General features: G+C 70.1%; 104 protein-coding genes and 1 pseudogene. 53 read left to right on the top strand and 52 right to left on the bottom strand.

Going from position 1 to position 114,220, the window contains the following annotated elements:
• Positions 1-5: 5 nt before the first annotated feature.
• Complete coding sequence (ppgK, locus tag ACFVUT_RS20945; RefSeq protein ID WP_389651632.1) at positions 6-764, bottom strand: polyphosphate--glucose phosphotransferase; 759 nt, start codon at positions 762-764, stop codon at positions 6-8.
• Positions 765-844: 80 nt separating this feature from the next.
• On the bottom strand, positions 845-1,825 hold the full coding sequence (locus ACFVUT_RS20940; protein ID WP_389651630.1) for a 4-hydroxy-3-methylbut-2-enyl diphosphate reductase: 981 nt from the start codon (positions 1,823-1,825) through the stop codon (positions 845-847).
• 82 nt (positions 1,826-1,907) lie between these two features.
• On the opposite strand from ACFVUT_RS20940, the gene ACFVUT_RS20935 reads away from it, so the two are divergent.
• The 4 genes from ACFVUT_RS20935 (at position 1,908) to ACFVUT_RS20920 (ending at position 6,005) form a co-directional block, all read left to right on the top strand.
• The gene (locus ACFVUT_RS20935) at positions 1,908-3,308 is read left to right on the top strand and encodes an APC family permease (RefSeq protein WP_389651627.1); all 1,401 of its coding nucleotides are present in this window, start codon (positions 1,908-1,910) and stop codon (positions 3,306-3,308) included.
• Positions 3,309-3,561: 253 nt separating this feature from the next.
• Positions 3,562-4,773 (top strand): exodeoxyribonuclease VII large subunit, encoded by a 1,212-nt coding sequence (gene xseA, locus ACFVUT_RS20930; protein ID WP_389651624.1) that lies wholly within the window; start codon positions 3,562-3,564, stop codon positions 4,771-4,773.
• Between the two features lie 147 nt (positions 4,774-4,920).
• Positions 4,921-5,187 carry an exodeoxyribonuclease VII small subunit gene (locus tag ACFVUT_RS20925; RefSeq protein ID WP_389651621.1) on the top strand — a complete coding sequence of 89 codons (267 nt, stop codon included), beginning with the start codon at positions 4,921-4,923 and terminating at the stop codon, positions 5,185-5,187.
• A gap of 227 nt (positions 5,188-5,414) precedes the next feature.
• A complete protein-coding gene (locus tag ACFVUT_RS20920) occupies positions 5,415-6,005 on the top strand; it encodes a malonic semialdehyde reductase (protein WP_389651618.1) in 591 nt (196 codons plus the stop codon).
• A gap of 187 nt (positions 6,006-6,192) precedes the next feature.
• On the opposite strand, the gene ACFVUT_RS20915 is transcribed toward ACFVUT_RS20920, so the two are convergent.
• On the bottom strand, positions 6,193-6,711 hold the full coding sequence (locus ACFVUT_RS20915; RefSeq protein ID WP_389651615.1) for a DUF4245 domain-containing protein: 519 nt from the start codon (positions 6,709-6,711) through the stop codon (positions 6,193-6,195).
• A 142-nt stretch (positions 6,712-6,853) separates the two neighbouring features.
• On the opposite strand from ACFVUT_RS20915, the gene glpX reads away from it, so the two are divergent.
• On the top strand, positions 6,854-7,885 hold the full coding sequence (gene glpX, locus ACFVUT_RS20910) for a class II fructose-bisphosphatase (RefSeq protein ID WP_389651612.1): 1,032 nt from the start codon (positions 6,854-6,856) through the stop codon (positions 7,883-7,885).
• Between the two features lie 351 nt (positions 7,886-8,236).
• On the opposite strand, the gene ACFVUT_RS20905 is transcribed toward glpX, so the two are convergent.
• Entirely contained in the window at positions 8,237-8,620 is a 384-nt protein-coding gene (locus ACFVUT_RS20905; protein WP_389651609.1) for a WhiB family transcriptional regulator, read from the bottom strand.
• A gap of 295 nt (positions 8,621-8,915) precedes the next feature.
• A complete protein-coding gene (locus ACFVUT_RS20900) occupies positions 8,916-9,578 on the bottom strand; it encodes a DUF1707 domain-containing protein (protein ID WP_389651606.1) in 663 nt (220 codons plus the stop codon).
• A 200-nt stretch (positions 9,579-9,778) separates the two neighbouring features.
• Between ACFVUT_RS20900 and ACFVUT_RS20895 the strand changes: the two genes are divergently transcribed.
• Positions 9,779-11,446 carry a fumarate hydratase gene (locus ACFVUT_RS20895; protein ID WP_389651603.1) on the top strand — a complete coding sequence of 556 codons (1,668 nt, stop codon included), beginning with the start codon at positions 9,779-9,781 and terminating at the stop codon, positions 11,444-11,446.
• 236 nt (positions 11,447-11,682) lie between these two features.
• Here the strand turns inward: ACFVUT_RS20895 and ACFVUT_RS20890 are convergent, their stop codons facing one another.
• A complete protein-coding gene (locus ACFVUT_RS20890; RefSeq protein WP_389651707.1) occupies positions 11,683-12,669 on the bottom strand; it encodes a LuxR C-terminal-related transcriptional regulator in 987 nt (328 codons plus the stop codon).
• Positions 12,670-12,739: 70 nt separating this feature from the next.
• On the opposite strand from ACFVUT_RS20890, the gene ACFVUT_RS20885 reads away from it, so the two are divergent.
• Together ACFVUT_RS20885 and ACFVUT_RS20880 are read left to right on the top strand one after the other, a co-directional pair.
• Positions 12,740-14,221 (top strand): MFS transporter, encoded by a 1,482-nt coding sequence (locus ACFVUT_RS20885; RefSeq protein ID WP_389651600.1) that lies wholly within the window; start codon positions 12,740-12,742, stop codon positions 14,219-14,221.
• 528 nt (positions 14,222-14,749) lie between these two features.
• Positions 14,750-16,051 carry a M18 family aminopeptidase gene (locus tag ACFVUT_RS20880; protein WP_389651598.1) on the top strand — a complete coding sequence of 434 codons (1,302 nt, stop codon included), beginning with the start codon at positions 14,750-14,752 and terminating at the stop codon, positions 16,049-16,051.
• A gap of 180 nt (positions 16,052-16,231) precedes the next feature.
• Here the strand turns inward: ACFVUT_RS20880 and ACFVUT_RS20875 are convergent, their stop codons facing one another.
• The gene (locus ACFVUT_RS20875; RefSeq protein WP_389651595.1) at positions 16,232-17,755 is read right to left on the bottom strand and encodes a ricin-type beta-trefoil lectin domain protein; all 1,524 of its coding nucleotides are present in this window, start codon (positions 17,753-17,755) and stop codon (positions 16,232-16,234) included.
• 138 nt (positions 17,756-17,893) lie between these two features.
• On the opposite strand from ACFVUT_RS20875, the gene ACFVUT_RS20870 reads away from it, so the two are divergent.
• From ACFVUT_RS20870 to ACFVUT_RS20855, 4 genes are all read left to right on the top strand, one after another.
• Positions 17,894-19,318 (top strand): class II fumarate hydratase, encoded by a 1,425-nt coding sequence (locus ACFVUT_RS20870; RefSeq protein ID WP_389651592.1) that lies wholly within the window; start codon positions 17,894-17,896, stop codon positions 19,316-19,318.
• 45 nt (positions 19,319-19,363) lie between these two features.
• Positions 19,364-20,062 (top strand): DUF402 domain-containing protein, encoded by a 699-nt coding sequence (locus ACFVUT_RS20865; RefSeq protein WP_389651590.1) that lies wholly within the window; start codon positions 19,364-19,366, stop codon positions 20,060-20,062.
• A gap of 370 nt (positions 20,063-20,432) precedes the next feature.
• A complete protein-coding gene (locus ACFVUT_RS20860; RefSeq protein WP_389651587.1) occupies positions 20,433-22,370 on the top strand; it encodes a SpoIIE family protein phosphatase in 1,938 nt (645 codons plus the stop codon).
• Between the two features lie 121 nt (positions 22,371-22,491).
• A complete protein-coding gene (locus tag ACFVUT_RS20855) occupies positions 22,492-23,961 on the top strand; it encodes a catalase (protein ID WP_389651584.1) in 1,470 nt (489 codons plus the stop codon).
• A gap of 64 nt (positions 23,962-24,025) precedes the next feature.
• Here ACFVUT_RS20855 and ACFVUT_RS20850 read toward each other — a convergent pair whose 3' ends face one another.
• A complete protein-coding gene (locus tag ACFVUT_RS20850; RefSeq protein WP_389651581.1) occupies positions 24,026-26,266 on the bottom strand; it encodes a transglycosylase domain-containing protein in 2,241 nt (746 codons plus the stop codon).
• Positions 26,267-26,488: 222 nt separating this feature from the next.
• Between ACFVUT_RS20850 and ACFVUT_RS20845 the strand changes: the two genes are divergently transcribed.
• The 5 genes from ACFVUT_RS20845 to ACFVUT_RS20825 all read left to right on the top strand — a co-directional run bounded on the left by ACFVUT_RS20845 (position 26,489) and on the right by ACFVUT_RS20825 (position 31,499).
• Positions 26,489-27,460 carry an SPFH domain-containing protein gene (locus ACFVUT_RS20845; RefSeq protein WP_389651578.1) on the top strand — a complete coding sequence of 324 codons (972 nt, stop codon included), beginning with the start codon at positions 26,489-26,491 and terminating at the stop codon, positions 27,458-27,460.
• The gene (locus ACFVUT_RS20840) at positions 27,457-27,684 is read left to right on the top strand and encodes a hypothetical protein (RefSeq protein ID WP_389651575.1); all 228 of its coding nucleotides are present in this window, start codon (positions 27,457-27,459) and stop codon (positions 27,682-27,684) included. Before ACFVUT_RS20845 ends, ACFVUT_RS20840 begins: the two co-directional genes overlap by 4 nt.
• Before the next feature lie 202 nt (positions 27,685-27,886).
• Positions 27,887-28,411: a PadR family transcriptional regulator gene (locus ACFVUT_RS20835; protein ID WP_389651572.1), complete on the top strand. Its 525-nt coding sequence runs from the start codon at positions 27,887-27,889 to the stop codon at positions 28,409-28,411.
• On the top strand, positions 28,408-29,094 hold the full coding sequence (locus ACFVUT_RS20830) for an ABC transporter ATP-binding protein (protein WP_389651569.1): 687 nt from the start codon (positions 28,408-28,410) through the stop codon (positions 29,092-29,094). The genes ACFVUT_RS20835 and ACFVUT_RS20830 overlap by 4 nt, the downstream gene beginning before the upstream one ends.
• Positions 29,091-31,499 carry an FtsX-like permease family protein gene (locus ACFVUT_RS20825; RefSeq protein ID WP_389651567.1) on the top strand — a complete coding sequence of 803 codons (2,409 nt, stop codon included), beginning with the start codon at positions 29,091-29,093 and terminating at the stop codon, positions 31,497-31,499. Before ACFVUT_RS20830 ends, ACFVUT_RS20825 begins: the two co-directional genes overlap by 4 nt.
• Before the next feature lie 129 nt (positions 31,500-31,628).
• On the opposite strand, the gene ACFVUT_RS20820 is transcribed toward ACFVUT_RS20825, so the two are convergent.
• Positions 31,629-32,588 carry a hydrogen peroxide-inducible genes activator gene (locus ACFVUT_RS20820; RefSeq protein ID WP_389651564.1) on the bottom strand — a complete coding sequence of 320 codons (960 nt, stop codon included), beginning with the start codon at positions 32,586-32,588 and terminating at the stop codon, positions 31,629-31,631.
• A gap of 131 nt (positions 32,589-32,719) precedes the next feature.
• Here ACFVUT_RS20820 and ACFVUT_RS20815 point away from each other — a divergent pair, with 131 nt between their 5' ends.
• Positions 32,720-33,274, top strand: coding sequence for a peroxiredoxin (locus ACFVUT_RS20815; RefSeq protein ID WP_389651561.1), 555 nt, complete (start codon positions 32,720-32,722; stop codon positions 33,272-33,274).
• A 12-nt stretch (positions 33,275-33,286) separates the two neighbouring features.
• Positions 33,287-33,823, top strand: coding sequence for an alkyl hydroperoxide reductase (locus ACFVUT_RS20810; protein WP_389651559.1), 537 nt, complete (start codon positions 33,287-33,289; stop codon positions 33,821-33,823).
• A 73-nt stretch (positions 33,824-33,896) separates the two neighbouring features.
• Here the strand turns inward: ACFVUT_RS20810 and ACFVUT_RS20805 are convergent, their stop codons facing one another.
• From ACFVUT_RS20805 to ACFVUT_RS20790, 4 genes are all read right to left on the bottom strand, one after another.
• Positions 33,897-35,309 (bottom strand): AI-2E family transporter, encoded by a 1,413-nt coding sequence (locus ACFVUT_RS20805; RefSeq protein ID WP_389651556.1) that lies wholly within the window; start codon positions 35,307-35,309, stop codon positions 33,897-33,899.
• A 135-nt stretch (positions 35,310-35,444) separates the two neighbouring features.
• Positions 35,445-36,143, bottom strand: coding sequence for a lytic transglycosylase domain-containing protein (locus ACFVUT_RS20800; RefSeq protein ID WP_389651553.1), 699 nt, complete (start codon positions 36,141-36,143; stop codon positions 35,445-35,447).
• Positions 36,144-36,532: 389 nt separating this feature from the next.
• A complete protein-coding gene (locus ACFVUT_RS20795; RefSeq protein ID WP_389651551.1) occupies positions 36,533-37,855 on the bottom strand; it encodes a PhoH family protein in 1,323 nt (440 codons plus the stop codon).
• Between the two features lie 613 nt (positions 37,856-38,468).
• The gene (locus tag ACFVUT_RS20790; RefSeq protein ID WP_389651548.1) at positions 38,469-39,230 is read right to left on the bottom strand and encodes an isoprenyl transferase; all 762 of its coding nucleotides are present in this window, start codon (positions 39,228-39,230) and stop codon (positions 38,469-38,471) included.
• A 197-nt stretch (positions 39,231-39,427) separates the two neighbouring features.
• On the opposite strand from ACFVUT_RS20790, the gene mgrA reads away from it, so the two are divergent.
• Positions 39,428-40,474, top strand: a complete 1,047-nt coding sequence (mgrA, locus tag ACFVUT_RS20785) for an L-glyceraldehyde 3-phosphate reductase (RefSeq protein ID WP_389651545.1) — start codon at positions 39,428-39,430, stop codon at positions 40,472-40,474.
• Between the two features lie 225 nt (positions 40,475-40,699).
• On the opposite strand, the gene ACFVUT_RS20780 is transcribed toward mgrA, so the two are convergent.
• The 4 genes from ACFVUT_RS20780 to ACFVUT_RS20765 all read right to left on the bottom strand — a co-directional run bounded on the left by ACFVUT_RS20780 (position 40,700) and on the right by ACFVUT_RS20765 (position 43,802).
• Entirely contained in the window at positions 40,700-41,236 is a 537-nt protein-coding gene (locus tag ACFVUT_RS20780) for a hypothetical protein (RefSeq protein WP_389651542.1), read from the bottom strand.
• A 221-nt stretch (positions 41,237-41,457) separates the two neighbouring features.
• Positions 41,458-41,916, bottom strand: a complete 459-nt coding sequence (locus ACFVUT_RS20775; RefSeq protein WP_389651540.1) for a hypothetical protein — start codon at positions 41,914-41,916, stop codon at positions 41,458-41,460.
• Positions 41,917-41,983: 67 nt separating this feature from the next.
• Complete coding sequence (locus ACFVUT_RS20770) at positions 41,984-42,787, bottom strand: class I SAM-dependent methyltransferase (RefSeq protein ID WP_389651538.1); 804 nt, start codon at positions 42,785-42,787, stop codon at positions 41,984-41,986.
• Positions 42,788-42,902: 115 nt separating this feature from the next.
• The gene (locus tag ACFVUT_RS20765; RefSeq protein ID WP_389651704.1) at positions 42,903-43,802 is read right to left on the bottom strand and encodes a prepilin peptidase; all 900 of its coding nucleotides are present in this window, start codon (positions 43,800-43,802) and stop codon (positions 42,903-42,905) included.
• A 112-nt stretch (positions 43,803-43,914) separates the two neighbouring features.
• Here ACFVUT_RS20765 and ACFVUT_RS20760 point away from each other — a divergent pair, with 112 nt between their 5' ends.
• On the top strand, positions 43,915-44,304 hold the full coding sequence (locus ACFVUT_RS20760; RefSeq protein ID WP_389651535.1) for a DUF192 domain-containing protein: 390 nt from the start codon (positions 43,915-43,917) through the stop codon (positions 44,302-44,304).
• An 85-nt stretch (positions 44,305-44,389) separates the two neighbouring features.
• Here the strand turns inward: ACFVUT_RS20760 and ACFVUT_RS20755 are convergent, their stop codons facing one another.
• From ACFVUT_RS20755 to ACFVUT_RS20745, 3 genes are all read right to left on the bottom strand, one after another.
• Positions 44,390-45,685: an amidohydrolase gene (locus ACFVUT_RS20755; protein ID WP_389651533.1), complete on the bottom strand. Its 1,296-nt coding sequence runs from the start codon at positions 45,683-45,685 to the stop codon at positions 44,390-44,392.
• A 377-nt stretch (positions 45,686-46,062) separates the two neighbouring features.
• Positions 46,063-47,364, bottom strand: coding sequence for a hypothetical protein (locus ACFVUT_RS20750; RefSeq protein WP_389651531.1), 1,302 nt, complete (start codon positions 47,362-47,364; stop codon positions 46,063-46,065).
• Positions 47,365-47,530: 166 nt separating this feature from the next.
• The gene (locus ACFVUT_RS20745; RefSeq protein WP_389651528.1) at positions 47,531-48,115 is read right to left on the bottom strand and encodes a helix-turn-helix domain-containing protein; all 585 of its coding nucleotides are present in this window, start codon (positions 48,113-48,115) and stop codon (positions 47,531-47,533) included.
• Between the two features lie 207 nt (positions 48,116-48,322).
• Between ACFVUT_RS20745 and ACFVUT_RS20740 the strand changes: the two genes are divergently transcribed.
• The 5 genes from ACFVUT_RS20740 (at position 48,323) to ACFVUT_RS20720 (ending at position 54,211) form a co-directional block, all read left to right on the top strand.
• Positions 48,323-49,471, top strand: a complete 1,149-nt coding sequence (locus tag ACFVUT_RS20740) for a Zn-dependent alcohol dehydrogenase (protein WP_389651525.1) — start codon at positions 48,323-48,325, stop codon at positions 49,469-49,471.
• Positions 49,468-50,898: an APC family permease gene (locus tag ACFVUT_RS20735; RefSeq protein WP_389651522.1), complete on the top strand. Its 1,431-nt coding sequence runs from the start codon at positions 49,468-49,470 to the stop codon at positions 50,896-50,898. The genes ACFVUT_RS20740 and ACFVUT_RS20735 overlap by 4 nt, the downstream gene beginning before the upstream one ends.
• Positions 50,899-51,095: 197 nt before the next feature.
• A complete protein-coding gene (locus tag ACFVUT_RS20730) occupies positions 51,096-53,093 on the top strand; it encodes a hypothetical protein (RefSeq protein ID WP_389651519.1) in 1,998 nt (665 codons plus the stop codon).
• Between the two features lie 75 nt (positions 53,094-53,168).
• On the top strand, positions 53,169-53,741 hold the full coding sequence (locus tag ACFVUT_RS20725; protein WP_389651701.1) for a hypothetical protein: 573 nt from the start codon (positions 53,169-53,171) through the stop codon (positions 53,739-53,741).
• Between the two features lie 20 nt (positions 53,742-53,761).
• Entirely contained in the window at positions 53,762-54,211 is a 450-nt protein-coding gene (locus tag ACFVUT_RS20720; protein ID WP_389651516.1) for a DUF3592 domain-containing protein, read from the top strand.
• Between the two features lie 27 nt (positions 54,212-54,238).
• Here ACFVUT_RS20720 and ACFVUT_RS20715 read toward each other — a convergent pair whose 3' ends face one another.
• The 3 genes from ACFVUT_RS20715 to ACFVUT_RS20705 all read right to left on the bottom strand — a co-directional run bounded on the left by ACFVUT_RS20715 (position 54,239) and on the right by ACFVUT_RS20705 (position 58,282).
• A complete protein-coding gene (locus ACFVUT_RS20715) occupies positions 54,239-54,967 on the bottom strand; it encodes an Imm52 family immunity protein (protein ID WP_389651513.1) in 729 nt (242 codons plus the stop codon).
• A gap of 57 nt (positions 54,968-55,024) precedes the next feature.
• Positions 55,025-57,367 (bottom strand): Tox-REase-5 domain-containing protein, encoded by a 2,343-nt coding sequence (locus ACFVUT_RS20710; protein ID WP_389651508.1) that lies wholly within the window; start codon positions 57,365-57,367, stop codon positions 55,025-55,027.
• Positions 57,368-57,688: 321 nt separating this feature from the next.
• Positions 57,689-58,282: a hypothetical protein gene (locus ACFVUT_RS20705; protein ID WP_389651505.1), complete on the bottom strand. Its 594-nt coding sequence runs from the start codon at positions 58,280-58,282 to the stop codon at positions 57,689-57,691.
• Positions 58,283-58,620: 338 nt separating this feature from the next.
• Between ACFVUT_RS20705 and ACFVUT_RS20700 the strand changes: the two genes are divergently transcribed.
• Complete coding sequence (locus ACFVUT_RS20700) at positions 58,621-59,124, top strand: DinB family protein (RefSeq protein ID WP_389651502.1); 504 nt, start codon at positions 58,621-58,623, stop codon at positions 59,122-59,124.
• Between the two features lie 65 nt (positions 59,125-59,189).
• Here ACFVUT_RS20700 and ACFVUT_RS20695 read toward each other — a convergent pair whose 3' ends face one another.
• Positions 59,190-60,059 (bottom strand): LLM class F420-dependent oxidoreductase, encoded by an 870-nt coding sequence (locus ACFVUT_RS20695; RefSeq protein ID WP_389651499.1) that lies wholly within the window; start codon positions 60,057-60,059, stop codon positions 59,190-59,192.
• 543 nt (positions 60,060-60,602) lie between these two features.
• On the opposite strand from ACFVUT_RS20695, the gene ACFVUT_RS20690 reads away from it, so the two are divergent.
• Both ACFVUT_RS20690 and ACFVUT_RS20685 read left to right on the top strand, forming a co-directional pair.
• Complete coding sequence (locus ACFVUT_RS20690; RefSeq protein ID WP_389651497.1) at positions 60,603-62,306, top strand: PHP domain-containing protein; 1,704 nt, start codon at positions 60,603-60,605, stop codon at positions 62,304-62,306.
• The gene (locus ACFVUT_RS20685; RefSeq protein WP_389651494.1) at positions 62,303-62,824 is read left to right on the top strand and encodes a hypothetical protein; all 522 of its coding nucleotides are present in this window, start codon (positions 62,303-62,305) and stop codon (positions 62,822-62,824) included. Before ACFVUT_RS20690 ends, ACFVUT_RS20685 begins: the two co-directional genes overlap by 4 nt.
• A gap of 309 nt (positions 62,825-63,133) precedes the next feature.
• Here the strand turns inward: ACFVUT_RS20685 and ACFVUT_RS20680 are convergent, their stop codons facing one another.
• The 14 genes from ACFVUT_RS20680 to ACFVUT_RS20615 all read right to left on the bottom strand — a co-directional run bounded on the left by ACFVUT_RS20680 (position 63,134) and on the right by ACFVUT_RS20615 (position 75,183).
• Entirely contained in the window at positions 63,134-63,793 is a 660-nt protein-coding gene (locus ACFVUT_RS20680) for an OmpA family protein (protein WP_389651698.1), read from the bottom strand.
• The gene (locus ACFVUT_RS20675; RefSeq protein ID WP_389651491.1) at positions 63,793-64,410 is read right to left on the bottom strand and encodes a hypothetical protein; all 618 of its coding nucleotides are present in this window, start codon (positions 64,408-64,410) and stop codon (positions 63,793-63,795) included. The genes ACFVUT_RS20680 and ACFVUT_RS20675 overlap by 1 nt, the downstream gene beginning before the upstream one ends.
• A 31-nt stretch (positions 64,411-64,441) precedes the next feature.
• Complete coding sequence (locus tag ACFVUT_RS20670) at positions 64,442-65,044, bottom strand: pilus assembly protein TadG-related protein (RefSeq protein ID WP_389651488.1); 603 nt, start codon at positions 65,042-65,044, stop codon at positions 64,442-64,444.
• The gene (locus ACFVUT_RS20665) at positions 65,041-65,274 is read right to left on the bottom strand and encodes a hypothetical protein (RefSeq protein ID WP_389651485.1); all 234 of its coding nucleotides are present in this window, start codon (positions 65,272-65,274) and stop codon (positions 65,041-65,043) included. Before ACFVUT_RS20665 ends, ACFVUT_RS20670 begins: the two co-directional genes overlap by 4 nt.
• A gap of 257 nt (positions 65,275-65,531) precedes the next feature.
• Positions 65,532-66,629, bottom strand: coding sequence for a response regulator (locus tag ACFVUT_RS20660; protein ID WP_389651482.1), 1,098 nt, complete (start codon positions 66,627-66,629; stop codon positions 65,532-65,534).
• Positions 66,630-66,681: 52 nt separating this feature from the next.
• Positions 66,682-67,998, bottom strand: coding sequence for a sensor histidine kinase (locus tag ACFVUT_RS20655; protein ID WP_389651479.1), 1,317 nt, complete (start codon positions 67,996-67,998; stop codon positions 66,682-66,684).
• A gap of 51 nt (positions 67,999-68,049) precedes the next feature.
• Positions 68,050-68,937, bottom strand: coding sequence for a DUF5936 domain-containing protein (locus ACFVUT_RS20650; RefSeq protein ID WP_389651695.1), 888 nt, complete (start codon positions 68,935-68,937; stop codon positions 68,050-68,052).
• 14 nt (positions 68,938-68,951) lie between these two features.
• Positions 68,952-69,890: a type II secretion system F family protein gene (locus ACFVUT_RS20645; protein WP_389651477.1), complete on the bottom strand. Its 939-nt coding sequence runs from the start codon at positions 69,888-69,890 to the stop codon at positions 68,952-68,954.
• Positions 69,891-69,900: 10 nt separating this feature from the next.
• The gene (locus tag ACFVUT_RS20640; protein WP_389651474.1) at positions 69,901-71,238 is read right to left on the bottom strand and encodes a CpaF family protein; all 1,338 of its coding nucleotides are present in this window, start codon (positions 71,236-71,238) and stop codon (positions 69,901-69,903) included.
• A gap of 69 nt (positions 71,239-71,307) precedes the next feature.
• Positions 71,308-71,724: a TadE/TadG family type IV pilus assembly protein gene (locus ACFVUT_RS20635; RefSeq protein ID WP_389651471.1), complete on the bottom strand. Its 417-nt coding sequence runs from the start codon at positions 71,722-71,724 to the stop codon at positions 71,308-71,310.
• On the bottom strand, positions 71,721-72,215 hold the full coding sequence (locus ACFVUT_RS20630) for a TadE family protein (RefSeq protein ID WP_389651468.1): 495 nt from the start codon (positions 72,213-72,215) through the stop codon (positions 71,721-71,723). The genes ACFVUT_RS20635 and ACFVUT_RS20630 overlap by 4 nt, the downstream gene beginning before the upstream one ends.
• 3 nt (positions 72,216-72,218) lie before the next feature.
• On the bottom strand, positions 72,219-73,523 hold the full coding sequence (locus tag ACFVUT_RS20625; protein ID WP_389651466.1) for a CpaE family protein: 1,305 nt from the start codon (positions 73,521-73,523) through the stop codon (positions 72,219-72,221).
• A 7-nt stretch (positions 73,524-73,530) separates the two neighbouring features.
• Positions 73,531-74,238 carry a Flp pilus assembly protein CpaB gene (cpaB, locus tag ACFVUT_RS20620; protein ID WP_389651463.1) on the bottom strand — a complete coding sequence of 236 codons (708 nt, stop codon included), beginning with the start codon at positions 74,236-74,238 and terminating at the stop codon, positions 73,531-73,533.
• Positions 74,239-74,313: 75 nt separating this feature from the next.
• The gene (locus tag ACFVUT_RS20615) at positions 74,314-75,183 is read right to left on the bottom strand and encodes a hypothetical protein (protein WP_389651461.1); all 870 of its coding nucleotides are present in this window, start codon (positions 75,181-75,183) and stop codon (positions 74,314-74,316) included.
• 774 nt (positions 75,184-75,957) lie between these two features.
• Between ACFVUT_RS20615 and ACFVUT_RS20610 the strand changes: the two genes are divergently transcribed.
• Positions 75,958-77,625 carry a chitinase gene (locus ACFVUT_RS20610; RefSeq protein WP_389651692.1) on the top strand — a complete coding sequence of 556 codons (1,668 nt, stop codon included), beginning with the start codon at positions 75,958-75,960 and terminating at the stop codon, positions 77,623-77,625.
• Positions 77,626-77,702: 77 nt separating this feature from the next.
• On the opposite strand, the gene ACFVUT_RS20605 is transcribed toward ACFVUT_RS20610, so the two are convergent.
• The 3 genes from ACFVUT_RS20605 to ACFVUT_RS20595 all read right to left on the bottom strand — a co-directional run bounded on the left by ACFVUT_RS20605 (position 77,703) and on the right by ACFVUT_RS20595 (position 80,190).
• Positions 77,703-78,113, bottom strand: coding sequence for a RidA family protein (locus ACFVUT_RS20605; protein WP_389651458.1), 411 nt, complete (start codon positions 78,111-78,113; stop codon positions 77,703-77,705).
• A gap of 6 nt (positions 78,114-78,119) precedes the next feature.
• Entirely contained in the window at positions 78,120-78,878 is a 759-nt protein-coding gene (locus tag ACFVUT_RS20600) for an IclR family transcriptional regulator (RefSeq protein WP_389651456.1), read from the bottom strand.
• Between the two features lie 97 nt (positions 78,879-78,975).
• Positions 78,976-80,190, bottom strand: coding sequence for a sugar kinase (locus ACFVUT_RS20595; RefSeq protein WP_389651453.1), 1,215 nt, complete (start codon positions 80,188-80,190; stop codon positions 78,976-78,978).
• A gap of 279 nt (positions 80,191-80,469) precedes the next feature.
• Between ACFVUT_RS20595 and ACFVUT_RS20590 the strand changes: the two genes are divergently transcribed.
• The 4 genes from ACFVUT_RS20590 to ACFVUT_RS20575 all read left to right on the top strand — a co-directional run bounded on the left by ACFVUT_RS20590 (position 80,470) and on the right by ACFVUT_RS20575 (position 84,947).
• Positions 80,470-81,756, top strand: a complete 1,287-nt coding sequence (locus ACFVUT_RS20590) for an amino acid deaminase (RefSeq protein WP_389651450.1) — start codon at positions 80,470-80,472, stop codon at positions 81,754-81,756.
• Between the two features lie 172 nt (positions 81,757-81,928).
• Positions 81,929-83,557, top strand: coding sequence for an amidohydrolase family protein (locus ACFVUT_RS20585; RefSeq protein WP_389651447.1), 1,629 nt, complete (start codon positions 81,929-81,931; stop codon positions 83,555-83,557).
• A 69-nt stretch (positions 83,558-83,626) separates the two neighbouring features.
• On the top strand, positions 83,627-84,466 hold the full coding sequence (locus tag ACFVUT_RS20580) for a VanZ family protein (protein ID WP_389651443.1): 840 nt from the start codon (positions 83,627-83,629) through the stop codon (positions 84,464-84,466).
• Between the two features lie 121 nt (positions 84,467-84,587).
• Positions 84,588-84,947 carry a hypothetical protein gene (locus ACFVUT_RS20575; RefSeq protein ID WP_389651440.1) on the top strand — a complete coding sequence of 120 codons (360 nt, stop codon included), beginning with the start codon at positions 84,588-84,590 and terminating at the stop codon, positions 84,945-84,947.
• Positions 84,948-85,067: 120 nt separating this feature from the next.
• Here the strand turns inward: ACFVUT_RS20575 and ACFVUT_RS20570 are convergent, their stop codons facing one another.
• The 3 genes from ACFVUT_RS20570 to ACFVUT_RS20560 all read right to left on the bottom strand — a co-directional run bounded on the left by ACFVUT_RS20570 (position 85,068) and on the right by ACFVUT_RS20560 (position 87,978).
• Complete coding sequence (locus tag ACFVUT_RS20570) at positions 85,068-85,973, bottom strand: serine protease (protein ID WP_389651437.1); 906 nt, start codon at positions 85,971-85,973, stop codon at positions 85,068-85,070.
• A 157-nt stretch (positions 85,974-86,130) separates the two neighbouring features.
• The gene (locus ACFVUT_RS20565) at positions 86,131-87,024 is read right to left on the bottom strand and encodes a DUF3626 domain-containing protein (RefSeq protein WP_389651434.1); all 894 of its coding nucleotides are present in this window, start codon (positions 87,022-87,024) and stop codon (positions 86,131-86,133) included.
• A 222-nt stretch (positions 87,025-87,246) separates the two neighbouring features.
• Complete coding sequence (locus tag ACFVUT_RS20560) at positions 87,247-87,978, bottom strand: SDR family oxidoreductase (protein ID WP_389651430.1); 732 nt, start codon at positions 87,976-87,978, stop codon at positions 87,247-87,249.
• A 519-nt stretch (positions 87,979-88,497) separates the two neighbouring features.
• On the opposite strand from ACFVUT_RS20560, the gene ACFVUT_RS20555 reads away from it, so the two are divergent.
• Both ACFVUT_RS20555 and ACFVUT_RS20550 read left to right on the top strand, forming a co-directional pair.
• Positions 88,498-89,709 carry a pyridoxal phosphate-dependent aminotransferase gene (locus ACFVUT_RS20555; RefSeq protein WP_389651427.1) on the top strand — a complete coding sequence of 404 codons (1,212 nt, stop codon included), beginning with the start codon at positions 88,498-88,500 and terminating at the stop codon, positions 89,707-89,709.
• A gap of 228 nt (positions 89,710-89,937) precedes the next feature.
• Positions 89,938-90,348, top strand: a complete 411-nt coding sequence (locus ACFVUT_RS20550; protein ID WP_389651424.1) for a hypothetical protein — start codon at positions 89,938-89,940, stop codon at positions 90,346-90,348.
• A 48-nt stretch (positions 90,349-90,396) separates the two neighbouring features.
• On the opposite strand, the gene ACFVUT_RS20545 is transcribed toward ACFVUT_RS20550, so the two are convergent.
• Both ACFVUT_RS20545 and ACFVUT_RS20540 read right to left on the bottom strand, forming a co-directional pair.
• Positions 90,397-92,136, bottom strand: a complete 1,740-nt coding sequence (locus tag ACFVUT_RS20545; RefSeq protein WP_389651421.1) for an Ig-like domain repeat protein — start codon at positions 92,134-92,136, stop codon at positions 90,397-90,399.
• A gap of 396 nt (positions 92,137-92,532) precedes the next feature.
• Entirely contained in the window at positions 92,533-94,368 is a 1,836-nt protein-coding gene (locus ACFVUT_RS20540) for a phosphoenolpyruvate carboxykinase (GTP) (RefSeq protein WP_389651418.1), read from the bottom strand.
• A gap of 210 nt (positions 94,369-94,578) precedes the next feature.
• Between ACFVUT_RS20540 and ACFVUT_RS20535 the strand changes: the two genes are divergently transcribed.
• Positions 94,579-95,277, top strand: a complete 699-nt coding sequence (locus ACFVUT_RS20535) for a hemolysin III family protein (RefSeq protein ID WP_389651416.1) — start codon at positions 94,579-94,581, stop codon at positions 95,275-95,277.
• A gap of 137 nt (positions 95,278-95,414) precedes the next feature.
• Positions 95,415-96,083, top strand: a complete 669-nt coding sequence (locus ACFVUT_RS20530; protein ID WP_389651413.1) for a TetR/AcrR family transcriptional regulator — start codon at positions 95,415-95,417, stop codon at positions 96,081-96,083.
• 162 nt (positions 96,084-96,245) lie between these two features.
• On the opposite strand, the gene ACFVUT_RS20525 is transcribed toward ACFVUT_RS20530, so the two are convergent.
• Positions 96,246-98,291: a thioredoxin domain-containing protein gene (locus ACFVUT_RS20525; protein WP_389651411.1), complete on the bottom strand. Its 2,046-nt coding sequence runs from the start codon at positions 98,289-98,291 to the stop codon at positions 96,246-96,248.
• 231 nt (positions 98,292-98,522) lie between these two features.
• Here ACFVUT_RS20525 and ACFVUT_RS20520 point away from each other — a divergent pair, with 231 nt between their 5' ends.
• Positions 98,523-99,089 (top strand): Uma2 family endonuclease, encoded by a 567-nt coding sequence (locus ACFVUT_RS20520; RefSeq protein ID WP_389651408.1) that lies wholly within the window; start codon positions 98,523-98,525, stop codon positions 99,087-99,089.
• 63 nt (positions 99,090-99,152) lie between these two features.
• Here the strand turns inward: ACFVUT_RS20520 and ACFVUT_RS20515 are convergent.
• Positions 99,153-99,329: pseudogene (locus ACFVUT_RS20515) on the bottom strand (DUF255 domain-containing protein); the annotation flags it as partial.
• Positions 99,330-99,435: 106 nt separating this feature from the next.
• Between ACFVUT_RS20515 and ACFVUT_RS20510 the strand changes: the two are divergent.
• Positions 99,436-102,702, top strand: a complete 3,267-nt coding sequence (locus ACFVUT_RS20510) for a tetratricopeptide repeat protein (protein ID WP_389651405.1) — start codon at positions 99,436-99,438, stop codon at positions 102,700-102,702.
• A 217-nt stretch (positions 102,703-102,919) separates the two neighbouring features.
• On the opposite strand, the gene ACFVUT_RS20505 is transcribed toward ACFVUT_RS20510, so the two are convergent.
• Both ACFVUT_RS20505 and mca read right to left on the bottom strand, forming a co-directional pair.
• Complete coding sequence (locus ACFVUT_RS20505; protein WP_389651403.1) at positions 102,920-103,159, bottom strand: hypothetical protein; 240 nt, start codon at positions 103,157-103,159, stop codon at positions 102,920-102,922.
• 1 nt (position 103,160) lies between these two features.
• Positions 103,161-104,042 carry a mycothiol conjugate amidase Mca gene (mca, locus tag ACFVUT_RS20500; RefSeq protein WP_389651400.1) on the bottom strand — a complete coding sequence of 294 codons (882 nt, stop codon included), beginning with the start codon at positions 104,040-104,042 and terminating at the stop codon, positions 103,161-103,163.
• A gap of 153 nt (positions 104,043-104,195) precedes the next feature.
• Between mca and ACFVUT_RS20495 the strand changes: the two genes are divergently transcribed.
• Positions 104,196-104,612: a DUF4307 domain-containing protein gene (locus ACFVUT_RS20495; RefSeq protein ID WP_389651397.1), complete on the top strand. Its 417-nt coding sequence runs from the start codon at positions 104,196-104,198 to the stop codon at positions 104,610-104,612.
• Between the two features lie 183 nt (positions 104,613-104,795).
• Positions 104,796-105,293: a transcription elongation factor GreA gene (gene greA / locus ACFVUT_RS20490; protein ID WP_389651394.1), complete on the top strand. Its 498-nt coding sequence runs from the start codon at positions 104,796-104,798 to the stop codon at positions 105,291-105,293.
• A 160-nt stretch (positions 105,294-105,453) separates the two neighbouring features.
• Here the strand turns inward: greA and ilvA are convergent, their stop codons facing one another.
• Positions 105,454-106,683: a threonine ammonia-lyase gene (ilvA, locus tag ACFVUT_RS20485; protein WP_389651390.1), complete on the bottom strand. Its 1,230-nt coding sequence runs from the start codon at positions 106,681-106,683 to the stop codon at positions 105,454-105,456.
• Positions 106,684-106,855: 172 nt separating this feature from the next.
• Between ilvA and ACFVUT_RS20480 the strand changes: the two genes are divergently transcribed.
• From ACFVUT_RS20480 to ACFVUT_RS20465, 4 genes are all read left to right on the top strand, one after another.
• Positions 106,856-107,371: a MarR family winged helix-turn-helix transcriptional regulator gene (locus tag ACFVUT_RS20480; RefSeq protein ID WP_389651387.1), complete on the top strand. Its 516-nt coding sequence runs from the start codon at positions 106,856-106,858 to the stop codon at positions 107,369-107,371.
• Positions 107,372-107,457: 86 nt separating this feature from the next.
• The gene (locus ACFVUT_RS20475; protein WP_389651384.1) at positions 107,458-107,994 is read left to right on the top strand and encodes a sigma factor-like helix-turn-helix DNA-binding protein; all 537 of its coding nucleotides are present in this window, start codon (positions 107,458-107,460) and stop codon (positions 107,992-107,994) included.
• Entirely contained in the window at positions 107,991-108,239 is a 249-nt protein-coding gene (locus ACFVUT_RS20470; protein ID WP_389651382.1) for a hypothetical protein, read from the top strand. Before ACFVUT_RS20475 ends, ACFVUT_RS20470 begins: the two co-directional genes overlap by 4 nt.
• Before the next feature lie 74 nt (positions 108,240-108,313).
• Positions 108,314-108,505: a DUF1059 domain-containing protein gene (locus tag ACFVUT_RS20465; protein WP_389651379.1), complete on the top strand. Its 192-nt coding sequence runs from the start codon at positions 108,314-108,316 to the stop codon at positions 108,503-108,505.
• Positions 108,506-108,656: 151 nt separating this feature from the next.
• Here ACFVUT_RS20465 and ACFVUT_RS20460 read toward each other — a convergent pair whose 3' ends face one another.
• Positions 108,657-109,802 carry a cystathionine gamma-synthase gene (locus ACFVUT_RS20460; RefSeq protein WP_389651376.1) on the bottom strand — a complete coding sequence of 382 codons (1,146 nt, stop codon included), beginning with the start codon at positions 109,800-109,802 and terminating at the stop codon, positions 108,657-108,659.
• A 68-nt stretch (positions 109,803-109,870) separates the two neighbouring features.
• Here ACFVUT_RS20460 and ACFVUT_RS20455 point away from each other — a divergent pair, with 68 nt between their 5' ends.
• The 7 genes from ACFVUT_RS20455 to ACFVUT_RS20425 all read left to right on the top strand — a co-directional run bounded on the left by ACFVUT_RS20455 (position 109,871) and on the right by ACFVUT_RS20425 (position 114,043).
• On the top strand, positions 109,871-110,974 hold the full coding sequence (locus ACFVUT_RS20455; protein WP_389651373.1) for a hypothetical protein: 1,104 nt from the start codon (positions 109,871-109,873) through the stop codon (positions 110,972-110,974).
• A gap of 104 nt (positions 110,975-111,078) precedes the next feature.
• Positions 111,079-111,753, top strand: coding sequence for a peptide-methionine (S)-S-oxide reductase MsrA (msrA, locus tag ACFVUT_RS20450; RefSeq protein ID WP_389651369.1), 675 nt, complete (start codon positions 111,079-111,081; stop codon positions 111,751-111,753).
• Positions 111,754-111,926: 173 nt separating this feature from the next.
• Entirely contained in the window at positions 111,927-112,124 is a 198-nt protein-coding gene (locus ACFVUT_RS20445) for a hypothetical protein (RefSeq protein WP_389671018.1), read from the top strand.
• A gap of 123 nt (positions 112,125-112,247) precedes the next feature.
• A complete protein-coding gene (locus ACFVUT_RS20440) occupies positions 112,248-112,454 on the top strand; it encodes a hypothetical protein (protein ID WP_060178883.1) in 207 nt (68 codons plus the stop codon).
• Entirely contained in the window at positions 112,441-112,950 is a 510-nt protein-coding gene (locus tag ACFVUT_RS20435; RefSeq protein WP_389651363.1) for a DUF6879 family protein, read from the top strand. Before ACFVUT_RS20440 ends, ACFVUT_RS20435 begins: the two co-directional genes overlap by 14 nt.
• Positions 112,951-112,973: 23 nt before the next feature.
• On the top strand, positions 112,974-113,780 hold the full coding sequence (locus ACFVUT_RS20430) for a helix-turn-helix domain-containing protein (RefSeq protein ID WP_389651689.1): 807 nt from the start codon (positions 112,974-112,976) through the stop codon (positions 113,778-113,780).
• Between the two features lie 59 nt (positions 113,781-113,839).
• Positions 113,840-114,043 carry a hypothetical protein gene (locus ACFVUT_RS20425; RefSeq protein ID WP_389651360.1) on the top strand — a complete coding sequence of 68 codons (204 nt, stop codon included), beginning with the start codon at positions 113,840-113,842 and terminating at the stop codon, positions 114,041-114,043.
• Positions 114,044-114,220: the final 177 nt, after the last annotated feature.

Raw genomic sequence — 114,220 nt, 5'->3', positions numbered from 1 at the left:
GCCGCCTACGACTCGTTCGCCGCGCCCCTCGCCGCCTTCGCCGCCATCGCGGCCCCCACGATGCCCGCGTTGTTCTGCAGCTCCGCCGGTACCATCTCGGCCCGTACATGCTCGATCAGCGGCAGGAACTTGTCCGCCTTGCGGCTGACCCCGCCGCCGATGATGAAGAGCTCGGGCGAGAACAGCATCTCCACATGGGTCAGGTACTTCTGCACCCGGTGCGCCCAGTGGTGCCAGCTCAGGTCCTCGTCCTCCTTGGCCTTGGTGGAGGCGTGCTTCTCCGCGTCGTGACCGTTCAGCAACAGGTGGCCCAGCTCCGTGTTGGGTACGAGCTTGCCGTCGGTGAAGAGGGCGCTGCCGATGCCCGTACCGAGCGTCAGGACGATCACCGTCCCCTTGCGGCCGCGCCCCGCGCCGAACGTCATCTCCGCGATCCCGGCGGCGTCGGCGTCGTTCAGGACGGTGACCGGGAGGCCGAGCCTGTCGCCGAGCAGTCCGCGGGCGTCCACGTCGATCCAGCTGTTGTCGACATTGGCCGCGGTGCGTGTGCAGCCGCTGGTGACGACGCCCGGGAAGGTGATGCCCACCGGACCCGACCAGTCGAAATGACCGACCACCTCCGCCACGCACCCGGCCACGTCCTTGGGCGTCGCCGGGTGCGGTGTGAGTACTTTGTGGCGCTCCTGCGCCAGGTCTCCGCGGTCCAGGTCCACGGGAGCACCCTTGATCCCGGATCCGCCGATGTCCACGCCGAAGATCTGCATGCGACCCACGGTACGGGCAGGCGGCCCGGCCCACTTCTCGGAACGCGAAGCCGCCGGCGCACGCCGTCGGCTTCGCGCCGTCACTCCTTCACGAGTGCCGCGGCCTCGGCGCGCAGGTCACGCCGGAGCTCCTTGGGCAGGGAGAAGGTGATGGACTCCTCGGCCGCCTTCACGATCTCGACGTCCTCGAAGCCGCGCTCCGAGAGCCAGGCCAGGACACCGTCGACCAGGACCTCGGGAACGGAGGCGCCCGAGGTGACGCCGACCGTGGAGACACCCTCCAGCCAGGTCTCGTCGATCTCGTCGGCGAAATCGACCAGATGGGCGTCGTTCGCACCGGCACCGAGGGCGACCTCGACCAGGCGGACGGAGTTGGAGGAGTTCTTGGAGCCGACGACGATCACGAGGTCGGCGTCCGCGCCCATCTGCTTCACGGCGATCTGCCGGTTCTGTGTGGCATAGCAGATGTCGTCGCTGGGCGGCGAGATCAGGAGCGGGAACTTCTCCTTGAGCGCGCCGACCGTCTCCATCGTCTCGTCGACGGAGAGTGTGGTCTGGGAGAGCCAGACGACCTTCGAGGGGTCGCGCACCTCGACGCCGGCGACGTCCTCGGGGCCGTCGACCAGCGTGATGTGTTCGGGGGCCTCGCCGGAGGTGCCGATGACTTCCTCGTGACCGTCGTGGCCGATCAGCAGGATGTCGAAGTCGTCCTGCGCGAAGCGGACGGCCTCCTTGTGGACCTTGGTGACCAGGGGGCAGGTCGCGTCGATCGTGGCGAGCTTCCGCTCGGCCGCCTCCTGGTGCACGGTCGGCGCGACGCCGTGTGCGGAGAACATCACGATCGAGCCCTCGGGGACCTCCGCCGTCTCCTCGACGAAGATCGCGCCCTTCTTCTCCAGGGTCTGTACGACGTACTTGTTGTGGACGATCTCGTGGCGCACGTACACCGGGGAGCCGTACTGCTCCAGGGCTTTCTCCACAGCGATCACGGCACGGTCCACGCCCGCGCAGTAGCCACGGGGAGCGGCGAGCAGGACGCGGCGGGGTGTCGTAGCAGTCATGCGCCCATCGTAAGGCCGAGTCGAACGCGCGGAAGATCGGCAGGGTCGCGAGACTGATGCGTACGCGACCGACGGAGGGCTCATGGCGGGGACCGGCAGCGGCGGGCTCGGTGGCACGGAGGCGCAGGGGCCGCATCAGGAGGAGAGTCCGCATCGGGCGAAGGGCAGGCTGCACCGGACGCTCGGTTTCCGGGATCTGGTGGTCTACGGGCTCCTCTTCATCGCTCCGATGGCGCCCGTCGGCGTGTTCGGCACACTCGACGCGAAATCGAACGGTGCGGTCGCGCTGGTCTACGTCGCGGCGACGGTCGTGATGGCGTTCACCGCCTTCAGCTACGCCCAGATGGTCCGGGTGGCGCCGCTGGCGGGCTCGGTGTTCGCGTACGCCCGCAAGGGGCTCGGGGAAGGGCCGGGATTCATCGCCGGGTGGATGGCGATGCTCGACTACCTGCTGATCCCCGCCGTCGCCTACCTCTTCTCCGGAATCGCGCTGAACGCGCTCGTGCCGTCGGTGTCGCGGTGGGTGTGGACGGCACTCGCGGTCGTCATCACCACGCTCCTCAACCTCTGGGGTGTGCGGACCGCCGCCCGGGTCGGCTTCGCGGTCCTCGTGATGGAGATCGTGGTGCTGCTGGTGTTCCTGGTGTCGGCGGTGGTGGTTCTCGTACAGGACGGGGCGCAGCGCGGCTGGCTGACCCCGCTCACCGGTGACCGGGGATTCTCCGCGTCCGCGGTGCTGGGGGCGGTGTCGGTGGCCGTGCTGTCGTACCTGGGCTTCGACGCGATCGCCTCGTTCGCCGAGGAGGTGACGGGAGGCTCGGCGAAGGTGGCGCGGGCGGTGCTGTTCTGTCTGGTGCTCGCGGGCGTGCTGTTCGTGGCGCAGGGGTATCTGGCGGCGTTGCTGGAGCCGATGACGTCGGCGGAGCTGGCTGCCGATCCGGCCGCGCAGGGGTCGGCGTTCTACGACACGGTGGACGTCGCGGTCGGGTCCTGGCTGCACGATCTGGTGGCGGTCAGCAAGGCGATCGGGGCGGCCTTCGCGGCGCTGGCCGGGCAGGCGGCGGCCGGGCGGCTGGTGTTCGCGATGGCCAGGGAGCGGCGGCTGCCCTCGCCGCTGTCCAGGGTCGACCCGCGGTCCGGGGTGCCCCGCCTCGCGGTCCTGCTGGCCGCGACGGTGACGCTGGTGGCGGCGGTGTGGGCGGCCCGGCGCGCCGACGGCCTGGACCGTCTGGTGTCGGTCGTGGACATCGGCGCGCTGACGGCGTTCGTGCTGCTGCACGCGTCGGTGGTCGGGTGGTTCGCCGTACGCCGGAGGGAGGGGCCGCCCAGCTGGTGGCGGCATGTGCTGGTGCCGGTGGTGGGTGCGGGGGTGTTGATCGCGGTGATCGTGGAGGCGACCGCGAGCGCTCAGGTGGTGGGGGTCTGCTGGCTGGGGGTGGGGTTGGTGGTGCTGGCGTTGCAGTGGGGGCGTCGCGCGGTCTGAGAGAGCGGAGAGGCACGGGCCGAGGGGGGAGGGGCGGAGGCCAGGGACGCGGAGACACGGTCTGTCCGGCGGAAAGGACGGGGGCGGGGGGCGCGCGGTGGGCGGCGCGCGGTGGGGCGATCTCGGCGGCGGGGGGTGGCGCCTGGTCGGGCGGCGCGCGGTGGGCGGCGCGCGGTGGGGCGATCTCGGCGGCGGGGCGTAACGGTCGCCGCGGGCCGCCGGATTGTCGGTGGCGGCGGATACGCTCGCTCGCATGGCTCTCCAAACGTCCCCGGAAGCTCCCCTGCCCGTCGGCGATGTGTCGCGCCTCATCGGCGGGTGGATCGACCGGCTCGGTGCCGTCTGGGTCGAGGGGCAGATCACGCAGTTGTCGCGGCGGCCGGGCGCCGGCGTGGTGTTTCTGACGCTGCGCGACCCCTCGCAGGACATCTCGGTGAGCGTGACGTGCTTCCGCCAGGTCTTCGACCGGATCGCGGATGTGGTGACGGAGGGGGCGCGGGTCGTCGTCCTCGCCAAGCCCGAGTGGTACGCGCCGCGCGGTCAGCTGTCCCTGCGGGCCACGGAGATACGGCCGGTCGGCATCGGAGAGTTGCTGGTCCGCCTTGAGCAGCTGAAGAAGTCGCTGGCCTCGGAGGGGCTCTTCGCACTCGACCGCAAGAAGCCGCTGCCGTTCCTGCCGCAGCTGATCGGACTGGTCTGCGGCCGGGCCTCGGCGGCCGAGCGCGACGTCCTGGAGAACGCGCGGCGACGGTGGCCCGCGGTGCGGTTCGAGGTGCGCAATGCGGCCGTGCAGGGGGTGCACGCGGTGAATCAGGTCGTCCAGGCCGTGAAGGAGCTGGACGACCTCCCGGATGTCGACGTGATCGTCGTGGCGCGCGGTGGCGGCAGTGTGGAGGACCTGCTGCCGTTCTCGGACGAGCAGCTCATCCGCACGGTGGCCGCGTGCCGTACACCCGTGGTGTCGGCGATCGGCCATGAGCCGGACTCGCCACTGCTCGACCTGGTCGCGGACCTGCGCGCCTCCACGCCGACGGACGCCGCGAAGAAGGTCGTGCCCGATGTGGGCGAGGAGCTGGACCGGGTGCAGCTCCTGCGGGACCGTGCGCTGCGGACGGTACGGGGGCTGCTGGACCGGGAGGAGCGGGGACTGGCGCATGCGCTGGGCCGGCCCGCGATGGAACGTCCCCAGCGCATGGTGGACGAGCGGGCGGCCGAGATCGACGCGCTGATCGGCCGGGGCCGCCGCGTGCTGGGGCATCTGCTGGACCGGGCGGACTCGGAGCTCGCGCACACCCGGGCGCGCGTGGTCGCGCTGTCGCCCGCGGCGACGCTGGAGCGCGGGTACGCGGTGCTCCAGCGGGCGGACGGCCATGTGGTGCGGGCTCCGGCCGACGCGGGGGCGCCGGGCGACGTGCTTCGGGCGCGGGTCTCGGGGGGCGAGTTCGCGGTGCGGGTCGGTGACTGAGCGAGCGGGCGCCGACGACCGGATGAGCGGGCGGGGGCGTGAGCGCCGGTGGTCCGGCGCGAGGGCGCCCGAGCCGCCGAGGCGGCTCGATGGCGATGACAGACGAGGCAACAGGCTCCTGATGAGCCGGAACGTAGGGTGGGGCGCATGACGGACGACGGGACCACGACGGCCGGTGCCGCGGGCACGCTCGGATACGAGCAGGCCCGTGACGAGCTGATCGAGGTGGTGCGCCGCCTGGAAGCGGGCGGTACGACGCTGGAGGAGTCCCTCGCGCTGTGGGAGCGGGGCGAGGAGCTGGCCAAGGTGTGCCGACACTGGCTGGAAGGGGCGCGCGCCCGACTGGACGCGGCCCTGGCGGGACCGGCTGGCCCTCAGGAGAGCGGTGACGGTACGGCGGCCGAGCACGAGTGACGCCTCCCCGGCCCTCTGCCCGTGGCCGACGCGAGAGGTCTGTGGCTGTGGTGCGAGGCTGTGGCACGGAGACTGCGGCGCGGAGGCTGTGGCACGGAGGCTGTGAGGCGAGAAGTCTGCGCTGTGGAACGGATCACCCAAGTCCGGTTTTAGTTGAACATTAACCTACCTCTCCGTTACCGTGGTCGGCGTTGCTCGATCCCGTGTGCCGGAAGGTAGACCGTACGATGTCCCTCGCTCTTGATCCCACCGCCCAGGACCTCCTTTTCCGCGAGGCCCGTACCGCCAACACCTTCTCCGACGAGCCGGTGACCGATGACCAGGTCCAGGCGATCTACGACCTGGTCAAGTACGGCCCGACCGCGTTCAACCAGTCGCCGCTGCGCGTCGTCCTGGTCCGCTCCGAGGAAGCCCGCGCGCGCCTCGTCCAGCACATGGCCGAGGGCAACCAGCCGAAGACCTCGACCGCCCCGCTGGTCGCCATCCTGGCCGCCGACAACGAGTTCCACGAGGAGCTCCCGGCCCTGCTGCCGCACTTCCCGCAGGCCAAGGACGCGTTCTTCTCCGAGCGCCCGGTCCGCGAGTCGTCCGCCACCCTCAACGCCGCCCTGCAGGCCGCGTACTTCATCATCGGCGTCCGCGCCGCCGGCCTGGCCGCGGGCCCGATGACCGGTCTCGACGCCGCGGGCATCGAGAAGGAGTTCCTCGACGCCGACCACAAGGTGCTGATGGTCGTCAACATCGGCAAGCCGGGCGAGGACGCCTGGTTCCCGCGTCTGCCGCGCCTCTCCTACGACGAGGTCGTCACGACCGTCTGATCCTCGCCGCACCTGCACGAAGGGCCCCGGAGCGCGCAGACCGCGCTCCGGGGCCCTTCGTGTATGCCACACGATGCCGCGTACACCCCTCGGGCACCCCTCGGGGCGGGCTCAGGACCACGTACACGCGACCGCCACCGCGGCCGGGCTCAGGGCAACGCGAGTGCGCCCCGCACCGCGGCCGGGCTCAGGACGACGTGAGCGCTGCCGCCATCTCGGCCAGCCGCTCCGGCGAGGCGGATCCCGTGACCACCGTGGTCGCGCCCTCGTCCCGGCGCACCAGGGCGTTGTACTTGTCACCCTCCCAGCGCTGCCACGCCTCGCCGGCGACCTGCTGCGTACGCCCGGTGTTCTTGGCGTCCTGGCTCACCTCGGTCACGTACTTCTCCGCCGGGGACGTGGACTGCTCCACAGCGACGTACTTGCCCTCGGGATCGAGGAAACCCAGGTGCCAGCTGTCGCCGACCTTGGAGTCGTAGCTGACCGAGGTCGGCTTCCACTTCTCGGTCAGTCCGTCCGGGGCAGCCACCGGGTACGGTGCCGCGCGCCGCGCGGTCAGGAGCTCCACCCGGTAGTCGACCGCTTTGACCGGGTTGGCGTTCTCGTCGTGCGGAACGAAGATGTAAACGACGCCTGCCGCGGCGGAGATCACCGCCATCGACAGGAACATGTCCCGCACCGTCTGCTTGCCTCGCTTGCTAGCCACAGGTCCATCGTCGCATTGGGCCCGATCGGCCCGACTACGGGGCAGCCCGCTCAAAAGTGACCCGGTCTGCTCATATTATCGACCTGACGATAGAGTCACAGCACCCTCTTCCGGTCGTCGTCGTACAGAAAGGTGCGCTCCGATGTCCGAACATCATCTGCCGTCTCAGCTTGAGGTCTCTCCTGAGGCCCCCGACCGCAACCTCGCCCTGGAGCTGGTCCGGGTCACCGAGGCCGCCGCCATGGCGGCGGGGCGATGGGTCGGGCGCGGCGACAAGATCGGCGCCGACGGCGCCGCCGTGAAGGCCATGCGGACCCTCGTCTCCACCGTCTCGATGAACGGCGTCGTCGTCATCGGCGAGGGGGAGAAGGACGAGGCCCCCATGCTGTTCAACGGCGAGCGCGTCGGCGACGGCACCGGCCCCGAGGTCGACATCGCCGTGGACCCGATCGACGGTACGACCCTGAACGCCAAGGGCATGCCGAACGCGATCGCCGTACTGGCCGCCGCCGACCGCGGCGCCATGTTCGACCCGTCCGCGGTCTTCTACATGGACAAGCTGGTCACCGGCCCCGAGGCAGCCGACTTCGTCGACATCAACGCGCCCGTCGCGGTGAACATCCGCCGCGTCGCGAAGGCGAAGAACTCCGCCCCCGAGGACGTCACCGTCGTCGTCCTCGACCGCCCCCGCCACGACGGCATCGTCAAGGAGATCCGGGAGGCCGGCGCCCGGATCAAGTTCATCTCCGACGGCGACGTCGCGGGCTCGATCATGGCCGCCCGCGAGGGAACCGGTGTCGACCTTCTGATGGGGATCGGCGGCACTCCCGAGGGCATCATCTCGGCCTGCGCCATAAAGTGCCTCGGCGGTGTGATCCAGGGCAAGCTCTGGCCGAAGGACGAGGCCGAGCGGCAGCGCGCGCTGGATGCGGGGCACGACCTGGACCGGATCCTGTCCACCGACGACCTGGTCAGCGGCGACAACGTGTTCTTCGTCGCGACCGGCATCACGGACGGTGAGCTGATGCGCGGCGTGCGGTACCGCGCGGAGACGGCGACCACCGAGTCGATCGTCATGCGGTCCAAGTCCGGCACCATCCGGAAGATCGACTCGACCCACCGGCTGTCGAAGCTGCGCGCCTACAGCGCGATCGACTTCGACCGCGCGAAGTAGACCCCCGTCCCCATTCGGGTGCAGGACACGAAGAGGCGCCCCCCATGTGCGGTGGGGGCGCCTCTTCGCGTGCCGCGTCCGGCGCCTCTTGACGTCCCGCGCCCATGAACCCGCGCCTGCGCATGGGCAGGTTCGCCCACGCACGGAACGCACGCACGCACGCACGCACCGGAACATACGGAACGCGCCCGCCGGACCGCACGCACGGAACGCCCGCACTGACCGCGTGCAGGAACGGGCACACACGGATGTGCACGCGCGGATGTGCACACACGGATGTGCACGCACGCGGATATGCACGCACGCGGATGCGCACGCGCTGGTTCAGGCTCCGGCGCCCCGTGGGGTCGGTCAGCCCGCCGCGGCTATGCGGTCCGTCGCGGCGGAGGACGCGGACGATGCCTTGAGCTCCACCTCGCGCCGTCTGCGACGGGCGAGCACCACGCGGCGTTCGGCGGCGGTGAGGCCGCCCCACACCCCGTACGGCTCCGGCTGTATGAGCGCGTGTTCCTGGCATTCGACCATGACCGGACAGCGCGCGCAGACGCGCTTCGCTGACTCCTCGCGCGCGAGTCTGGCCGCGGTCGGCTCCTTCGACGGGGCGAAGAACAGCCCGGCCTCATCCCGGCGGCACACCGCCTCCGAGTGCCAGGGGCCGGCCTGGTCCTCCCGCGCAGGGGTGCGCTGGGAAGGGACTGCGGCGACCTGCAGGGGCTGATGCGGCAGTTGCAGCACGGTCTACTCCTGACGACGGCTTCGCGAGCGAGAGACGATGCAGCATTCCCTACCCGCTGTGCGCACGCCTATGCACTGAGTGGCCCGTGATCCGCGCTGCGGAATTGCGGCCGGTCAGGAATTTGGCTTGTTCCCCAAGCAGTTCGGAGCACTTCGGAGGAGTTCGGTGAAGTTCGGAGATGTTCGGTGAAGTACCGGGCAGATCCGGTCGGTTCCGGCAGTTCGGGAACTCGGGCAACTCGGGCGACTCGGAAGTGTTCGCGGGGCCGTGCACCTCGCCGTGCCCGGTCTCGCCCTAACCGAAGTATTTGCGCAGCCGGTCCTGAAGATCCGCGATGAACTTCCCGCGCTTGGGCTTCGCCTCCACGCTTCCGAACACCGAATATCCGTTGACGACGACCACCGGCGCTTCGGGATCCGCGGATTCCAGCGTGACCACTTCGAAATTACCGAAGACACCCGTGCCGCTGCCGCGCAGCGAGATGTTCTCGGGAACCCTGATGTCGACACTCCCGAAGACGGATGTCGCGTTGATCACCGTGAGCCTCTGGCCGAAAAGCGCCTCGGTCAGATCGATCTCCACGCTCCCGAAGAGCGCGAAGGCGTTCGTGCGGCCACCGACCCGCCAACGGCCCCTGCGGGTGGAGCCGCTGAAGATCGCCACCAGGTTCTCGGCGGGGCCTGCGGGGCCCTCGTGGACGGGGTCGCCCGGCCCGGCGGCCGGACGGGAAGCACCCGAGGCGGCGGGCAGATCGCGTACCAGCGGCTCCAGTTCACCCATGGTCTTGGCGCGATAGACGGCGTCGACCCGCTCGGCGTGCTCCTCGGCGGTGAGCCGGCCCTCGGCCATGGCCTCGCGCAGGATGTCCGCGATCCGGTCACGGTCCGCGTCGGAGGCCCGGATACCGCCCGGCTCCGCCGGAACCACGGGCTGCTGGGGGTGCTTTTGGAGGTCCACCGAACCAGCGTACCCAAACGCGATAGATCGCGACTAGCCCTCGCCAAGCCTCGCCGTGTCGTCCTCGTGAACACACCGACTCATGAGCACGCCGAACTGAGCCTTACCTCACAGCTTTGCCGGACGTGCGGCGTTCTACCCTGGTGGGTGCGCTGCCCAAGGGAGGTCAGCCACCGTCTGCCGAGTGAGGAATGGCCGTAATGCCAGAGTTTGCGTACTCCGATCTGCTCCCCCTGGGCGAGGACACCACGCCGTACCGCCTGGTGACCTCCGAGGGTGTCTCCACCTTCGAGGCCGACGGTCGTACGTTCCTCAAGGTCGCCCCCGAGGCACTGCGCACGCTGGCCGCCGAAGCCATGCACGACATCTCGCACTACCTGCGCCCCGCCCACCTGTCGCAGCTGCGGCGGATCGTGGACGACCCCGAGGCGTCGTCCAACGACAAGTTCGTCGCGCTCGACCTGCTGAAGAACGCGAACATCGCGGCCGCGGGCGTACTGCCGATGTGCCAGGACACCGGCACCGCGATCGTCATGGGCAAGCGCGGACAGAACGTACTCACCGAGGGCGGTGACGAAGAGGCCCTGTCGCACGGCATCTTCGACGCGTACACCAAGCTCAACCTCCGCTATTCGCAGATGGCTCCGCTCACCATGTGGGAGGAGAAGAACACGGGCTCGAACCTGCCCGCGCAGGTCGAGCTGTACGCCACCGACGGCGGCGCGTACAAATTCCTCTTCATGGCGAAGGGCGGCGGCTCGGCCAACAAGTCGTTCCTCTTCCAGGAGACGAAGGCCGTGCTGAACGAGACCTCCATGATGAAGTTCCTGGAGGAGAAGATCCGTTCGCTGGGTACGGCCGCCTGCCCGCCGTACCACCTGGCGATCGTCGTCGGCGGTACGTCGGCCGAGTTCGCGCTGAAGACCGCGAAGTACGCCTCCGCGCACTACCTGGACGAGCTGCCCGCCGAGGGTTCCCCCACCGGTCACGGCTTCCGCGACAAGGAGCTGGAGGAGAAGGTCTTCGAGCTGACGCAGAAGATCGGCATCGGCGCCCAGTTCGGCGGCAAGTACTTCTGCCACGACGTGCGCGTCGTCCGCCTCCCCCGCCACGGTGCCTCACTGCCCGTCGCGATCGCCGTGTCCTGCTCGGCGGACCGCCAGGCCACCGCGAAGATCACCGCCGAGGGCGTCTTCCTGGAGCAGCTGGAGAAGGACCCGGCCCGCTTCCTGCCGGACACCACGGACGAGCACCTCGACGAGGCGGGTGACGTCGTGAAGATCGACCTCAACCGGCCGATGGACGAGATCCTCAGCGAGCTGACCAGGTACCCGGTCAAGACCCGGCTCTCGCTGACCGGCCCGCTGGTCGTGGCCCGCGACATCGCGCACGCCAAGATCAAGGAGCGGCTGGACGCGGGCGAGGAGATGCCGCAGTACCTGAAGGACCACCCGGTCTACTACGCGGGCCCGGCGAAGACGCCCGAGGGGTACGCCTCCGGTTCCTTCGGTCCCACGACGGCCGGCCGTATGGACAGTTACGTCGCGCAGTTCCAGGCCGCGGGCGGCTCCAAGGTGATGCTCGCCAAGGGCAATCGGTCCAAGCAGGTCACCGACGCGTGCGACACGCACGGCGGTTTCTACCTCGGCTCGATCGGCGGTCCGGCGGCGCGCCTCGCGCAGGACTGCATCAAGAAGGTCGAGGTCGTCGAGTACGAGGAGCTCGGCATGGAAGCGGTGTGGAAGATCGAGGTCGAGGACTTCCCGGCGTTCGTCGTCGTCGACGACAAGGGCAACGACTTCTTCACCGAGCCCGCCCCGGCACCCACGTTCACCAGCATTCCGGTACGGGGTCCGGGCCTCGCCTGACGCGTTGAGACGACCCGGTGACACGGGCCGTGGGGGCTTTCCGGCCAGGCGCTTGCGGCCGGTGGGCCCCCACGGGCCGTTCTCGCTCCGCCGCTTCCCGTCCCGCCCCGTCCCTGCCCCGCCGTTCCCACTCCGCCGCTTACCGGCGGGGCGCATACCGGCCGTTCGCATACCGGCGGGCCGCATACCGGCGGGCTGCTTCCCGCCCCGCCGGACTGCTCACTTCGCCGGGCTGCTCACTCCTCCAGCAGACCCGACGTCGCGACCAGATAGCCGAGTTGGGCCCGGCTGTTGCTGCCCAGTTGCTCGGAGACCCTGCGCACGTGTTCGGCGACGCTGCGGCGGCTCATCCCCAGCCGGCGGGCGATCGAGTCGTCCGTCTCGCCGCCGACGACCGCCCGCAGGATGGTCCGTTGCAGGTCCGAGGTGACGACCGGGGTGCGCAGCGGTACGCGTTCCGGGCGCACCGGCACCGAGCGGACCCACGCCTCGTCGAAGTGACGGACCAGGAAGCGGACCAGGGACGGGTGCTGGACGCGCAGGGCGCTGTACGGCTCGTCGGAGTACGGGACGAACGCGAGGTTCCGGTCGAAGATGATGATCCGGTCGACGATCTCGGGCAGCGTTCTGACCTCGGCGCCCTCGGTGGTCACCCGCTCGATGTAGGCGAGCGTCGTACGGTCCGAGCGGACGGTGTGCTGATAGATCGTCCGCTGCCGGATGCCCCGGCGCAGATTGCGCAGGTCCCGGGGGAGCGACTCCTCCAGCGCGTAGGCAGGACGGCCGCCCCCGGGGTGGGCGGTGCGGACCTCCTCCCGGCATCCCGCGACGCCCGCGTCGAGCGCCTTTCCGATGACGGCGGCGCCGTGGAGCCGGGTGAGGGCGGACTGTTCGAGCCGGTGCACATCGGCGTACAGGCCGTCGAACACGGCCAGCGCGGCACGGGCCGAGCGCAGCGCGCGGCGTTCGCGGGCGATCGTCTCCTCGATGGGGCCGAGCGCGTCGAAGGAGGCGGTCTCGGGCGGTACGGGGATCAGGTACCCCGGTGAGTCGCGGTCCTCCACCATCAGGCGCAGTGTGCTCAGGCAGCGGGGCACGTCGCCCGCCGGAAGACTTCCCTCGGTGAGCGCACGCCGGTAGGCCGCGAGGGCCGTGTCGCAGGTGCTGTCCGGTGACGATTCGCGGCAATCACACGCCCGTGGGCCGGAATGATCGTCCTTCACAAGCATGCAGATTACATTCCTGCAATCCGGAGACCATGGGCGACCGGAGCCGCTCGGTGAGTATGGGCCGATGACGCAGGACATCGAACAGGCGGACGACCGACCGGCCCCGGCATCGGACGTCGATCCGGCCGACGCGGCGCGCGGAGAACGCCGATATCGATTCCTCGTCGCCGGATACAGCCTCTCTTCGTACGGCACCTTCCTGAATATGGTGGCGCTCAATCTGTTCGTCTACGAGACGACCGGCCGCGCGCTCGCCATGGGCCTGTTCATGGCCGTGCGACTGGGATCCGGATTTCTCGCCGGGCTGGCCTCCGGTGGCCTCCTTTCCCGTTTCACGGCCAAGAGCCTCATGCTGTGGACGAATGTGGCGCAGGCGGCGGTGATGCTGCTGCTGGTCCTGGCGCCGGAGGGATTGCGGACGGCCGCACTGATGGCGGTTTCCGTGGTGGTCGGCGGCTGCGGAACGATTTTCATGGTGTCGCTGCGCAGCTCCATTCCCGAGATGGTCGGCGACGAGCGGCGGTCCTGGGCCAACTCCCTGTCCATCACGGGTCGTTCTCTGGCGATGGTGGCCGGCTTCGCCTCGGCGGGCGTGGTGGTCTCGCTGGTCGGCTACACCGCCGCGTTCGTGGTGGACATGGCCACGTTCGCGGTCTGTTCCGTGACGGTGGCCCTGCTGCCGATCGCGGGCGGGGGCGGAGACGGGAAGAAGGGTGCCGGGCCGGAACCGGAGGACGATTCCGACGGCCGTGAGCAGCGACCGGACGGCGAGCAGGACGGAAAGCAGGACGGGAAGCCGGAAGGCACGCAGGAAGGCAGGCCGGACGGAAAGCCGGACCGCGAGCGAAGCGGCGTGCCGGACGGCAAGCGGGACGGGAGGAGCGGGGCGGGCCGATGGCGGATGCCCCGCACGTTCCTCGCGTCGGCCGCGGCGCCCGGACTCGGTCTGATGGTGGTGCTGCGCGGTGTGGACGCCTTCGGTTCGTCCTCCCACAACGCCGCGCTGCCGGTCTACTCCGCAGGGCTCGACACCTCGCACCCCGCCGTCTTCGTCAGCGCCTTCTGGTGTCTGTGGGCCCTGGGAAACGTCGTCGCGCAGCAACTGATCCAGCGGTACATCAACCGCACCGGGCGGTCGGTGGGCGCGGCGGGGTTCGGGTACGGCACGTGTGTGATGTCCGGGGCGTTCATCCTGGCGTTCGCCGGGTTCCCGTCGGCCGCGACCGCCGTGATCGCGCTGGTCGCGGGGGCGGCCGACGGGCTCACCGAGGTCTCGTACACCTCGCATCTGCAGACGCTCCCCGCCGAACTGCGCGGCCACGCGTTCGGACTTTCCGCGACCGTGGAGAACCTCGGGTTCGGCATCGGCATGATCCTGGTCGCCGCGGCGCTCGACAGCCTCAGTCCGCTGACCGTCGTCGCCTGGTCGCACGGGGTGCCCATCGTGCTCGCGGCGGTGTTCCTGATCAGGGTGTCGGGCCCGCGGAGGCGGCGCCCCCCTTCCGCGGCCCACCCCGGCGGTGAGCGCGGTGGGCGGGTGCGGTGAGGGTTCGTATACGACGAGATTCAGCCAATTTCGAGGCGCACCCTTGGGGGGCCGACGGGCGCGGGCGGTGGGCGGGAACCCGGCGCTGCGGGTCCGTCTCCCCCGCGGCGCGTTACCGGACAGCCCGGGCACGGCCTCCCTCGCGCCCCGGGCCGCCGCGGGCCCGGGCACCGGGCCGGGCGCCACGGCACCGCCGCTTTCACGCAGCGGGCCGCGCCGCGGACTTGCGCCGTGCCGGGCCGCTGCGGTGGGTTGTCGGACGTTCCCCAAGTGCTCCGCCGACCCGGAGCGTCAAGAAGCAGTCCTGGGCAACCAGGAGACAGCCCCCGCGCCCCCGAAAGCAGTCCCGAGGAACCCGGAGACAGTCCGGGGAGCACGCCGGACCGCTCCTGGGGACCGGACAACAGCCCGGACAACAGCCGCCGCCCTCACCACACGTCGAACACCGCACCGCACCGCCTCCAGCGGCCCGGCTCGGGTTCGCCCACCCTCACTCTCACCGTCGAACACCGGAAAGGCGGACGCCGTATGACGCCGCTTCCCCACCGCAGCCACGCCGACGACCTGCTGTCCTTCATCAGGGCCAGCCCCTCCCCGTACCACGCGGTGGCGAGCGCCGCCCAGCGCCTGGAGAAGGCCGGCTTCCGTGAACTGCGCGACACGGACGACTGGACAGGCACGACCGGCGGGAGCTTCGTCGCCCGCGGCGGCGCCCTCATCGCCTGGTACGCCCCCGAGGGTGCCCCCGCGCACACCCCCTTCCGGATCCTCGGCACCCACACGGACTCCCCGAACCTGAGGGTCAAACCCGTCCCCGACACCGGGTCGGCCGGCTGGCGGCAGGTCGCCGTGGAGATCTACGGCGGGGTGCCGCTGAACACCTGGCTCGACCGCGATCTGGGCATCTCGGGGCGGCTCGCCCTGCGCGGCACCGGCACACGGGTCGAGACCCGGCTCGTCCAGATCGACGAACCGCTGCTGCGGGTACCGCAGTTGGCCATCCACCTGGACCGCACGGTCAACGAGGCTCTCGCCCTCGACCGGCAGCGCCACATCGCCCCGCTGTGGGCGCTCGGAGCTCCCGAGGAGGGAGCGCTGCTGCGCCGGGTCGCGGCGGCCGCGGGGGTGGACCGCGACGAGGTCCTCGGCTGGGACCTGATGCTCCACGACATCCAGCCGCCCGGATATCTCGGCGCCGACCGGGAGTTCGTGGTGTCCGCGCGGCTGGACAACCTGGTGTCGGTGCACGCGGGTGTCACGGCACTGGCCGCCGCGGCGACCGCGGCCGACGCCCCCTCGTACATCCCCGTCCTGGCGGCCTTCGACCACGAGGAGGTCGGCAGCGGCTCGGAAACGGGTGCGCAGAGCCCCCTCCTGGAGCGGGTCCTCGGCCGTTCGGTGGCCGCGCGCGGCGGCAGCTCCGAGGACTGGTCCCGCGCCCTGTCCGGCGCCTTCTGCGTCTCCGCCGACATGACCCACGCGGTGCACCCCAACTATGCGGAACGGCACGATCCGGGCCACCACCCGCTCCCCAACGGCGGCCCCACGATCAAGGTCAACGTCAATCAGCGGTACGCCACCGACAGCACCGGCACCGCGGTGTTCGCGGCGGCGTGCGAGCGGGCGGGTGCGCCGTGGCAGTCGTTCGTCTCCAACAACGCGATGCCGTGCGGCACGTCGATCGGTCCGCTCACCGCGGCCCGGCTCGGTGTCCCGACGGTCGACGTGGGGGTGCCGGGGCTGTCCATGCACTCGTCGCGCGAACTGTGCGGGGCCGCCGACCCCGGCCATCTGGCCGCCGTCCTGGGCGCGTTCGTGACGTCCGGCTGACAGGACCGGCCCACCGGCGGGAAACGGGACGGACTGGACGGAACGGGTCCGGTCCGCCGGCCGGAAGCGGGAGGGACGGGTCCGGTCCGCCGGCCGGAAGCGGGAGGGGGAAGCGGAACGGCCGAGGCCATCCCGCCCCTGCCCCCTCATCCACCCCCTCCCCCTCCCCATGGGCCGGAGTTACGCGAACCGCTGCTTCGCGCTGCCGTCGCAGCTCTGCAGCCTCAGCGGGTCCTTGGCCGCCGCGAGGGTCAGGCACAGCCCGGTCGAGGCCGCCGGCCGCAGCGTGCCCGACTGCTCGACGAACCGCTGGTTGGCCGCGCCCGAGCAGTTCCACAGGATGAGCGCGGCGCCCGCCTTGTAGTCGGCGCCCGGCACGTCGAGGCACCGGTCGTGACTCAGTTCCGTACGGATGCTCTTCGTGCCGGGGTCGTGCCACCAGCCCTGGTTGCGGCCGCCGTGGCAGTCCCAGCCGGTGACCTCGGTGTCGTTACGGGTCACCGAGGCGGGGACGTCCACGCAGGTGCCCGTGGCCTCGTTCTTCAGGGGCGTGAAGACGTCGTCCCACGCGGCGGTCTGAAGAACCGGCTGCCCCGTGCTCGCCGGGTCGGCGCAGCTCGCCTCGCGCAGGGACGAGTTGTAGATCTGGGTCAGGCAGGAGGCGAAGGCCGCGTGGCCGCGCGCGTTGGGGTGGAAGGACTGCCGGACGGAGTTGGAGTCCGGCGGGAAGTGCGAGAGGTCGATGTAGAGCCCGCGGGCCCAGGTGTTCTCGCTGCAGACCTCGTGGCCGTGGAAGAGCCGGGAGTTGTCGAGGTAGACGGCTCCGGTGTCGGCCCTGCGCATGCCGCGCTCGAAGGCGGGAACCGCGACGTTGCGGCCCCAGGCGGCGTCGGAGTCGTATCCGGCGCAGCCCCCGGGAAGCTTGCCCGGGAAATCCGGGTTGTCGTAGAAGTCCGGGCCGATCGGGCTCGGGTAGCCCATGACCACGAGCTTGTAGTCGCCGGTGCCGTACCCGGCGTCGGACATGACGGTCCGCAGGTCGCGCACCGTCTTCTCGACCTTGGGGACGAGTCCGTCGACGCGCGCCTGCCAGCCGCCCTCGTACTTCGGCTGGCACGCGCCCTGAAGGAGGACCCAGCGCTCGACGCAGTCCGTCATGACCGGGCCGAACTGGAGGTCGTCATTGGCACCGGCGACCAGCACGATCATCTTGATGCGGGTGTTGCGGGCCTTGATGGCGAGGTTGTCGCTCTGCACCAATTCGTCGGCGTACTGCTTCGACCCGCCGATCACGATGTTGCCGGTGTACGCGCCCGAGCAGGAGACGTTGTACGTGACGTCGGCCGGGATCCCGGTGCGGTGGATCGCGGAGTCGGGAGAGCGGTGGCACCAGTTGTCGGGGCCGTCGGTGCCCGCCTCGTACGTGCCGACACCCTCGCCGGAGATCTCGCTGTCGCCGAGCGAGATCAGCCCGGTCTTGCGGTCGGCGAGCGGGCGCTCGGCCGGGTCGCCGTACAGCTGGGTGGCTTCGGCGGCGCGGATGGCCTCCAGCTCGGGCGCCAGGGGCGCGGATGCGGTAGTGGTGGTACCGGCGCGGTCCGCCGCTCCCGCCGGTCCTGCGGCGGCGACCGTACCGCCCCACGCCGCCGCCATGGCCGCGACGGCCGCGACCGTACAGCGAAGTCTGTGCCTGGTGCGCCTCATTGCGCCTCCCCGGGTTGCTGCACGGGGGTACGGGGTCGTCCCCCGGGAAATGCAGCACCCCGGTATTTACTGGCCGGTAGACGACTTGGGAATACACAGAACAAGACAAGTGCTCAACTTTTTCAGGAGGTTGCCCCCATGAACGACGCACAGTCCCCCGCGCAGAACCCCGCGGGCGGTACGGATTTCCGCATCGAGCACGATTCGATGGGCGAGGTGAGGGTGCCCGCAGGCGCCAGGTGGCGGGCCCAGACCCAGCGCGCGGTGGAGAACTTCCCCATCTCGGGGCAGCACCTGGAACGGGCCCACATCGAGGCCCTGGCCCGGATCAAGGCGGCGGCGGCCAAGGTGAACGCCGACCTGAAGGTGCTCGACCCGGACATCGCGCGGGCGATCCAGGAGGCCGCCGCCGAGGTCGCGGAGGGGCGCTGGGACGCCCACTTCCCGGTCGATGTCTTCCAGACCGGGTCCGGCACCTCGTCCAACATGAACACCAATGAGGTCCTCGCCACCCTCGCCACCGAGCGCCTGGGGCGCGAGGTCCACCCGAACGACCACGTCAACGCCTCGCAGTCGTCCAACGACGTCTTCCCGTCCTCCATCCACATCGCCGCGACCGCGGCCGTCACCGGCGATCTGATCCCGGCACTGGAGCACCTGGCCGCCGCCCTGGAGCGCAAGTCCGCAGAGTTCTCGACGGTCGTGAAGTCGGGACGTACGCATCTGATGGACGCGACACCCGTCACCCTGGGCCAGGAGTTCGGCGGCTACGCGGCGCAGATCCGGTACGGCGTCGAGCGGCTGCGCGCCGGACTCCCCCGCCTCGCCGAACTGCCGCTCGGCGGCACGGCCGTCGGCACCGGCATCAACACCCCGCCCGGCTTCTCCGCCGCCGTCATCGCCGAGGTCGCCCGCGTCACCGGGCTGCCGCTCACCGAGGCCAGGGACCACTTCGAGGCACAGGGCGCGCGGGACGGGCTCGTGGAGACGTCCGGCCAGCTCCGTACCGTCGCCGTCTCGCTCACCAAGATCTCCAACGATCTCCGCTGGATGGCCTCCGGACCCCGCACCGGTCTGGCCGAGATCAGCCTCCCCGACCTCCAGCCCGGCTCCTCGATCATGCCGGGCAAGGTGAATCCGGTCATTCCCGAGGCCGTGCTGATGGTCGCGGCCCAGGTGATGGGGAACGACCAGACGGTCGCCGTCGCGGGCGCGGCGGGCAATTTCGAGCTGAACGTGATGCTTCCGGTCATCGCGAAGAACCTGCTGGAATCGGTGCGGCTGCTGGCCAACGTCTCCCGGCTGCTCGCGGACCGCACGGTCGACGGGATCACGGCGAACGTGGAGCGGGCCAGGGAGTACGCCGAGTCCTCGCCCTCGGTCGTCACCCCGCTGAACAAGTACATCGGCTACGAGGAGGCCGCGAAGGTCGCCAAGAAGTCCCTCGCCGAGCGCAGGACGATCCGCGAGGTGGTGCTGGACTCGGGCTACGTCGAGCGCGGCGACCTGACCGTCGAGCAGTTGGACGAGGCGCTGGACGTCCTGCGCATGACCCGCCCGTGACCGGTGACGCCCCTCCTCGGACACCGGCCCCTCTAAGATCTGCCCATGGCAGGTACCGGAGACATCGAGCACTGGGCGCCGGGTGATCAGATCCTGTGGCGCTACCGCGGCAACGGCCCGCTGCGCCACGGCGTCGCACCGGATCGCGCCCCGGGCCCGGTCCATATCTGCCGGCCCGTCACCGTCGTCCAGGACACTGCGGAGTTGCTCGCCGTCTGGGTGGCGCCCGGTACCGAATGCGTGAAGCCGATCCTGGTGAACGGCACCGAGGTGCACGACGAGCCGCTCGTCACCCGCTACACCGCCCCGCGCACCACCGTGCGCTCACCCTGGCTCGGCAACGGCGTACTGAAGCTCGCCCGTCCTGGTGAACCCTGGTCGGTCTGGCTGTTCTGGGATCCCGGCTGGCAGTTCCGCAGCTGGTACGTGAACCTGGAGGAACCGCGCACCCGATGGGCGGGCGGCATCGACTCCGAGGATCACTTTCTCGACATCTCCGTCTACCCGGACCGCAGCTGGGTCTGGCGCGACGAGGACGAGTTCGCCCAGGCGCAGCGGGTCGGTCTGATGGCCCCTCGGACCGCGCGGCGGGTGCGGGAGGCGGGCCGCGCGGCCGTCGAGGTGATCCGGAACTGGGGAGCGCCGTTCCGGGACGGCTGGGAGCAGTGGCGGCCCGATCCGCGCTGGCGCGTTCCGGCGCTTCCGGATGACTGGGACCGTACCCCCTCGCATATGCCGTCGTGAGACCCTTGATGCACCCCAGGGGGACAAACGTAGGATCGTCCTCCGGAGGGCCGTGCCTCTCCAACCGGCGGACACGGCAAAGGACCTGACCACAAGTCATCGAACAAGCACAACGCACTGCATGAGCTGGATAGCGGCATCAGTCGTATGAATCGTATGAGCCACTACGAGGGGGTGGAGACATGCTCGCCGTCGTCCGCCCCGTCGCCGGAAACGTTGTCACCGAACCCCGGAGCGGGCATCCGGTTTCGGCCCCTCTTTCGGGGGCATCCGATGGCAGCCGTTGTTATCGCCGCTCTCGCCGGGGCACAGTAGCGCCCCACGAGGTGATTGCCTCATACAACCGGCCCGGACGGACGGAACCCCACGCGTGACGGAGCACCCCACCTCCCACGAAGGCCGGCAGCCTCTCGCCGCCCGGTCGCAGGAGCGCACCCGGCCGCGGCAGCAGGATGCCGCGTCGGCCGTTTCCCCTGCCTCCGCGATCCCCGGCCCGGCCACGCCGCCGGGCGCGGTGGCGAATGCGGCGGCCTCGGCAGCTTCGGCGGCGAACGCCGCCCCCATCGGACTCGACCCGCAGGCAGCGGTCCGCCGCGAGGGCGACCGCTTGCGTTTCGTCGGGGCGGCCACCCGGCGGATCGCCCGCGGCATAGATCTGGACGAGATCGTGCTGGGCCTGTGCCGGGCCAGCGTGCCCACGTTCTCCGACGCCATACTGGTCTACCTCCGCGACCCGCTGCCGGTCGGCGACGAGCGGCCGGTCTCCCCTTTCGTCCTGCGGCTGCGCCGGTCCGACCGGCTGCGGCTGAACGAGGAGGAGACCGAGACCTCGTCGGAGATCGAACGGCTGCGGCTGCCCGTCATCGATCCGCACGGCGACATGCCCCCGGCGGCCGAGCTGTGCGAGGTCCGCTCCGGCGGCGCGCTCGACGAGGTGCTGCGCGGTGTGCGGCCGGTCTTCGGCGATTCCGCCGCGGCCCGCGCCGCGCTGCCCGAACTGCTCGGCACCGGCCGGTCCGCACCCACCGGACACCGTGCGATCCTCGCCCCGCTGCGCGGACGGCGACGGGTGATCGGCGCCGCCGTCTTCCTGCGCGGGACCGAGCGGGCGCCCTTCGAGGCCAACGACCTGCTCGTCGCCGCGCAGCTGGCGACGCACACCGCGCTCGGCATCGACAAGGCCGTGCTGTACGGCCGTGAGGCGTACATCGCCGACGAGTTGCAGCGCACCATGCTGCCCGACTCGCTGCCGCAGCCGACCGGTGTCCGGCTGGCCTCCCGCTACCTCCCGGCCGCGGAGACGGCCCGGGTCGGCGGTGACTGGTACGACGCGATCCCGCTGCCCGGCAGCAGGGTCGCCCTGGTCGTCGGCGACGTCATGGGCCACTCCATGACCTCCGCGGCGATCATGGGCCAGCTGCGTACCACCGCGCAGACCCTCGCCGGGCTCGACCTGCCGCCGCAGGAGGTGCTGCACCACCTCGACGAGCAGGCGCAGCGGCTCGGCACCGACCGCATGGCGACCTGCCTCTACGCGGTGTACGACCCGGTCACGCACCGCATCACCATCGCCAACGCCGGGCATCCGCCGCCCGTCCTGCTCCATCTGGGCGGTCGCGCGGAGGTGCTGCGGGTGCCGCCCGGCGCCCCGATCGGCGTCGGCGGCGTGGACTTCGAGGCCGTCGAGCTGGACGCACCCTCGGGCGCCACACTGCTGCTGTACACCGACGGTCTCGTGGAGTCCCGGCTGCGGGACGTCTGGACCGGGATCGAGCAGCTGCGCGAACGGCTCGCCACCACCGCGCGGCTCACCGGACCGGACCATTCGCCGCCGCTGGAGGCCCTCTGCGACGACGTGCTCGACATGCTCGGTCCGGGCGACCGGGACGACGACATCGCTCTGCTGGCCGCCCGGTTCGACGGGATCGCGCCAAGTGATGTCGCCTACTGGCACCTGGAACCGGAAGAGTCCGCTCCGGGACGCGCCCGCAGGCTGGCCCGCCGGGCACTGAGCCGCTGGGGGCTCGACGATCTCTCCGACTCGGTGGAACTGCTGGTCAGCGAGGTGGTGACCAACGCGGTGCGCTATGCGGAGCGGCCGGTGACGCTGCGGTTGCTGCGCACCGACATCCTGCGCTGCGAGGTGGGCGATGACGCACCGCAACTGCCCCGGCAGCGCCGGGCCCGGGACATGGACGAGGGCGGCCGGGGCCTGTTCCTGGTGAACCGGCTGGCCAGACGCTGGGGAGCGACGCGTCTTTCGACCGGCAAGGTGGTCTGGTTCGAGATGCCGACCCGGGGCCAGTAGGAGGAGCCGGGGACAGCCCGGTACGGACGGTAGCCAAATGTTGCCGACCTCCTGTCGGCGGAGTTGACTTCAGTCGTGAACGAGACGACCTGACCCAAACCCCACCGACGGGAGGACGCTCGTGCCTGAGGACATCAAGACCAAGAACACCCCCTACACCACGAACAACGCCGGAGTCCCGGTGGAGAGCGACGAACACTCGCTCACTGTCGGTTCCGACGGGCCGATCCTGCTCCAGGACCACTACCTCATCGAGAAGATGGCCCAGTTCAACCGTGAACGGGTTCCCGAGCGGGTGGTCCACGCCAAGGGGTCCGGCGCCTACGGCACTTTCGAGGTGACCAACGACATCAGCCAGTTCACCAAGGCCGACCTCTTCCAACCGGGCAAGCGGACCGCCATGCTCGCCCGTTTCTCCACGGTCGCCGGTGAACAGGGATCGCCCGACACCTGGCGCGACCCCCGCGGATTCGCGCTGAAGTTCTACACGGAACACGGCAACTACGACATGGTCGGCAACAACACGCCGGTCTTCTTCGTACGCGACCCGATGAAATTCCAGGACTTCATCCGCTCGCAGAAGCGCCGCCCGGACAGCGCGGTGCGCGACCACGACATGCAGTGGGACTTCTGGACGCTCTCCCCCGAGTCCGCCCACATGGTGACGTGGCTGATGGGCGACCGCGGCATCCCGAAGACGTACCGCAACATGAACGGCTACAGCTCGCACACCTACATGTGGGTGAACGCGGGCGGCGAGAAGTTCTGGGTGAAGTACCGCTTCAAGACGGACCAGGGCATCGACTACTACCCGCAGGACGAGGCCGACCGGATGGCCGGCGTCGACGGCGATGTCCACCGGCGCGACCTGTTCGAGTCGATCCAGCGGGGTGACCACCCGAGCTGGACGCTCTACGTCCAGGTCATGCCGTTCGACGACGCTCCGGACTACCGGTTCAACCCGTTCGACCTCACGAAGGTGTGGCCGCACGGCGACTACCCGGAGATCGAAGTCGGCCGGATGACGCTGAACGAGAACCCGGAGGACTTCTTCGTCCACATCGAGCAGGCGTCCTTCGAGCCGTCGAACCTGGTGCCCGGCATCGGCCCGTCGCCCGACAAGATGCTGCTCGGCCGGCTCTTCTCGTACCCGGACACCCACCGGTACCGGATCGGCCCGAACTACGCGCAGCTTCCCCCGAACCGTCCGCGGTTCGGCCGGAACTCGTACGCGAAGGACGGCCCCATGCGGTACGAGCCGGCTCGTACGGGAGCGGTCTACGCGCCGAACTCGTACGGCGGTCCGGCCGCGGACACCGAGCGCTTCGGCGACCCGGCGGGCTGGGCGACGGCGGGCGAGATGGTGCACGAGGCGTACAAGCTGCACAGCGAGGACGACGACTGGGGCCAGCCGGGCACGTTCGTCCGCAATGTCCTCGACGACGCGGCGCGCGAGCGCCTGGTGTCGAACATTTCCGGCCATCTGCTGGACGGCGTGAGCGCCCCGGTCCTGGAGCGCGCGTTCCAGTACTGGCGCAACGTCGACAAGGACCTCGGCGACCGGATCGCCAAGAAGGTCAACGGCGGCTGACACCGTCGTACGAGAGGCATGGGCCAGGGGCGGTGCCGGCCGGCACCGCCCCTGACGCACGCGCTCACTGCTGCGACGTGCCGCTGCCGATGTTGTTGTTGCTGTTGTTGCCCGGCCGTCCTTGGTCCGCTCCGTCGCCGGGCAGGACCGGGGACTCGCTCGGCAGCCCCGGCGACTCGCTCGGCGGATCGATGGGCGACTGGCTGGCCGAGTCGCTGGGCGACTCGATGGGACTCTGCGACGGCGAAGTCGACGGCTGGGAGGGCGACAGGTCGGGGCTCGGCGACGTCGAAGGGCTCATCGACGGGCTGGCCGGTGTGGTGACCTCACCGCGCTCGACGTCCTGCAGGTCGAACTGGGCACTGGAGCCGCCGTTGAGCGCGGCCAGGGTGTAGTCCGCCCAGATCTGCGCCGGGAAGCCGCCACCGTTGGCCCGGCCGGAGTTGGCGGTACCGGTCAGGCTGACCTGGCCGCCGCCTTCCTTGGGGGATTCACCGAAGAGTGCCACGACCGTGGTGAGCTGCGGGGTGTAGCCCGCGAACAGGGCGGCCTTGTTGTTCTCGGAGGTACCCGTCTTGCCGGCCGCGTCGTACGCCGGGGTGTTGGCCGCCTGGCCGGAGCCGCTGTCCACGACGCCCCTGAGGACGGAGGTCACGGTGTCCGCGGACTTGCGGCTGATCACCTGGTCGCCGACGCCCTTGACCGGCTCGACCGTCCGGTCGCGGTGCTTGGCGGACTTCACGATGAACGGGGTGACCTTCTTGCCGTGGTTGTCGAGCGTGGCGTACGCGCCCGCCATGTCCCACGTCGAGGCGTTCATCGTGCCGAGCGTGATGGCGGGGCGCTCGGGGAAGTTCTTGTCCGGTATGCCGAGTGCCAGCGCGGTCTTCTTCACGTCGCTCGGGCCGACGTCGACGACCATCTGCGCGAAGACCGAGTTGATCGACGCGTTCATCGCCCTCTGCACGGTGACGTCGCCGTAGCTCCGGTTGTCCTCGTTCTCCGGGGCGAACGGGGTGTCGCTGCCGACGACCGGCCGCTTGCTGGTGCCGTCGTACCGGGTGTTGACCCCGATCAGGTCGCCGCCCTGGGTCTTCGACTCGTTCTCCAGCGCCGAGGCGAGCACCAGCGGCTTGAAGGTGGAGGCGGGCTGGTAGTCCTGGCGGGTGGCGTTGGATATGTAGTGCTTGACGTAGTCCACGCCGCCGTAGAGCGCGACGACCGCGCCGGTCTTCGGATCGACGGAGGTGGCACCCGCCTGGACGGTCGCGTCGACCTTGTTGCCCTTGCGGTCCAGCTTGGTCTCCAGCTGGCGGTCGACCGCCTGCTCCAGCTGCTTCTGCCGCTTCTTGTCGATGTTGAGGGTGAAGGTCCAGCCGCCGGCCTGCCGCATGTCGCCCGTGATGCCCTGCTTGTCGAGCTCCTTGTTGGCGGCCTCGACGAGATAGCCGGTCTGGCCCTCCATGCCGGGGGCCGGCTTGGGCTTGTCCGGGACGGGGAACTTCAGGGTGTCGCGCTCGGACTTGTCGAGCCAGTGCATCTCGACCATGTTGTCGAGCGTGTAGCCCCAGCGGTCCTTGACGAGCTTCTTGCCGGTGTCCGTCGCGGACGCCCAGTCGTACTGGCTGGGGGCCTGGAGCAGCGCGGCCAGATAGGCGCCCTGGGAGACGTTGAGGTCCTTGGCGTCGACGCCGTAGTACGCCTGGGCCGCGGCCTGGATCCCGCTCGCGCCGCGCCCGTAGTACGCGGTGTTGATGTACCCGGCGAGGATGTAGTTCTTGGTCTTCTTCTGGTCGACCTTGAGCGAGATCACCAGCTCTTTGAGCTTGCGGCTGACCGTCGGGTCCTGCGTCAGGTAGTAGTTCTTCACGTACTGCTGGGTGATGGTCGAGCCACCCTGCTTGCCCTTGCCGGAGAGCGTGTTGAGGATGCCGCGGGCGGTGCCCTTCAGGTCGACGCCCTGGTCCTTGTAGAACGTCTTGTTCTCGGCGGCGACGAAGGTGTGCTGCACGGCCTTGGGGACCTCGGCGAGGTCCACGATCTGGCGGTTGACCCCGTCACCGGTGCGGGTCAGAAGTGTGCCGTCGCTGTACTGGTAGACGTTGCTCTGCCGCTCGGCCAGGTCGTTGGCCTTCGGAATGTCCACGTACAGGTACAGGGCGACGAAGGCACCCATGATCAGCAGGCAGAACCCGAAGAACGTGCCCAGCATTTTCCGCCAGGTGAAGAGTCTGCGTATGCCGCCGCTCTTCGCGGCCCGCCGCGCCCCGCGCTGCCGGGCTCGTCGCGCATCCGCTCGACCCATCGCTGTGGTGCTCCCGTTTCTCTGCTCGACCAGATCAGCTCAGCCCAGCCAGCTAACACCGTCGGCAAGGACAAAAGGCAAGCGATGTGGTCTTTTCCGGACGTGACAAACAGCACGCACTCTCTAGGGAACCGACTCATGAGAGGCGTCGAGGGTTGCGAATTCGCGTAATGTGTAATCACATTGCTAGCACTGACTCAGTCGCTCGAAACGGGGGAGCCCATGCCCGGCCCAGGCAATCCGCACGAAGTGTCCGCTCTGTCCGCAGATCTCACACCCGATGCTCCCGACATGCCCGAACCGCAGGTGAGAGAGGTGACGGCGCACAGCATTCCCGGCGGCCTCGGCCTGCTGCTGACCATGATCGGAGCGATCGTCGGCATCGGTCTCATCGTCACCGGAGGCGTCGTCAGCTCGGACGGGAACAACGGGCTGGGGGTGCCGGTGCTCGTCTTCGGCATCCTGCTCGTCATCGCCTCGCTCTTCTGCATGACGGGTGTGAAGATGGTCGCACCGGGCGAGGCGCGGGTGATCCAGCTCTTCGGCCGGTACGTCGGCACGATACGCACCGACGGGCTGCGCTGGATCAACCCGCTCACCAGCAGCCGGAAGATCTCCACCCGGGTCCGCAACCACGAGACCACGGTCCTGAAGGTCAACGACGCCTACGGCAACCCGATCGAGCTCGCCTCGATCGTCGTGTGGAAGGTCGAGGACACCGCGCAGGCACTCTTCGAGGTCAACGACTTCCGGGAGTTCGTCGCCACCCAGACCGAGGCCGCCGTCCGGCACATCGCGATCGAGTACCCGTACGACGCCCACGAGGAGGGCGGCCTCTCCCTGCGCGGCAACGCGGAGGAGATCACCGAGAAGCTGGCCGTGGAGCTCACCACCCGGGTGCAGGCCGCCGGTGTGCGGATCATCGAGTCACGCTTCAGCCATCTCGCGTACGCCCCCGAGATCGCCTCCGCGATGCTCCAGCGCCAGCAGGCCGGTGCCGTGGTGGCGGCCCGGCAGCAGATCGTCGAGGGCGCGGTCGGCATGGTCGAGATGGCGCTGAACCGGATCGCCGAGCAGGACATCGTCGAATTGGACTCGGAGCGGAAGGCGGCCATGGTCAGCAATCTGATGGTGGTCCTGTGCGGTGACCGTGCGGCGCAGCCGGTCCTCAACACGGGCACTCTCTACCAGTGACGGACGAGACGCCCGGTCCCAGGCAGCCGCCACAGCGCAAGCAAATGCTGCTGCGGCTGGATCCCGCGGTGCACGACGCCCTGGCCCGCTGGGCGTCCGACGAACTGCGCAGCGCGAACGCCCAGATCGAGTTCCTGTTGCGCAGGGCCCTGGCGGAGGCGGGCCGTCTGCCGGGCGCGGCCCGCCCGATCCCCCGCCGGGGGCGCCCTCCGAAGCCTCGGTGACCAGGGGGCCCGCTTCCCGGAGTCGCGGTGACCTCGGGGCCGCGGGCCCTGTTCCGACCCACAGCCCTGTTCCGACCCACGGCCCCGTTCCGACCCACGGCCCCGTTCCGGCCCACAGCCCCGCGGGCCGGAACAGGGCCCGGCGCAGGCCCCCGACCCTCGGTATACACCCGAGGTATACACAGCATGTACAGTGCTCGGCATGTCTATCGGCCACACCCTGCTCGGACTCCTGGAGTCCGGCCCGCGCCACGGCTACGACCTCAAGCGCGCGTTCGACGAGAAGTTCGGGCACGACCGCCCGCTGCACTACGGCCAGGTCTACTCGACCATGTCCCGGCTCCTCAAGAACGGCCTCGTCGAGGTCGACGGCGTCGAGAGCGGAGGCGGCCCCGAGCGCAAGCGGTACGCCATCACCGAGGCGGGCGTGACCGATGTCGGCGCCTGGCTCGCGCAGCCGGAGAAGCCCGAGCCGTACCTGCAGTCGACGCTCTACACCAAGGTCGTCCTGGCCCTGCTCACCGGCCGCAGCGCCGAAGCCCTGCTGGACAGCCAGCGCACCGAGCACCTGCGCCTCATGCGCATCCTCACCGATCGAAAGCGCAAGGGAGACCTCGCGGACCAGCTGATCTGCGACCACGCGCTCTTCCACCTCGAAGCCGATCTGCGCTGGCTGGAACTGACCGCCGCCCGACTGGACCGGCTCGCCGCGGAGGTGACCGCATGACCCCCACCGGCTCCCTGCTCAGCGCCGACAGCCTGTACAAGTCGTACGGCTCCACACCCGCGCTCGACGGCGCCTCGTTCTCCATCCACCCGGGCGAGGTGGTCGCCGTCATGGGCCCGTCCGGCTCCGGCAAGTCGACCCTGCTGCACTGCCTCGCCGGGATCGTCACCCCCGACACGGGCACGATCACCTACGCGGGCCGCGAGCTCACCGCGATGTCGGACGCCGAACGCAGCGCGCTGCGCCGCACCGAGTTCGGCTTCGTCTTCCAGTTCGGCCAGCTCGTGCCCGAACTGACCTGCGTGGAGAACGTCGCTCTGCCGCTCCGTCTGGGCGGCGCCCGGCGCAAGCACGCGGAGGCCACCGCCCGCCACTGGCTGGAGCGCCTGGAGGTCGAGCACATCGGCGCCAAACGCCCGGGCGAGGTCTCCGGCGGCCAGGGCCAGCGCGTCGCCGTGGCCCGTGCGCTGGCCTCGTCCCCGAAGGTGATCTTCGCCGACGAGCCGACCGGCGCCCTGGACTCCCTCAACGGAGAGCGGGTCATGGAACTGCTCACCGAGGCCGCCAGGTCCGCGAACGTCGCCGTCGTCCTGGTGACCCACGAGGCCCGGGTCGCCGCGTACTCCGACCGTGACGTCACCGTGCGCGACGGCCGGGCCCGCAGCCTGGAGCACGTGGCATGACCCTGCTCGACCACAAGAACACCCCGGCCGAGGCACCGCCCCGGCCGACGCCGCCCACCGGCTTCGCCGCCCTGCTGCGCGCTCTCGGCCTGGGTATCCGGTTCGCCGTCTCCGGCGGGCGCGAGGGCTGGATCCGCACCCTGCTGACCGCCGTCGGTGTCGGCCTGGGGGTGGCGCTGCTGCTGACCGCCGCCTCCGCACCGCATCTGCTCGACCAGCGGTCCGCGCGTGATCAGGCCCGCGCCGAGACCAAGATCTCCGAGTCGCCCGACGTCTCGGCCGAGAAGTCGGACACCTCGGTGCTTCGGATCAACGCGGAGACGGAGTACCGCGGTCGCGTCGTCGACGGCTTCCTGATGCGCGCCGACGGCGCCCACCCCGTCGTCCCGCCGGGCGTCGCGCGCTTCCCCGCCGCGGGCGAGATGGTGGTCTCCCCCGCGCTGAAGAAGCTGCTCGGCTCCTCGGAGGGACGTCTCCTCAAGGAACGGCTGCCGTACCGGATCACCGGCACGATCGCCGACGCGGGCCTGGTCTCCCCGGGCGAACTCCTCTTCTACACGGGCAGCGACACTCTGACCCCCGCCAACGGCGGTCACCGGATCGCCGGTTACGGCAACCCGGGCCCGGGCGAGGAGATGCCGCCGATCCTCATCGTGCTGATCATCATGATCTGCGTGGTGCTGCTGGTGCCGGTCGCGATCTTCATCGCGACGGCCGTGCGTCTCGGCGGAGACCGCCGCGACCGCCGGCTCGCCGCACTGCGTCTGGTCGGTGCGGACATCCGGATGACGCGCCGGATCGCGGCCGGCGAGGCGTTCTGCGGAGCGGTGCTCGGTCTGCTCACCGGTCTGGTGATCTTCCTGGCGGGACGCCGGTTCGTGGGCTCCGTCCAGGTGTGGAACGTCAGCGCCTTCCCTGCGGACCTGGTCCCCGATCCCTTGCTGGCCGCGCTGATCGCCGTCGCGGTTCCGGTGGCCGCGGTGCTCGTCACACTGGCGGCCCTGCGCTCCGTGGTGATCGAACCGCTCGGCGTCGTACGCAACGGCCGCAGCCGCGGGCGCCGGCTCTGGTGGCGGCTGCCGGTGCCGGTCGCGGGACTGGCGGTGCTCGCGCTGACCGGAAAGGTCGACGAATTCACCCCGGTCAATCCGTATCCGATCGCGGGCGGCGCCGTCCTGGTCCTGGTCGGCCTCGCGCTGCTGCTGCCCTGGCTGGTCGAGGCGTGCGTGAACCGGCTGCGCGGCGGCCCGGTGCCCTGGCAGCTCGCGACCCGCAGACTCCAGCTGAGCAGCGGGGCGGCATCCCGTGCGGTCAGCGGCATCACGGTCGCGGTGGCGGGCGCGGTGGCGCTGCAGATGCTGTTCGCCGCGGTGGGCGACGAGTTCAACCGGATGACGGGCCAGGACCCGACGCGGGCCCAGTTCTACACGTTCTCCGAGAACGTCACCGGTGACGCGGCCACCCGGACCATCAAGGAGTTCCGTGGCACCAAGGGGGTGGAGACGGTCATCGGCATGGTCGAGTCGTACGCCGTCAAGCCGGGCACGTACGAGGGTGACGAAGTCCAGCCCACCACCTCACTGATCATCGGCGACTGCGCGACCCTGCGCGAGATCGCCCGGATCGGCTCCTGCGAGGAGGGCGACGCGTTCGTCGTCCATCCCAAGGACAAGGACATGGCCGACTGGACCGACAAGGCGGCCCGCAAGGGCAAGCCGGTCGAACTCAACTACGAGGCGGGGTCGGTACCCGGCGAGAAGTCGAAGCTGTGGACCCTGCCCGCCGACGCTCCGACCGTGGACTCCCGCCGTGATCCGATGGGCGAGGAGCACTGGGGCATCATGGCGACCGTCGGCGCCATCGACCCGAGCACCCTGCCGCACGCACAGACCAACGCGCAGATACGGGTGGACGAGAGCGTCGAGGACGTCGCCGAGTTCGTACGGAACACAGCGGCCCGGCTCGACCCCGGGATGCGCGTCGTGACCCTCAGCTCGGTGGCCCGTGACCGGCAGTACGCCAGTGTGCAGACGGGCCTCAAGGTCGGCGCGACCGCGACCCTGCTGCTGATCGCCGCCGCCATGCTGGTCTCGCAGCTGGAACAGCTCCGGGAGCGCAGGCGTCTGCTGTCGGTGCTGGTCGCCTTCGGCACCCGGCGGACCACGCTCGGCTGGTCGGTGCTCTGGCAGACCGCCGTCCCCGTGGTCATCGGCCTGGCAGTGGCCGTCGCGGGCGGCCTCGGCCTGGGTGCGCTGATGATCCGGATGATCGACAAGAAGGTCACCGACTGGTGGTTGTTCCTGCCGATGACGGGGGCGGGCGCGGCGCTGATCCTGCTGGTCACCGTGGTCTCGCTGCCACCGCTGTGGCGCATGATGCGCCCGGACGGCCTGCGTACGGAGTGACGGCGCGATCGCGCGCAGGGGGTGCGGTCCGGGAACGGGCCGTGCCCCTTCGTACGGAGTGACGGCGCGGTCGCGCCGCAGGGGGTGCGGTCCGGGAACGGGCCGTGCCCCTTCGTCCGCCGCCCGCGGCTACCGGCCCGCCGTCACCCGTACGGGCAACGCCGCCATCGCCTCCCTGAGCGCCGCCGCGAACTCCTCGAACTCCTCGTGCCGCGCCGCCCCCGAGCGCATCGCCAGCGCCACCCGCCGTGACGGTGCGGGATCCGCGAAGTACCCGGTGGCCAGCGCGTCGTTGCGGCCGGTCTCGACCGTCACCGCGGTGCGCGGCAGCAGCGTCACCCCGAGCCCGCCGGCGACCAGCTGCACCAGCGTGGAGAGCCCGGCCGCGGTCGTGGTGACCGGCGCGCCCTCCGTACGCCCCGCTTCCCTGCATATGTCCAGCGCCTGGTCGCGCAGGCAGTGCCCCTCGTCGAGGAGCAGCAGCGGCAGCTCGCGCAGGGCCTCGCGCGGAAGGTCGCTGCGTCCGCCGAGCCAGTGGTCCCGCTCCATCACGAGGACGAAGTCCTCGTCGAAGAGCGGAAGTTCGCTCACGCCCGGCACCCCGAGCGGCACGGCGAGCAGCAGCAGATCCAGCCTCCCCGCGGCCAGGCCCTCCAGCAGCGAGGAGGTCTGCTCCTCGTGCACCTGGAGGTCGAGCTCCGGGTACAGCTCGTGGACCAGGCGCAGCACGGTCGGCAGCAGATACGGTGCGACGGTCGGGATCACGCCGAGCCTGAGCACTCCGGTGAACGGCGCCCGGACCGCCTCGGCCTCCTCCATCAGCTCCCCCACGGCCTCCAGCACCACCCGGGCCCGGCCCGCGAGCCGCTCCCCCGCCGGCGAGAGCAGCACCTTGCGCGTCGTACGCTCGATGAGCTGGACACCCAGCGCCTCTTCCAGCGCCGACACGGCACCGGACAGCGCCGGCTGGCTCATCCCGATCGCTGCCGCGGCGTCCCTGAAGTGCAGATGCTCGGCGACGGCCACGAACGCGCGCAACTGCGACAGGCTGGGCTGTTTGATCCGATTGCCCTGATTACTCTGCGCCACTGATAGGCACCTCCGATCATCGTGCCCGAGTGTAGCTATTTCCGCGATCAATGCACTCTGTGCCAAGGTAGTGATCGTCCAACCCTCAGGAACTCCCCCAAAGGGGATGTCCTACGCTGCAAGGAGAGCGCGTGCTCACTGTCGGTGACAAGTTCCCCGAGTTCGACCTGACTGCTTGTGTCTCGCTGGAGAGCGGCAAGGAGTTCGAGCAGATCAACCACAAGACCTACGAGGGCAAGTGGAAGATCGTCTTCGCGTGGCCGAAGGACTTCACCTTCGTGTGCCCCACCGAGATCGCCGCCTTCGGCAAGCTGAACGACGAGTTCGCCGACCGTGACGCCCAGGTCCTCGGCTTCTCCGGTGACTCCGAGTTCGTGCACCACGCCTGGCGCAAGGACCACCCGGACCTGACCGACCTGCCTTTCCCGATGCTGGCCGACTCGAAGCACGAGCTCATGCGTGACCTCGGCATCGAGGGCGAGGACGGGTTCGCCCAGCGCGCCGTCTTCATCGTCGACCAGAACAACGAGATCCAGTTCACGATGGTGACCGCCGGTTCCGTGGGCCGTAACCCCAAGGAGGTCCTGCGGGTCCTGGACGCCCTGCAGACCGACGAGCTGTGCCCCTGCAACTGGACCAAGGGCGAGAACACCCTCGACCCGGTCGCGCTCCTCGCGGGCGAGTGAGCCGGCAGCGACATGGCACTCGACGAACTGAAGGCCGCCGTCCCGGACTTCGCCAAGGACCTGAAGCTGAACCTGGGTTCGGTCATCGGGAACAGTGAGCTTCCGCAGCAGCAGCTGTGGGGCACCGTCCTCGCCTGCGCGATCGCCTCGCGCTCGCCGAAGGTGTTGCGCGAACTGGAGCCGGAGGCGAAGGCCAACCTCTCCGCGGAGGCGTACACCGCCGCGAAGTCGGCCGCCGCCATCATGGCGATGAACAACGTCTTCTACCGGACCCGGCACCTGCTGTCGGACCCCGAGTACGGGACGCTCCGTGCGGGCCTGCGGATGAACGTCATCGGCAAGCCCGGTGTGGAGAAGATCGACTTCGAACTGTGGTCGCTCGCCGTCTCCGCGATCAACGGCTGCGGCCAGTGCCTGGACTCCCACGAGCAGGTGCTGCGCAAGGCCGGCGTGGACCGTGAGACCATCCAGGAAGCCGTCAAGATTGCTTCGGTGATCCAGGCGGTCGGCGTGACCCTCGATGCCGAGGACGTGCTCGCCCAGCAGTAACCCTGGTACGAGAAGGGCCCCGTGGACGACCGACCATCCTCGGGGCCCTTCTTCCGTTCACAGAATCATCCGTTCACTCGGTCTTCCGGCCGCCGCCCTCGTCGTCGTCGCCGTGGTCGGTGTTCTCGGGCGGCGATCCCGGTGCGGGCGTGGGAGCGACGTCGAGCGCGGTCGCCCCGTGCGGGGGCGGGGCGTGCCGCAGGGCTTCTTCCTGCCCGTACGCCCGCAGATAGCCGACCACCGTATTGGTGACCGCGACCAGCGGCACCGCCACGACGGCGCCGCCGATGCCCGCGATCATGCCGCCCGCGGCGACCGAGAGCACGACCGCGAGCGGGTGCACCCGTACCGCGCGCCCCAGGATGAAGGGTTGCAGCACATGACCCTCGATCTGCTGGACGGCGAGCACCACGACCAGCACCATCAGCGCGGTGAACACCCCCTCGGTGACCAGTGCCACGACCACCGCGAGCGCTCCGGAGATCACCGCGCCGACCAAGGGGATGAAGGCGAAGAGGAAGATGAAGACGGCGAGCGGCACCGCCATCGGCACGTTGAGGAACCAGATCCCGAGCCCGATGAAGATCGCGTCGATCAGCGCCACGAGCACGGTGCCCCGCACATACGCGGTCAGGGTCCGCCAGGCGCGCGGCCCGGCGCCCGCGACACCGGGCCGGGCCTGGGCGGGCACCAGCTTCAGCACCCAGTGCCAGATGCGCTTCCCGTCGTACAGCAGGAAGAGCGTCGAGAACATCGCGAGCACCATCCCGGTGAGGAACTCCACCATCACGGTGACGCCCTGGAGACCGGCGGAGGTGATCTGCTCGGTGTTGGTGCCGATGGTGTCGCTGAGGTTCTTCGCCACGTCGTTGATCTGCTGCTCGGTGACGTGGAAGGGGCTGTCGAGCAGCCAGTTCTTCAGATCGTCGATACCCGTGCGGACCTTGTCGGAGAGGGTGTCGAGGTTGTCCATGACCTGCCAGACAACGAACCAGCCGACCAGCCCGATGATGACGAAGCCCAGGATCGCCGTGACCGCCGTGGCCAGTCCGCGCGGCAGACCGTACCGCCGCAGCCGGGCGACCGTCGGCTGGAGCATCGCGGTGACGAGCAGCGCGGCGACGAACGCCAGAACCACCAGTTGTACGGCGCTGATGACCCGCATCAGCACCCAGAGCGTGCCCGCCAGGACGAGCAGCCGCCAGCCCGCCTCGGCCGCGACGCGCATGCCCCACGGGATCGCCGCGACCGGATCGGGCCGGGCCGCGACGGAGGGGGCGTACGCGGGGGGCGGTGGCACCCGGTCGTTCACGGCACCGCGCCCGTCCGTCCCGGCCCCGGCGGGCACCGCGGCGGGCTCCGACGACTCGATCGGCACGGCGTCGCCCCCTTCGGCTTCGGCCTCGGCTCTGCGCTGCTCCAGCCGCCCGCCCAGTTGCGTCAGTTCGGCGCCCAGGCGGCCGAGCCACCCCGGAAGTTTCGACATGATCGCCCCTCTCCCCCGTCTTCTCTCCCCACCGCTTCCCCGCCGAGCGTTCGAAATGACCGTACACGCGCGAAGCCCCTCACCGTAGGACGGCGAGGGGCTTCGAAAAGGTTGAGACCGGAACCCGAAAGGGTTCTAGTACCAGCCGTTGGCCTGCCAGAAGGACCATGCGCCACACGGGCTCTTGTAGCGGACGTCCATGTAGCTGAGGCCCCACTTGATCTGCGTGGCCGGGTTGGTCTGCCAGTCCGCGCCGGCAGAGGCCATCTTCGAGCCGGGCAGCGCCTGGACGAGGCCGTAGGCACCGGAGGACGGGTTGCTCGCCCGGTAGTTCCAGCTCGATTCGTGGTTCACGATGTTGCTGAAGCACTGGAACTGGTCGGCGGGCACCATCTGACGCGCCATCGCCTGGACCTCGGCCACGGTGTACGAGCTCTGCGAGGCGAAGCTGGCAGCGCTGCGGACCGCGGAACGGCTGGCACGCTCGGCCTCCTTGGCCTTGCGCTCCTCCTCCAGCTTGGCCTCGGCCGCCTGCTTCTTCGACTTGGCGTCCTTGGCGGCCTGGATGCGGGCCGCTTCCTCGACGGACTTCTTCGCCGCAGCGTCGGCCGCGGACGCCTGCGCGTCCGCCTGCTGCGTCAGCGAGGCCGTCTGCACCTGGGCCTGCTGGCCCGCAGGGATGTCGGCGAGAAGCGTCGTGTCGGCTGCGGTCGCCTCGAAGTTGTTGTCGTCGGCAGCGGGAGTGCTGCCCGAGGCAACGCCTACGACGGCGCCGACGGTGGTGACCGCGGTGGCTGACGCCACGGCGAACCCCCGGACCGAGATCCGGCTCACACGGTGTCCTTCCAGCATCGCCCGCTTAGGTGACCTCGCGGACGCAATCGTGCCCCTGACGCTGGCCTCCCTACTGCTTGGGTCACGGGAGGCACGGGCCCGGTGGGCGACTCCCCGGAGGAAGCGCCGCGTGGTACTCGCGGGCGGCATACGGACGGCGGTTGTTGAGTTGTGTGGTGCGGAGCACCTCTGGAGGTGCGGGTGTGCCGTATGCGGGGCCTGACGGAAGCAAGACTCTGCCGGAACGGCACACCGGGAGGCAATTCCCTGTTGCGTGTGAAAGCTCACACCCCGTATGGAGCAAGTGATGTGCGAAAGAGCCGCACAGCACGGTGCCGCCCGGCTAAGCTCTTTCGCTCGCCGGGCGGCACCAACGGTCATATCCCGTATCAGATGTGGCCGTCCTCCAGCATTTCGGTCACCAGCGCGGCGATCTGTGAACGCTCGGAGCGGGTGAGCGTGACATGCGCGAAGAGCGGATGCCCCTTCAGCTTCTCGACCACGGCGACGACTCCGTCGTACCGGCCGACCCTGAGGTTGTCGCGCTGCGCCACATCGTGCGTGAGCACCACCCGGGAGTTCGCCCCGATCCGGGACAGCACGGTCAGCAGCACGTTCCGTTCGAGCGACTGCGCCTCGTCGACGATCACGAAGGCGTCGTGGAGCGAGCGGCCCCGGATATGGGTGAGCGGCAGGATCTCCAGCATGCCGCGCCCCAGCACCTCCTCGATCACCTCGCGTCCGGCGACCGCCGAGAGCGTGTCGAAGACGGCCTGGGCCCAGGGGCTCATCTTCTCGGCCTCGGTGCCGGGGAGGTAGCCGAGCTCCTGGCCGCCGACCGCGTACAGCGGGCGGAAGACCATCACCTTCTGGTGCTGGCGCCGCTCCAGGACGGCTTCGAGCCCGGCGCAGAGCGCCAGTGCCGACTTCCCCGTACCGGCCCGGCCGCCCAGCGACACGATGCCGACCTCATGGTCGAGGAGGAGATCCAGCGCGATGCGCTGCTCGGCGCTGCGTCCGTGGATACCGAAGACCTCGCGGTCACCGCGCACCAGCCGCACGTTGCCCTCGGCGGTGACCCGGCCGAGCGCCTTGCCGCGCTCGGACTGCAGGACCAGCCCGGTGTGCACGGGCAGTTCGGCGGCTTCGGGGACGTACAGCGTCTCCTCGCCGTAGAGCAGATCCACCTGCTCGGCGGCGAGGGACAGTTCCGACATGCCCGTCCAGCCGGAGTCGGTGATGGCCAGTTCGGCGCGGTACTCCTCGGCCAGGAGGCCGACCGACGACGCCTTGATGCGCAGCGGCAGGTCCTTGGAGACGACCGTGACGTCGTACCCCTCGGCCTGAAGGTTGCGCGCGACCGCGAGAATCCGTGAGTCGTTGTCCCCCAACCGGTAGCCGGCGGGCAGGACGCCGGGGTCGGAATGGTTGAGCTCGACACGCAGGGTTCCGCCCAGATCCCCGAGCGGGATCGGGGCATCCAGCCGGCCGTAGCGGGTCCGGAAATCGTCCAGCAGGCGCAGGGCCTGGCGGGCGAAGTACCCCAGCTCCGGGTGGTGCCGTTTGGCCTCCAGTTCCGTGACCACGACGATCGGGAGCACGACTTCGTGCTCGTCGAACCGGGCCATGGCGTTCGGATCGGCCAGCAGGACGCTGGTGTCGAGAACATAGGTGCGCCTGTCGGACATGCGGCGCTTTGTGCTGGTCACCACGGAAGGACGTACCCCCTCGGACGAGGTTGGGGTGCGACGGCGTCGCGGAGCATCCCAATGGGAGAGGACGGACCGGGCTGCGACCCCGATGCACGGGCCGAGCTCCGGCCCTCCGCGTCGGCCGCACTGTATGTACGGTCCTTCGTGTGCAAAGGGCCTCCCGGGCGAGCGGACTCCATGCCGCTCACTTGGACACGACGTCCGCCTGGTTGGTGATCGGACGTCGACCTGTCAGGGGTATTCCCTCGAACACGCGAAGCCATGCCGTTCCGCGGTGGCCGGTGAGCCATGAGTGCTGCCCGGCCCCGGGTGACCGGGCCGCCCCGCCGGTCGGGGCCCTCACAAACCGGGAGTCCGCGGATGCTGTCCCGGGGCAGACGGGGGACAATGCTTCGGACCAGGAGAAATGCCGCCCCGAGCGGCCTGGACGGTCCGGCGGGCGGCCGGGAGCGTCACACGTGTACGTGAGGCGACCGGGGACGTCGGCCATATACGCGAGGCGGGCAGACGGAGACGTCGGCCGTGGGACGTCGGCCGTATACGGAGGCGGGCGGGCGGCCGGGTGCGTCGCCCGTATACGTCCGGCGGAGGTGCCAGCCGCCGCAGCGGGGTTTCAGCCGCCGTAGCGGCGGTGGCGGGCCGCGTAGTCGCGCAGGGCCCGCAGGAAGTCGACGCGGCGGAAGGCCGGCCAGAAGACCTCGCAGAAGTAGTACTCGGAGTGCGCGCTCTGCCAGAGCATGAAACCGGACAGCCGCTGCTCCCCACTGGTGCGGATCACCAGGTCCGGGTCGGGCTGGCCACGGGTGTAGAGGTGCTCGGAGATCAGGTCGGTGGAGACGATCTCCGCCAGGTCCTCGAAGGAGGTCCCCTTCGAGGAATGGTCCAGCAGGAGCGAGCGGACCGCGTCCGCGATCTCCTGGCGCCCGCCGTAGCCGACGGCGACGTTGACCAGTATCCCGTCGACACCGACCGTGGCCTGCTCGGCCTCCTTGAGGACGGTCTGCGTCCCGGCGGGCAGCAGGTCGAGTGTGCCGACGTGGTGGACCCGCCAGCGCCCGTCCGCCGCGAGATCACGCACGGTGTTCTCGATGATGCCGAGGAGCGGGGTCAGCTCGGCCGCGGGCCGGTCGAAGTTGTCCGTGGAGAGCAGCCAGAGCGTGACGACTTCCACATCGGTCTCACTGCACCAGCCGAGCAGTTCCTGGATCTTGTCCGCACCGGCCTGGTGCCCCTGCGCCGCCGTGCCGCCGGACGCCCGCGCCCAGCGCCGGTTGCCGTCGAGGATGACACCGATGTGCTTGGGCACCTGGGTGTGGTCGAGGCGGGCCTCCACCCGGCGCGCGTAGAGCCTGTACACCAGGTCGCGCAAGTTCACTGAGTTCACCTCTCGGTTCCGTGCGGGCCCGCCCGCCCCATGACCCGGGGCCCGGGGTCGCCCCGGGAATCGCCGCACTGTTCCGCAGAGTCCATCGCCCCGCTGTGCCGTGGCAGTCCCTGAAGCCGCCACATTACTGCTCGGGCCGCACACCGGCCCAACCCGGCCTGTCACAAGTCCGTGATAGGGAGAGAAACGTGACCGATTCTCCTCTCCCTTACCACTACCGGGCCGCCGGTTCCCGCTACGACTCCATGGAGTACCGCCGCAGCGGCCGAAGCGGCCTCAAGCTTCCGGCCGTCTCGCTCGGCCTCTGGCACAACTTCGGCGACGACCGCACCCTCGACTCCCAGCGGGCGATCCTGCGCCGCGCCTTCGACCTCGGTGTGACCCACTTCGACCTGGCGAACAACTACGGACCGCCGCCCGGCTCCGCCGAGCTCAACTTCGGCACGATGTTCCGGCAGGACTTCGCCCCGTACCGGGACGAGCTGATCATCTCCACCAAGGCCGGCTACGACATGCACCCCGGCCCGTACGGCGAGTGGGGTTCCCGCAAGTACCTGCTGTCGTCGCTGGACGCCTCGCTGAAGCGGATGGGGCTCGACTACGTCGACATCTTCTACTCCCACCGCTTCGACCCGGACACTCCGCTGGAGGAGACGATGGGGGCGCTGGCCTCCGCCGTCCAGCAGGGCAAGGCGCTGTACGTGGGTGTGTCCTCCTACAACGCGGAGCAGACCGCCGAGGCCGCCCGGCTGCTCCGGGAGAGGGGCGTGCCGGCCCTGATCCACCAGCCGTCCTACTCGATGATCAACCGCTGGATCGAGGACGACGGGCTGCTGGACACCCTGGAGACGGCCGGAATGGGCTGCATCTCCTTCGTTCCGCTCGCGCAGGGCCTGCTCACGAACAAGTACCTGACAGGCATCCCGGAGGGCTCGCGCGCCACCCAGGGCAAGTCCCTGGATCCGGGGCTGCTCTCCGAGGAGGTACTGCGCCGGCTGAACGGGCTCAACGACATCGCCCGCCGTCGCGGCCAGTCACTCGCTCAGCTGGCACTCACCTGGGTGCTGCGGGACAGTCGCATGACGTCGGCACTGATCGGCGCTTCGAGCGTGAGGCAGCTGGAGGAGAACGTCGCGGCGCTCGCCGGGCCGCCGCTGACCGCCGAGGAACTGCGAGAGATCGACACCTTCGCGGTCGACACCGCGGGCACCAACATCTGGGCCGGACGGCGCTGATCCGGGGCGGCCTCGCGGGGCCGGTACGCAGTCGGCCCGCGGCCTTCACGCGGGCCGCACAGCGGGCCCACAAAAAAACGGGCCGGTCCGTGGGGGGGGATACGGACCGGCCCGAGGGGGGGTTTCCACCATAACCCTTCGTAAGTGATGCTGCGTGCCACGCCACTCCATAATTACTCTCCGAATTCATCGGACTCCGCAGCGGGATCCCGGCCGACGGACGTCTCAGTGGCCGCCGACCGGCTTCACACAGCCGGTTCCTTCGAGGTACCGGCCGTGGGCCTCGGCCTTGACGAGTCCGTTGACGACGCCGTCCAACGCCCCCTCGACACAGATCGGGCCGATCTCGATGACGAACGTGCTGCGGTGAGGACCGAAGGTTCCGGTGGTGATGGATTCGGGGCTGTACCCCAGCCCGGCGAGCGCCTTGCGGAGCCCGGGCTCGGTGGACCTGCGGCCCTCCGCGATCCCGGCGAGGCCCTCCTCGACCTTCTTCACCTCGGCGTCCGCCTTGGCCCGGTCGGCCGGGGACAGCTCGGCGGTGGACTGGAAGGCGTGGTTCTCCCGGTAGTGCGGAGCACCGTCGCCGGCGCCCGGTTCGATGTAGGGCGAGGGGCCCGCGGCGGGCGGACCGGACGAGCCGCTCCCCGCGCCGGGTCCGGCGCCTCCCACCCGCTCCGTGCCGCATCCGGCGAGGGCGGCGGTCAGGAGGAGCACCGCCGCGGTGGCGGAAGCCTTCGCTGTGCGTCTCACAGGAGTCATGCGCCGAGTATGCGTGCGGCCCTGCCCCAACGGGCCGCCGGTTTCCGCATCGTGACGACTCGCAGCACGAACGTGATCCGGGGCCACGGCAACTCTGCTCAGCAACTGGCGGCTGACGGATCGACAGCTGATGGCCGTCGGCAACCGGCGGCTGACGGCTGACGGCTGACGGCTGACGGCTGACGGCCGGCGACTGGTGGCCTGCAACTGGCGGGGCGGTCCTACGTGGCCGCCGGTGCGCCTCGGTGGCCGCGGGTGAAGCGGATCCCCACGGTGTCGCCGCCGATGACCACGAAGCGTCCGCCCTCACACCGGATGACGGCCTCGTACACCTCGCCGTTCTCGTTTCTGCACTCCTCGGTGCGGGTGACGGTCCAGCCGCCGTCGGGGGGCTGCGGCAGGTTCGACACGCCGGCGAACTCCCACTGCCCCGACGGTACGCACCAGTCGGGCAACTGCGGCCAGGCGCCGGGGCCGACATGCAAGGTTCCGTCGGAGGCGCAGGTCAGGAGCACCGACTGGCCGTCGCCCAGCCGGAATTCGACAGCTTCGGGTTCCCCCAACCGGCCCTCCGGCCGGTAGAAGACGCCGAGCACCCCGACGATCCGCGCGCCGCTGAGCCAGTCGGCTCTCCCCTGCCGGGGGTTCCGCGGTGCTTCCTCTTCGTTCCCCACCCTCATGGCCGGTTCCCTCCCCTGCGTTCACCGTCCAGGGTCGCACCCTTCGGGCGGAAGCGGGGGACACCGCTTACTTCGTGGCGCGAACCCCGGTTCTGCGGGCCTCGATCAGGAACCGGGTGGTGTGGGCGACGAATGGTCCCTCGCTCTCGATCCGGCGGTGCAGCGCGACCAGTTGAGGCCGGTACTCCGCGACGGTGAAACCCGGCACCATCCAGATGACCTTGCGCAGGAAGTAGACGACGGCCCCGATGTCGAAGAACTCCGTGCGCAGCGTCTCCGCCCGCAGATCGACGACTTCGAGCCCGGCCGCCTCGGCCGCGGCCCGCGCCTTCTCCGGGTCGCGGGCACCACGCGTCTCGGGCGGCTGCGGGCCGCAGAAGTACTCGACGAGTTCGAACACGCTGGCCGGTCCGACCTGTTGCGAGAAGTAGGTCCCTCCGGGCGTGAGCACCCGCGCGATCTCCGTCCACCACGTGGTCACCGGATGCCGGCTGACGACCAGGTCGAACGCGCCGTCACCGAACGGCAGCGGCGGCTCGTCCGCGTCGGCGACCACGGCCACGCCGCGCGGGTGCAGAAGGGCGGTGGCGCGGGCGATGTTCGGCGGCCACGACTCGGTGGCGACGGTCAGCGGCGGAAGCTTCGGTACGGAGGCGAGGACCTCGCCTCCGCCGGTCTGGATGTCGAGGGCGGCCCCGGCCCGTCCCATCCGGTCCGCCATGGCGCGGGCGTAACCCCAGGACGGGCGCTGCTCGGTGGCCCGGCCGTCGAGCCAGGAGAAGTCCCACCCGTCGACGGGGGCCGCCTCGGCCTCCGCGACGAGGGCGTCGAACCGTGCGGGTTCCGCCGCTGTTCCGGGGTGGTTGGTCACGCGGGGATGATGGCAGCCGCGGTGTGGCCGCCGCGACCGGATTACGGCGGGGCGGGCAGCGGGCGCGGGGGCAGGACAGTGGGGGCGGGGGCGGCTCGGGGGCAGGGCTCAGGGGTCAGGCGGCCAGTCCGCCGAGAAGCAGGCCCAGCAGCGCGCCCGCGGTCATGAACGGTCCGAACGGGATGCCCGTCTTGCGTCCGGCCCGCTTCGTCACCACCAGCCCGAGCCCGTACACCGCGCCGAGCAGGAACCCGGCGAAACCCCCGGCGAACACCACGCCCCAGCCGTACCAGCCGAGGGCCGCGCCCAGCGACAGGGCAAGCTTGACGTCGCCGAAGCCCATGCCGTTCGGATTGATGAGGAAGAGCAGGAAGTAGAAGGCGCCGAGGGCGGCCCCGCCGAGCAGGGCGGACAGCCAGGAACCGCCGTGCTCCGGGAGCAGCGCCGCGACGCCCAGCAGCACGGCCACCGCCGCGGCGGCGGGAAGTGTCAGCCGGTCGGGCAGCCGGTGCACGCGGCGGTCGATCGTCGCGAGGAGCACGCCCACGGGGGCCAGCAGCAGCCAGACCGCGAGCTCGGGCCGGAGTCCGGTGGCCGCCGCGAGCGCCGCGCAGACCAGCGCGGTGACGACGGGGGCGAGGACACCAGGGGCGTAGCGCGCCGCGGGCCGCACGGTGTCCCCGTCGTCCCCGTCCCGGTCGTCCCCGTCATACCTGTGGTCCCCGTCGTCCCCGTCCCGGTCGTCCCCGTCATACCTGTGGTCCCCGTCGGCACCGCCGTCCCCTTCGCCCGGGGCTCCCGGATCGGCCTCCGCGGCAATAGGTGCCGGCACCGCCGCCGCGCACGGGGCGCACCGGGTCGAGCCGAGCCAGCCGCGGGCGGCCCCGGTCAGGGCGTGGCCCGCGGGGCAGGTGTCCCGCCAGGGCTCCTCCGGTTCGACGGAGAACCGGTAGGCGGCGCGCGGGACCAGCAGTCCGGCCGCTGCGCCCCAGAGTGCGGCGAGCACTGTCAGCATGGCGTACACGGAGCAGACCCTAAGCGGGTGCCGGGCACGGGTCATGGGTCCTGGGGCCCACGGCACGGCGTTCCGGACCCAGTCGCCGCCGGCGGACGCTACCGTCTTGGCCATGGCTCAATGGCGCAATGGGAATGGGACGTTGACGGTCACCGATCCACAGGGAGGGCAGGAGCCGGAGATACCGCTGCGGATCGCGGCGAGGTACCGGGCCCGGAGCCGCGGGCTGCTCGGGCAGGACGGGATCGACGGCGCCCTGCTGATCACGCCGTGCGGGAGTGTGCACACCTTCCGGATGCGGTTCACCATCGATGTGGCGTACCTGGACCGGAAGTTCAACGTGGTCGCCGTCCACACGATGAAGCCCGGCCGGCTCGGGATGCCGCGGCTGCGGGCCCGGCATGTGATCGAGTCGGAGGCCGGGGCGATGGAGAAGTGGGGGCTGCGGCCGGGGGCGACAGTGCGGATCGTCCAGCAGGAGGACGCCGGGGCGCCACGGTGAGCCGGCGGACGCCGGAACGCGGCGGGCCACGCGGCTCCTGAACCCGCGCGGCCCCGCACGCGTGCGAGCGGGATCGGGGCGTCGGTCACCGGGGCTGTTCGGTGCCGCTCGTCAGCCACTGTGCGGCGGCCGTCAGCAACGACGTCACACCGACCTCGACGGTCGGGTCGACGACCGGTGCGAACAGCGGCGAGTGGTTGGCGGGGATCCCGGCGGGGATGACGCCTGCCAGCAGCGCGTCGGTGTCGACGTCCTTGAACGCGGCCAGGTCGGTGCCGCCGAAGTACCAGAAGACCGAGGGCGCCCGGAGTGCGGAGCCGAAGGTCCCGAAGTCCTCGCTGCCGGCGAGCGTGTGGGGCACGGTGAAGACGCGCTCCTCGCCCAGGGCCGCGGTGAGGGCCGCCTGGACGGTGGCGGTGGCCGGAGGGTCGTTGAAGGTCACCGGGAAGGCGTTGAAGTCCGTGATCTCGGGTTCCTCGGGGGCGTCTGAGGCCGCCGCCTCGGCGCGGACGATGCGCTTGACGGCGTCCAGGACCCGTTCCCGCACCGCCGGGGTCGTGCTGCGGATGTTGATGAGGAGTTCGGCGGTGTCCGGGATGATGTTCTCCTTGGTGCCGCTGTGGATCGAGCCCACGGTCACCACTGCCTGCTGTCCGGACCCCACTTCGCGGGAGACCACCGTCTGCAGCCGCATCACGATCGCGGCGGCCATCACGACCGGGTCCACGGTCGCCTCGGGCATCGAGCCGTGCCCGCCCCGCCCGATGAGCCGCACCCGCACGCTGTCGGACGCGGCCATCACCGGACCGGGCCGGGTGCCGACGAGCCCGGCGGGGACGGGCCCCACATGCTGACCCAGGCAGATGTCGGCGCGCGGGAAGCGTTCCAGGAAGCCGTCGTCGATCATGACGTGGGCGCCGCCGATCTCCTCGGCGGGCTGGAACACCGCGACGACGGTGCCGCTCCAGGCGTGCCGGTTGGCCGCCAGCAGTTCGGCGGCGCCGAGCAGGCAGGTGACGTGCATGTCGTGGCCGCAGGCGTGCATCACCGGGACCTCGTTGCCCTCCGCGTCCACGCCGGTCCGCGTGGAGGCGTACGGAAGTCCGGTCTCCTCCTTCACCGGCAGGGCGTCCATGTCCGCGCGGAGCAGCACCACCGGGCCGCCGCCGTCGCCCGCGGTGAGGACACCGACGACGCCTGTTCCGCCCACTCCTTCGGTGACGTCCCAGCCCTCCTCACGAAGCCGGGCGGCGACGATGCCCGCCGTACGGACCTCCTGGAAGGAGAGCTCCGGGTGGGCGTGAAGGTCCTTGTACAGGGCGCGCAGTTCGGGCAGTCGGCCGTCCAGTCCGGACAGCAGCGGGGCGACCGGGACAGTCATGGGTGCTCCAATGCGAGAGGGTGCGTCGTACGGGGCGGACGAGGAGGCCGTGGTGGCCCCACGGACGCCGTCGCCGCGACCGACAGCTCCAAGGCTGCGACACCCCGCACGGTTCGCGGCCCCGGGACACGCGGAGCGCGGGCACGGACCCGAACGCGGATGCGGATGCGGATGCGATGCACAGTCACCGGCGCAGACGAGCACGGGTCGTTCGAGACGCTGTTGACGGAGCGCTTCCCGTCGCCGGAGCGCCGGAGGTCAAGGACCGTACGGTGGCGCCGCATTCGCCCCAGCGCACGGAATGGCTCCTCGGCACCCGGGACTGCGCGAACCGCCGCGTCCCGCTGGACCTGCCGCGGCCCTGGCCGGGTTCGCGTCTACGGCGGGCCGGAGCCGAGCAGCGTCCACGCCCCGTAGGCCGCCGAAGCCACCGCGAGCAGGGCGACGACGGTCACCGTGCGGGCCGTGGTGCGCAGCCGCAACAGCGCGACGGCGGGCGGCAGCAGCAGCGGGAACGCGGGCATCATCAGCCGTGGCCTCGACCCGAAGTACCCGGAGCCGATCAGCGCGATGACGACGACGGCGACGCAGTAGGCGAGGACGGGCAGCGGCTGGCGCTGCCGTACGCACAGGAACACCGCCCCGCCCAGACCCGCCAGCGCGACGCCCAGCCCGAGCGCGGCGGGCAGCGGCAGCCCGAGGATGAACGTGGCGAGCGCCACGCCTCCGTCGATGCTGTTGCCCCACTGCGCCTGGACGTCGAAGTACGCGAACGGGCTGCCCTCCCGCACGGCGACGAACACCACGTACGCGAGCCAGCCCAGCGGCGCGAGTGCGGCACCGGTCAGCATCCGCGCGTTGCGGCGGACGATGCCGTCCGTGCGGCCGGCCCGGTACTCCCGTACGAGGGTCACGGTCGCGGTCAGCGCGAGGGCGGCGATGAGCGCCGCCGCGGAGGGCCTGGTCAGCCCGGCGAGTACGCACAGGGTGCCCGCCACGATCCAGCGCCGGGTCAGCACGGCGTACAGGGCCCAGGCGGCGAAGGCGGTGAACAGCGTTTCGGTGTACGCCATCGACTGGACGAACGCGGTCGGGTACACCCCCCACAGCGCGGCCAGCACCACCCCGGTCCGGCGCCCGTACAGATGCGCTCCGACGGCGAAGATCCCCCAGGCGGCGAGGAGCGCGGCGGTCCAGGACACCAGCAGTCCGGCGTCCGCGAGGGAGAGCGGAGTCGCCTCCGCGATACCACGCTCCAGGGCGGGCAGCAGCGGGAAGAAGGCCAGGTCGGAGTGGATGCCGCCGTCGGCGAGGCGGACGGTGTGGCCGTAGCCGTTCTCGGCGATCCGCTGGTACCAGACGGAGTCCCAGCGGGCGCCGAGGAGGTGGAAGGCGCTCTTCCCGGCGCCGGCCGCGGAGATGGCGAGGACGACGAGACCGATCAGGCGCACGGCCGCGTACGCCGCGAGGGCCGGTGCCGCCGCCGCGAGAGCCGCGGCGAGGCGGCCGGTGGCGCGAAGCCGGGGCGGCTGTGGCGGCTGCGCCGCCTGCGGGCGGGGCTGCGGCTGCGTGCGGGTCTGCGGCTGCGTGCGGGTCTGCGGCTGCGTGCGGCGGCCGTGCTGTCGCACGAGCTGCTGTGCGGGAGCGAGGGCCGCGGCGGCCGGATCGTCGTCGGGCATCTGCCGATTATCTCCGGCGTGGGAACCTCACGTACCGGACGGTGACGCCGGGGCGGCCCCTGAGGAGAAGGCCACCGCACGGGCCGACCGCAGCCCGGCTCGGCCCGGACGGCTACGGACGGCTACAGGCGGGGCTTGGTGCCGCTACGGACGGGGCTTGGTGCCGCTACGGGCGGAGCTTGGTGCGGGAGAGCGGCAGAGCGGGAGCGATCGACCAGAGGACCTCGGCCTCGTCCTCGCCGGGGTTGTCCCAGGCGTGCGCGGCGCGGGCCGAGAAGGTCGTCGAGTCCCCGGCCTCCAGGAACCGGGGCTCGCCGTCCACGCTGAGGCGCAGCGTGCCGCGGACCAGGTACGCGAAGACGGTCTCCGCCTCCAGGCTGTACGCACCGCCCGAACCGCCGCCGGGCCGCAGGATCGTCCGCATGACCTGGACGTGCCGTTCCTCGGCGGGTGTGAGCAGGAACTCCTCGATGCCGTGCCCGCCCATCTCCAGCTTGGCACCCCGGCCGCCCTTGACGACGTCCTGGTCCGGATAGTCGAAGAGGGTGGCGATGCCGGTGCCCAGCGCCTCGCAGATGCGGATCAGGGTCGGGACGGACACCGAGGTCTTGCCGCGCTCGGCGAGGCTGACGAACCCCTTGGTCACGCCTGCGGATTCGGCGACCTGAGCGAGCGTCAGCCGCTGTGCCAGGCGGAGCTCACGCAGCCGCGGACCGATCGTGGACATGTGGGTGTCAGGGGCTTCGGGCATGGCGGACACGCTACCTGTCCAGGGGGTCACGGGCAGTGGCCGGGGAGAAGTGCAGGTCACAAGGGTCTTTACCGACCGAGTTTAGTGCTGTAAAACATTGACGAAAGTTTAATGGCGCTAAACAAGGCGTCCATCAGGGCCTCCCGGGGGACTCCCGTGCCGCCCTCTCCTCCCCCGCCCGTCCCGCACCACCCGAGGAGTGAGCCGATGAGCTCCCCGTCATCCCAAGAGAACACCGCACGCACCGTGCGCGGCGTCGTCTTCCGCTCCCCGGAGCAGGAGGTGACCGTCACCGACGTCACTCTGGCCCCTCCCGGTCCCGGAGAGGTGGAGGTCGCCGTGACGGCGGCCGGTGTCTGCCACTCCGACCTGCATGTCATCCGCGGCGAGTGGGACCACCCCACCCCGGTCGTGCTGGGACACGAGGGCTCGGGCGTGGTCACCGCGCTCGGCGAGGGTGTCACCGGTCTCGAACCCGGCGACCACGTCGTCCTGTCCTGGGTTCCCTCCTGCGGCACCTGCCGCTTCTGCGTATCCGGGCGCCCGGCCGCGTGCAGCCTGGTCGCCGAGGTCGTGGCACCCGGCGGCGTGCTGTACGACGGCACCAGCAGGCTCTCCGTCGACGGCGAGCCCGCCCACCACTACCTCGGCGTCTCCTCGTTCGCCGAACGCGTCGTCGTCCCCGCCTCCGGAGCGGTGAAGGTGCGCAAGGACGCGCCCCTCGACGTGATCGCCCTGGTCGGCTGCGCCATCGCCACCGGTGTCGGCGCGGTCCGCAACACGGCGGGCGTCGAGGCCGGGGCCACCGTCGCCGTCATCGGCTGCGGCGGAGTGGGGCTGTCCTGCGTCCAGGGCGCCCGGCTGGCGGAGGCCGGCCGCATCGTCGCCGTCGACGTCGTCCCCGAGAAGCTGGAGCTGGCCCGCAGGCTCGGCGCGACGGACACGGTCGACGCACGTGACGGCAATGTCGTCGAGGCGCTGCGGGCCCTGGTCCCGGAAGGGCTCGACTACGTCTTCGACGCCATCGGCAAGATCGAGACCACCGAGCAGTCCATCGCGGCGCTCGGGCAGGGCGGCGCCGCCGTCATCGTGGGACTGCCGCCCACCGGCCGCACCGCACGCTTCGACCCGCTCGCGCTCGCCGAGGCCGACCAGCGCATCCTCGGTTCCAACTACGGCTCGGTCGATGCCGCCCGCGACATCCCGGAACTGGTGGACCTCGTGGTGTCGGGTGAGCTCGACGTGGAATCGATGATCTCGGCACGGCGTCCGCTGGACGAGGCGGGCGACGCACTGGCCGACCTCGCCGCCGGGCACGCCCTGCGTCAGCTGCTGATGATGGAGGACCGGACATGAGCACCGCCGGAAAGCAGGCCGCGTCCGGAAAGCCCGCCGACGGACTGGCCCACCGCTCCGTCTCCACGTTCGAGGTCGGCGCGCAGAGCGTCGCGAACGTCGCGCCCAGCGCCGTCATCGCGTTCGCCCCCGCCAGCATGGCGGCGTCCGCGGGCAACGGCGCGTGGTTCTCGTTCTTCCTGGCCATGGCCGCCGTCCTCGCCATCGCGTACTGCATCTGCGTCTTCGCCCGCCGGCGCGCCGGTGTCGGTTCGCTGTACGCCTTCTCCCGGCTCTCGCTCGGCGCGTCCGGCTCCTTCGTGACCGGCTGGGCCCTGCTCATCGGAGCGGTGTGCATCGGCTCGGGCTCCCTCGCGGGCGCCGGGTACTACACGGCACGCGCGCTCGACCAGATCGGCATCGGGATCTTCACCGGTGTCACCGGGCAGATCCTGCTCGACCTGCTGCTGGCCGCCGTCGCGATGCGGCTGACGATCGCCAGTGTGCGCACGGCGGCGCGTGTCGCCTCCGTGCTGGAGGTCGTGTCGATCGTCCTCATCGTCGTCGTGCTGGTTCCCGCGTTCCTCAAGAGCGGGAACGTCATCGACACCGACCAGCTGAGCCTGAGCGGTTCCACCCTCGACGGTGTCGTCTTCGCCGTCGTGCTCGGCGTGCTCGGCTTCGTCGGATTCGAGGGGGCCGCGTCGCTCGGCGCCGAGGCCACCGACCCGTACAAGGCGATCCCCCGCTCGGTGATGGGCAGTGCCGTGCTGGCCGGTGTGCTGTACATGTTCGCCACGTACGCGCAGGTCGCCGGGTTCGGCGGGGCCGACGCCCTGGCGAAGAGCTCCGACCCGATGGACGAACTGGCGGAGCTGTCGGGACTCGGCTTCCTGAAGTTCTTCCTGCACGCGGGCTTCGCGGCGTCGTTCGTGGCCGTGGTGATGGCCTGCATCACCGTCGCCGCCCGCCTGCTGTTCGGCATGGCGAAGGAGGGTGTGATGCCGGCCCGGCTCGGTGTCGCCCATCCCCGTCACCGGACCCCGTCCGTGGCGATCTGGGCCGTCGCCCCGTTCGTGGCGCTGCCCGCGGTGTTCGTGGTCGGTGCCGGTACCGCGCCGCTGAACGCGACGTCGTACATCGACACGATCGGCGTCTTCGGCTACATGCTCAGCTACACCCTGGTGTGTCTGGCCGCACCGCTGTTCGTGCGCCGGATCGGTGCCCGCGGACTGCTCGTCACCTGGGCCCTGGGGCTGATCGGCGCCGCCGCGATGGTGTACGTCTTCTACCGCAACCTGTGGCCCGCCCCGGACTGGCCGCTGAACGTCCTTCCGTACGTGTTCGTCGGCGCGCTGGTCGTCGGCGTGGTCGGCTTCGCCGTACTGCGGGTCCGCAGGCCGGAAGTCGCCGAACGCGCGGGAACGTTCGCGGACGACCTGGACTGACCCGCACCTCCTCTCCCCGATGCCCGGCCTCCCTGCGCACCCGCGCGGGCGGGGCCGGGCCCCGTGCGTCGTTGGGCCCGACTTTGGGGCCAAGGGCCCAGGTCACCCGGCTCGTACACCCGTACGCTCACACGCACACACCCGCAAGCACAACTGCGGGCGCAGGCAGGGCATGTGGGCGTCGGAGAGGAAGAGCCGTGACTGGTGACGGGGGCTGGGGAAGCGGAAGCACGGGCCGCATACCACCAGGGAGCGGGGGTGGTTCCGGCGCGAGCGGTGGCGTGTTCTTTTCGCTGACCCGCAGTTGGGCCGCCGGCGCCCTGGTCTACATCGCAGCCGGGTATCTGGTGTCGCGCGGTCTCGTCGAACTGCTCGCCACCGACGAACGGCTCGCCTCCTTCGGCTGGCGGCTCGGCCTGCTGCACGTGCCGAACGTCATCACGACCGTGCTCACGGTCCTGGCCTCGGCCCGGGTCCTGCCCGACGAACAGCGCGAGTCCCGTCTGCTGACGCTGCTGGCCTCCCTGGGTGTCCCGGTGGCCGCGCTCGTCTACGGATTCGCCGTGTCCTGGCATCTCGTGGGCCTTGAGGGCACGTTGATGCCGATCGTCACGCTCGCGACCGGTGCGGCAGCGGGTATGGCCGTCGACCGGCTGCTGGAGGACCGCGAGGACGAGTCGCCCGCGCCGTACCAGCCGTACTCCTGGCGGGACAGCGGGGCCACCGCCGTGGAGTACCTCGGGGTCGTCGTCCTCGTCGTCACGATGATCGGCGCGATGGCCATGGCCGGGGTCGGCGGGCATATCGGGGAACGCATCCGCTGTGCGATCAGTTCGCTGGGCGGCGGCGGTGCGACCTGCTCCACCGGCGGCGGCGACGACACGACCGCGAAGCCCAAGACGGACGCCGACTACGAGCCCAAGATGTGCCAGGTCTCCAGCATCTCCGACACCGTCGGCGACAAGGTCAAGATCGGCTGGTTCGAGTGGGGCAACGAGTACGGCTTCCAGCAGAAGGTCAGCCAGGCCAACACGGACGTGAACGGGGACGGCAAGGTCGACGAGAACGACAAGCTGGTCTACATGACGTTCACGGACGCCGCCTCGGCCGGAGCCACCGCCAGCACCCCCGGCGTCAAGCTCGGCAAGCTGGGCAAGGCGGATGTGGACGTCGGCGGCGGCGTCAAGATCACCAACGGTGACACCTGGGTCTTCAAGAGCGAGGAAGACGCTCAGAAGATGCGGGACGACATCGAGGAAATGAAGATGTGGGAGACGTCCACCAAGTACAGCGGCGGCTACGGCGGCGGCTGGTACTCCGGGATGAAGTGGGCCGACAAGAAGAAGGACGTCGAGGACAAGATCGGCGACAAGAAGATCTCGTACTCGACCATCGGCCTCAACGCCTACGTGGACGGCGGTCTCTCCATCAGCGCGGGCGACGAGTCCGAACTCGGCGCCAAGCTCGGCGGCAAGGCCAAGTTCTCCCCCGAGGTGACCATCACCAAGGACGACGTCAACGGCAACGAGTCGTACACGTACACCGCCAAGCTGGAGCTGGAGGGCAAGGTCAGCGGTTCGGCCGGCCCGCTCGGCGGCACGGCCGCCGCGAAGGACAACCGGACCGGCGCGATCACCGTCACCCGCGACCAGAAGACCGGCAAGATCGTCCGCATCGACATGACCCAGACCGTCGAGGGCGGCTCGACGTCCGACAAGGGCGAGGCCAAGGGCGACAACGGCAAGAAGGACGGGGACAAGCGCGGCGGCAAGGTCAGCGGCACCGACTCCTCCGGCGAGACCGGCATCCAGGTCCAGACGAACTCGATCGTCTTCGGCAAGGAGACGGACCAGGCCACCGAGGACAAGCGGGCCGTCGCCGAGCAGTGGCTGAACGGCTCCGGCAACAACACCGCCCCGTTCGAGTACATGTTCGGCGATCACTCCCTGCAGCAGAAGCCCACCGGAACCGACCCGTTCGACCAGCTGATGTTCCAGGACGGCCTGTCGAGCACCATGAACTACCTCGGTCAGACGGACGCCCAGGAGTTCGGCTTCGAGGTGTCGCTCGGCATGAGTCTCGGGTTCTCCATCTCCGACGAGCACAAGAAGGAGACACTGACGGACGCCCAGTTCCTCGGGGCTCCGCAGGGTGACAAGCGCTCGTACCTCCCGTACAGCTACTGCGCCAAGTAACCTCCGCCGCAGGGAAGGTGCGGATGCGGCACACGGCGACCACGCACGACGACAAGGCGATAGGCGATGACGACGATGAAGATGTCCCGGGCGATCGGCGCAGCTGCTGCCGCCGCCATCGGCCTCGCCCTGCTCACGGGCTGCGGCGACGACGCCGCAGCCCTTCCGGAGGGCTGGGGCAAGCTCGACACCAAGAGCCTGTCCGTCGGCTACCCGGAGAAGAAGGGGTACAAGGAGCAGCCCGCGGCCGACCGTGCCGAGGCCAACGCCGCTGTCGCGCTGAAGGAGGAGAGCGGACTGCGTACCGGCATGGTCTCCGTCCAGCTCGACTTCGCCACGGGCATCGACGACGCGGGTGAGGCTGCCGCCGCGGCGGGTGCGGGCATCGGTCTCGGGGCGACCCGGAAGGAGACGTCGGACGTGCGGCTCGCGGGTGCGGAGAGCGCCCGTGACGCCCGCCGGATCGACTACGAGTTCACATCGAGCGGCAAGGAGCAGACCCCGGCGCCGGGCACCGTGATGACGGGGGTCGTGGTGGCGGGCGTCGATTCGAAGGATGTGCCGTTCGCGGTCCGGATCAATGCGGTGAAGGGCGCGCTGAGCCGCCAGGACCTCGACGCGTTCGTCGACTCGATCACGGTCAAGTAGCGGATCGGGGGCGCTCGTTCATGCAGGTCCTGCCCGGAGGAACGGCCACGTTCCTGCTGCTCTTCGGTCTCCTCCTCGGGGCGTTCGCCGTCCGGTCGGGGCTGCGGCTGAGACGGGTGCTGTGGCTGGTCCGGCACGGCGAACACGTCGAGGGCCGGTGCGCGGACCGGCGGACGGTCGACCGGGGGCCGGGCCAGGAGCGGAGTTACGCCACCGAGTACGTCTTCGCGTTCCGTACCCGCGACGGGCGCGACATCGAGTTCACCGACCACGCCCCGGGCCCGTTCGGCTTCGAGGTCGGGGCGCCGGTCCGGATCAGCTACGACCCGGCGGCCCCCTCGAAGCACGCCACGGTGGCGGGCCCGGGGGCATGGGGGCCGGTGCTGATGCCGGCGGTGTTCACCGTCGTACCGGCGGTGTTCGCGGTGGGGCTGCTGGCCGGATTCGCGGCGATGCGCGGATGGCTCTGAGACACGCCGCTCACGGGCGCGCAGGTGTCAGAACGTGGCCCGGTCGAACGGCACCGGGAGCCTCTCCAGCGCCCCGGCCTCCCGCAGCCGCGTGTTCGCCTCGATGATCGTCTCGATGTCCGGGGATTCCGTACCGCCACGGGTGAGGTCGATGACGAGCCCGCCATGTGCGGTGCGGACGTACGCCCCGGGCAGCCCCTCGGGGGCGAGGGCGGCACGACCGGCGGAGAGGAAGACCGCTCGGCCGCAGCGGGGGTCGCTGTTCGCCAGGTCGAACCGCTCGGCCACCGCCCGGTACTGCGGCCTGTCGTACACCTGCCCGGCGTCGATCTCCCAGTTCTCCGCGAGGAGGCGCAGGATCTGTGGAGCGCGCCGGATCACCTCCGCGGTTTCGTCCACCTCGCGCGACCGGAAGGCGAGCGAGACGGAGTTCACCGCATAGTGCGAGGTACTGCCCGCGTGAATCGCCATGGACACGCGCGGCGCAGCGGGGTTCTGCGCCCACAGCGACGTCGTGTAGCCCACCACGTCGAGGTCGGGGCCCGTGTTCTTCCGCTCGATGTACTCCGTCAGTGCGGGGACCGCGGGCTCCAGCACGGGATCGGACGGGAGGTCGTCGCCGGCCTCGTGCCATACGTCGAACGTCGGGCCGTCGATGTCCTTGAGCGCGGTGAGCGTGCCGGACCAGCGTTCGGCGATGCCCGGCACGGATTCCCCGCGAAGGCCCCAGAAGCCGTTGACCACGACGTTCAGCACGACATGTTCTCCCTCGGGCCTCATGCCTCGGTTCGCGTACGCCGCCCCGTCCGGCGTTCAGCCGATCACGTCCCCCGGGGTGGGGATCACCTTAACCGGGATGCCCCGGTCCTCGAACATCTCTCGCGCCGCCTCGGCGACGTCCGGATCGGAGAAGTGCCACTCGACCGGCTTGCCGCGTGCCGCGTCGACCTGCCGGCGTGCCTGTTCCGCCCACCGGTCGGAGACCTTCGACGTGAGCGTCCCGGTGTCGGCGTTGTAGTAGTCCTTGTTCTTGTACCCGTACTTGGCTTCCAGGTAGGTGCCGCGTGAGGCGTCCCAGCCGTCGAAGTCGACCGGCTTGCCGGTGAGCTTGTCGAGCGGTACGCGGTACTCCTTGCCGCGGCCCACCTTGGAGATCTGCTCCTGGTACCGGGCACCCATCTCGGTGGGGTAGTTCCACACGCCCGGCTTGATCGCCTGCCAGTTGCCCTCGCCGCCGTCCTTGGCCCCGGCCGGCGGGTCCTTCAGGTCCTTGTACCAGGCGGGCTTCGGCTGGTTCTGGGCGCGCTCCAGCTCCTTCTTCCGCTTGGCCGCGTCGGCGGCCTTCTTCGCCTCGTCGGCCAGCTTCTGGGCCTCGTCGGCGGCCGCCTTCTTCTCCGGGTCGACCTCGTCGCACTTGCCGGTGAGAAGTCCGACGGGCACGGACACGGGGGGCGCTGCCACGACACCGGTGCCCGAGCCGGACAGTCCCATGCCTGTACCGCCGCCGTACGGGACTCGCACGCGGCCGCCCATGCCGACGGTGCAGCCCTTGAGGCCGGCCTTCTCGGCGGCGTCGTCGGCGTGCTTCTGCGCTTCCTTGGCGGCCTTTTCCGCACCCGCGACATCGCCCGCCTTGGCGGCCTTCTTGGCCTTGTTCGCGGCCTCCGACGCCTTCTCGGCGACTTCGCCGAGCTTGCCGAGTTTCCCGAGCTTGCCGAGCTTTCCGCCCTTGCCGATGAGCTTGGCCTCGCCGTAGCCGGGGATGAACAGCGAGCCGATGTTCCAGAGGCCGGTGCCGATCGCCTGGCCCTCGTTGCCCTTCTTCCACATGTCACGGACGTCGTCGCCGATGAACACGTCGTCCAGGACGTTCAGCCCGGTGCCTCCGGACGCCTTGGTCCAGTCCCAGACCGCGCCGAGGTAGTCGCCCTTGGACCACTTGTCCCCGGCGCCCTTGGAGTCCTCGCTCCACTTGTCGCCGAGGCTCTTGCCGTAGTCCTTCAGACCGTTCCACGCCTTGATGGGGTGGAAGATCGTGTCGAGGGTGCCGGTGACGTCGCCCCACAGTCCGTCGCCGACCAGCCCCTTGACGAAGCCACCGGTCTGGTGTGCGGCACAGGAGAAGAACGCGCCGACGCCGGAGGTGCAGCTCTCGCCGGGCTTCTCGGCACCGCTGTCGCTGCTGTTGTTGTCGCTGTTGTCGCTGTTGTCGCTGTTGTCGCCACCGTCCGGGCCGCCGGACGTGTCCACGTCGTCTCCGCCGTCGTCGACCTGGGTGGCGGTGTCGCCTCCACCAGGGCCTCCGGCGGCGTTGGAGCCTCCGGCCGCGTCCGAGCCACCGACAGTGCCGGCGTCCGTATTGCCGCCCGCGACGGATCCGCCCTGGTCCGTACCGCCGGCCGCTGCCGCGCCGCCCTGAGCCGTACCACCGGCTGCCGCCGCGCCGCCCTGAGCCGTACCACCGGCTGCCGCCGCGCCGCCCTGGTCAGTGCCGGGCCCGCCGGATTCCGTGCCGCCGGAGTCCTTCCCGTCGCCCGCCACCACGTCGCCGCCGGGACCGGGGCACGCGCTCCCGGTCAGCTGGCAGATCGCGTTCTGCATCTGACCGGTCAGTTGGGCGCCGATGCCCGTGACGACGAGTCCGCCGATGAGGGCCACGACCACCAGGACCATGCCCAGGTATTCCAGCGCGGTCTGACCTTCGTCGTCGCGACGCCACTTGATCATCCGAGCGATGCTGAACCGTCGGTGCGGCACGCGCTGTTCGAGGGGCAGCTCGAACCAGTCGCGCGAGCTGGGCCGGAACAGCAGCACGATGACGGCCACAGGCATCACCAGCTGTGTCACGCCTCGCCCGCCGCCGTCCTGGCCGAGGGTCGCCAGCGCTCCGAGGGTGAGCCACACGTGTACGACAAGGAGTCCGCGCCAGACCCAGACGCCGCCGGTCCGCAGGTACAGCGAGAGCACGAATGCCATCACGCTCGGCAACGCCGCGTACAGCAGCAGTCCGAGCAGTTGGCCGTCGACCTCGTTGAGCGCCGACGCCACCGTCAGGACACCGACGCCGCCCAGGACAGCTGCCGCGAAGAGCAACCGGACGAGGACCAGCACAGCCTGCAGCGGACGCGGCAACGACTGGTTGCCCCGCTGAGCCACGACAGCGCCCCCACCGGCGCCCCCCGAAACTGCAAATCCGCCTATGCCAGACACGACGAAGCCCCCAGCTTGCCGACGTGCGGCCACAGTTCAGCCACTTCACCCATCCGACCACATCGGCACCCATCGGGCATGGGCCTCAGGACCCAATGCAAGGCTCAAAGCCGTGAATACCGCCAGGAGTTGCCGGGGATCGGGGGCGGGCGGCCGGGGCCGGGGCCGTCGCCAGGTCCAGGGCCGGGGCGAGGTTCAGGGCCGGGGCCGGGGCCGGGGCGAGGTTCAGGGCCGGGGCCGGGGCCGGGGCCGGGTGAGCCGCCACGGCTACCGGCTGGGGACCTCGCTCCCGAACAGCATCCAAGGCGACTGGTCGAAGGACGCCACCCCGGCCAACTGCGGCTGCAGCGCGGCGATCTCATGCCGCACGGCAAGCGTGTCCGGCCAACTGTCGAAGCACGTCGTCCCGTTGATGACGACGCCGCTCCAGTCGGTCGCCGCCGAGGCACCCTCCCGGTCGACCACGAAGCCGATACAGAGCACGGAAGCGCGCCCTATCGCTTCCCTGATCGCCCGCGCGGCCGCCTCCTGCTCGTCCCCCGTCAGCCGACCGAATCCGAATTCGAGCGCGACCACTCGGTCCTTCATCCGCCGGACGCGTGCCGGAACGACGGTTCCGCTCTTCACCCACAGCAGGAAGTCGATCCTGTCGATCCGTTGCAGACCGGCCAGGAGCACGAGCTGCTCCCTGGTCACCCACGAGGAGGTGCCCCACGGATCCGGCCCCGGGCCGAGGAGTGTGACCCGCCGTGTGACGGGATGTCTGAGCCGCAGCCCCGCCGCGTCGAGATCACCGAAGAGGGACTCGGCGTCCGGGCGGCTCCAGCCGAGGTGGTACGAGTAGAAGAAACCGTCACTCATCGACACATCACCCCATGGAACGGATACAGGTGGAGCGTGCTGATCAAGCGTGCGTAGGGGCGCGTCGGACAGGCGTCCGTGACAGCGCCCGGTCAGATGTGCTCACGATCGGGTCACGGCCGAGCGTAATGAGACACGCTTGCCGGGGCGTGGGCCCACGGACCCAGGAGCGGGCCCCAATGAACAGGCCCGGCCCGAACCAGCAGGCCCGGCCCTCCATCGCCTCTCCGCAGTGCACCGGCCGACAGGCCGGGGCTCCCGCCTCAGGCCGGGGCTCCCGCCTCAAGCCGGGAAAAGTGAATGGACAGGGGTCGGACCATCACACATCGTTGGCGTCGATGACACGCACCGATTCGCCTCCCGCATGGGACGAGCGCACCCAGTTGGCCACCTTCCTCGACTACGCGCGCGACACCGCCCGCGCGAAGTGCGAGGGCGTCTCGCCCGACGACGCCCGCCGCGCCCCGCTGCCCGGCTCGCCCCTGATGACGGTCTCCGGACTGATCAACCACCTCAGCTGGGTCGAGTACTACTGGTTCGAGGTGGTCTTCCTCGGCGGTGAGGACGAAGGGCCGTGGACGGACGAGGACCCCGACCGTGAGATGCGCATCGCGGTGGACATGCCGCTCGCCGAGGTGCTGGCGGAGTACGGAAGACGGACCACCCGCTATCGCGAACTCGTCGCCTCCCACAGCCTGGACACACCCGCCAAGCGCCCGCACAGGGACAGCCGGTACCCGGATCTGCGCTGGATCGTGCTGCACCTGATCGAGGAGACCGCGCGGCACAACGGCCACCTCGACCTGATCCGGGAGATCGTCGACGGCACCACCGGCGTCTGAGCCGTGGTGCGGCAGCAGGGTCGCCCGCCGGGCCGGCCCGCTGCCTTCTCCCCCTGCTGTCCGAGCTATCCGACCGCGGCCATCCGGGGCACGAGGCGCTCGGCGACCTGCTGGGTGAAACTGACCGGGTGCCGGTCGGGAAGCACCTGGATCTCAGTGATGCCGAGATCCGCGTACGCCTCCGCGTCGGCGAGGAACCTGTCCGGCCTGTCCAGCACCGGGCCGTTGTACATCACGGTCTTCGCGATCGCGTCGTAGTCACGGCCCTCCGCCCTGCAGTGCGCGCGCAGCACGTCGAGCTTGTGGGCCACTTCGTCCTGGCCGGTGGCGAACAGATTGCAGGCGTCCGCGTAGCGGGCGACCAGCAGCAAGGTCTTCCGCTCGCCTCCACCGCCGATCATGATCGGCGGGCGTTCGCCGATCGGTTCCGGCACGCACAGCGTCTCGGCGAGTCGGTAGTGGCGCCCCTGAAAGGGGCCGTTGTCGTCGCTCCACATCTGCAGGCAGATGCGAATCGTCTCCTCCAGCCGTTCGAACCGCTCACTCATCGGGACCACCGGCACGCCGAGCCCGTACTGCTCCCGCTCGTACCAGGAGGCGCCGATGCCGAGTCTGGCCCGCCCGCCCGACAGCACATCGAGACTGGTGACGATCTTCGCCAGCAGTCCCGGATGCCGGTACATGACACCCGTGACCATGAGACCGAGCGTCATGCGTTCGGTCAGCGCCGCCACATAACCGAGTGTCGTATATCCCTCCAGCATCGGTTCGTCGGCCGCACTGAGCGGGGTCTCCATCTGGAAGTAGTGGTCCATGACCGTGAACGACGCGATCCCGGACTCGTCGGCGATCCGCGCCGACTCGGCGAGCGTGGGTGCGATGAGCGCAGGATCGGTGGGTTGCGAGTAGTTCCAGTAGTGCAGACCGAGCTTCACGTCCGACCTCCGCGGGTCAAGGGGGAGCAGGCCGAGGCGGTGTTGCCGCCCCGGACGACTGCGACACGGCATCCGAGCGTTGAGCCAACATGTTCATCCAACACCCTCGGCAGGGGGCGTCGTGAGTTATCCACAGGCAGGCGCGCCGCACGCCGTTCCGGTGGATTCTGACTCCATGACGACGCACGCGCTCACGACGGCACCACGGCACCACGGCACCACGGCACTCGCTTGCGGACGGGCGCGGAGACATGACCGAACAGGGAGGGGCAGGGCCGGCGACGACAAGTCCCTTGCTTGCCAGCGCAGTTGACTCAACCACCCCTCGGCGACTCGGCCCCTCGGTCGTCCCGGATCAATACCACAACGCTGGAGGGAAGCGAGGCCCTCCGACGAGTGGTCGCGCCGGATACGTCCGGTGATCAACCAGCAGTCGTTCAACGTTCACCTTCCGCGTCGATTCTCCTCCTCAGGCGGCCCATGCAGCCCATGCGGGGCCACAGCGCACAGCCGCAGCGGGCGGCCATCAGCACGAGGAGCGTCATGGGACACGGACACGGGCATCACCACCATCACGACCACGACCACGACCACCAGCACGAGGCGACGCCGCTGCCCGCGGCGTTCGACACCTCCCTCCCGGACGAGGCCCTGAGCCCCGAGCAGCAGTCCCGCCGCACCCTGCTGCGCCGGGCCGGCCTGCTCGGCGCCGGCCTGGCCGCGAGCAGCGTCCTGGCCGGTGCGACGAGTACCCCCGCGTTCGCCGGCTCCCGTTCCACTCCCCGCGGCGGCAAGGGATTCCTGTGGCTGGCCGGTGACCACCACATCCACACGCAATACAGCACCGACGGCAAGTACCGGGTCGTCGACCAGGTCCGTCAGGGTGCCCGGCACGGCATGGACTGGCTGGTCATCACCGACCACGGCCGCGCCGTGCACGCCAAGATCGGCGTGGAGAAGGTCAACCCGGACATTCAGGCGGCCCGCTCCACCCACAAGGACACCCTGGTCTTCCAGGGCCTGGAGTGGAACATCCCGGCAGCCGAACACGGCACCGTCTTCGTGCACCCGGGCAAGAACGAGGTCGCCGTTCTCAAGCAGTTCGAGACCGACTACGACGGTGCCGTCAAGTTCGCCACCGGTTCGACGCCCGCCAACGAGGCGCTCGCCATCGCCGGCCTGTCCTTCCTCTCCGACCAGGTCAAGCGGCGCAAGGTCAAGGACGCGCTGATGCTCGCCAATCACCCGGCGCGCAAGGGCATCGACTCCCCGCACGAGATCCGCGCCTGGCGCGACGCGACCTCCGGCAGCCACCGCATCGCCGTCGGCTTCGAGGGCGCCCCCGGCCACCAGGCTGGCGGCCTGCCCAAGCCGCTCGGCCCCGGCGGCGCCCGCGGCATCTACGACGGCAGCCCGGAGGGCGACTCCTTCGCCGCGTACCCGCTGGAGAGCTACCGCACCTGGGGCGGCTTCGACTGGATGACCGCCACCGTCGGCGGCCTGTGGGACAGCATGCTCGCCGAGGGCAAGCCCTGGTGGATCACCGCCAACTCCGACTCCCACCAGGTCTACGCCGACACCGCGGCCCGCGGCGGCGGCAGCTTCGACACCAACGGCCGCTACGACGACCCCGTCTACAACGGCCAGCTCGACATCGCGCAGAACGATTTCTGGCCCGGTTACTACAGCCGCACCCACGTCGGCGCCGAGGACTTCTCCTACGCCGCCGTCATGGACGGCATCCGTGCCGGCCGGGTCTGGGTCGACCACGGCCAGCTGATCAGCGGCCTCGACGTGCGGGTGTCCGGCGGCAGCCGCTGGGCCACCCTCGGCGGCGCCCTCCAGGTCAAGAAGGGCACCCGCGTCACCCTCACCGTGGACGTGGCGCTGGCCGGCGGCCCCAACTGGGCGGGCTTCCAGCCCACCCTGGCCCGCGTCGACGTCATCCAGGGCAACGTCACCGGCGAGGTCAAGGACAAGGACACCTTCACCACCCCGGGCACCAAGGTCGTCAAGTCGTACGAGGTGAACAAGAACTCCGGCACGGTCACCCTCACCTACGACCTGGGCCGCGTCGACCGCCCGGTCTACCTCCGTCTGCGCGGCACCGACGGCAACCGCTCCGCCGTCGGCTCGATGGGTGCCTCCGTCGACCCGGCCGGCCCGGCCATCGACGTCGTCGGCGACGCGGACCCGTGGCGCGACCTGTGGTTCTACTCCAACCCGGTCTGGGTCCTGCCCTCGTGACACCACCGCCGTACGTCATCGCGATCGACACCGACCTGACGAAACTGCGCGAGGCCGATCACCTGCTCCAGGACCTCGCGGTCGACCTCGGTCTCCCCGAGACCGTGTTCGGCTGCACCCACCTGGTGCGGGACGGCGACCGGCCGCGTGTGGCACTGTCCCTGGCCGCCGGGTCCGAGGCCGTCATCGACACCGCCCGGGTCCGGCTCACGGACCAGGGCTACCGGGTGACGGACGGCGCATGGGACGAAGCCGGGCGTGCGGTGCTGTATCCCGGCGCCGACGCCCTGACCGGCACCCTCACGGTCGCGGAGCTGGTGAGCCGTTCGGTGATCGAGCGGGTCCAGGTCCTCGGCGCGGCAGACGCGCCGACGCCTGACACGCTCCTGGTCACACGGGAGTTCGTCCGTCCGCGATGGCAGAACGGCGAACTGGTCCTCGCCGCCATGCCCGCGACGGGCGGCACGCTGGTCCCGTTCGAGGTCCCCGACCCCACGCCGTGCTGCGCGGACCACTGAGGGATCGAGGCCGACCCGTCTCGACGGGCCCGTTCGACGCAGAGCCGAACGGGCCCGCATCAGTTGTCCTTACGATGTCCGACGCCGATAGCCCGCAGGTGCCGCGCGGTTCACAGACCGAACGCCCTCAAGCATGCGGCCCCACTCACCGCCCCAGTCGTCGACCACGGCCACCAACAACCACGGCGCCCGCCGACGCCGCGCGTCACAGAGCGCTGCCATGCCCGCCATTTGCTGTAGCCGGACAACGGCAGGGGCCCGACACCGCAATGCGCTGGCGGTGTCGGGCCCTTGCTGTGGCGCGAATCCTCAGGAGGACGTGCCGCGCGGGAAGGAGACCTCCACGCGCCGGTTCTTCTTCCGGCCCTCTTCCGAACTGTTGTCGGCGATCGGGTACTGCTCGCCGTATCCGCGGATCTCGAAGCTGACGCCCGACCCCAGGTCCTTCACCAGCACCGCCTGCACAGCGTTGGCGCGCTGCTTGGACAGGACATCGCCGTGTGCCGCCGAACCGAGATTGTCGGTGAAGCCGAAGACGCGCACCTTGGTGGCGTTCTGCTTCTTGATCTCAGTGGCGATGGCAGCGATGCGCGCGTTCGCCGCGGAGCTCAGCTTGGCGCTGTCCTTCCCGAAGAGGACCTCGGCCTGGAGTGCGAACTTGATGTTCGCGTTGCTGTCCTCGCGACGCTCCTCACCGCCCTCGTCCTCGACAACCTGGATGATGTCGAGCACCTTGCCCGGCGCAAGAGTGCCGCCGTCCGGCATCTTGAGGTCAGGGTCTTTGCCGTCCAACTCGACCGGCGGCTCGGACGACGCCTCCGTGCCTGGCGGCACACTCGGGCCGTCATCGGCCACAGCCGTCGTCACGCCGAAGACGGTGGTGCCGGCCAGCAGCGCTGCCGCAGCGACGAACCGCCCAGCGACATAGCGTCGCCTTTGCTGTGCACGAACACATTTCATGTCGGCCATCACCCTGAGATCCTCAGCGAGGCAGTGGCGAACGTCGGCAGCGTGAAGTCGACTTCGTTGGTGGTTTCCGGCGGTGCCGGGAACTGCATGAAGACAGAGACCGACTTCCCGGGCTGGATCGCTGTCAACCCGGTGGTGCAGAGGCAACGCCCATCCGTGTCCCGAAGAATGTAGTAACGCTTCTTGCCGATCTTGTCGACAAGCGTCGCGCCTGCTACGGAATTCGGGTTCTTGGCCACGAGGGCAGCCTCGCTGCCTGCCCACTGACCGGCACTGCGAATGTCGTCCCCGTCATTCTTGATCACAGCACTTACAGTGACGAACCCGCCACTGTCACGCTTGACCTCGTTGACGACAAGGGTCAGCCCATCGCGTCCGTTGACCTGCGCGAGCTTTACATTCGGGTCCACGTTCTCGCCGGCAGCCGTGTCCTCCTGCTTCGCGTCCTTGTCCCCTTCCGGGGATTGGGACGGCGCAGACGAGGGCGACGAATCGCCCTCGTTGGACTTTCCGCCACCGCCGTCAGTACCGCAGCCAACAGCGGCCAGAGCCATTGCCGCGGCCAGTGAGACGGCTGCCACGGCCCTTCGGGACCTGGTGGAGCACCGAATGCTCATGGGTTCTGAATCCTTTACTCGTCGTTCGCCATCAATTGTCGACCAGGTGCACGTCGTAGAGGATCTTGCTCACCTGAGACCAGGGCGGAGGACTACCCGGACGGATCTCGAGAAAGTCCTTGCCACACGTGAAGAAGAAAATGTCCCGAATGCTGTCATCATTGAGATCGACCGATGTCCAATGACAACGGAACTTGATGACAGCCGTGGCCGTGGCCTTCGCGAACTTCCTCTTCGTCCCGGGAATGACTGACGAGTCGACCGGCTTGTCGCCCTCTACCTTGACCGTGATCCTGTCCTCGTAGCCGCCGGGCATCGGCCGGCAGTACTCGACCTCGGCCTGATTCGCGGAGGCAAGCCCCTCAGCTGCGGGGCAACCCGTCACCGGGTGGCTTTCAAGGTATGCATCGAGCAAGTCCTCGGGAAGCGAGGCGAGGAACGGCGCCTCGAACTGGTCACGCGCCTCATCGGCCGCAGCCAGCGCCGCAGCGTCCGCGGCCCCCTGGGCACCATTACGCAAGGCGGAAGCCTTGCCGACGGCAAAGAATGCGAACACGAGGAAGAGCAGGCCCGCCACCATCACTACGTAGATGGGGAAGGCCTGCCCTGCGTCGCGACGAAGGCGCCCGATCACGAGCCCGCGGTGATGGAGGTCACAAGGCCGTCGATCCGCTTCGAGATGTTGCCACCGATGCCCGTGGCCATGATCGCGCCGATGATCGCCACGACCACCAGGATGATGCCCAGGTACTCGAACGCGGTCTGACCGCGGTCCTTGGTCTCGTAACGCTTCTGGATCGCGCTGACCGCGGTGTTGGCCCAGCCGTTGATGCGAACGGCGGTCTTCAGGGTGATGTTCGACATGGGGTTCCCCTCCGGGTTCGGCCGACCGGTAGTCGGCCGACTCGCACGTTTCCTGGGTGTCGCCGGCGGATCCGGCTTCCTCCTGGCCGGAGCCGCTGGCGACATGAGAAACATACGACCGGACACCCTCCTCATCGGAGGGCCCCAGGGCCCATTCCCGGGCCCAAAGCACCAGTTGGGTCTGTGCCTCCGATGCCTGCCGCCAGGACCCAAATCCCGTCGCAGCCCCGCTCCCGTTCCCGTTCGCGCTCTCCCGCTCAGCCACGGTGACCACCGGCCTCGCGTGCCCCTCGTCCCGTCACGGGGGCCGTGCCGAGCCAGCGGGCGATGGCCTCGCTGCGGCTCGTGCTGTGCAGCTTGGTGAAGATGCGGTTGATGTGGTTCTTGACCGTCTTCTCACTGATGAAGCAGGTGGCGGCGATCTGCTGATTGCTCATGCCGGACGCGATCAGCTCCATGACCTCCACCTCCCGTGAACTCAGCCCGTACTGCTGCCTGTTGAGCGTCCTGCCCTGTTCCCCGGTCATGGAAGACTGTGCCACAACTGGTTGCAGATGCGAAAGACCCTGCGGTGCCCGGACAGGTCGCGGCGCAGGTGGAGACGGATCCTGCTTGGGCGCATGTGCAGGCGCATCGTGTTGCTGAACGGAACTCGGGGGGTGACCGTCATATCCGGTCTCCTGGTACGGAACGCCTGTGGTCAGCGCCGTCCCGAGACCTTCCGGAAGCGGTCGTGACTGCGGCCCCGGGCCCTGACGCATGTGAGCGAGGAGGGCATTGGCCGCGGTGGCGGTGAAGTGGGCGCGGCCGTCCTTCGTATCGCGCACGGCCTGCACCAGCTGATCGGCCGTGAACTCGCCGTGGACCAGGTAGCCGCTCGCGCCCAGGCGGAGCGCCTCGTGGACGATCTCGCTCTCGCGGCTGTAGGTCAGCATCATGACCGGGGCGATCCGGACGAGGTGGGGCAGGGCCGAGATGCCGTCGACGCCTGGCATGCGGACGTCCAGCAGGACGACGTCCGGGCGGTGCCCGACGGCCATGTCGTACGCCTGGCGGCCGTCCGCAGCCTCCGCGACGACGTCGATGTCGTCACGGCCGGAAAGCAGGACGCCGAGGCCGGCCCGGACCACGGGGTTGTCGTCGGCGACGACGACCCGCAGGGCGCTGGGCACGGCCATGGGCACCGCCGCGGGGAAGGGAGACATGGGCTCGGATGTCGCGGGCTGCTGGGAGACAGGGAACGCGTTGGAGCTGGGCTCCGAGTTGAGCGGGGTGACGTGCGGGGATGTGTGCTGGGACGCGTGGTTCTGAGCGGCCCAGTTCTGGCCCGACGCACGGGAGACGTCGTCCGGCATCTGCGACCTCCTCTCAAGGGTCTATGGGGGGTGAGGGTGGAATGAGAGCGGTTCAGTCGGGCTGCTCCGCCCCTGGAGCGGCAAGCAGGGCAGCCATCGGGAGTTCCAGGCGGACCTCGGTGCCCTTGGCCGCCTGCCCCTTTCCGATGCGGATACGGGCGCCGATGGACGCGGCACGCTCGACCATCCCTACCAGGCCGAAGTGCCCGGCGTGCCGGAGATCGTCGAGCGTCGTGCCCGGAGGCAGGCCGCGCCCGTCGTCGTACACGCTGACGCGCAGGACGTCGCCCTTCACACCTGCGAGTACGACTAGGTAGGTGGGTTGTGCGTGGCGGTGGGCGTTCTCCATCGCCTCGGAAGCGATGGTGAGCAGCTGGCGGGCGACGACCTGGGGGACGTGCGGTATAGGTGCGTCGTCGAGGAGCCGGAAGGTGGCGGTGAGTCCGTGCCGCCGGGTGAAGTCGTCGGCACGGGCGCGGAGTTCGCGTACGACGTCGACGCCGCCGTCGAGTCCGGACTCGCGGCGCAGGTCGGAGAGAAGTTCCCGGGACTCGGCGGCGGCGCGGCGGGCGGCGCGGGCCACCAGTTCGGCCTGGTGTTTGACGGTCAGCGGGTCCATGCGGTCGGACGAGCCGGCCAGGCCGTCGGCTGCCAGGGCGAGGCCGTGCAGGGTCTTGGCCACCGAGTCGTGCATCTCCCGGGCGAGCCGGGTGCGCTCGCCCTCCACGGCTTCGTTGACGGCGAGCCGGGCCCGGGTCTCGGTGAGGGCCTGGCTCGCCGTCCCGAAGCGCAGAAGCAGGTTGCGCAGGGTGACGCCGACAGCGCCGGCGATGATGCAGAAGCCGGGCAGCAGGACCGCCGTGGCGTCGGCGGGCTCCAGTTTCGGGTCGGTGTTGTACACGCCGAGGACGATGACCACCTGAAGCGCGGCGAAGACCGCCGCACCCCGCCAGCCATAGACGAGTCCGGCCAGCAACGGGGTGCAGACCGTGACATACGCGAGGGTGGACTCGGGGCTGGCCGTGACCAGCAGGAGGGCACCGAAGAAGGCGTCTATGCCCAGCAGCCACGGGTGGCGCAGGAGGACGGGGCCGAAGCGTTCCCAGTCACGGAACAGGACATACGAGCCCATGAACGTGACGAGGATGGCCGAGCCGATCAGCCAGGAAGCCGGGCCCGACGCGGTGTGACCGATCGCGAACGGCGTGGCGATGGCGATCATGGCGAGCCGGAAGCCGAAGACCTGACGGCACATCGCCTGAAGCGCGTTGAGCTGGATCGCGAACGCCGGACGGGATCCGGGATCGGCAATCGCTTGACGCACCTCGGCGTTCAGTCCGTTCTGGATGCCGCCGAGTTGGAACGACATGAGCCTGCCACCTCCTTCCGACCGTCCTGTCCGTCGTCCGCCACGTTCACGTCATCCGCCTGTGAGGAAGCCCAGGTCGATGTTGGCTCCGTAGACGAAGCCGACCGTCAGCAGCACCAACGTTCCGGGGAGCAGGAAGGTGGTGACCGCGAAGGTCGCCTTGGGAACGGCCCTGGCGGCTTTCCGGCGGGCGTTCTGCGCGTCGGTGCGCCGCATGTCGTTGGCGATCTGGATCAGCGTCTCGACGATCGGCGCACCGAGCTCCTCGCCCTGCTGGAGCGTGGTCACGAACATCGCGACCTGCTCCGAGTCATTGCGCCTGCGCAGTTGCTCGAACGCCTCGCGGCGGCTGACGCCCATGTCCATCTGGCGCAGGGTGATGCGGAGCTCGTCGGCCCAGGGGCCCTCGTACTTCTCGGCGACGCGTCCCAGCGCCTGGCGGAAGCCAAGGCCGGCCGACACGACGACCGCGAGGACGTCGAGGAAGTCCGGGAGCGTCCGGTCGATGTGCTCACGGCGGACGCGAACCGCCGACCAGAGCCCGACCTCGACCCAGAACACTCCGAAGGCGACCAGAATCAGGGCAAAGAAGATCTGACCGCGCAAGAGCATCGTGAAGGCTCCGAGCGCGCCGAGGCCGCCGTAGACGGCGCGGCGCGCCGCGTAGCGGTCGATCGTCAGACCGCCCGGGTTGCCCGCCAGGTCGATCTGGCGGCGCTTCTTGTTCACGGCCTTGGGGCCCATCATCCGCAGGACCGCAGGGGCCCAGCGCATGCCGAGCCGGTCGATGCCGGAGCCGACCGCGCTGGTGCGGGTGGAGCCGACCTCCAGCGCGATCGCGAGGTCGCCGGGGAGCTTCGCATCACGCCGGTACATGCGGATACCGGCGATGATCCCGTACACCGCGAGCCCCATGACGCCTGCGAGCAGCAGGCCCACGTTCGCCCCGCCCATCAGACGTCGATCCGGGACATGCGGCGGATCACGATGAATCCGATCGCGTAGAGAGCGATGGAGATGACCACCGCGACCTGGCCGATGAAGGCACCGGTCATCCGGTCGAGTGCGCCGGGCATGACCGTGTCCATCAGGAGCATGGCTCCCAGCCCGAACATCGGGACTGCGTAGGCGGTGACGGTGACCTGGGAGAGCTGGGTCTTGACCTCGCGCCGGGTCTCCTTGCGCTCCTCCAGTGTCTCGGTGAGGTTGCGCAGCGAACTGACGACCGTACCGCCGGCCCGGTTGGACAGGACGAGAGTGGTGACGAGGACGACGAGTTCGCGGGAGGGCAGCCGATCGGTCAACTCACTCAATGCGTCGTCCAGGGGTTCACCGACGGCGAGACGTCGGGATACCCGGGAGAGCTCCTCGCCCGCCGGGTTCTCCATCTCGTCCGCCGCCATGCTGATGGACGTACGCAGCGCGAGGCCGGCCTGGGTGGCGTTGGCAAGGATGCGGGCGAGCTCGGGGAGCTGGTTGATGAAGCGCTCGGTGCGCTTGGTCCGTTGCCAGTTCAGGAAGGCGTTGGTACTCCAGAGGCCGATGAGAGCGGCGACCGGGCCGAAGAAGCTGGCGAGGATCGACGAGGCGATCATCCACAGTGCCGCCATGGCGGCGAGCGCGTAGACGAAGAACTCGCCGGGAGTGATGTCCAGGCCGGTTGCGGCCAGCTTGAGTTCGAGCTTCCGGCCCAGGCCGGTCTTGCGCAGCCTGCTGTCGAGGCCCCGGAAGCGGCGGTGGCGCCCGGTCTCCGGGATGTGACCGGTGTGCGAGAGCCGGTCCACCAGGGCGTCCCGGTCGGCCTTGCCACCGGAGTAGGCGTGCAGGCCCACGACACCCGTGACACCGCAGAGCAGCGTGGCGCCGATTGTGAGCAGAGGGAGATTCGTCATGGCACGGTACCTAGTTGGCCTCTCGGGTGGCGAGCTGTTCGGCGGATGCGGCGACCCCGAAGGCCTGCGGGACAGGCTGGCTGGCCATGTAGAGGCGCTCGGCAATCTTGCGCGGGATCGGGAGGTAGTTGAACTCGCCGTTGATCCGCCCTTCGGCGTCCATCGGCTGGGCATCGAACTTGGCGACGGTCACGATGCGGTAGGGGTCGCGTCCGTGCGAGTCGAGCACGGCGATCTCGGTGATCTTTCGGGAACCGTCGGCGTGCCGGGTGAGCTGGACGATGACGTCGACGGCGCTGTTGATCTGGTCGTGCAGCGCCTCGAACGGGATCTTGATCTCGGACATCGAGGCCAGGGTCTGCAGACGCATGAGTGCGTCCTCGGCGTTGTTGGCGTGAACCGTGGCGAGCGAGCCGTCGTGACCGGTCGACATTGCCTGGAGCATGTCAAGCGATTCGCCGCCTCGGACCTCACCGACGACGATGCGGTCGGGGCGCATACGCAGGGAGTTGCGGACCAGGTCACGGATGGTGATCTGGCCCTTTCCCTCGACGTTCGCCGGGCGGGACTCCAGCCGGATCACATGGCTCTGCTGGAGCTGGAGCTCGGCGGAGTCCTCGATGGTGACGATGCGCTCGCTGTCGGGGATGAGGCCGGAGAGCGCGTTGAGGAGCGTCGTCTTACCGGTACCGGTGGCCCCGGAGACGATGATGTTGAGCTTGGCCTGGACAAGGCCGGCCAGCAGGATCAGCATCTGCTCGTCGAGCGAGCCGACATTGATCATTTCTTGGAGCGTGAACGCCCGGGGGAACCGCCGGATGGTGAGCGTCGCACCGGTCAGCGACAGCGGCGGGATGATCACGTTGACACGCTCACCACTGGGTAGACGCGCGTCAACCATGGGGTTTTGCTCATCCACACGACGGTTGACCGTAGACACGATGCGCTCGATGGTCTGCATCAGCTGCTCGTGTGAGCTGAAGCGCATCGGCAGCTTCTCGACCTTGCCGCTGCGCTCGACGAAGATCTGGTCCGGTCCGTTCACCATGATTTCGGTGATGGACGCGTCCTCAAGGAGTGGTTCCAGGATGCCGAGCCCGAGGGCCTCGTCGACGACCCGGCGGATCAGCTGGGTGCGCTCGACGGTCGAGAGGACCGGGCCCTCGCGGCTGATGATGTGGCTGAGGACGCGCTCCAGCCTCGCTCGCCGGTCTGCGGCGGCGAGCGAGGACATCTCCGCCAGGTCGATCTCTTCGAGCAGCTTGGCGCGGTAGGTGGCCACCATGTGGCTGTCCTCCCGCGCCCCGCCGTTCTTCTCGGGGGCGGTCATGCGTGCCCGCAGACTCATTCCGTCACTCCTCGTTCCGACTTACTTGTTGAGCAGCTGGTGACGCGGCCGTGCGGCGTGCCGCAGGGGTCAGGTGCGGGGCATCGTGGAGGTGCGCTCGGCCGTGCTCCAGATGTTGACGCCCGGAAGGATGTCGGGCACCTTGACGCGTGCGATGCAGGTGACCTGATCGATGGAGGAGCCCCCGCCTCTGATCGTGGCCCGTTTGGCGGTCCAGTCGCTCATGGCGTCCTTGCCCGCCTGCCTGTCGCAGCCGCCCGTCGACATGCTGGCCATCCTGGCTGCCGCGCGGGCCCCCGTCCCCGCCTGGTTGGCGGCGTACGCGGCGAGGCCCGCCTGGATCGCGAGGAGGCCGACCAGGAGCATCAGGGGGATGAAGCCCAGGTACTCGATGGCGACCTGACCGCGTTCACGGCGGGAGGTGGTTGTGGTGGTGACGGGGGCGGGACCGGTCGTCCGGCCGGGTGCGTGCGTCTGCGTGCTCATCGGTCAGCCTCCAGCGGCGCGGCCGCGTGGCCGGTGACGGGGTACTTCCAGTTGAGGATGCCCGGCACCAGGACCGGCACCTGGAGCTTGATCTCGGCGGTGTACAGGCCGGAGGAGTCGGAACGGCACTTGGCCGACTTCAGGCCGTCGCGCCAGGCCGTCGGCAGGTGTTCCTTGGCCGTGTTCCGGCACTCGTTGAGCCGCAGCCCCCCCGAGATGGCCCCCTTGTGCGCCGTCTCGTCCGCCGAGTTCCCCGCCAGGGAGAACGTGTAGCCGATCAGCGCGCACTGCCAGAGCACGAGCATCAGCAGGATGATCAGCGGTGTGACACCGAGGAACTCGATCGCGGTCTGGCCGCGGTCGCGCGTGCGGCCGCGCAGTCCGTCCCGCAGCCGGCCCCGGTCCGGACCGCGCGTCAGTCCCCCTGCCGGGGAAGGATCACCGTAGCGCCTTCCCCGTATCTCCATGTCTGTCGTCTCGGTGAGTGTCATTGGTCAACTTGCCCCCTTGGTCGTCGCCCGGTTCCGGGCGTCGCCGTCGCGTCTGCCGATGCGCGGGCGCCCGATGGAGCCCCGGTCGTTCTTGAACATTCCGGCGCTCTTCGCGCCACTCTTCTCCGCCTTATCCGGAACCTTCACGATGCCGAGCTCGCCCGCAAGGGCCCAGAGGGCCTGTTTGACAGTGCTCTTGGAGTCGAGCTCGTGCAGCCGGCCGGCGTCGACGACGCTCTGGAGCTCCTTGAAGTTCGCAGGAACGGCCGTGTTCACCATGCGGGTTCCGGTGATCTTCTCGATCAACTGTGGCTGGATCTCGGTGTTGCGGATGAACCGGTTGACGACGGTGACCGTGTCCTCCGCCTTGCGGATCTGGAGCCGGTCCCACATCCGTACGAGGCGCTTGGCACCGCGCACCGCGATCACGTCCGGGGTGGTGACCAGCAGCGCCGTGTCGGCCATCTCGATGGCGGCGGCACTCGCTCCCTGGAGCTGGCTGCCGCAGTCGATCACCACGACCTCGAAACGCGAGCGCAGGGCGCTGACGACCTGCCGGGCCGACCGGTCGCTGACCTCCTCGGCACTCTCGCCCTCATTGGGTGCCAGGAGCAGCGTGAGCCCGGAGCTGTGGCTGAACACGGCGTCGGACAAAATGCGCGGCGTGATGTCGGTGATGGCCGACAGGTCGACGATCGACCGCCGGAACTGCACATCGAGGTACGAGCCGACGTCACCGGCCTGGAGGTCCAGGTCGACCAGCGCGGCGTTGCGCCCGGACGCCTGGGCGGCCAGGGCGAGTTGGACGGCGGTGACGGTGGCACCGACTCCGCCCTTGGCGCCGCTGACCGTGATGACGGTACCGCCGGGGCCGGTGAAGACGTCGTTTCCGCTGCTCAGGTGGCGGCGGACGCCGACGGACCACTGGGCGGCGGACTGGACCCGGTTGACCAGTTCCTCGTAGCTCAGGGGAAGGGTGACGATGCCTCGCGCACCCGACTCCATGGCGGACGAGAAGAGACCGGGTGTCACATCGGCGGTGATCAGCACGACCCCGATGGCGGGGAAGCGCAGGGAGACCTCCCGGATCAGTTCCAGTGCCGGCACCGGACCGATCCGCTCGTGGACCAGCACCACCTCGGGCAGCTCGTCGAGCGATTCGCCCGCGAGCCGGGCGAGGGTGTCGATGAGCTGCGTCGAGTCACTGACCGGTGCGGCCGGCTCTGCGTCGGGGAGCTGGCTGAGCAGAGTGGTGACGGATCTGGCCGCGTCGACGTCACCGACGGCCGGGAGGATCCTGGTGGTCATGCGATCCTCACTTGTCCTTGTCGAGCGTGTAGGAGCGGTCGCCCGGGCGGATGGTGCTGTCGCTGCCGGAGGCCAGGAGCGCGAGGCGTACGTGCTCCGCGAAGGACTCGGCGTAGGCGATGCGCTGGGTGTCGAGCGTGTTGAGCGCGAAGGTGATCGGCACGGCCTCGGTGCCCATGTTGGACTTGCCGTCCCGGTTCGGTTCCAGGGCGGTCAGCTTGCCGACGTCCAGCACCTTGGCGTTGGAGACGATGACCTTCGACTGGGAGGGTTCGCCGTCGCGCTCACCGGCGAAGGTGGCGTAGATGTTGACCGTGGCACCGGGGGTGATCTTGCCTGCGACGCCGGTCGCGGCGTCGATCATGATGGCGATCTCCTGTTCCCCGGGCTGGAGTTCGGGGCGCTTCTGCATCATGTCGGACTGGAGCAGCGAGCCCTTGCGCAGCTGGGTGACGGCGATCTTGCCGTTCACGTCGGAGAGGTCGGTCACCGCGTTGGTGGAGAGCCAGCGCTTCGGCATCGAGATCTTCTCGAACTGGCCGGAAGACAGGGCTGTGTAGGGCGCCACGTCGGACTTCAGTTGGTAGGCCGAGACTTCGGGGCCGACCTTGGAGTTGACGTCGCTGATCACCGAAAGCACGCCGGCGAAGGCGCCAAAGGCGCACAGAACCGACAAAAGCAGGAGTATCACGCCGCGGCGCTGGCGGGAGTTCATGGGCCGGACAACCTCGTTCGATTCGGATGCGTGGGGGAACGGACAGGAGGGCGTCTACGGAGGAAAGCGGAAGCGCTAGGACTGCGGTGGTGCGAGCGCTCCATGGCTGAGGACACCGGCAGCAGTGTGCATTCGGTTCTCGGCCGCGGGTAGCGGGGAGGAGCAGAACCCGCAGAGGTCACCGATGAGCTCCATTCCACACCAGTGGCAGTTCTCCCGTCGCACGGAGGCCACCAACTGGTACAGGAGGGAGATGTCTGGCAGATAGGCAGCGAATTCCACCAGCTTTCCGGTTCCCCACCAGGCCGAGGAATCGGAGGGGAGCGCTGCCTCGTTAATGGACTGGACCTGCCACGCGGGCGCGAGGGTCTGCTTCACCCACTCGGACTGCGACTGGCCCTTGGCGACCATGAGATGCGTGGCGAATTCCGGGCCGGTGGGCAGGTCCGCCTTCGGCCCGATCTTGACGAGTTGCGGGTTCGGTCCCGCGACCACGGCGAACTGGGATCCCGGCACCCAGGACTTGGCGTGCGTCCTGAGGTCGACCGGAACCCGGTCGAACCTGGTGACGGAGTGCAGGAGGGCACCCGCGTGGATGTAGTGCGACAGCAGTCGGGCGGCGGAGGCAACCACACCGGGGCTGAAGTCGCAGATGGACAACTGGCGGAGCTGCCGGACGAGTACGGCGATGCCCAAGGGGGGGAGGTCCACCTTGAGCAGGGCGATGCGGTCGCTCTCCAGAACGGATCGCACCGAGTAGAGCCGGCGTTCGTGGGCGGGCGCGATGCCGGTCGGGTAGACGGCGACGACGTACCCGTGCTGTTCGAGCAGCACGTGCATGTCGCCTATGGCCATCTCCAGCGCCTGGGCGTCGGGAGCCTGCAACAGGGCGGCTGTGGGTGTCTGCTGATCGGTCGGAGGTAGTACCAGATCAGCACTGGTCACTGCTATTGCGGTCGGCACGCTGTTCCCCGTTTCGGCTCCGGCCGAACGACGGTCATGACGTCGGCCGCAATCGCTCTGCTCCGCGGTTCTGCTTCAGCACTTTATCCACGTCGTACCTGGCAGAGAACACTTTTCGGAGGTCAGTACGACAACGTATGCGACTCGCTTGCACAACGCCTCCCGGCTAAAACGGATCAAAACGAAAATCGTCAACCCCTGTACCACTGCGGAGTGTTACGAATCCACCTTCCGATTACCTGTGGCCCGGAATTCATCTCCGCACGTCAGGCCGGATGCGGAACCTGACGCGCGGCCCCGGACGGCAGCTGGGTCGTCACTGTCCGGGCATCTGGGCAGCGTCACCCGGACGAGGTCACGCGAGGTCAACAAAAAGTCAATTGATGAAGGGGTCAGGGCCGTTCCGGAACCCCCGCGGAGGTGACCGCGACGGCTCGGCGGGGGTGCGGCGGGGTGGTCGCGGGGCGTCCCGGCGGGCACGGCCGACGCGGCCGTCATCGCCAGAGGTCTTGACAACTTGATTGGTCTGGACCAGTTTATCGGCCAGCGGTGGCCACCGTCTTCCAACTCCGCACCCTCTTCAGCTCCGCGTCACCCCCCGGACAGCCCGGAGTACCGCCGGTCGACCCCACCGGCTCCCCCCTGGTACCCCCGTCGGACACCCCAACTCCCCCACGGAGGCAGCAAGTGGAACCTTCCCCCGTCAACGGCCGCAGAATCCGAAGGCACGGCACCCGGCCGGTTCTCGGTGCGGCCATGGCCGTCGTCGCGGCCGGCGCGCTGACCGTCACCGGTCTCGTCAGCAACGCCGAGGCCGCCGATGTGAACGTCGCGAAGAACGCGGGCTTCGAGTCCGGGCTCGCCAACTGGACCTGTTCCGGCGGCAGCGGCACCACCGTCTCCTCTCCCGTGCACGGGGGCACCGCCGCTCTCAAGGCCACCCCGAGCGGCCAGGACAACGCCCAGTGCACCCAGGTCGTGGCCGTGAAGCCCGGCTCGACGTACACGCTCAGCTCCTGGGTGCAGGGCGGATACGCGTACCTCGGCGCGAGCGGCACCGGAACCACCGACGTGTCGACCTGGACCCCCGACTCCAGCAGTTGGAAACAGCTCACCACCAGCTTCACCACCGGCCCGAGCACCACCTCGGTCACGGTGTACACACATGGCTGGTACGGGCAGGCCGCCTACTACGCGGACGACATCTCGGTCAGCGGCCCCGACGGCGGTGGGGGCACCGACCCCACGCCGGAGATCCCCGCGTCGCCCGCCGGTCTCACCGTCGGCGCGACCACGTCCTCCTCTATCGCCCTGTCCTGGAACGCGGTGTCCGGCGCGACCGGTTACACCGTCTACAAGGACGGCACGAAGACCACCACGGCCACCGGGACCTCCGCCACGGTCACCGGCCTGACCGCCGACACGGCGTACCAGTTCGCCGTGACCGCCACCAACGCCGCCGGCGAGTCCGTCAAGTCCGCCACGGTCAGCGGGCGTACGGCCCAGTCCGGCGGGGGCGGCACCAACCCGGGGACCACCGTGCCCAAGCACGCGGTGACCGGCTACTGGCAGAACTTCAACAACGGCGCGACCGTGCAGAAGCTCAGCGACGTACCGGCGAACTACGACATCATCGCGGTCTCCTTCGCCGACGCCACGACCACACCGGGCGCGGTCACCTTCAACCTGGACACGGCGGGCCTGAACGGCTACACCGTCGACCAGTTCAAGGCCGACATCAAGACGAAGCAGGCGGCCGGGAAGAACGTCATCATCTCGGTCGGCGGCGAGAAGGGGTCCGTCTCGGTCAACAGCGACGCCTCCGCGGCCAACTTCGCGGACTCGGTCTACTCGCTCATCCAGGAGTACGGCTTCAACGGCGTCGACATCGACCTGGAGAACGGCCTCAACTCCACGTACATGACGAAGGCGCTGCGCTCGCTGTCGCAGAAGGCGGGCTCCGGCCTCGTCATCACGATGGCGCCGCAGACCATCGACATGCAGTCCACCTCGGGTGAGTACTTCAAGACGGCGCTCAACATCAAGGACATCCTGACCGTCGTCAACATGCAGTACTACAACAGCGGTTCGATGCTCGGCTGCGACGGCAAGGTCTACTCGCAGGGCTCGGTGGACTTCCTCACCGCGCTCGCCTGCATCCAGTTGGAGGGCGGCCTCGACCCGTCCCAGGTCGGTCTCGGTGTGCCCGCCTCCACGAGGGGCGCGGGCAGCGGCTATGTGGCCCCCTCGGTCGTGAACGCCGCCCTGGACTGCCTGGCCTCCGGCACCAACTGCGGCACCTTCAAGCCCGCGAAGACCTACCCGGGTCTCCGCGGCGCGATGACCTGGTCGACCAACTGGGACGCCACGGCGGGCAACGCCTGGTCGAACGCGGTGGCCCCGCACGTCCACGGCCTTCCGTAACCCCGTCGGGCACCAGTGACCAGCAGCGCCGCCGCTCCCCCGGCGGCGCTGCTGCGTGAGCGGGTGCGGCAGGCGGGTCAGTCGAGGACCGCGAGCGCGTCGATCTCGATGAGCAGGCCCTTGGGAAGGCCGACGTAGACCGTCGTACGGGCGGCGGGCGCGGCCTTGAGGTTCTGCTCGGCGAAGTAGGTGTTGTAGATCTCGTTCATCTCGGCGAAGTGGTCCACGTCCGTGAGGTAGACGCGCATCATCATCACGTCGTCCCAGCTCGCGCCGCCCTCCTCCAGGATCGCCTTGACGTTGGCGAAGGTCTGGAGGGTCTGTTCGCGCAGCGTCGGACCGGCGGGGATCGGGGCCTGGCCCTCGACGGCGGGGAGGAAGCCGACCTGGCCGGCCACCTGGAGGATGTTCCCCTTCCTCACGCCGTGCGAGAACTTCGCGGGCGGCGTGGTGTGGGTGCTCGGGGTGAGGGCGGTCTTCTCGGTCATGGCTGTTCAGGCTTTCTCGGGTTGGTTGGTGCCGGAGTACTCCCGGCTGATGGCGTCGGCGGTGCGGCGTACCAGGGGGAGCAGGGTGAGGAGTTCCTCGGCCGTGACCACGACATTGGGTGCGGAGACCGACATCGCGGCGACGACCCGCCCGTCCGCGCCCCGGATGGGGGCGCCGACGCAGTTGATGGACTCCTCGTGGCCACCGAGGTCGGTGGCCCAGCCCTGTTCGCGGACGACGGCGAGCTCCTTGAGGAAGGCACCGGCGTTCGGGATCGAACGAGGCGTGTACATGGGGTAGTCGAGCCTCTCGGCGATGGCGCGCCGCTCGGGTTCGGTGAGGTCGGCGAGGAGCAGTTTCGCCACGGCGGCGACGGTGATCGCGACGGGCTTGCCGATGCGCGAGTACATCCTGACCGGGTAGCGGCTCTCGACCTTGTCGATGTAGAGGACCTCGTTCTCCTCGTACACGGCGAGATGCACGGTGTGGCCGCAGTTCTCGTTGAGTTCGACGAGGTGGGGATGGGCGATCTCCCGTACGTCGAGGTTCTCGACGGCCTCCTGCGCGAGGGCGAAGAGACGGGCGCCGAGGCGGTAACGCTGGTCCTGCTGGCGGTAGACGAGTCCGTGCTCGTGGAGCGTGCGGAGCAGGCGCAGCGCGGTCGACTTGTGGACGCCGAGCCGCTCGGCGACCTGCCCGAGGTCGGCGGGCCCCTGGGCGAGCAGCGGCAGGATGCTCAGCGCCCGGTCGACGGTCTGGCTCATGCCCGTGCCTCGCTGTCCTCGGCCCGAACCTTGGCCCGAACCTCGGCCCGGTCCTCACCCGGGAGGCCCCTCTTGTCCGTCCGCCCACTGCGCTCGCTCACGTCGTGCCTACCTCCTGGTCGTCCCCCGTCCACCCGGGGCCGAGACGAAGTCTCCCCCAGGCGTCGTCGTCCAGTGCGGCAAGGGCGTCGGCGTGCGCGCGGGCCGCGGGGGCGGTGAGATCGCCGGGGACGGTGAGGACGGCGGCGGCCATGAGATGTCCGTGGCGGACGCGGTCGCGTACGGGGAGGTCGCGGAGGGTGGCGGAGAGGAACCCGGCGGCGAAGGCGTCTCCGGCTCCGACGGGGGCGACGACATCGACGCGGAGGGCGGGCACGACGGTGACGTGGTCAGTCTCCGAAGGGGAGAGCGGGGCTCCCGCATCGATCGGGGCCTCTGCGTCGGTTCGGGCCTCTCCGTCGGTCGTGGCTTCCTGACCGGTCCGGGCCCCTCGACCGGTCCGGGCTCCTTGACCGGTCCGGGCTCCTTGACCGGTCCGGGTCTCTCGTTCGGTCGGAGGGCAGCGCTTCGAGAACACCGTCGCCCCCTCGGACCCGCGCTTCACGACCAGGACGCCCGGCTCCGGAAGCGCCGCACGGATCGCCTCGGCGCCCTTCACTCCCCAGACCTCCTCCGCCTCGTCCTCGCCGACGAAGACGAGGTCGGCGCGGCGGGCCAGGTGCAGGAGCACGCCGGGGGCGGTGTCGGCGTCGCGCCACAGGCCCGGCCGGTGATTGACGTCGAAGGAGATCAGCGGACGGTCGGCGCGCGGTGCGGTCAGGTCGTCGAGCAGGGCGAGGCAGTCGGCGGAGAGCGCGGCCGTGATCCCGGACAGATGCAGGACGCGGCCCGCGAACAGCTCCTCGTACGGGACGTTCTCCGGGGACATCGCGGAGGCGGCGGACCCGGCCCGGTAGTACGCGACCTCGTGCACGTCGGTGGCCCGGTCCGTCGCCGTGCGGAAGTAGACACCGGTGGGCCGCGCCGGATCGCGCCGCACGGCGGACGTGTCGACCCCGTACGCGGAGATCGCCTCCAGGAGGTGGTCGCCGAACCCGTCCGCGCCGACCCTGCTGACCCAGGCCGCGCGGTGCCCGGCGGCGGCGAGCGCGCACGCGACGTTGGACTCGGCGCCGCCGATCCCGCGGCTGAAGGAGGGTACGTCGGCGAGGCGTCCGGGCTGCGACGGCAGGAACGTCACCATGGACTCGCCGAGGCACACGACTTCGGCGGCCGTGACGGCGTCGGCGGTCCTGGCCGGGGTTCCGGACACTCGGGCTCCTCGCGGGTCGGCGGTTCGGCAATACGTCGGATTCGGTGCTGCGTCGGATTCGGTGACATGTCGGATTCGGTGAGACAGCGGTCGCGGCGGATGAGACAGATACCGCGGATGATGAGGCGGATGCTGCGGGGCAGTGGTCCCTGCACGTCGGCGCCCGCTGCCGACGTTCGGCGTTGACCGGGTGTCGGCTCGGATGTTAGACAGCATTGAGCGATATGCGCAACGCCCGTTGCAAGTCATGCAACAACGACTTCGATCGAGGAGGCTCCCTTGGCCGCCGACCGTCCTGTGGCCGGACTTGCCGACGAGCTGGTCGACCACCGCTTCAAGGCGCTCCCGCCCGACGCGGAGGGCCTGACCGTCGGCGCCCTCGCCGCCGAGCGGCGCAATCTCTTCACGGGCGGCTTCACCACCCCGGTGCTCGCCCTGTCCGCCGATTCGGTCGCGCACAATCTCGTCCTGCTGCAGACGTACGCCGAGCGCCATGGGCTCGCCTTCGCCCCGCACGGCAAGACGTCCATGTCCCCGCAGCTCTTCGACCGGCAGCTGGAGCACGGCGCCTGGGGCATCACCGCGGCCGTGCCGCACCAGGCGCGGGTCTACCGGGCATACGGAATCCGACGGATCTTCCTCGCCAACGAACTCGTCGACGCCGCGGCCCTGCGCTGGCTGGCCGGTGAGCTGGAGCACGACCCGGAGTTCCGATTCGTCTGCTACGTCGACTCGGTGCGCGGCGTGGAGCTGATGGACGAGGCGCTGCGGGCGGCGGACGCCTCCCGCCCCGTGGACGTCGTCGTGGAACTGGGCGCCGGCGAGGGTGCGCGTACCGGTGCCCGTACCGAGGGCGACTGTGCGGCGGTCGCCGACGCGGTGGCCGCGGCCCCGACGCTGCGGCTGGTGGGCGTGGCCGGTTACGAGGGCGAGGTGCCGGACGCGTCCGGCGAGCGGGTGCGGGAGTGGCTGCGCCGACTCGTCGCGCTGGCCGCCGGCTTCGACCGGGCGGGCCGGTTCGCGGCGGCGGGGGACGACGGGATCGTGATCAGCGCGGGCGGCAGCGCGTGGTTCGACGCGGTGGCGGACGTGTTCGCGGACATCCCGGAGCTCTCCGCTCCGGTGCTCAAGCTGCTGCGCTCGGGGGCGTACGTCTCGCACGACGACGTCCACTACCGCCGCATCACCCCGTTCAACCGCGTCCCTCAGGAAGGAGCCCTGCACCCCGCCTTCCGGCTCTGGGCCCAGGTCGTCTCCCGGCCCTCCCCCGAACAGGCGTTCCTCAACGCGGGCAAGCGGGACGCGGCGTACGACCTCGACCTCCCGCAGGCGCAGGTCGTCCGGTCCGGCCGGGACGGCACGGTCCGCCCCGCGCAGGGGCTGGCGGTCGAGCGCCTGTCGGACCAGCACGCCTGGGTGCGTACGGAACCGGGCGCGGAGCTGGAGGTGGGTGACTGGGTGGGAATGGGCCTGTCGCACCCGTGCACCAGCTTCGACAAGTGGCAGCTGATTCCGCTGGTGGAGGCGGACGGCACGGTCACGGACTACATCCGCACGTTCTTCTGACCGTCGCGGAAGCCGTCTGCCCGTCGCGGAAGCCGTCTGCCCGTCATGGAGTCGCGGAAGCCGTCTGCCCGTCGCGGAAACCGTGTGACCGGCGCGGAAACCGTGTGACCGGCGCGGAAGCCGTCTGCCCGTCGCGGAAACCGTTCCGGACACCCCTCGAAAGGCAAGCCCCATGGATCTGGTGATCCGCAACGCACAGGTCGTCGACGGCACGGGCACCCCGGCCCGCCGTGCCGACGTGGCCATCGGTGACGGCCGGATCGTCGAGATACACCCCGAGCACGCTCCCGGCCCGCGCCCCACCGCCCGCCGCACCCTCGACGCCGACGGGCTCGCCCTCTCCCCCGGCTTCGTCGACATGCACGCGCACAGCGATCTCGCGCTGCTCCGCGACCCGGACCACAGCGCGAAGGCCGCGCAGGGCGTCACGCTCGAAGTCCTCGGCCAGGACGGCCTGTCGTACGCGCCGGTCGACGACCGGACCCTCACCGAGGTACGCCGCGCCATCTCCGGCTGGAACGGCGGCGCGCCCGAGGACACGGGCATCGACTTCGACTGGCGCACGGTCGGCGCGTACCTGGACCGTCTGGACGGCGCCTTCGGCGGGCAGGGCATCGCGGTCAACGCCGCCTACCTCGTCCCGCAGGGCACCGTCCGGATGTACGCGGTGGGCTGGGAGGACCGCCCGGCCACCGACGCCGAACTGACCCGGATGAAGGAACTCGTCGCCCGGGGCATGGCGGACGGCGCGGTCGGCATGTCCTCCGGTCTCACGTACACGCCCGGCATGTACGCGGACGACGCCGAACTCACCGAGCTGTGCCGGGTGGTGGCCGGGTACGACGGCTACTACTGCCCGCACCACCGCTCGTACGGGGCGGGTGCGCTCGACGCGTACGCGGAGATGGTGCGGCTCACCAGGAACGCGGGCTGCGCCCTCCATCTCGCCCACGCCACCATGAACTTCGGTGTGAACAAGGGCAGGGCGCCGGACCTTCTCGCTCTGCTCGACGACGCCCTCGACGCGGGCGCCGACATCTCACTGGACACCTACCCGTACACGCCCGGCTGCACCACCCTCGTCGCGATGCTGCCGAGCTGGGCGGGCGAGGGCGGACCGGAATCCGTCCTCACGCGCCTGGCGGACGGCACGACGGCCGAACGGATCCGGCACCACCTGGAGGTGCTGGGCTCGGACGGCTGCCACGGTGTGCCGATCGAATGGGACACGATCGAGATCTCGGGCGTCGGCGCGCCCGGCCTCGCCGACCACGTCGGCCGCACGGTGGCCGAGTCCGCCCGGCTGCGCGGCGAGGCCCCGTGGGTGACCGCACGCCGGCTGCTGATCGAGGACCGGCTCGGCACCACGATCCTCCAGCACGTGGGCCACGAGGAGAACGTCCAGCGGATCATGCGCCACCGGGTGCACACCGGCGGCAGCGACGGCATCCTCCAGGGCGACAAGCCGCACCCTCGCGCCTACGGCACGTTCCCGCAGTATCTCGGCCGGTACGTACGGGAGTTGGGCGTCCTCTCGCTGGAGGAGTGCGTCGCTCACCTCACCTCCCGCCCGGCGAGACGGCTGCGCCTGACCGACCGGGGGTACGTCCGCGAGGGCTACCGCGCCGACCTGGTCCTCTTCGACCCGGCGACGGTGGCGGCGGGCTCGACGTTCGAGGAACCGCGCACGCTGCCCGTCGGCATCCCGCACGTGCTGATCGACGGCCGCTTCGTCATCGAGGACGGCCGCCGGACCCAGGTGCTGGCGGGCCGAACCGTACGGGGCACGGGCCGCGGGTAGGGCCTCTCGGACGGGACCGGGCCGGATGGCGGCGGGTGTGACCATGGCCCGGCAGGGCATCCGATCGCCATGTCAGCAGATGTGGAACGTGATGAGCGCGGCAGATCGTGGGCGATCGTTCTGCTGCGGACAGGTGCGCTCGTCGTGACCGTGGCGGCCCTCGCGGGCTTCTCGATCGCCCTGGCGAAGGTGACGCTCACACCGTCACCGGCCTCCGAGGACCTCGTCCGGTCCAACCTGCGGCCGGGCCACTCGCTGCGCCAGTACGCCGAGGACTACACCTTCCTCGGCGCGTGCAAACAAGCGGGCGGAAATCTCCTGCTCGGTGTGCCGTTCGGTGTTCTGCTGCCGATCCTGGTGCCCCGTCGGCTGCGCATGCTGCGCGTGATCTTCCTGACCGCCGCGGTGATGGCCCTGGTCGAACTCATACAGGGGGCGCTGGTCACAGGGCGGGCCTTCGACGTGGACGACGTGATCCTCAATACGAGCGGTGCACTGCTCGGATATCTGTTGCTGGGCCGCAGGATCAGCCACCGCTATCACACGCTCGGCGACGACACGGCCGGGGCCGACCGGGATCCGGCACCCGCCTCGCCCCGCAAACGCACCACCAAACCCACGCCGAAACCCGCCGCCAAACGCACGACCAAGCCCACGTCCAAGCCCACGTCCAAGCCCACGTCCAAGCCCACGTCCAAGCCCACCGCCAAACGCACACCCAGGACCGCCGCCAAACCCACACCCAAGCCCGCCGCCAAACGCACCACCAAACCCACACCCAAGTCCACGCGCAAGCCCGTTGCCGCCTCCCGGACCAAGAGCGGGGCCACCGGACGGACGTCGAAGAAGACCGTCCTGCAGTCCGCAGTCGCGTCCCTGCGAAGACTCGCCGGTCGCACCGAAGACTGACGACCGGCCCGTTCGTCTCATCGAGATCTCACCGGGCGAGGCCGGCCAGCCGGATCTGAACGCCGCAGCATATGGACTCGATATACGTGACTTTGCACCGATAGGTTCGTTGAGTGCGGTCATGAACACTCGACACATGGCCACGGCGCTGGGCGCCTTCGCTGCGACCGCCCTGCTCGCACTCTCCGTTCCAGCCACCACCGCACACGCCGCCGAGTGCGGGGTCCGCTCCGACGGCAGGCTGTACTGCGGCAATGCCGTCGGAGCGAAGGGGTACGCGGACCGCTCCTACCGCTCGGCGACGCGCGGCACGCTCACGACCGGGTTCAACTGGTTCGTGTGCTGGGGCCACGGCGATCCCCACCAGGGTCAGAACGACATCTGGTACTGGACGCAGCTCGACAACGGCGTATGGGGCAACGTCCCCGCCGTCTCCCTGAAAACCGGGCAGGACCCCGCTCCCGGCCTGCGCGAGTGCTGACGTCCTAGCGGGAACCGAGCGCCGCACGCGACGCCGCACGCGGCGCCGGAAAGGAACGGAACGGAAGCTTCGCCGCCGCGACATCCGGTCGGCACCGCGGCGGCGAAGGCGTTCACGGACTCACGGCTTGGGCAGGGCACATCCCGGCCGGTCGAGGTCGAACGCGCTGCCGGCACCGATGCACGGCACGATGCCGTAGGTCTCCTGGGCGTAGTTGATGCCCTCGCGCACCGTCACGTTGCCGCTCTCGTCGACCTCGCACGGGTTGTTGTCCGTGCACTGCTGCCCGTCCTCGTTGCCGGTGTTGTTGACGGCGACGACCTTGCCGGTGGTGTTGTCGATCACCGGCGAGCCGGACGTCCCCCCGATGGTCTGGCAGGCGGAGGTGTAGCGGACCGAGTCCTTCCAGGTCCACTCACCCTCCTTGAGCCGGTAGACGAAGCCGTCCACGTTGCAGGCGTACGTGCGCTTCCAGTAGCCGGAGACGACGGTGATCGCGGTGCCCTGGACCGGGTGCGCGGTGTCGAGCTCCAGCGCCGTGATGCCGTAGGTGCTCTCGATCTGGGCGTAGGTGCGGGTGAGTTGGTACACCGATATGTCGGTGTCGGTCATCGTCCCGTACGCGATCTTGCTCGCCCTCAGGGTGCCGACACCGCTGCCGGCGGCGTTCAGCAGGGTGAAGCTGCGGGTGGACGGCTGATCGAACACGACCTCGCCGGGGCCCGGGAACCCGGTCTCCATGCAGTGCCCGTTGGAGAGCACGAGCGCGGGGTCGGAGGGTTGCGAGTCGGGGGTGCGGACGACGGAGCCGGAACAGTTGCTGAGTGCGACAGTCCCGGCGAAGTTGACGGCTTTGGCCCTGAGATCCGCCGTGACCGTGCCGGACGCTGCCGTGCCGGATTCGACCGTGCTGGACGCCGCCGTGCTCGGCGCTGCCGCGTCGTGGCCGGCGGCCGCGGTTGCGGGTGCGATTCCCGCCCCGAGCAGCACGACGGTGAACAGTGCGCCGACGAGAGGCTTCTTCATGTGGGGGTCCCCTCTGGTGACCTGCGCAGGGCCCGTGCGGCCCCTGCGACCGAAATTCCTTCGGTTTGACATGCGCATGTTGGCGCACGCGAGGGGCCCCCACAAGGGTTGGTTTCAAGCCGCCGTGTCGCGGACCACCAGGTGCCGGACCGCCCGGTCACGCCTCCGACCGGGCCTCCCCGGCGGACCCGGCATCCTGTGCCCGGAGCGGTCGGGTCGGGTCCGGCGGGGCGCCGAAGCGGGCGAGGCAGTGCCAGACCATCTTGAGCGACTGCGGCGCGTACCGGCCGGTGCGGACGGCGTCCCCGATGATGCGGGGGTCGAGCCTGCCGTCCTGTGCGATCTCGGCCCCGAGATCCACGAACTCCTCACCCCGGTAGCCGGGGTGACGGCGCAACTGCTCGACGGTCAGCCGGAATCCGGCGTGCCACTCCGTGCGGCAGGGAAGCCGACGGGCCGCCTCCTCGACCGGTGTGGACCGGTAGCTGGGGTCCAGCACCAGGGCCTCGACATGGCGGCCGAGGAGGACAGGGCCGTGGATCTGCGCCTCGATGTAGTCGTTGAGCGCGTCCTGGTCGTCGGCTTCGGCCAGCTCGATGAGGTGCGTGCCGGCCGCGACCCCGAAGTCCGTCGGCTCGGCAGCACTGTCGGGGTAGCAGAACGTGGCGCGCGGCAGGACGTCCGCGGTCAGCCGGAAATATGAGGACCCGAACCGTGGTGCCGCACCGACAGCTCTGCGGCGGAAGTTCAACGCGCCGTACACCGGACGCTGTTCGGCCGGTGCGTCGTCGTAGGCCCCTCCGAAGATCCGGCTCTCCCAGCGCCACCGGTCGCCGCCGGGGTGCGCGGTCAGGCCGCCGTTGCTGGTGCCGGTGACGAACTGCGACCGGTAGACACCGTCCTCGGCCAGCCGGGCCAGGATCGGCCGCTCGCCCGCCGTCCGGTCGGGATGGAAGTTCAGCGTCAGGGGCAGAGCGGGGTCGAGCGGCCTGCCGGCGGACCGGGCGGCGACATGGTTCACGGCCCGCATGCGGGGCGACAGGGACGTCATGACGTCCACCTGCCGCAGCCCGGCCTTTCCGGCCGGTCGTGCCGTGTCTCCAGGTCCATGGCAGGACCGTACGGTCACGGGGAACGGCCGGACCACGGAATTTCGCTCGTGTGCGCGTAGCCGCGCACCCGTCCGTCAACCACACCCGCCCAGCGAGCAGACCCGCCCGTCAACCGAACCCGCCCATCAAGCAGACCCGCCCGTCAACCGGACCCGCGCCGTTCAGGAGAGCCAGTCGCTGTAGCGCGTGGGGGCGATGCGGGCGCCGCCCTTGGCGATGAGGGCGTCGCCGTGAACGGCGGCGAACATGCCGGCGGTGTCGTCGGTGACGACCGTGCGGCCGTCGGGGTGGGCGTTCAGGGTGATCCGGCCGAGTTCGTCGAGGGTGAAGACGTCGGGCCCGGCAACGTCGACGGTGCCGTTCAGCGGCGTACCGGCGGCCACTTCGGCGACGGCGTCGGAGACGTCCCGGGCGGCGATCGGCTGGATCGGCGTGGCCGGCAGACGGACGGTCTCGCCGTCGGTGGTCCAGGACAGGACCGCGTCGACGAATTCCATGAACTGGGTGGCACGGACGATCGAGTAGGGGATCGGCCCGGCCTTGAGGATGTCCTCCTGGAGGACCTTGGCCCGGTAGTAGTCGAGGCCGGGCACCTGGTCCGCGCCGACGATCGACAGGACGACGACGTGCCCCACCCCGTGCTTCCGGCCGGCCGCCAGGATGTTGTCCATCGAGGTCCGGAAGAACTCCAGGGAGGAGTCGTCGAACGTCATGGAGTTCGTCAGGTTGACGACGACATCGACTCCGGCCAGCGCTTCCTCCAGGCCCTGGCCCGTGACGACGTCGACGCCCGTGGACAGCGAGTGCGGCACGGCCTCGTGTCCCGCCGCGTTGAGCTTCTGCACGACCTGCGACCCGATCCGGCCGGTGCCGCCCAATACTGCGCACTTCATGGGTCACCTTTCGTCGCGCCGGTTCGTGGCTCTCCGGAGCCCCGACGGCGCGCTGGGGGTAATGGAGCGCTGACAGCGCAAGGCGGACGGGGCGTCGCCGCCGCGGTCGGACAGGCCACGGCGCCCGCCGGCCCTTCCACCGGGCCGGTTCCGTCATGCACCAACGTAAGCACGGGCTCGCCCGGCACGCACATCAGCGCCACCTCGCCCGCCACCTCGCCCGGCGCACACTCGGCGTCACGAGGAAGAACCTCACGAAGCACCCCACGAAGCACCTCACGAGGAAGCGGATCCCGCGCGCGTCACCGCTCGCGTGGCGCATCTCACCCGTCCGTGTCCGTCACGTCCCCGTTCCGACCTATTCCAAGCCCTGCCCCGTCATGCACCGGCGTTCCCACGGTTCGGGGAGGGCGGGCGCATGGGTATGGAAGACGGGGCGCGGCGCCGGAGTGACCCGGGTGGGGCAACCGGGACGGGAAGCACCGGCGGCACGCGTAACGCAGTCGTAAGCTCCCAGACATGCAGGTCATCCAGTCCACGAAGCTCGCCAATGTCTGTTACGAAATCCGGGGCCCCGTGCTGGAGGAGGCGATGCGGCTGGAGGCAGCCGGCCACCGCATCCTCAAGCTGAACACCGGCAACCCTGCCGCGTTCGGGTTCGAGTGCCCGCCCGAGATCCTCGAAGACATCCTGCGCAACCTCTCCGGGGCGCACGGATACGGCGATGCGAAGGGGCTGCTGTCCGCGCGGCGGGCGGTGATGCAGCACTACCAGACCAAGGGCATCGACCTCGACGTCGAGGACATCTACCTGGGCAACGGGGTGTCCGAGCTGATCCAGATGTCGATGCAGGCGCTGCTCGACGACGGCGACGAGGTCCTCGTACCGGCTCCGGACTATCCGCTGTGGACCGCCTCGGTGTCGCTGGCCGGTGGCACGGCCGTGCACTACCGGTGCGACGAGCAGGCCGACTGGATGCCGGACCTCGCCGACATCGAACGCAAGATCACCGACCGCACCAAGGCGCTCGTGATCATCAACCCGAACAATCCGACGGGTGCGGTATACGACGACGAGATGCTGCGGGGGCTGACGGAGATCGCCCGGCGCCACGGCCTGGTCGTCTGCTCCGACGAGATCTACGACCGGATCCTGTACGACGGAGCGACCCACACGCCGACCGCGGCGATCGCGCCCGACCTGATGGTGCTGACCTTCAACGGGCTCTCCAAGAACTACCGGGTGGCCGGGTACCGGTCGGGGTGGATGGCGGTCTGCGGTCCGAAGGAGCACGCCTCCTCGTACATCGAGGGGCTGACGATCCTCGCCAACATGCGGCTCTGCGCCAACATGCCCTCCCAGCACGCCGTGGCGACCGCACTCGGCGGGCGGCAGTCGATCAACGATCTGGTGCTGCCGGGCGGACGGATTCTGGAGCAGCGGAACACGGCGTACGACCTGCTGACCCAGATTCCGGGCGTGACCTGCGTGAAGCCGAAGGGGGCGCTGTACCTCTTCCCGCGTCTCGACCCCCAGGTCTACAAGATCAAGGACGACCGGCAGATGGTCCTTGACCTGCTGCGGGCCGAAAAGATCATGGTGGTGCACGGCACCGGGTTCAACTGGCCCGAGCCGGATCACTTCCGTGTCGTGACGCTGCCCTCGACGGAGGATCTGACGGACGCGGTGACCCGGATCGCGCACTTCCTGGACGGATACGGCCAGCCGTAGCGGGCCGCCGGTCATCGGCCGGCCGGCCGTAGCAAGCCGCCGGGCACCGGACGGTCAGCCGTAGCAAGCCGCCGGGCACCGGACGGCCGGTCGTAGCGGGCCGCCGGTCATCGGCCAGGCAGCCTTGGCGGGCCGCTGGTCATCGCCGGTCAACCGTGGATCGATTGCAGATAACTTTAGACTGAATCCAATGTAGGATGGTTCCACAGCATCATCAGGAGGCCATCCATGTACGAGCCGATCCGCAGCAAATCGGTCCACACACCGGCCGACCACACCGACGACTTCCCGCGCCGTTCCCGCGAGGAGGAGCTGGACATCCAGCTCGCCGGTCACCTGGCCGCGCTTCTCGCGGTCACCGACGAGCTGGGCCTCGGTGCGGCGGGCGACCGCATCGCCGATCAGGTGGCCCGGCTGCGCGGCACCCCGCCCGCCCGGCACGCCGGCCGGAGCGACGCGCCCGCACTCGCACTGCACCGCCGGGCTCACGCCCTCGCCGGCCGCGCGCTGGTGGTGGCCGCGTCCCGCGCCGACACGGCCGTCGCGATCCTCTCGGCCGAGCGCATGGACGCCCACGCGGCGGCGGTCACCGCCGCCACCGCCCCCGGCGCCCCGTCACACCTGGTCGGCGCTGCCTGACGGCCCCGGTCCACGGGCCGCCAGGGCGCGTGGACCGGGTGTCACTCCTCAGTTGCGGACCCGCACCGTCGCCGACGCCGTCGACGCGCTGTGCAGGTCGTCGCCCGCGTAACCGACCTCGTACGTCACCTGACCGATGGCCCGGGGCAGGTCGTTGATCGTGAAGGTGCCGTCGGACGCCACGGCCGCCGACGTCAGCGTTCCGGTGCCCTTCTTGTCGGTGCGCTGGACGGAGAGGGTGATCCCGGCGGGGAGCGCACGGCCCTGGCCGGTCAGGGTGCCGGTGATCGTCAGGCCCGCGTTCTTCGTCGCCTCCGCGGGGGCCGTGAGCGCGAGGGCCGTCGGGGCCTTGGCGACCGCGACGGAGAGGGCGATGTCCTCGGCCGGGCGGTGGGTGAGGTCACCGGTGAAGGAGACGGTGTAGGTGGCGTCGCCGACCAGCGACGGGACGTCGAGCACGGTGAACGAACCGTCGGTGTCGACCTCGACGGCGGCCAACGCGCGGTCGCCGTTCGCGTCGTGACGGACCGCCGTGACCTTGACGGGCTTGGTGGGCGCCGGGCCGTCCAGTCCCAACCGGCCCCGGATGCCGAGGGGTTCACCCACGACGGGCTGCCCGGGCGTGGTGGAGAGCGCACCGGTGAAGCGGGAGTCGTACTGGGCGGCCGGCGGCTGGATGACATGCAGCCAGTACTCACCGCCGTTCGCGTCGGTGGTGACGGCGAAGAGGCGCGCCCCGTCCTTCGACCAGCCCAGCCCGCGCGGTGCGATCCGGCCTCCGTCGAGCGCGCCCTCGAAGGCGAACTCCAGTGGAGGCGTGCCGTCCGCCGGGTCCGCGGGCTGCACCAGCAGGTCGGCCGTGGATCCGCTCGCGGCGGCGCCTCGTGCGATGTACTTTCCGTCGCCGCTGAAGGCGACCGCGGACGCCGCCGCGCCTTCGGGCAGCGGCTGGTACGCGGTCGGCGCGTCGGACAGATCGGCGGCGTCCAGGAGCCGTGTGCCGTAGCCGACGTCGGCTATGGCGATCCGCCGGCCGTCGGCGGACTGGGCGATGTCCCTCATGTTGAGCCCGCCCTGCCCCTCGGCGTCCGCGAAGCGGCGCTCCGGTCCACGTACGAGCGTGTCGCCGCTCGCGTCGAACGTGGTGAGGAACGGGTTCACCTCCCCCGTGCTGCGCGTCTGCGCCATGATCACACGATCGGGGGCCTCGGGACCGCTCGTCAGTCGCAGCCGACCCGCGGCGCTCCAGCCGGTGTTGACGGACTGGGTGCCGTTCGTGCCGTACAGCAGGGTCCGGTTCGTGTCGCAGCCCGAGGTGTACGGCGTCTCGGTGTGCCACTCCTTGCCGCCGGCGAAGGCGAGATCGCGCGGGCAGCCCACGTCGTAGGCGGTGGAGGTGAGGCCGGTGCGCTCCTGCGTCTCGGTGTCGAACGCGAGGATGCCCGAGGACTGCGAGACGTAGAGCGTCCGGCTGTCCGGGCTGAGGACCATCCCCGACGGCGCGGTGCCGGTCGGCAGCGAACCGACCTTCTGGCCCTCGAAGTTGTAGACGTGGACCTGGTTGGCGACCCGGTCCCTGCGGTCGTCCGTGAGATAGACCCGTTGATGCGCGGAGTCGACGACCATCGCCGAGTACGAGGAGATCGGCAGTTTGGCCACGATGTCGCCGGCCACGGCACCGTCGGCCGCCTGGGCGGCGGGCGCGGCGAGGGCGGTGAGTCCCGCGGTGGAGAGTGTCAGTGCGGCCAGTGTCGCCGCAGTGCGTCCATGGAGCCGGATCTTGTTCAACTGAGTCCCCCACAGTCCCGGTTGGCCCTCCGGCTGACCGGCCGGAGGTGATGTGAAGGACCATGTAAGCGTTGTGGAGTTCTTGTGCGCAAGGATACGGCGATGCCCGGACGTTCTTCATAAACAGGGCCGGAAGGGGTGACCCCCGGAATCGTCGGAGGAGTCGTCAGAGGAGTCGGTCGTCAGAGGATTCCGGGGGCCGTACCGCGACGGGCCGATGACGTCACAGGTCAGGGTGGATGTCGGGAGACCCGGTCGCGGAGCGTGCGGGGGCCCGGCCGACGGCGCTGGCGCGCCCGGGAGCACCGGCGGGGGACCGTGCCCGAGGGTGTCGGCCCGGACCGCGCCCGGGGCGTCGGTCCGGGCGGCACCCGGAGCGGGGCGGGCCCGAGGCGGTCAGCCCAGGCGCTGGACCAGCGCGTGGTACTCGTCCCACAGTTCCTTCGGCGTGTGGTCGCCGAAGGTGTTGAGGTGCTCGGGGATCAGTCCGGCCTCCTCGCGCCAGACGTCCTTGTCGACGGAGAGCAGGAAGTCCAGGTCGGAGTCGGAGAGGTCCAGGCCCGTGGTGTCCAGGGCGCCCTTGGCCGGCAGGATGCCGATCGGCGTCTCGACGCCCTCGGCCCGGCCCTCCAGGCGTTCGACGATCCACTTCAGGACGCGGCTGTTCTCACCGAAGCCGGGCCACACGAACTTGCCCGCGTCGTTCTTGCGGAACCAGTTCACGTAGTAGATCTTCGGGAGCTTCGACCGGTCCGGCTTGTCCGCGCCCACCTTGAGCCAGTGGGCCATGTAGTCGCCCATGTTGTAGCCGCAGAACGGCAGCATGGCGAACGGGTCGCGGCGCAGCTCCCCGACCTTGCCCTCGGCGGCGGCGGTCTTCTCGGAGGCGACGTTGGCTCCGAGGAAGACGCCGTGCTGCCAGTCGAAGGACTCGGTGACCAGCGGTACGGCCGAGGCGCGACGACCGCCGAAGAGGATGGCCGAGATCGGCACCCCCTTCGGGTCCTCCCACTCGGGGGCGATGATCGGGCACTGACCGGCCGGGACGGTGAAGCGGGCGTTGGGGTGGGCGGCCGGCGTGTCGGACGCGGGCGTCCAGTCGTTGCCCTTCCAGTCGGTGAGGTGGGCCGGAGCGGTCTCCGTCATGCCCTCCCACCAGACGTCGCCGTCGTCGGTGAGCGCGACGTTGGTGAAGACGGAGTTGCCCCACATGGTCTTCATGGCGTTGGCGTTGGTGTGCTCGCCGGTGCCGGGCGCGACGCCGAAGAAGCCGGCCTCGGGGTTGATCGCGTAGAGGCGGCCGTCCTCGCCGAACCGCATCCAGGCGATGTCGTCGCCGATGGTCTCGACGTCCCAGCCGGAGATCGTGGGCTCCAGCATGGCGAGGTTGGTCTTGCCGCAGGCGCTCGGGAACGCGGCGGCGATGTACCGGGGGGCCGCAGCCTCACCCTTCGGCGGCGTGAGCTTGAGGATCAGCATGTGCTCGGCGAGCCAGCCCTCGTCGCGCGCCATGACGGAGGCGATGCGCAGGGCGTAGCACTTCTTGCCGAGCAGGGCGTTGCCGCCGTAGCCGGAGCCGTACGACCAGATCTCGCGGTCCTCGGGGAAGTGCGAGATGTACTTGGTGGAGTTGCACGGCCACGGCACGTCCTCCTGGCCCTTCTCCAGGGGGGCGCCGAGGGTGTGGACGGCCTTGACGAAGAAGCCGTCGGAGCCGAGTTCGTCGAGCACGGCCTGCCCCATGCGCGTCATGGTGCGCATGGAGACGGCGACGTACGCGGAATCGGTGATCTCGACGCCGATCGCGGAGAGGGGGGAGCCGACGGGGCCCATGCAGAACGGCACGACGTACATCGTGCGGCCGCGCATGGACCCGCGGAAGACGCCGTTCTCACCGGTGAAGATCTCCCGCATCTCGGCGGGATCCTTCCAGTGGTTCGTCGGCCCCGCGTCCTCTTCCTTCGCGGAGCAGATGAACGTGCGGTCCTCGACGCGGGCGACATCGCTCGGGTCCGACGCGGCGTAGTAGGAGTTGGGGCGCTTGGCCTCGTCCAGCTTCGTGAAGGTGCCCTTGGCGACGAGCTCCCCGCACAGGCGCTCGTACTCGGCCTCGGAACCGTCGCACCAGACCACCCGGTCCGGCTCGGTGATGGCTGCGATCTCGTTCACCCAGGAGACGAGCTCCTGGTGAGGGGTGGGGGCAGTAAAGGGAGCCGCGATGTCGCGCGCCACGATCGCTCCTTGATGAGGGTGTCTGTCTGGAAGGCCCCGTGGGGGCTGCGACCCGGATGCTTCGACCCCTTCGAATCCCGTTGGCGCTCATCCGGTGCCGACCGCACTCATTTGATCATCCGACCGTTTCGCCCATCTGTCCAGAGGGCCGCACACGTGAGCATCACCACTCGTATTCGTTACCTACGGTTGCGTAGGTACGATGCGGGAATGACTGCCGCCGCCACCGCGCCCGAGCCCGCCGGGCTGGAAACAGCCGAGTCCGCCACCGACACGGTGAAGCCACGGATGCGTGGCTGGCTGCACGCCGGGATGTTTCCCGCCGTGATCGTCGCGGGGGTCGTGCTGATCGCGCTGACGGGCAGCGTCCGCGGCCGGATCGCCTGCGGCGTCTACGTCCTGACCGCGTGCGCGCTGTTCGGTGTGAGCGCGCTCTACCACCGCGGCACCTGGGGTCCGCGTGGCGAGGCGGTGCTCCGGCGGCTCGACCACGCCAACATCTTTCTGATCATCGCGGGCACCTACACCCCGCTGACCCTGCTCCTGCTCCCCGAAGCGACCGGAACCCCGCTGCTGTGGGCGGTCTGGGCGGCGGCGGTCGCGGGCATCGCGTTCCGGGTGTTCTGGGTCGGCGCACCGCGCTGGCTCTACACGCCCTGCTACATAGCGATGGGCTGGGCAGCGGTCTTCTTCCTGCCGGACTTCATGCGGACCGGCGGGATCGCGGTGCTGGTGCTGGTCGTCGTCGGCGGGCTGCTCTACAGCGCCGGGGGTGTCATCTACGGCATCAAGCGGCCCAACCCGTCACCGCGGTGGTTCGGCTTCCACGAGGTCTTCCACTCTCTGACGCTGGCGGCCTTCGTCGTGCACTACGTGGGCATCTCGCTGGTGGCCTACAGCCACGACTGAGCGCCCCTACCCTCCGTCCCCCCTTCCCTCTCCCTCTCCTCACCTCCGTCATGGCCGCGGCTCCTGAGCCGCGGCCATGCGTCGTCCGGAGCCCGGCCGGATGACCCGGCACCCGTCGGTGTCCGACAATGGCGACCATGGCCACCACCTCCCGTCCCTCTTCCGATTCTGGTTCCGTTTCCGGTTCCGGTTCCGTTCCGGGTTCCGCCCCCGGGCCGCCTCCCGGAATGGGGCTGCGCGAGCGGAAGAAGTTCAGGACGAGGATCGCGATCCGCCGGGCCACGTGCCGACTGATCTCCGCGCAGGGGTACGACGCGACGACGATCGAGCAGATAGCGGAGGCGGCCGACGTGTCGCCGAGCACCGTGTTCCGTTACTTCGCGGCCAAGGAGGACATCGTCCTCACCGACGTGTACGACCCGGCCATGGAGGCCGCGCTGCGCAGGCGGCCGGCCGACGAGCCGCCGCTGGAGTCATTCCGGTTCATCATGTCCGAGGCGCTGACGGCGTACCTCGCGACCGACGAGGACGAGCTGCGGCAACGCACCCTGCTGATGGTCGAGATCCCCGCCGTCCGGGCGCGGATGACGGAGACCATGTCGGACACGGCCAAGGTGCTCGCCCGGGTGCTCGCCGAGCGCACCGGCCGCGGCCCCGACGACCTGGACATCCGGGTGTTCGTCGCGACGGTGCTCGGAGCGCTGCGCGAGGTGACGCTGTACTGGGGCGAACACGGCCAGAAGGGCGACCTCCTCGCGATGCTCGACCAGGCACTGGACACGCTCGAAGGCGGCCTGGCTCTGTAGCCGGGCCACGCCCCGGCCCCCCGACCACAAACCGCGCACTCCACCCCCGTACAGCCGCGCCCCTGCCCCCGTGGCCCGCCGCGTTTCCGTCCTCGGGGTTTTCAGTCCCCGGGGATTTCAGTCATCGACGTCCCCGTCCCCGGGATCTCAATCCCCGGGATCTCAGTCCTCGGCGTCTCCGTCGTCGAACGTGCCGGCTCCGAGGCTCCGGGCCAGCTCCCGGCGGTCCGTCGTCGGCGCGTCGCACACGAAATGCCTGCACACGTACGCCGTCGGCGCCCCGCCCGCCATCGGCCGGTCCGCCAGCAGCGGGAACTCCGCCCCCGCCGTCTCCCCCGCCGCCACCACCGCACCGGGCGCCCGCCCCAGCAGCGCCGTGCGGTGCAGCTCACCGCCGACCGGCCCGGCGACCGCGACCTCGCGCGGCCCGTCGATCAGTGCCTCGGCGACCGCGAGCCCCCAGCCGATGAACCGGGGCACCCGCGGACCGAGTGCCTTCACCACACCGAGCGCGCCCTCCGCGGCGGCGCGATGGGCCTGCGAGCCGGTGTGCGCGGCGTACGAGAGCAGCGCGCCGGCCGCCGCCGTCCAGCCTGCCGGAGTCGCACTGTCGGTGGGGTCCTGCGGGCGCCGGATCAGCCGCTCGGCGTCGTCCGCCGTGTCGTACAGCTGCCCGCCCTCGCCGGTGAAGTGCTGGAGCACGATGTCGAGCAGGAAACCGGCGAACTCCAGCCAGGCGCCCTCGCCGGTCACCGCGGCCAGGGTGAGGAAGCCCTCCGCGACATCGCCGTAGTCCTCCAGGACCCCGGCGTGTCCGCCGGTCCGTCCGTCCTTCGACGTACGGGACAGCCGGGCGGTGTCGCCCATGTGCACCCGCACCAGCAGGTCCGCCGCCTCGGTGGCGCGCTCGACCAGGTCGGGACGGTCGAAGTAGGCCCCCGTCTCGGCGAGCGCGGCGATCGCCAGGCCGTTCCAGGCGGCGACCACCTTGTCGTCCCGTCCGGGACGGGCGCGCAGTTCCCGTGCGGCCAGGAGCCTGGCCCGCACGTCGGCGGCCCGGTCCGCGTCCACCGCCGCGGCGCCCGTCCGTGCGAGCCGCAGAACCGAGGAGCCCTCCTCGAACGTGCCCTCCGGCGTCACTCCGAAGTACTCGGCGGCGAACGCCGCGTCCTGATCGCCGAGGACCTCCCGCAGCTGCTCGGGCGTCCACACGTAGTACGCGCCCTCGACGTGCCGACCGGTCGCGTCCTCGCTGTCGGCATCCAGCGCGGAGGCGAAACCGCCCTCCGGGGTGCGCAGCTCGCGCACCATGAAGTCGGCGGTCTCCAGGGCGATCCGGCGGGCCTGCTCCGAGCCCGTCGACCGCCACAGGTGCGCGTACGCCCGGCAGAGCAGCGCGTTGTCGTAGAGCATCTTCTCGAAGTGCGGAACGACCCACTCCCGGTCCACCGAGTAGCGGGCGAAACCCCCGCCGAGCTGGTCGTACATCCCGCCCATGGCCATCGCCGCGCAGGTGTCGGCCGCCATGTCGAGGGCGCCTTGCGCCCCGGTGCGGGCGTGGTGGCGCAACAGAAACTCGATGATCATGGACGGCGGGAACTTGGGTGCGCCGCCGAACCCGCCGTGCTTCTCGTCGTAGTCCCGGGTGAGCCCGAGGAGCGCCTGCGCCAGTTCCGTTTCGCCGGGCGGGCCTTCGCCGCCGTGCGCGAGGGAACGCTGGGAGAGGTCGTGGACGATGCGTCCGGCGACCTCGGCGACCTCGTCGGGGCGGTCCGCCCAGGCGGTCGTGACCCCTTCGAGCACCTGGTGGAAGGAGGGCATGCCGTGGCGCGGCTCGGGCGGGAAGTACGTGCCGAAGTAGAAGGGTTCGGCATCGGCCGTCAGGAAGACCGTCATCGGCCAGCCGCCCTGACCGGTCGCCGCCTGCACGGCCTCCATGTACACGGCGTCGACGTCGGGCCGCTCCTCGCGGTCGACCTTCACCGGGACGAAGTGTTCGTTCAGATAGGCCGCGACCCGCTCGTCCTCGAAGGACTCGTGCGCCATCACATGGCACCAGTGGCAACTCGCGTAGCCGACCGACAGCAGGACGGGTACATTGCGCCGCCGCGCTTCCTCGAAAGCCTCCGGCGTCCAGGGCCACCAGTCGACCGGATTGCCGGCGTGCTGAAGCAGATAAGGCGAGGTCGTACCAGCCAACCGGTTCATGCGAGCCAGCCTCTCACGCCGACACGGCCCTACCGGTTCAGCCCGCGAGCCCCCGCCCTACTTGGCCGATTTGCACTCATACGCCATCACATGGTGAATGCGGATCGCCCCTTTTGCACCCCGGCCAGCCCGCAGACGCTAAAGGCTCTGCCTCGGCCCAAAGCCGGTGTCCGAATGGAAGCGGGCAGTACGCTGAGTCGAGCAGCACCGCATCCTCGAAGGAGGTACTCCATGACCGCCGAGATGGTGGCACCCGCGTGGATGCACACGCAGATCAGCGCGGAACAGTACGACTCCTGGTCCGAGGAGCAGTGTGCCGGCATTGAGATCGTGGACGGCATGGTCGTCGTGAGCCCGAGCGCCTCCAAGCGGCACAACCGGCTGGCTCGGCTCCTGGCCAATGCCCTTGACGCAGCCGCAGGCCCGGACTGGAACGCCGACACGGACTTCGACGTCCGCCTCCAGGACGTTCCGCTCACCAACCGCCGTCCGGACGTCACCGTCTACCGGGCGGAGACCATCGACCTCACGCCCACCCGCCCCGAGCACGTGCTCCTGGTCGTCGAGGTCGTGTCCCCAGGGTCAGAAACCACAGACCGGATCGTGAAGGTGGACCAGTACGCCAAGGCCGGCATCCCCTTCTACTGGCGCATCGAGCAGGCCGCCGCCGGCGTCCCCCTCATCTACACCTACGTGCTCGACCCCGCCACCAAGGTCTACAGGGACGGCGAGATGTTCACCGGCGCGATCAAGGCCGCCGCGCCCTTCTCCGTGACCGTCGACCTGGGATCCGTCTGACGGCGCTGGAAGATCATTTCCTCATGAGCCGGGCCAGAGGCGCCGGCTTGTGCGCACACACCGGCACCAGCGGCAGCTCGCGCAGCCGACGCTGAGCAGGACCGGCACGATCCGCGTGCGCGCCTCCTCGCAAGCCTCGGGCGACCAGGGCCATCAGTCGACCGGATGGTCGGCATGGCGGAGAAGGTACGGGGAAGTCTCACGGTCCAGGCGATTCGGCGCACCCGCATCCTCTCGCAGGCCCGGTTGATCGCATCGCTCACTCGCGCTGGCGCGCCGTACGCAGCAGACTGGGCGGCGCTGACAGCAGGGTTGTTGTCATCGTCGCATCCGGAGGGGGACGCATATGCGGGACAGCCATCGGGCTGAAGCCGAAAGGCTGTTGGTACGCGCCGTCGAGGAAGAGGTACGGCGGTCGGGAGGCCGGGCGGACGCCGCGTCGCTGACGGCGCGCGGACGGGCCGCGCTCGATTCCCTGGCGGCCGGGGCGGGCGAGGAGTACGCCGCCTATCTCAAGGCGCTGGACGCGGCCGAGGCCGGGCAGCAGCCGCTGTCGCAGCGCTTCAGCCGGACGGTCCTGGGAACCCCCCTGCTGGTCACCGGAGTTGCCGCGGTCGCCGCGGTCGGCGCGGACGTCGCGTTCGGGACGGCGGCGGGGCCGGCCCTCGGCGCGGGCGCCGTCGTCGCGGTCGCGGGGGCCACGGCGACCGTCGCCAAGGTCACCGCGTCGCACTGGCCCGCCGCCCACCGGCGGGCGGGCGCGCTCGGACAGCCCGGCGGGGCCGAACAGTTGCGGTTGCAGTGGCTGGCGGCGCTGGAGGTACGGGGCATCCGCCCGTTCCTCGACCAGCAGCGGATGCTCACCGCCTCGTCGCGCACACCGGCGAAGAAGATTCCCGCGCAGGCGCGGACCACGCCCTCGCTGCGCGGCGGCGACCGCAGTGCGGCGGCCCGTACACGCGCGCTCCTCAGTCAGTCGTTCAGCCAGTTGCCGTCCGCCGAGGGGCCGTTCGCCGGACGGCGGGCCGAGCTGGCTCAAATCGCGCAGTGGGTGCGCGAGTCCCGTGCGTCGACCCGGACCGAGCCGACCGTCGTCGTCCTGCACGGTGCGCCCGGCACCGGACGCACCACGCTCGCGGTGCGGGCGGCGCACAGTCTGAAGGACGAGTTCCGGGGTGCCTGCGTGGTGGACCTGCGCGGCGATGTGCCCGGGGAGACGCCGCTGCCGACGCGTGACGCGCTGCTGCATCTGCTGAACCGGCTGGGCGCTCCCCGCGAGCAGTTGTTGTTCCGGGACGGGGCCTCCTCCGGCCGGGCGGAACCGGGGGGCCGGGGAAGCGCCTCCGCCGAGCAGCAGGTGCGGAGGCTGAGCGAGCTCTACCACAAGCATCTGACCGGTACCCCCGTGACGGTCGTCCTGGACGACGCCGCCGACGCGGCCCAGGTCCGCACCCTGATCCCCGAGCGTTCCGACAGCCTCGTCCTCGTCACCTCCCGCCGGCCCCTGGAGCTGCCCGCCGATCTCCCCGCCCGGGTCCATCAGCTGCCGGTCGGCGCACTGGACGCGGCGGGCGCGGAGGAGCTGCTGCGCGACGCGGCCCAGGAGCAGGAGCAGGGGCCGTACGACTCCCAGTCGACGGACACGGTCACCGAGCTGTGCGGCGGACTGCCGCTGGCGCTGCGCATCGCGGGCACCTCGCTCGGTCCGCGCACCCGGAACGCCCTCGCCGCCGACCTCTCCGCATACGGCCCGGTGGCACCGGTCGAGCGGGCGCTGTGGCTGCGCTACACCGACCAGTCCGAGCCGGCACGGCGGCTGCTGCGCAGGCTCGCGCTGGCCGGGCGTGCCAGCCTGGGCGGCGCGGCCGCGGCCGCGCTGCTCTCGGCCGACGAGCAGGAGGCCGGCCGGCTGCTCACGGACCTGGCCGGGGCCGGGCTGCTGGACCATGTGCGGGGCTCCCGCTACCGGCTGCACGACGTCGTGCGGGGCTTCGCCCTGGCCCGGCTGCTGGACGAGGAGGAGGCGGCGGACCGCACCGCGGCGCAGGAGCGGCTGATCAAGAACTACGCGGAACTGGCCGGTGCGGTGATCCGCATGGTCGACGGCAAGATGTCGACCCGGGCCGGTCAGTTCGGCTCGCACGGGTTCGGTTCGCTGGACTCCGCACTGCGCTGGCTGGACGAGGAGTCGAGCTTCATCACATCGGCGCTGCGGCACGCGGAGGGCGTCGACCAGGGGGCCGTGCTGGATCTGCTGGGCGCGTTGTGCGACTACTGCCTGCTGCGCGGCGACCTCTACCGGCTCGGCGAGATCAGCGAGCTGACGCAGGCCGTGGACAAGGGGCTGCTGGAACGGTCGGTGCAGTGGCGTACCGGCATCGCGGCCCGTCAGCTCGGCGAGCTGGACAAGGCACGCACCACGCTGTCGTCGGTCGTCGGCCTCTACCGCGAGGCGCAGAACGAGGCGGGTACGGCGCTGGCGCTCTGCTCCCTCGGCATCACCCTGCACCACCAGGGCAATCTGACCGAGGCGGCGGCGCGGCTGCGCGAGGCGATCGAGCTGCAGTCCTCCGACGAGCAGGCCGAGGACCGGGCCTGGTCGCTGCACGCCCTGGCCGCCGTCGAACGCGACGGGGGCCGGCTGGCACAGGCACTGACCCTGCTGGACACCGCGCTGGCCCTGCACCGGGAGGGCGAGTCGCTGCACGGCGAGGCGTGGACGCAGTTCCAGCTGGGCCAGACCCTGCTGCGGATGGGCGATGTGGAGCGGGCGAAGGACGCGCTGCGCACGGCCCTGGAGCTGTACAGCCGTACCCGTGACGAGCGCGGCGAGGCGTGGGCGCTGACCCAGCTGGCACGCGCCCGGCTGCTGGACGGCGACCCGGCCACGGCCGCCGAGGAGCTGAGCATGGCCCTGGCCCGCCACCGCGACAACGAGGACGCGCGCGGTGAGGCGTGGACGCTGTACTACCTGGGCCAGTCCCTGGAGGAGGGCGGCGACACCGATCAGGCGGTACGGCAACTGGAGCGGGCCCGCACGATGTTCTCCCGGATGCGCGACACCTACGGGCTGGCGTGCGCCCGCCACCACTCGGGCCGGGTCACCCGCGACCAGCGGGCCGCGCAGACCGGAAACCTCCGCAATTCGGGCTTCGCCCGCCAGCTCCTGGCCGACGCCCGGGCGGACTTCCGGCGCATCGGAGTCGCCCACGGCGAGGCCTGGACGTGCCTGGAGCTGGCCCTGGTCGACGGGGGCAACAACCGTGCCCCGCAGGCACTGGAGCTGTGCGGGGAGGCGGCGGAGCTGTTCGGCTCCTACGGCGACACCCGGGGCGAGGACTGGGCCCGGTTCCTGCGCTGCACGCTGCTGCCGTACGCGTCACCGGGCGGCAGCGAGGTGGGCACGGCGGTGGCCCAGCAGGAGCTGGCCGACCTGCTCCGGGCCGGCCACCCGACGCGGGACGGCAGGCTGGAGGACTGCGCGGAGGCGTTCACGGTGGTCCTGAACCGCGGCGTGGACCTGGAGGACGGCTGGCAGGCGTGGCGCCTGGGCATGACGCCCACACGCCACGCCCGGGAGATCATGGGCGTGGCGGTCCCACCGAGGGTGTGACGGCACACCGCACACCGCCCACCGTCTCGTCCTCGACCGTCGGCCTCATCCGGCCCGGCCGGCGCTCGGGGGCGCCGTCCGCGCCGGGGCGGGTGGTGGACGGGTGGTCGTCAGGCCGTGCCGGGCGTGCGGGGACAGGCGATGCAGAGCGTGCGTGCGGGCCTGGCAGGCCGTGCGGGCCCGGTGGCCGCCGAGCGCCCCGACACAGCCCCCGCGCCTACTTGCGCTTCGTGGATCCCGCACCCGCGGCAACGGCGCCGCCCGGCGCCGCCTCCGGGTCCGGGGCCTCCTCGAAGTCGACCTTGCCCATGTGGCGATTCATGGACTTCATCAGCAGCCACACGCCCGCGGCGAGCACCGCGAAGACGATGAAGCCGAGGACGCCGGGGGTCACCTTGTTGTCGTCGACCTCCTTGGCGAGAGGGACGAGATGGGTCAGTGCCTGGGTCGCGTACATATCAGGCATTGTGGCGGATGCCCGCGAAGAGGTCGCTCTCGGGGAGGGAGGTATCGACGAGAGACTTCGCCAGCTCGTACTCCTCGGTCGGCCAGACCTCCTTCTGGATGTCCATCGGGACACGGAACCAGCCGCCGTCGGGGTCGATCTGCGTCGCGTGCGCGATCAGTGCCTTGTCGCGGATCTCGAAGAAGTCCGCGCACGGAACATGCGTGGTCAGCGTGCGCTCGTCGCGCTCGAACTCCTTCCAGCGCTTCAGCCAGTCGCCGTACGGGGACTCCAGGCCGCGGGCCAGCAGCGCCTCGTGGAGGGCCACCGTGCGCGGCCGGTTGAAGCCCTGGTTGTAGTACAGCTTCTGCGGCTGCCAGGCCGGACCGAACTCCGACTCGGGGAACGTCTCGGTGTCCGCCGCACCGTCGAACGCGATCATCGTGATCTTGTGGGTCATGATGTGGTCGGGGTGCGGGTACCCGCCGTTCTCGTCGTACGTCGTGATGACCTGCGGCCGGAACGCGCGGATGCTGCGGACGAGACGCCCCGCGGCCTTCTCCTCGTCCTCCAGCGCGAAGCAGCCCTCGGGCAGCGGCGGCAGCGGGTCGCCCTCGGGCAGACCCGAGTCGACGAAGCCGAGCCACTCCTGCGTGACGCCCAGGATCTCCCGGGCCTCGTCCATCTCCTTCTTGCGCACCTCGTGGATGTGTTCCTCGATGTACGCGTCACCCTGGAGCTTCGGATTGAGGATGGAGCCGCGCTCGCCTCCCGTGCAGGTCACGACCAGCACGTCCACCCCCTCGGACACATACTTGGCCATGGTGGCCGCGCCCTTGCTCGACTCGTCGTCGGGGTGGGCGTGAACGGCCATCAGCCGCAGCTGCTCAGTCAAGACTCGATCCTCGTTGATTGGACGCCACGGACGTGGTGCTGTCCCGGAGGGACATCGGTGTGGGGTGGCGCTCGGGTGACGGGTGGCAGACTTCTATAGTGACCGAACCGGGGGGCGGAAAATTCCAGGATCCCCGGTACGGGAGGAACGATCATGACCGCGGTGCACGAAGCGCTACCGGAGAACCGCTACGGCCACTCCGCGGACCGGCGCGCGGACCGTAAGCTCAAGATCATCGGTTCGGTGCTGGGGGTCGCTCTTCTCGGGGTGGTCGGCTGGATCGGCTACGACTACGTCGCGGGCCAGGGCATCAGCGCCGAGGTGATCAAGTTCAAGGTCGTCTCCGACGAGCGGGTCGATGTGCACCTTGAGGTACGCAAGGGCGAGGACATCCAGGGTTACTGCACGCTCCGCTCGCAGCACGAGGACGGCAGGGACGTGGCCCGCAAGGACTTCCGCTTCGACGAGCACACGGACCGCATCGACCGTGTCGTGTCGTTGCGCACGACGGCCAGGGCGACCAACGTCGAGTTGCTGGGCTGTACCGACGACAGCGGGGCTGCGCGTTGACCGCCGCACGCCGGCCCTGAACCGCCACGACAGACGCTGACCTGCGCATACGCGGTCCTGACGGTTAACCTCCTCCCCCTTTTCCTGGGGAATTGTTAGGCTCGTGGTTTCGCCCACCCGTGAAGGCACATGCTTACGGGTAGGGCGATGCTTTGTATTCCCAGTACCGACGAGGAGCACCCTGTGACCCAGACCAGCGAAAACGTCACCTGGCTCACGCAGGAGGCGTACAACCAGCTCAAGGCCGAGCTGGAGTACCTGTCTGGTCCCGCGCGCACGGAAATCTCCGTAAAGATCGCGGCGGCCCGTGAGGAGGGTGACCTCCGGGAGAACGGCGGGTACCACGCCGCCAAGGAGGAGCAGGGCAAGATGGAGTTGCGGGTGCGCCAGCTCACCCAGCTCCTGGAGCACGCGAAGGTCGGCGAGGCACCTGCCGACGACGGCGTGGTCGAGCCCGGCATGGTCGTGACGATCGCCTTCGACGACGATCCGGACGACACGATGACCTTCCTGCTCGCCTCCCGCGAGTACGCGAGCTCGGACATCGAGACGTACTCCCCGCAGTCGCCGCTCGGCACCGGCGTGAACGGCAAGCGCATGGGCGACGACGCCGAGTACGAGCTGCCGAACGGCAAGACGGCAACCGTGAAGATCCTCGCGGCGAAGCCCTACACGGGCTGACCCGGCACCACTGAGACGAGGAGCCTCCGGCCGGCGGGCCGGAGGCTCCTCGTACGTGGGGCGCCTGCGTGACCGCTCCCCGCGGGCGGGCCGGACGCACACGCCTTCCCCACGGGCGGGCCGGACGCACACGCCGGACGAAACCACTCTCCGCAGCGGCTCAGCTCATCACCAGATAGCCCGCGTCACGCAGCGCCGACGAGACCTCCTCGCAGTGCTCCGGCCCCTTCGTCTCCAGGTGCAGTTCCACCTCGACCTCGGTGAGCCCGAGCCGGGGATCGGTCCGCACATGCCCGATGTCGAGGACGTTGGCGTCGACCACCGAGAGCACGGCCAGCAGCGTGGCCAGCGCACCGGGGCGGTCGGTCAGCCGCAGCCGCAGGCTCAGATAGCGACCGGCCGCCACCATGCCGTGGGTCAGGATGCGCTGCATCAGCAACGGATCCACATTGCCGCCCGAAAGGAGGGCGACCACGGGCCCGCGGAATGACTTGGGATCGCTCAGCAGCGCCGCGACCGGGCTCGCACCGGCCGGCTCGACCACCAGCTTCGCCCGCTCCAGACAGAGCAGCAACGCACTGGACAGCTCATCCTCGGAGACCGTGCGCACCTCGTCGACCAGCTCCCGCACCAGCTGGAACGGCACATCTCCGGGGCGACCGACCTTGATGCCGTCCGCCATCGTGTGCGGCGCGTCGATCGACACCGGGTGTCCCGCGGCCAGCGACGGCGGATAGCAGGCCGCGCCCGCCGCCTGCACGCCGATGATCCGCACATCGGGCCGGACCGCCTTGACCGCCACCGCGATGCCCGCGGCGAGACCGCCGCCGCCGATCCCGACGACGATGGTGCGCACCTCGGGGCACTGTTCGAGGATCTCCAGGCCCACGGTGCCCTGTCCGGCGATGATGTCCGGGTGGTCGAAGGGATGGATGAAGACCGCACCGGTCTCCTGCGCGTATTCCTGGGCGGCGGCCAGCGTCTCGTCGACGACATGGCCGTGCAGGCGGACCTGCGCCCCGTACTGGCGGGTCGCGGCCACCTTCGGCAGCGGAGCCCCGACCGGCATGAAGACCGTGGACCGTACGCCGAGCAGCGCAGACGCGAGTGCGACACCCTGCGCATGGTTTCCGGCACTCGCGGCGACGACCCCGGCCGCCCGCTCCACCGGCGACAGGCCCGCGATCCGTACGTAGGCACCGCGCAGTTTGAACGAGCCGGTCCGTTGCAGGTTCTCGCACTTGAAGTGGACAGGTGCGCCGACGAGCCCGGTCAGGTGACGGCTGCCCTCCATGGGGGTCTCCCTGGCCACGCCCGAAAGCATCTTCTGCGCCCCGCGGATGTCGTCGAGGATCAGTGGGGGAAAATGGCCGGGCGCGCGGAAGTTCATACCGTAAGTCTTGCAGCCCGGCAGGGGTGCCGGATGCCTCGCGTGATCCCGGACTGCGCCGTTGTCCACAGGTTTGTGCAGCACTGGCACGCGTTGCCCCGTGGCCGCGTACTCTGTCCCCCACCCATCCGACACCGTACGAAGAGAGCCCCCGGCCATGCCCCCTCAGGACATGACGACAGCTGCGTCTCCTTCCGGGGGCGCCACCCCCGAATCCACGGGTTCCGACCACATCCTCGACACGCTGCAGCACCAGGTCGCCGTATTCGCCCGCCGTGCCGAGCAGACCCGCCTCGGCGGTGTCGGCCAGGTCCGCAACACCATGGACCGGGCCGCCTATCTGCTGCTCAACCGACTGGACCGGGAAGGTCCGATGGGCGTCAAGGCGCTGGCCGCGGGCATGGGGATCGATTCCTCGACCGTGACCCGGCAGGTCGCACCGCTGGTCGACACGGGCCTGGTCAAGCGCACCTCGCACCCGGAGGACGGCCGGGCCGTCGTGCTCCAGCTGTCGCCGCGCGGCCAGGCGCGGCTGGACGAGGTCCGCCTGTCCCGGCGCGAGCTCATGACGCAGGTGACCGACGACTGGACGGCCGAGGAGCGCGAGACGTTCTGCGCGCTGCTCACCCGGTTCAATCTGGCACTGGCCTCGCGCCAGACGTCACACCAGGCCCCCTCGGCCGGATAGCGGCGGCGCCCCACCGACGGGGCCGCACAGGCTGTCGGGTGCACGCCTCTTGACCCAGGAGCTCCGCAGCGGCTCCGATGAGGACTGTGCGAGAGCGCCAGGCGGGCCGGGAGCGGCGCCGCGCCCAGGAGTTCGAGTCCTTCGTTGCGGGCGCGGCGGGCCGGCTGCTGCACACGGCCACGCTGCTCACCGCCGAGCCCCTTCAGCCCAGCGGGGCCAATCCTCGGGCCCAGCGGATGCTCACGGCCGCGCTCGCGCGCACGTACGCGCGGTGGGAGCGGCTGCGCGGCGAGGACCCGTACGACCACACCCGGCGCGAGCTGGCCATCCGGTTCGCCCACGAGGTCCGGCGCCACCACCGGCAGCGCGGCGGTCCGCTGGACCGGCTGACGCCGCAGGAGCGCCTGGTTCTCGTCCTGCGCCTGTACGAGGGCGTCGCGGAGGAGCAGGCCGCGGCGCTGCTCGGGCTTCCGGTGGAGCGGCTCCGGGCGGTCTGCAACCGTTCGGTGGCCACGCTGCGCGGCACCCGCCGCCCGACGGCCCGGCGAGGGCTGCAGAGGCCGCCGGGAGTCGCGGGGGCCGCCGCAGGACACCCCGTGAGCAGCGGCGGCGGCGCACCGTGAGCAGCGGCGGCAGAGAGGACGAGGTCCGGCGCCTGCTGGACGGACCGCATCCGCAGGTGCCCGGCGATCTGGCACAGCGGGCGGCAGAGCGCGGTGGCCGGCTGCTGCGCCGTCGACGGATCGGCCGACGGCTGGCGCTGGTGGTGGCGTTCGCGGCGGTGGTGGCCTTCATGGTGTGGGCGGTGGCGGCGCAGCCGTGGCAGCTGCCTCCGGCCGAGACGACGCCGCCGCTCGACGGCTGGTGAGGGCCGGTCCGGTGCGACCTATTCTGGAACGGGGGTCAGAACGGGGGTCAGGGGGGCCGGCCGAGGAGGCTGCGATGACCAGGAAAGTCGCCGACTGCCGCAAGTATCCGAGCGTCTCGAACTGCTCGCTCACCATCTCGGGCGAGGAAGAGGAAGTCGTACGGGCCGCGGCGCAGCACGCGGTGTCCGTCCATGAACACACCGACAGCCCGGAACTGCGCGAACAGATCCGGGCATCGCTGGACGACGACAAGTCCGGCGCCTGACGGAGGGCTGGTGGCCGGTGGGCCGGAGGCCCTGGGGGCCGGTGGGCCGGAGGCCCTGGGGGCCGGTGGGCCGGAGGCCCGAAAGCCCCGAGGACGAGGCCCGGAGGGCCGGAGGGCCGAGGCCCCTGAGCCTCCGGAGGACCGGAGGCCCCTAGCCGAGCGCCTGCGTCAGATCGGCGATCAGGTCGTCGGCGGACTCGATGCCGACGGAGAGCCGGACGAGGTCGGCCGGCACCTCCAGCGGGGAGCCGGCCGCCGAGGCGTGCGTCATGCGGCCCGGGTGCTCCACGAGGGACTCGACACCGCCCAGGGACTCACCGAGGGTGAAGAGCTTCGCGCGGTTGCAGACCTGGACGGCCGCCTCCTCGCCGCCCACGACCCGGAAGGACACCATGCCGCCGAAGGCCTTCATCTGCTTGGCGGCGACCTCGTGGCCGGGGTGCTCGGGCAGCCCCGGGTAGAGGACCTGGGTGACCTTGGGGTGCCGGGTCAGCAGATCGGCGATCTTCGTGGCGTTCTCGCTGTGCCGGTCCATGCGGACCGCGAGGGTCTTGATGCCGCGGAGCACCAGCCAGGCGTCGAACGGTCCGGCGATCGCACCCATCGCGTTCTGGTGGTACGCCAACTCCTCGGCCAGGCCGGGGTCGTTGACGATCAGTGCGCCGCCGACGACGTCGGAGTGGCCGCCCATGTACTTCGTGGTGGAGTGCACCACGACGTCGGCGCCCAGGGCGAGGGGCTGCTGGAGGTAGGGGCTGGCGAAGGTGTTGTCGACGACGAGCCGGGCACCCGCCGCACGGGCCACTCCGGCGATCGCGGCGATGTCGGTGATGCCGAGCAACGGGTTGGACGGGGTCTCCACCCAGATCGCCTTGGTGCGCGGGGTGATCGCCGCCCGTACCGCCGCCACGTCCGAGGTGTCGGCGACCGAGAAGTCCACGCCCCACCGCGAGACGACCTTCGCGAACAACCGGAACGTGCCGCCGTAGGCGTCGTTCGGGATGACCACGTGGTCGCCGGGGGTGAGCAGCGTACGCAGGAGGCAGTCCTCGGCGGCGAGGCCGGAGGCGAAGGCGAGTCCGCGGCGGCCGCCCTCCAGGGCCGCGAGGTTGTCCTCCAGAGCGGTACGGGTCGGGTTGGCACTGCGGCTGTACTCGTAGCCGCCGCGCAGGCCGCCCACGCCGTCCTGCTTGTACGTGGACACCTGGTAAATGGGCGGTACAACGGCGCCGGTGAGGGGATCGGCGGTGTTTCCCGCATGGATCGCGAGAGTCTCGAAGGTGTGCTGGTCGCTCATGGGGCCCGAGCGTAGTTCGTCACGAGGGCGCCCACCGGACTACGGGGCCGTCCGGTGACAATGGGGGCATGGAGATTCTCTGGTTCCTGCTCGCCCTGTGCATGCTCGCCGCGGTTGTCGGCCCCTTCGCGCTGCGCCGCCGCGGCGGTATCCGCCAGGTCGCGCCCGGCTCGCCGGACGCCGCCGACCCGGACACCTACGGCTTTGTGCGTCAGGAGGAGCTGGACGTCCGGTTGCCGGGCCCGGACCAGGATCTTCTCGATGTGCTCGATGTCGTGCAGCGTTCCCAGGACTGGCGGGCCGCTTCGCAGTTGCTGGCCGGCACGCCCAAGGAGGGTGAGGTGCGGTGGCAGCGGGTGCAGGCGTTCGCCGGTGCCGCCTCGCTGGAGCTGGCGCAGCGGCCGGGTGCCGGTGGGGCGTGGCTGCGCACGTGGCGGGCCGAGGCACCGAAGGACGCGGGCGGCGCGGCGGTGCACGCCGAGTTCCTGGTGCAGCAGGCGTGGCGTTCGTCGACCGCGGGGACGGACGAGTTCCGGATCATCCTGGAGGAGGCCCGCACGGTCTGCGGCGAGGCGGCCCTGCTGGCGCCGGGCGACCCTGTTCCGTACCTCGTCGAACTGGCGGTCGCCCGGGGACTCGGTTATCCGCACGAGGAGTTCGACCGGCTCTGGGCGAAGGTGATCGACCGGGCCCCGGCCCACATGGGTGCGCACATCGCCGCGCTGCACTACTGGTGCGAGAAGTGGCTCGGCTCCCGCGAGGAGGCCGACCGCTTCGCCACCACGGCCGCCGCCCGCGCCCCGCAGGGCTCGCTGCTGGCCGCGCTGCCGCTCTTCGCGGTGTACGAGCATCTGCCGGAGGTCAATCTCGTGCAGGGCTTCTACCGGAGCGCGGTGGTGACCAAGGCCGTCGAGGGCGCCCTGTTCGCGGTGCACGCGGCCCGCTCCGACGATCCGATGCTCGCGCACGTCCGTCACCTGCTGGTGCTGTTCCTGGTCCGGATGGAACGCTGGTCGGAGGCGATGCACCAGCTCGTCCACATCGACGGTCATGTGGGTGCGCTGCCGTGGACCGAAGGTCCCGACCCGGCCGCCGAGTACACGGTCTACCGGGCGCTGGCGGTGGCCGGCTACGAGGCGAACGGCGGCAGCCCGGCGACGCTGCCGCGCTAGTGACCCGCGGCCGGACGTACAGCACAGCCCGTTCGAGGAGCGGAATCCATGCCCGTCCCGTCGCGTTGTAGCCGCTGAACGCCGACCCCAGGAGGAGCCCCCGTATGTTCCTGCAACGCCGTACCCCACAGCTCCCCACCCCCGAGGAGGCCCTGAAGGGCCGCCCCACCCCCGAATTCACCGTGCCGTCCCGCCACACGGTCCTCGACCGCCCGCTGCTGGGCCCGTACCCGGAAGGTCTGGAGGTCGCGGACTTCGCGCTGGGCTGTTTCTGGGGTGCCGAGCGCACGTTCTGGCAGACGGACGGCGTCTGGACGACACTCGTCGGCTACCAGGGCGGCTACACGGAGAATCCCGCGTACGAAGAGGTCTGCTCGGGCCTGACCGGCCACACGGAGGCGGTCCGCGTGGTCTTCGACCCGAAGATCGTCTCGTACGGCGAGCTTCTGAAGCTGTTCTGGGAGTCCCACGACCCCACCCAGGGTTTCCGCCAGGGCAACGACGTGGGCACGCAGTACCGCTCGGCGATCCACACCCACTCCCCCGAGCAGGCGGCAGCCGTGGCGGCCTCCCGCGAGTCCTACCAGAAGGTCCTGACAGGCTCCGGCTACGGCGAGATCACCACGGAGGTCCTCCCGTCCGAGGGCCGCACGTTCTGGCCGGCCGAGGCGTACCACCAGCAGTACCTGGACAAGAACCCGGGAGGATACTGCGGGATCGGCGGCACCGGCGTCTCCTGCCCGATCGGCATCGCCGAGGCGCCGTCCTCGGACGAGTAGGGGCTGGTACACATCCCGGCGTTCGCTACACCGCGGCCCCACGCACCGGCTCGCCGGCCCGCCCCGCGCGCTTGCCCGAACTCCAGGACGAGGGCCAGAAGTCTGGCTGCCACCCGAAGAGGCTGCCACCCGAAGAGATCGATCGGGCAAGCGAGGGGCGGCAGGAAATGATCATGCAGTACCTGGAGACCCACCCAGAAATCAACAACAGGACGGTCAGAGCCCTTACCGGGATCGGATCGGAGAACAAAGTAAAGACAAGCTTCCTGCGCCTGATCGACGCCGGGCAAATCGAACGTGTTCCCGGAAGGCCCGGTGGCGCCTCCGCGTATGGGCGCATCACTACGCCCTCAGGGGATGCCGCATCCTGACAGGTACTGGGGTCAATGAGCTCCATGCCTTTCCTGTTTTGGAAAGATCACCCTCTTGACCCTTCCATCACCGCCTCGGGAGCATCGAACCCGACAGGCGTACGCCGACATATGGGGGCGAGGATGCTGCGGAAGCTTTCCGGTGACCCGGAGTGCAGGAACGGAACGTGCCCGACGCTGTGGGGTACCGAGGACGCCAAGGACTACGTAGTACAGGGCTACGTCATCACCGACCCCGAGCGGCTGGCACAACTCGACCTGCCTGAGGGTGAGACCGCCGTCGTGGTCCCGGCCGCGGTGTTGGAGGAGTACTTCCGTGCTCAACGGTAAGGAGTTCGGCCGTCTCTTCGAGATCTTCGAGCGGACCGCCTTCCGACTGGAGACGCTCTCCGTCTACAGCGTGGAGGAGGAACACGAGGAGCTCGAACGCTTCCTGGCCGGCGAGGACATGGGCCCTGACTGGGACGACAACCCGTGGGTGCGGTCGATGACCGACAAGGGCAAGGAGGTGGCGCGCGTCCATGTGCTCAGGTCTCCGCTGACCGATTACCTGCAGTACGAACTGGCCGCCTACCCAGGCAACATCACAGCCGGCGAGACCATCGGCATCATCGACCAGGCTGACCGGGAAGTGGCCGACCTGCCCGATCACGACTTCTGGTTGTTCGACGACCGGGATGTGTATCGGATGCACTACACGCCCGAAGGTGCGTTCGTCGGCGCCGACCTGCTTCCTGCCCAGTACCTTGCCGAGTATCAGGACTACCGGGACCGCGCCTTGGCCGAAGCGGTGCCGTTCGCGGACTACTGGGAGCGGCACCACTGACCGCCGACTCGATCGGGAAGGCCCTGCGGGCGCTGCGCGATGCATCCGGACTCACGGGTGACACGGTGGCCCGCAGGGCTTCCATGTCTGCCGGGAAACTCTCGAAGATCGAGACGGGCAAGGTGCGACCGACTGTCCAGGACGTGGACCTGGTCCTCACCGCCATAGGCGTGAGTCAGGAGGTCAAGGAAGAGTTCCTGGCAGCCGCCCGCGCCGAAGCCACCGAGGCCACCGCATGGCGCTTGCTGCGTCGCATAGGCCCGTGGAAGCACCAGAAGACCATCCGGGCCATCGAGGCCGGCACCACCACGCTCAGGCTCTTCCAGGGACAGCTCGTCCCCGGACTCCTCCAGACGCCCGAGTACGCCTCCGCCGTCTTCTCCCTGCCTCCGGCCCTGCCGGAGGAGACCAGGGCCAAGACCGTGGCTGCCCGCCTCCAACGGCAATCCGTCCTGTACGAACCGGGCAGGTCCTTCCGCTTCCTGATCTGTGAGCACGTACTCCGGTGGCGCATCAGCGAGCCCGTGCTCATGGCGCTCCAGCTCGACCGGCTCGTATCCGTGTCCCGTCTGCCCCATGTCTCTCTGGGTGTCGTGCCGTCCGACCGCCGGATGCCCGACTTTCCCATGACCTGCTTCAGCCTCCACGACGACCGACTCGTCATCGTGGAAACGTTCCACTCCGAGGTCACCACCCGCGACCCGAAGGACGTCCAGCTCTACCTCGACACCTTCGAACGGTTCGCCGCAGTGGCGGTCTACGGCAATGCCATGAGAGCCCTGGTTGAGGGCATCCGAGACGGATTCTTGCCCCAACAGGAAAGGTTCTAGAACGAGCTGCTCAGCGGGTGAAGCATCAGCGGTGTCAACACCCGAGGGAGGAAATCCCAGTGAGCAGCCCCAGCACCACGATGGACCCGCCGGTTCAACTGTCCCTCCCCCGCACATCCCCTGCGCCTGCGCCGGGCTGCGGTGTGTGCGCTGCCCTCGCGAAGCAGCGCACAGCGGCGTACGACGCCGGGGACCTGTCCGCCGTCTCGGACTGCAACGTCGAGCTGGCCGCGCACCCCAAGAAGCACCCCGGGGTGCAGTAGTGGACATGCAGACGTAGAGAGACGGACGCACAACAGCCGTGAACGCCTCCGCGTCCATTCGCGAGGTGCTCGCGTCCCTGAGCCTGCCGGAGAGCGCCTACGCGGTGATACGCCCGCAGATGACGCCCCGAGGCCGGCCGCTCGTACACCTGGGCTCGATCCCTGCTGCTCACGTCG

Source organism: Streptomyces sp. NPDC058051 (assembly GCF_042885475.1).
GTDB lineage: Bacteria > Actinomycetota > Actinomycetes > Streptomycetales > Streptomycetaceae > Streptomyces.
The sequence above is the reverse complement of the archived record's forward strand: the minus strand, read 5'-3'. Positions and strand labels throughout refer to the sequence as shown.

Coding starts and splice junctions, on each gene's coding strand:
- ACFVUT_RS20525 (WP_389651411.1), bottom strand. CDS start 98,291: ATGAACCGGTTGGCTGGTACGACCTCGCCTTATCTGCTTCAGCACGCC.
- ACFVUT_RS20830 (WP_389651569.1), top strand. CDS start 28,408: ATGACCCCCACCGGCTCCCTGCTCAGCGCCGACAGCCTGTACAAGTCG.
- ACFVUT_RS20845 (WP_389651578.1), top strand. CDS start 26,489: ATGCCCGGCCCAGGCAATCCGCACGAAGTGTCCGCTCTGTCCGCAGAT.
- ACFVUT_RS20875 (WP_389651595.1), bottom strand. CDS start 17,755: ATGAGGCGCACCAGGCACAGACTTCGCTGTACGGTCGCGGCCGTCGCG.
- msrA (WP_389651369.1), top strand. CDS start 111,079: ATGTTCCTGCAACGCCGTACCCCACAGCTCCCCACCCCCGAGGAGGCC.
- ACFVUT_RS20565 (WP_389651434.1), bottom strand. CDS start 87,024: ATGACGTCCCTGTCGCCCCGCATGCGGGCCGTGAACCATGTCGCCGCC.
- ACFVUT_RS20505 (WP_389651403.1), bottom strand. CDS start 103,159: ATGTACGCGACCCAGGCACTGACCCATCTCGTCCCTCTCGCCAAGGAG.
- ACFVUT_RS20680 (WP_389651698.1), bottom strand. CDS start 63,793: ATGGCCGACATGAAATGTGTTCGTGCACAGCAAAGGCGACGCTATGTC.
- ACFVUT_RS20775 (WP_389651540.1), bottom strand. CDS start 41,916: ATGAGGGTGGGGAACGAAGAGGAAGCACCGCGGAACCCCCGGCAGGGG.
- ACFVUT_RS20550 (WP_389651424.1), top strand. CDS start 89,938: ATGTACGAGCCGATCCGCAGCAAATCGGTCCACACACCGGCCGACCAC.
- ACFVUT_RS20920 (WP_389651618.1), top strand. CDS start 5,415: ATGTCCCTCGCTCTTGATCCCACCGCCCAGGACCTCCTTTTCCGCGAG.
- ilvA (WP_389651390.1), bottom strand. CDS start 106,683: ATGAACTTCCGCGCGCCCGGCCATTTTCCCCCACTGATCCTCGACGAC.
- ACFVUT_RS20885 (WP_389651600.1), top strand. CDS start 12,740: ATGACGCAGGACATCGAACAGGCGGACGACCGACCGGCCCCGGCATCG.
- ACFVUT_RS20865 (WP_389651590.1), top strand. CDS start 19,364: ATGGCAGGTACCGGAGACATCGAGCACTGGGCGCCGGGTGATCAGATC.
- ACFVUT_RS20465 (WP_389651379.1), top strand. CDS start 108,314: ATGACCAGGAAAGTCGCCGACTGCCGCAAGTATCCGAGCGTCTCGAAC.
- ACFVUT_RS20575 (WP_389651440.1), top strand. CDS start 84,588: ATGAACACTCGACACATGGCCACGGCGCTGGGCGCCTTCGCTGCGACC.
- ACFVUT_RS20740 (WP_389651525.1), top strand. CDS start 48,323: ATGAGCTCCCCGTCATCCCAAGAGAACACCGCACGCACCGTGCGCGGC.
- ACFVUT_RS20440 (WP_060178883.1), top strand. CDS start 112,248: ATGCTGCGGAAGCTTTCCGGTGACCCGGAGTGCAGGAACGGAACGTGC.
- ACFVUT_RS20780 (WP_389651542.1), bottom strand. CDS start 41,236: ATGACTCCTGTGAGACGCACAGCGAAGGCTTCCGCCACCGCGGCGGTG.
- ACFVUT_RS20570 (WP_389651437.1), bottom strand. CDS start 85,973: ATGAAGAAGCCTCTCGTCGGCGCACTGTTCACCGTCGTGCTGCTCGGG.
- ACFVUT_RS20665 (WP_389651485.1), bottom strand. CDS start 65,274: ATGTCGAACATCACCCTGAAGACCGCCGTTCGCATCAACGGCTGGGCC.
- ACFVUT_RS20580 (WP_389651443.1), top strand. CDS start 83,627: ATGTCAGCAGATGTGGAACGTGATGAGCGCGGCAGATCGTGGGCGATC.
- ACFVUT_RS20925 (WP_389651621.1), top strand. CDS start 4,921: ATGACGGACGACGGGACCACGACGGCCGGTGCCGCGGGCACGCTCGGA.
- ACFVUT_RS20850 (WP_389651581.1), bottom strand. CDS start 26,266: ATGGGTCGAGCGGATGCGCGACGAGCCCGGCAGCGCGGGGCGCGGCGG.
- ACFVUT_RS20825 (WP_389651567.1), top strand. CDS start 29,091: ATGACCCTGCTCGACCACAAGAACACCCCGGCCGAGGCACCGCCCCGG.
- ACFVUT_RS20640 (WP_389651474.1), bottom strand. CDS start 71,238: ATGAGTCTGCGGGCACGCATGACCGCCCCCGAGAAGAACGGCGGGGCG.
- ppgK (WP_389651632.1), bottom strand. CDS start 764: ATGCAGATCTTCGGCGTGGACATCGGCGGATCCGGGATCAAGGGTGCT.
- ACFVUT_RS20810 (WP_389651559.1), top strand. CDS start 33,287: ATGGCACTCGACGAACTGAAGGCCGCCGTCCCGGACTTCGCCAAGGAC.
- ACFVUT_RS20720 (WP_389651516.1), top strand. CDS start 53,762: ATGCAGGTCCTGCCCGGAGGAACGGCCACGTTCCTGCTGCTCTTCGGT.
- ACFVUT_RS20835 (WP_389651572.1), top strand. CDS start 27,887: ATGTCTATCGGCCACACCCTGCTCGGACTCCTGGAGTCCGGCCCGCGC.
- ACFVUT_RS20460 (WP_389651376.1), bottom strand. CDS start 109,802: ATGAGCGACCAGCACACCTTCGAGACTCTCGCGATCCATGCGGGAAAC.
- ACFVUT_RS20610 (WP_389651692.1), top strand. CDS start 75,958: ATGGCCGTCGTCGCGGCCGGCGCGCTGACCGTCACCGGTCTCGTCAGC.
- ACFVUT_RS20535 (WP_389651416.1), top strand. CDS start 94,579: ATGACTGCCGCCGCCACCGCGCCCGAGCCCGCCGGGCTGGAAACAGCC.
- ACFVUT_RS20555 (WP_389651427.1), top strand. CDS start 88,498: ATGCAGGTCATCCAGTCCACGAAGCTCGCCAATGTCTGTTACGAAATC.
- ACFVUT_RS20530 (WP_389651413.1), top strand. CDS start 95,415: ATGGCCACCACCTCCCGTCCCTCTTCCGATTCTGGTTCCGTTTCCGGT.
- ACFVUT_RS20630 (WP_389651468.1), bottom strand. CDS start 72,215: ATGACACTCACCGAGACGACAGACATGGAGATACGGGGAAGGCGCTAC.
- ACFVUT_RS20560 (WP_389651430.1), bottom strand. CDS start 87,978: ATGAAGTGCGCAGTATTGGGCGGCACCGGCCGGATCGGGTCGCAGGTC.
- ACFVUT_RS20765 (WP_389651704.1), bottom strand. CDS start 43,802: ATGCTGACAGTGCTCGCCGCACTCTGGGGCGCAGCGGCCGGACTGCTG.
- ACFVUT_RS20445 (WP_389671018.1), top strand. CDS start 111,927: ATGCAGTACCTGGAGACCCACCCAGAAATCAACAACAGGACGGTCAGA.
- ACFVUT_RS20940 (WP_389651630.1), bottom strand. CDS start 1,825: ATGACTGCTACGACACCCCGCCGCGTCCTGCTCGCCGCTCCCCGTGGC.
- ACFVUT_RS20625 (WP_389651466.1), bottom strand. CDS start 73,523: ATGACCACCAGGATCCTCCCGGCCGTCGGTGACGTCGACGCGGCCAGA.
- ACFVUT_RS20480 (WP_389651387.1), top strand. CDS start 106,856: ATGACGACAGCTGCGTCTCCTTCCGGGGGCGCCACCCCCGAATCCACG.
- ACFVUT_RS20935 (WP_389651627.1), top strand. CDS start 1,908: ATGGCGGGGACCGGCAGCGGCGGGCTCGGTGGCACGGAGGCGCAGGGG.
- ACFVUT_RS20660 (WP_389651482.1), bottom strand. CDS start 66,629: ATGCCGGACGACGTCTCCCGTGCGTCGGGCCAGAACTGGGCCGCTCAG.
- ACFVUT_RS20700 (WP_389651502.1), top strand. CDS start 58,621: ATGACACGCACCGATTCGCCTCCCGCATGGGACGAGCGCACCCAGTTG.
- ACFVUT_RS20690 (WP_389651497.1), top strand. CDS start 60,603: ATGGGACACGGACACGGGCATCACCACCATCACGACCACGACCACGAC.
- ACFVUT_RS20455 (WP_389651373.1), top strand. CDS start 109,871: ATGGAGATTCTCTGGTTCCTGCTCGCCCTGTGCATGCTCGCCGCGGTT.
- ACFVUT_RS20675 (WP_389651491.1), bottom strand. CDS start 64,410: ATGAGCATTCGGTGCTCCACCAGGTCCCGAAGGGCCGTGGCAGCCGTC.
- ACFVUT_RS20895 (WP_389651603.1), top strand. CDS start 9,779: ATGCCAGAGTTTGCGTACTCCGATCTGCTCCCCCTGGGCGAGGACACC.
- ACFVUT_RS20705 (WP_389651505.1), bottom strand. CDS start 58,282: ATGAGTGACGGTTTCTTCTACTCGTACCACCTCGGCTGGAGCCGCCCG.
- glpX (WP_389651612.1), top strand. CDS start 6,854: ATGTCCGAACATCATCTGCCGTCTCAGCTTGAGGTCTCTCCTGAGGCC.
- ACFVUT_RS20510 (WP_389651405.1), top strand. CDS start 99,436: ATGCGGGACAGCCATCGGGCTGAAGCCGAAAGGCTGTTGGTACGCGCC.
- ACFVUT_RS20635 (WP_389651471.1), bottom strand. CDS start 71,724: ATGAGCACGCAGACGCACGCACCCGGCCGGACGACCGGTCCCGCCCCC.
- ACFVUT_RS20605 (WP_389651458.1), bottom strand. CDS start 78,113: ATGACCGAGAAGACCGCCCTCACCCCGAGCACCCACACCACGCCGCCC.
- ACFVUT_RS20655 (WP_389651479.1), bottom strand. CDS start 67,998: ATGTCGTTCCAACTCGGCGGCATCCAGAACGGACTGAACGCCGAGGTG.
- ACFVUT_RS20880 (WP_389651598.1), top strand. CDS start 14,750: ATGACGCCGCTTCCCCACCGCAGCCACGCCGACGACCTGCTGTCCTTC.
- ACFVUT_RS20600 (WP_389651456.1), bottom strand. CDS start 78,878: ATGAGCCAGACCGTCGACCGGGCGCTGAGCATCCTGCCGCTGCTCGCC.
- ACFVUT_RS20520 (WP_389651408.1), top strand. CDS start 98,523: ATGACCGCCGAGATGGTGGCACCCGCGTGGATGCACACGCAGATCAGC.
- ACFVUT_RS20755 (WP_389651533.1), bottom strand. CDS start 45,685: ATGACTGTCCCGGTCGCCCCGCTGCTGTCCGGACTGGACGGCCGACTG.
- ACFVUT_RS20745 (WP_389651528.1), bottom strand. CDS start 48,115: ATGCCCGAAGCCCCTGACACCCACATGTCCACGATCGGTCCGCGGCTG.
- ACFVUT_RS20495 (WP_389651397.1), top strand. CDS start 104,196: ATGACCGCGGTGCACGAAGCGCTACCGGAGAACCGCTACGGCCACTCC.
- cpaB (WP_389651463.1), bottom strand. CDS start 74,238: ATGAACTCCCGCCAGCGCCGCGGCGTGATACTCCTGCTTTTGTCGGTT.
- ACFVUT_RS20735 (WP_389651522.1), top strand. CDS start 49,468: ATGAGCACCGCCGGAAAGCAGGCCGCGTCCGGAAAGCCCGCCGACGGA.
- ACFVUT_RS20870 (WP_389651592.1), top strand. CDS start 17,894: ATGAACGACGCACAGTCCCCCGCGCAGAACCCCGCGGGCGGTACGGAT.
- ACFVUT_RS20805 (WP_389651556.1), bottom strand. CDS start 35,309: ATGTCGAAACTTCCGGGGTGGCTCGGCCGCCTGGGCGCCGAACTGACG.
- ACFVUT_RS20725 (WP_389651701.1), top strand. CDS start 53,169: ATGAAGATGTCCCGGGCGATCGGCGCAGCTGCTGCCGCCGCCATCGGC.
- ACFVUT_RS20645 (WP_389651477.1), bottom strand. CDS start 69,890: ATGACGAATCTCCCTCTGCTCACAATCGGCGCCACGCTGCTCTGCGGT.
- ACFVUT_RS20760 (WP_389651535.1), top strand. CDS start 43,915: ATGGCTCAATGGCGCAATGGGAATGGGACGTTGACGGTCACCGATCCA.
- ACFVUT_RS20750 (WP_389651531.1), bottom strand. CDS start 47,364: ATGCCCGACGACGATCCGGCCGCCGCGGCCCTCGCTCCCGCACAGCAG.
- ACFVUT_RS20585 (WP_389651447.1), top strand. CDS start 81,929: ATGGATCTGGTGATCCGCAACGCACAGGTCGTCGACGGCACGGGCACC.
- xseA (WP_389651624.1), top strand. CDS start 3,562: ATGGCTCTCCAAACGTCCCCGGAAGCTCCCCTGCCCGTCGGCGATGTG.